An 87,085-nucleotide genomic window follows, 5' to 3' on the forward strand; every position below is an offset into this window, starting at 1 on the left:
TCCAGGCCGCCCTCGGCCGGGCGGTCGCCCGTGCCGTCGTCGCCCGCGGCGCCCGGGGCTCGCGACGCGGGACCCGCCGGGGCGGCGTGGTCCGGGTCGTCCGTGAGCAGCGACGGGTGCGCGGCGGCGCGCTGGAGCCGGAAGCCGCGCGCGTCGGCGAGCGGGTCCTCGTCCGCGTAGTCCCAGCGGGCGCGCGGGCCGTGGCCGTCCCGCGTCGCCCACGTGGCGTACGCGGCCACGACGTGGCTCGAGAGCAGCATCGGGTTGGCGAGGGGCCGGCCCGGCTGGACGACGCCGTACTCGGTCTCGACCCCCATGACCCGACGCACGCTCACCCGGTCAGGGTAGTGGCCGGGCCCCACCGCTCCGGCGCCGGGTCAGAGGTACTGGCCGGTCGGGGTGAGCGTCTCGATGGTGCGGCCGCTCTCCTTGCCGCTCTTGCCCTGGACGATCGTGCGGATGAAGACGATGCGCTCGCCCTTCTTGCCGGAGATCCGCGCCCAGTCGTCCGGGTTGGTCGTGTTCGGCAGGTCCTCGTTCTCCTTGAACTCGTCGACGCACGCCGTGAGCAGGTGCTCGACGCGGATGCCGCGCGTGCCGGTGGCGAGGAAGTCCTTGATCGCGGCCTTCTTCGCGCGGTCGACGACGTTCTGGATCATCGCTCCCGAGCTGAAGTCCTTGAAGAACAGGACCTCCTTGTCGCCCGAGGCGTAGGTGACCTCGAGGAACTCGTTCTCGGGCGACTCGGCGTACATGCGCTCCACCGCCGACTGGATCATCGCGTCGACCGTCGCGCGGGTGTCCCCCGCGTGCTCGGCCAGGTCGTCGGGGTGCAGCGGCAGGCCGCCGGTGAGGTACTTGGCGAAGATCTCGCGCGCCGCCTCGGCGTCGGGACGCTCGATCTTGATCTTCACGTCGAGGCGGCCGGGGCGCAGGATCGCGGGGTCGATCATGTCCTCGCGGTTCGAGGCGCCGATGACGATGACGTTGTCCAGCCGCTCGACGCCGTCGATCTCGCTGAGCAGCTGCGGCACGATCGTCGTCTCGACGTCGCTCGAGACGCCCGTGCCGCGCGTGCGGAACAGCGACTCCATCTCGTCGAAGAAGACGACGACGGGGTTGCCCTGCGACGCCTTCTCGCGGGCCCGGGCGAAGATCAGGCGGATGTGCCGCTCCGTCTCGCCCACGTACTTGTTGAGGAGCTCGGGACCCTTGACGTTGAGGAAGTAGCTCTTCGCGGGCGTGCCGTCGGTGCTGCGGCCGCGCGTGTCGGCGAGCGAGCGCGCGACGGCCTTGGCGATGAGCGTCTTGCCGCACCCGGGCGGGCCGTACAGCAGCACGCCCTTGGGCGGGCGCAGGCCGTGCTCGCGGAACAGGTCGGGGTGCAGGAACGGCAGCTCGACGGCGTCGCGGATCTGCTCGATCTGCGGTCCCAGACCGCCGATGTCGGCGTAGTCGATGTCGGGGACCTCCTCGAGCACGAGCTCCTCGACCTCGGAGCGCGGGATCCGCTCGAACACGAAGCCCGTGCGCGTCTCGACCGTGAGCGCGTCGCCGACCCGCACCGTGTCCTCGAGCAGCTGCCCGGCCAGGCGCACGACGCGCTCCTCGTCGGCCCGCCCGACGACGAGCGCGCGGTCCTGACCCAGCAGCTCCTTGACCGTGACGATCTCGCCCACGGCCTCGTAGCGCCCCGCCTCGACGACGGTGAGTGCCTCGTTGAGCTTGACCTCCTGGCCGGGGCGCAGGGCGGCGACGTCGACCGACGGTGACGTCTGGACCTGCATCTTGCGCCCCGAGGAGATGATCTCCACCGAGCCGTCCTCCCGTGCCGCGAGGAATGTCGCGAACGTGGCGGGCGGCTTGCCGAGGTCCTCGAGCTGCTGCTGGAGCTCGACGATCCGGTCGCGGGCCTGCCGCAGGGCGTCCGCCAGGCGCTCGTTCTTCGCCGCGAGCAGCGCCGCCTGCCGCGCGTCCGGCGCGTGGGGTGCCGACGACGACGCGTGGAACGGCGACGCCGAGCGCGCCGGGGCGTCCTGGGCGGTGCGTTCGGGGAGGGCACCGCCGACCGGCGTCGCGTCGTGACGGCCCGCGGCCGCCTCGTCCGTGCTGTGCCGCGCGGGCGCGCGGTCCGGTCCGTCGGTCATGGTGCCTCCCGCAGGCGCTCGGCGTGCTCCTCCGACCCTAGGCCGAGGTCGCCGCGCCGCGCAGGGACGTCCAGCCCGTGTCGCTCAGGGCGAACACGGCGCTGCGCCGTCGGCGCTCAGCCCTCGCGGTCCGCGTCGTCGGGGCCGGCCGCGCCCCGGCCCGCGTCGGAGCCGGCGTCCGGCAGCGGGGCCGCGCCGAGGTCGCGGCGCACGCGCCGCACCTTCTTGTCCGAGATGGCGCGCTCGCCCAGGTCCTCGGGCGTCCACTCCTCCTCCTGCGCGGCGTAGCCCTTCGACGGGCGCCGCCGGCGCACCGGCGCGGCGATCCCGCCCGCCATGCGCCGCGTGGTGAGCAGGAACCCGGTGTGCCCGACCATCCGGTGCTCGGGGCGCACGGCGAGGCCCTCGAGGTGCCAGCCGCGCACCATCGACTCCCACGCCTGCGGCTCGGTGAAGCGGCCGTCGTCGCGCAGGTCCTCGGCGAGGCGCGAGAGCTGCGTGGTCGTCGCGACGTAGGCCACGAGCACCCCGCCGGGAGCCAGCGCGTCGGCGACCGCGTCGACGTTCTCCCAGGGCGCGAGCATGTCGAGCACCACGCGGTCCACGCTCCCCGCGGGCGCCGTGCGCGGCAGGACGTCGCTGAGGTCGCCGACCGTGAGCGACCACGCCGGGTGCGGTGCCCCGAAGAAGCCCTCCACGTTGGCCCGCGCGATCGCCGCGAAGTCCTCGCGCCGCTCGATCGAGTGCAGACGGCCGCTGTCGCCGACCGCGCGCAGCAGCGACATGGTCAGCGCGCCGGAACCGACGCCCGCCTCGACGACGGTCGCGCCGGGGTAGATGTCGGCCATGGCGACGACCTGCCCCGCGTCCTTGGGGTAGACGACGGCGGCGCCGCGCGGCATCGACAGGACGTAGTCGGACAGCAGCGGGCGCAGCGCGAGGTACTCGACCCCGCCCGTCGAGGTGACGACCGATCCCTCGGGCGCGCCGATGAGCGCGTCGTGGCGGAAGTACCCCTTGTGGGTGTGGAAGGTGGCGTCCGGCGCGAGCGTGATCGTGTGCAGCCGGCCGCGCGGGTCGGTGAGCTGGACCCGGTCCCCGACCCGGAGCGGCCCGCGCCGCACGTCGGCGCCCGTGGGCCGCGCGGGGACGCCCTGCTCGGACTGCTGGGCCTGCTCGGACGCGTCGGACTGCTCGGGCTCGGTCACGGTGCGTGAGTCTAGGCGCCGGGCGGCGGCGGGCCGGCCGGGCCCGTCGGGGCGTCCGGCCGGAGAGCGGCGACGACGTCGCGCGCGTGCAGCAGGCCGAGCACCGCGCCGTCCTCGACGAGCACGAGCACCGGCGACGCCGCCGCGCCCTCGGCGACCGCGCGGAGCGCGTCGGCGCCCGCGAGGCGCGCGTCGACCACGCACCCCGCCGGCAGCGCGCGGGCGACCGCCCCGAGCGGCGTCGTGGCGCGCAGCGACGCCGGGACGCGCCCGGCCGCCGCGCGGTCGACGACGGCGACCGGCTCCCAGCCCGCGTCGAGCAGCACGACGTCGACGTCGTCGCCCAGCGCGTCGAGGTCGGCGAGCGCGTCGTCGGCCGGCACGCCCACCGCGGGCACGGCGAGCCGTCGCAGGTCGAGCGCCGCGACGCGCCGCGCGGACCGGCCCGCGCGCAGCGACGCCCCGGCGGCCGTCCAGAGGAACGCCGCGCCGATGGCGGCCCAGACGACGACGACGAGGTCCGGCCGCGCCCCCGCGAGGAGCGGGCGCACGACGAGGACGAGCGGCACGAGGACCGCGAGCACCCGCCCGCCCCACGCGCTCGCGACCGTCCCCCGCACCCGGTCCCCCGTCGCGCCCCAGACCGCGGCCGCGAGCACCTTGCCGCCGTCGAGCGGCGCGGCCGGCAGGAGGTTCATCGCCCCGGTCGCGCCGTTGACCACGGCGACGGCGAGCAGCGACCACCGCGCGATCCCGCCCGGCGCCGCGGCTGCCGCGGCCGCCCACGCGAGGCCGCCGAGCACGAGGCTCACGGCGGGTCCGGCGAGCGCGACGAGCGCCGTCGTGCCGGGGCGCAGCGCACGCTCGTCGAGCGCCACGCGCGCTCCCCATGCGGTGATCGTCACGCGCTCGACGGCGACGCCCGCGCGGCGCGCCACGACCGCGTGCGCGATCTCGTGCGCGAGCACGGACCCGACGACGGCGACGCCGACGAGGGACGCCGCGAGCAGCAGTGCGCCGAGCGGCGCGAGCACCTGCCCGGCGAGCAGTCGCAGCACGACGAGCACCACGACGACGAGGGTCGCGCCCGCCCAGGGGCTCACGACGAGCGGGGCGCCCGCGACCCGGCCGAGCGGGCGCGCCGGACCGCCCGGGCGCGGGCTCGTCGCGGGCGTGCGGTCGGCGGGATCCACACGCGCACCCTAGGCGGCCGCGTCGCCGGCAGCCGCCCGCGGGTCGCACCGGCGGTCGTGTCGGGGGCACGACGTACCCTGCTCGCGTGCTGACCGACCCGGCCCTCGACGTCCCCCTCGAGCTCGCCCCCGACGACGCCCCCGACGGCCCGCCCCGGGCGGGCGACGCGGAGCCCCGCAGGCGGCGGCCCGGGCTGTCGCCCTCACGCGCCAACGACTACATGCAGTGCCCTCTGCTCTTCCGGTTCCGCGTCGTCGACCGGCTGCCCGAGCCCCCGAGCGCGGCCGCGGTCCGCGGGACGCTCGTCCACGCCGTGCTCGAGCGGCTGTTCGACGCCCCCGCGGGCCGCCGCACGCTCGACGCGGCGCGTGCCCTCCTGCCCGGGACGTGGGCCGCGGTCGTCGCCGACGCGCCGGAGTGCGCGGCGGTGCTGCCGGACCCGACGGACACGGCGGCGTGGTTCGACGAGGCGGGCGCGCTGCTCGAGCGCTACTTCACGCTCGAGGACCCGAACCGCCTCCAGCCGGCCGAGCGCGAGCTCGCGGTGTCGACCGAGCTCGAGGACGGCTTCGAGCTCCGCGGCATCATCGACCGCCTCGACGTCGCACCGAACGGCGCGATCCGGGTCGTCGACTACAAGACGGGCCGCTCGCCCAGGCCCGGCTTCGAGGGCGGCGCGCTCTTCCAGATGCGCTTCTACGCCCTCGTCCTGTCCCGCCTGCGGGGCACGGTGCCCGCGATGCTCCAGCTCGTCTACCTCGGCGACGGCACGCTGCTGCGGCACGTGCCGAGCGCCGCCGAGCTCGAGACCACCGAGCGGCGCATCCGGTCCGTGTGGGCGGGCATCCGCTCGTCGGCCGAGAGCGGCACGTGGGCACCGCGGCCGGGTCCGCTGTGCGGGTGGTGCAGCCACCAGGCGCTGTGCCCCTCGTTCGGCGGCACCCCGCCCGAGATCCCGGCCGGTGCGGTCGAGGTCGCGCTGGGCATCCGCCCCCCGGCCTGAGCCGACGGTCTCCCCGCGGCTCCCGGGTCTCGGTCGCCCGGTCCGCGCCCGCCTCAGGCGGCGGGCGCCTCGAGCAGGTCGAGGACGTCGCCGCGGACGATCGCGCGGAGCTCGTCGAGGCCGACGCCGGCGAGCGTGCCGGCACGGCTGAGGCCGGGCTGCGCCTCCACGGGTGCGATGTGCTGGACACCGAGCGTCCGCGCGCCGGCGGCGAGCGCCGACGCGATGCCCGGAGGCGAGTCCTCGATCGCGACGCAGCGGGCGACGTCGACGCCGAGCAGCTCGGCGGCGCGGAGGTACGGCTCAGGGTGCGGCTTGCCGTGCGTCACCTCGTCCCCGGTGACGACGACGTCGAACGTCCCGGGCGGCCCCTGGGTGAGGACGGCCTCGGCGAACTCGCGGTACGACATCGTCACGAGCGCGCACGGCACGCCGGCGTCGCGCAGCGCGGCGAGCAGCTCGAGCGCGCCGGGCTGCCAGGCGAGGTGCCGCCCGACCGCGTCGACCACCGACGCGACGAGCCGCTCCCCGATGACGTCGACGGGCAGGTCCACGCCGTGCGCCTGGAGGATCGCGGCCGCCGGCAGCAGCGGCATCCCGATCATCTGGAGCGCGTCCTCGTGCGTCCAGACGCCGCCGAACTCCTCGACGAGCGACGCCTCGGCGGCCATCCAGGCCGGCTCGGTGTCCACGAGCGTGCCGTCCATGTCCCACAGCACGGCTGCCGGGAGGTCGGTCCCGGGGGCCGGGTCGACGGGACGGTCGGGCGCGAGCGGGAGGGAGGTCTCGGGGAGGGGCACCTGACCCATCCTACGTCCGCGCCGGGGACGGCCCCGGGGCGCCGGGCGAGCCGGGGAGGCGTCCGTCGCCGGGACCTCCGGGCACTTCCGCCGGGTCGCGGCTGGGTGTTCAGTGGCCTCAGAGGGGCCGACCGAGGAGCGCCCATGAGCACCACCGACCCACGCCCGCCCGCCCTCGTCGTCACCCGACGGACCGTCCTCAAGGCCGCGGGCACCGGGCTGGGGCTGTACTTCGTCACGACCGTCGGGGGCCGCGCCGTCGCGATGGAGGCGGCCGCCGGGGGCGCTGCCGCGACCCTGCTCGACGCCGCCTCGGTCCCCCAGTTCGTCTCCCCGCTCCTCGTGCCGCCGGTCATGCCCCGTGCCGGGACCGCCGTCGTGCGCGGTGGCAAGAACGCCGACCTCTACGAGGTCTCGGTGCGCCAGGTCGTCCAGCAGGTGCTGCCTCCGCCGCTGCCCGCGACGACCGTGTGGGCGTACGGCCCCCGGTCCGCCGCGCGACGGCGGGCCACCCTGCTGCACCACGCGCCGAGCCTGACCATCGAGGCCGACTGGCGGCGCCCGGTGCGCGTGCGCTGGGTCAACGAGCTCGTGGACGACGCCGGGCGGTGGCTCCCCCACCTCCTGCCCGTCGACCCCACGCTGCACTGGGCGAACCCGCCCGGCGGCGACGCGGGGCGCGACAGCCGTCCGACGTTCGACGCGGTGCCGGGCCCCTACCGCGGCCCCGTCCCGCTGGTCACGCACGTGCACGGGGCGGCGGGCGTCGGGGACGAGAGCGACGGCTACCCCGAGGCCTGGTACCTCCCGGCCGCTTCCGACCTGCCGCCGGGCCACGCCACGACCGGCACCTGGTACGCGTTCTTCCGGGCGCGCGCGGCGGAACGGTCGGGCACGCCGTGGGCCCCGGGGTCGGCCACGGCCGAGTACCCGAACGACCACCGGGCGTCGACCCTCTGGTACCACGACCACACCCTCGGCATGACGCGCCTCAACGTGTACGCCGGCCCCGCGGGCTTCTACCTGGTGCGGGGCGGCCCCGAGGGCGACGACGCCGTGCTCGACTCCCGGACGGGTGGGCGCGCCGTCCTGCCCGGTCCCGCACCCCGGGCGTCGGACGCGGGCCCGCGGGACTACCGGGAGATCCCGCTCGCGATCCAGGACCGCACCTTCACGACCGACGGTGCGCTGTTCTACCCCGACTCGCGCGCGTACTTCGACGGCACGGTGGGCCCCTACGTCCCGGAGGGCGACGTGCCGCCCATCTGGAACCCCGAGTTCTTCGGGTCGGCGCTCATGGTCAACGGCCGCACGTGGCCGTACCTCGACGTCGAGCAGCGTCGCCACCGCTTCCGGCTGCTCAACGGCTGCACGTCCCGGTTCCTCGTCCTGGACTTCACCGCGATCCCGGGCGTCGACGTGTGGCAGATCGGGTCCGAGGGCGGGTTCCTCGCGGCCCCGGTGCACGTCACGGGTGCGCTGGGGGGCGCCTCCTGCTGGGGCCGGCCGAGCGCGCCGACGTCGTCGTCGACCTCACGGCCGTCCCCGAGGGCTCGTGGGTGCTGCGCAACGTCGGGCCCGACGAGCCGTTCGGCGGCGGCGAGCCCGACGAGGACTTCGACGTCGCCGACCCGGCGACCACGGGCAGGGTCCTGCAGCTGCGCGTGCGGGCGTCGGCGTCCCCGGACGACACGACGCCGCCACGCTTCCTCGTCCTGCCCGTCGTCGCGCCGCTCGTGCCCACCGTCACGCGCCGGCTCGCGCTCGTCGAGGAGATGTCGACCGCGCCCGCGCTCGCGGACGACCCGCCGCCCGTCGCGGCGATGCTCGGGAGCCTGGACGCGGCCGGCCGCTGGACCACCGTGCCGTGGGAGGCGCCCGTGACGGAGTCGCCCGCCGTCGGCAGCACCGAGCTGTGGGAGATCCACAACACGACCGCCGACGCGCACCCGATCCACGTCCACGAGGTCCAGTTCCAGGTGGTCGACCGCGAACCCGTCGCCGTCGACGAGGCGGCACGCACCGTGCGGGCCGTGGGCGGCGCGCGCCCGCCCGAGCCCGGGGAGCGCGGGTGGAAGGACACCGTCGTGGCGTACCCGGGAGAGGTGACGCGCATCCGCATGCGCTTCGACCGGGCCGGCCAGTACGTCTGGCACTGCCACGTCGTCGAGCACGAGGACAACGAGATGATGCGACCGCTGCGCGTCGGCCCGAGGCAGCCCGGGCAGCCCGACGCCTGAGCCCCGTGCGGGTCCATGCGGTCGGTGCCCGGCGTCGCGGGGGGCGGGCGTGCCGCGCCGTCCGCTCCCGGGCACGCCCGCACCGACGGCCTAGGCTGCACCCATGAGCGACGCCCTGCCCGTCTCCGGACCCCTGCGCGGCCCCGTGATGCTGGCCGCCTTCGAGGGCTGGAACGACGCGGGGAGCGCCGCGACCCAGGCGCTCGTCCACCTGCACGAGGTGTGGGGGGCCGAGCAGGTCGACGAGCTGGACCCCGAGGAGTACCACGACTTCCAGGTGAACCGGCCGACGATCGCCCTGGGCGAGGACGGCCGCCGCGAGATCACCTGGCCGACGACGTCGATCGCCGTCGCCGCCCGCCCCACGTCGCGCGACGACGTCGTCCTCGTGCACGGCATCGAGCCGTCGATGCGCTGGCGCCGCTACAGCGCCGAGCTGCTCGACGTCGCCGAGCGCCTCGGGGTCACCACGGTCGTGACGCTCGGCGCGCTGCTCGCCGACGTGCCGCACACGCGCCCGATCCCCGTGACCGCGACGTCGGACGACCGCGCGCTGCAGGACCGGCTGGGCCTCGACGCGAACACCTACGAGGGGCCCACGGGCATCGTGGGCGTGCTCCAGCACGAGGCGCAGCGCCGCGGACTCAGCGCGCTCTCGGTGTGGGGCGCGGTCCCGCACTACGTGGCCCACCCGCCGTCGCCCAAGGCGACGCTCGCCCTGCTCGTGCGCCTCGAGGAGCTGCTCGGCGAGCCGGTGCCGCTGGGGGACCTCGCGGAGGACGCCGAGGCCTGGCAGCACGGCGTCGACGAGCTCGCCGCGGAGGACGCGGAGATCGCCGAGTACGTCGCGCAGCTCGAGGAGGCCAAGGACACCGCCGAGCTGCCCGAGGCCACCGGCGAGGCGATCGCGCGCGAGTTCGAGCGCTACCTGCGCCGCCGGGACCGCGGTCCGGGGTCGGGCGGCGGCGGGGCCTGACGGGCCCCGGCCCGCCGGCCGACGCGGTCGGCCGGGCGCCGCGCCCCCTCGGGCCGCCGCTCCTCGAGCCGGATGCCTAGAGCCGGATGCCGAGCAGCGCGTCGAGCGCGCGGGCGACCACGCCCGGCGCGCCCTCGACGTCCCCGCCGACGCTCGACGACGCGTCGGCCCAGGTGTCCATCGCCCGCAGCGCGGCGGGCGCGTCGAGGTCGGCGGCCAGCGCGGCACGGATGGCGGCCACGGTGCTGTCCGGGTCGGGGCCGCCGTTGCCGGAGACGGCGTCGCGCCAGCGCGCGAGGCGCGCCTGCGCCTCGGCGAGCACGTCGTCGTGCCAGGTCCAGTCCTCGCGGTAGTGGTGCGCGAGGACGGCGAGGCGCACGGCCATGGGGTCGACCCCCTGCCGGCGCAGCTCGGAGACGAGCACGAGGTTGCCGAGCGACTTGCTCATCTTCTCGCCGCCGAGGCCCACCATGCCCGTGTGCATGTGGACGCGCGCACCCGCGCCCCCGAGGGCCCGCGCGTGCGCGGTGCTCATCTCGTGGTGCGGGAAGACGAGGTCGCGCCCGCCGCCCTGGACGTCGAACGACGTCCCGAGCGCCTGCTCGGCGATGACCGTGCACTCGATGTGCCAGCCCGGCCGGCCGTCGCCGAGCACGCCGCCCGGCCACGAGGGCTCGCCCGGACGCTCCCGGCGCCACAGCGCCGGGTCGAGCGGGTCGCGCTTGCCCGGGCGGTCGGGGTCGCCCCCCCGCTCGGCGAAGAGCGCGACCGTCTCGTCGTGGTCGAGGCCCGCGACGGAGCCGAAGTGCGGGTCCGCCTGGATGTCCGCGTACACGTCGCCGAGGTCGGGGCGGTCGCCGCCCGCCCCCTCCTCGAGGGGCACGCGGTACGCGAGGCCCGCGTCCAGCAGGCTCGCGACCGTCGTCGCGATCGTCGGGATGGTCTCGACCGCCCCGAGGTAGGTGTGCGGGGCGAGGACGCCGAGCGTCGTCATGTCCTCGGCGAAGAGCGCCGTCTGGTCCGCCGCGAGCTGCTCCCAGTCGACGCCGGTCGCCGCGGCGCGCTCGAGCAGCGGGTCGTCGACGTCGGTGACGTTCGAGGCGTAGTGCACCTCGAGGCCGGCGTCGAGCCACGCGCGGTGCAGCAGGTCGAAGGCGATGTACGTGGCAGCGTGGCCGAGGTGCGTCGCGTCGTACGGCGTGATGCCGCACACGTAGAGGGTCGCGCTCGGCCCCTCGGCGGCGGTCACCAGGGTGCCCGTCGCGCTGTCGAGGACCTTCACCTCGCCACCGCGGCCAGGGATGCTCGGGACATGCGGCGAGGGCCAGGTACGCACGTGCGCAGCCTAAGCCAGTCGTGGGACGTCCACCGACGCGTCCGGGACCCCGGCTCCGCGCGGCCGCCCGTCAGACGGCCGCGTCGCTCACGGGCTCGAGGGCGCCGACCCAGATCAGCAGCACGACGACGACCGCGAGCGCCAGCCGGTAGACGACGAACGGCTGATAGCTGTAGCCCGAGACGATCTTGAGGAAGGCGATGATGACGAGGTAGCCGACGGCGAACGCCACGACCGTCGCGAGGACGATGAGCCCGAGCGACGGCGTCCCGGCCGAGCCGAAGTCGTCCAGGCTCGTCACGAGCTGCTGCAGGCCGGAGCCGAGCACGGCGGGGATGGCCAGCAGGAACGAGTACCGCGCCGCGGCCTCGCGCGTGTAGCCGAGGAGGAGCCCGGCGGTGATCGTCCCGCCCGACCGCGACACCCCCGGGACCAGCGCCATCGCCTGCGCGAGGCCGAAGAGCACCGCGTCGCGCCCGGTGAGCTGGTCGAGCGTGCGCGTCTTGGCGCCGACGCGGTCCGCCCAGCCGAGCGCGACCGCGAACACGGCGAGCGTCACGGCCACGAGGTAAAGGTTGCGGAACGGTCCCGTGATCGAGTCCTCGAAGGCGAGGCCGAGGACCACGATGGGCACCGACCCGAGCGCGATCCACCACGCCATCCGCGCGTCCGGGTCGCCCGCGCCGAGCCGCTCGCGCCGGCCGGTGCCGTGCGCCCCGGTCAGGGCGCGCCACCAGGCGACGCAGATCCGCGCGATGTCGCGCCGGAAGTAGAGCAGCACGGCCGCCTCGGTCCCGATCTGGGTCACCGCGGTGAAGGCCGCCCCGGGGTCGCCACCGCCGGGGAGCAGCTCCCCGACGATGCGCAGGTGCGCACTCGAGGAGACCGGGAGGAACTCGGTGAGTCCCTGGACCAGGCCGAGGACGACCGCTTCCCACCATGTCACGTGCGGCAACGTTACCGTCGCCCGGACCGGTAGCGTGCACGGCCATGGAGGAGCGACTGCTGGGCCGGACGGGCCTTCGGGTGTCCGCGATCGGCCTGGGCACGCTCACGTGGGCGCGGGACACGGACGAGCAGGAGGCCGCGGAGCAGCTGCGCGACTTCGTCGACGCGGGCGGGACGCTCCTCGACACGGCGGCGTCCTACGCCGACGGCGGCGCCGAGGAGCTCATCGGCTCGCTGCTCGGCACCGTCGTGAGCCGCGACGACGTCGTGCTGTGCACGAAGGGCGGCGTGCGGCGGACGGCTGACGGCGGCGTGGTCGACGCGTCGCGCGGCGCGCTCCTCGCCTCGCTCGACGCGTCGCTCGCCCGGCTCGGCACCGACCACGTGGACGTGTTCCTCGTCCAGTCGCCCGACCCGCGCACGCCGCTCGCCGAGACGGCCGCGGCGCTGCGGCACGCCGTCGACAGCGGCCGCGCCCGGTACGCGGGACTCTCCAACCACGCGGGCTGGCAGACGGCCCGCGTCGCGACGCTCCTCGAGCACGAGGCGCCCCTCGCGGCCGTCGAGGTCGAGTACTCCCTCCTGCAGCGCGGCGTCGAGCGCGAGGTGCTGCCTGCGGCGTCGGCCCTGGGCCTGGGCGTGCTCGCCTGGTCACCGCTGGGGCGCGGCGTGCTCACCGGCAAGTACCGGCGCACGGTGCCCGCCGACTCGCGCGCCGCGTCGGCGCACCTCGCGGGCTTCGTCGCGCCGTACCTCGGGGCGCCGTCGGCGCGCGTGCTCGACGCGCTGCTCACGGCCGCGGACGGCCTCGAGCGGTCCGCCCTGGAGCTCGCGCTGGCGTGGGTGCTGTCCCGACCGGGCGTGGCGTCGGCGCTGGTCGGCGCGCGCACCGCCGCGCAGCTCCGCACGGCCCTCGACGCCGACACCCGCCTGCCGTCCGCCATCGGGGAGGCGCTCGACGAGGTCAGCGTCCCCGCGACGGGCTACCCCGAGGCGCGCTGACGCCGGCCCGCGCGGGCGCCGCTCAGCGGTCGGCGCCGTCCAGCTCCGTGCCGTCGAGCAGGTCGTCCTCGAGGTCGTCGAGGTCGTCCTCGTCCACCTCGTCGTCGTCCTCGTCGGCCTCGTCGTCGTCGGCGTCGTCGTCGTCCGCCTCGTCGTCCGCCAGGTAGAAGGGCAGCGTCTCGCCGTGCACGCGCAGCAGCGCGTTGTCGTAGACCTCGAAGGCGTCCGCGAGGACGTCGTACGCGTCGTCGACCACCGGGTCGTCGTCGCCCCGCCGGGTGCTCACGGCGTGGAAGTGGGCCTCCAGTGCGGCGAGCAGGCGGTCGAGCGCGGCGCGCGGGTCGTCGGTCATGCCACCGACCGTAGCGCCGCAGCGTGCACAATGGCACGTGATCCGCGCGAGCCGGTGGAGGTACGAGCGTTGAGTCCGAGCACGGTGCCGGTCCGCGACGGCTGGCACGCCCAGGGTGGGCAGTACGAGTACCGCGTCCTCACGATCCCCCGCTCGACGAGCCGCGGCGACGCGCGCCGGCTCCTCACGGAGCAGGCGGAGTACGGCCGCTGGGAGCTCGCGCGCACGAGCCTCTACGCGGGCGGCGAGCGCAAGGTGTGGCTGCGCCGCAAGATCATCCGCGTCCGCAGCACGCTCTGACGCCGCGCGGCCGTCGGCCGCGCCCGCCGCCCCGGCTCAGCAGGTGGCCAGCAGGCGGTCGAGGACGCGCGTGCCGAAGCGGAGCGACTCGACCGGCACGCGCTCGTCGACGCCGTGGAACATCGCCGAGAAGTCGAGCGACGCGGGCAGGCGCAGCGGCGCGAACCCGTAGCCCGTGATCCCGAGCCGGGCGAGCGACTTGTTGTCCGTGCCGCCCGAGAGCGTGTAGGGCAGCACCGTGGCGCCCGGGTCCTCGGCGTGCAGCGCCGCGACCATGGCGTCGACGAGGCCGCCGCTGAAGGGCACCTCGAGCGCGATGTCGCGGTGCACGTCCTCGACCCGCACCCGGGGGCCGGCGAGCTCGGCGATCGTCGCGCGCGCCTCGTCCTCGTGACCGGGCAGGAAGCGCGTGTCGAGCACGGCCTCGGCCGAGCCCGGGATGACGTTGGCCTTGTAGCCCGCGCTGAGCTGCGTGGGGTTGGCGGTGTTCCGCACGGTCGCGCCGACGAAGCGCGCGGCGGGTCCGAGCGCGTCCACGAGGCGGGCGACGGCGTCGGGGTCCTCGAGGTCGAGCGGCAGCCCCGTGAGGTCCGCGACGCCCGTCAGGAGCGCGCGCACGGTCGGCGTGATCTGCAGCGGCCACGCGTAGGTGCCGATGCGCGCGACCGCGGCGGCGAGCTCCGTCACCGCGTTCTCGTGGTTCACCTGCGAGCCGTGCCCCGCTCGGCCCTCGGCGACGAGCCGCAGCCAGCCGATGCCCTTCTCGGCCGTCTGCAGCAGGTAGGCGCGCGACCCGCCGACGTCGACGGAGAAGCCGCCGACCTCGCTGATCGCCTCCGTCGCGCCCTCGAAGAGCTCGGGCCGGTGGTCGACGGCGTAGCGCGCGCCGAAGCGGCCGCCCGCCTCCTCGTCGGCGAAGAACGCCACGACGACGTCGCGCGCCGGACGCCGGCCCTCGCGCGCCATCTGGCGCACGACCGCCAGGATCATCGCGTCCATGTCCTTCATGTCGACCGCGCCGCGGCCCCACAGCAGGCCGTCGCGCTCCTCGCCGCCGAAGGGGTCGACGGTCCAGTCGTCCGCGGCCGCGGGGACGACGTCGGTGTGGCCGTGCAGCACGAGGGCGCCGCGCGAGGGGTCGGTGCCCTCGAGCCGCACGACGACGTTCGCCCGGCCCGGCGCGGACTCGAACAGCTCGGGCTCGAGGCCGACCTCCGTCAGGGCGCCCAGGACGTACTCCGCGGCCGCGCGCTCCCCCGGGCCGCTGCCGTCGCCGTAGTTGGACGTGTCGATCCGGAGCAGGTCCTGGCAGAGCCGGGCGACCTCGTCCTCGGCGGCGGGGTGGCCCGCGGGTGCGGCGGCGGTGAGCGTGGGTCGGGCGTCGGCCGAGGTCATGCCCGCCACGCTACCCGCCGCCGCGCGCGCTCAGGACAGCCCGCGGCGGGCCAGCAGCGGGGCGATCTCGGGGTCGCGCCCGCGCAGCTCGCGGAAGGTGTCCATGACGTCGAGCGAGCCGCCGCGCGCGAGCAGCACCCGCCGGAACCGGTCGCCGTTCTCGCGGCGCAGACCGCCGTTCTCCTCGAACCACGTCACGGTGTCCGCGTCGAGCACCTCGGACCAGATGTAGGAGTAGTACGCCGCGGCGTAGCCGCCGCCGAAGACGTGGTTGAAGTACGTCGTCCGGTAGCGCGGCGGCACCGCCGGCACGGCGATGCCGGCCGCCTCGAGCGCGCGGGCCTCGAACCCCTCCACCTCGTCGACGTCGGTCGGGACGTCCTCGGGCGCCAGGGTGTGCCACGCCTGGTCGAGCAGCGCCGCCGCGAGGTACTCGGTCGTCGAGAAGCCCTCGTTGTACTGGCGCGACGCGAGCATCGTCCCGACCCACTCCTGCGGCATCGCCTCGCCCGTGCGGTGGTGCACCGCGTAGCGCCGCAGGATCGACGGCTCCCACGCCCACATCTCGTTCACCTGCGACGGGTACTCGACGAAGTCGCGCGGCACCTCGGTGCCCGACTGGCTCGGCAGCCGCACGTCCGAGAACAGGCCGTGCAGCGCGTGCCCGAACTCGTGGAAGAGCGTGATGACCTCGTCCCACGTGAGCAGGGTCGGCTCGCCCGCGGGGGGCTTCGGGATGTTGAGGTTGTTGACGACGACGGGCCGGTGGCCGAGCAGCGCGCTCTGGTCGACGAGGTTGTTCATCCACGCCCCGCCGCGCTTCGACTCGCGCGTGTACCAGTCGGCGAGGAACAGGCCCAGCTCGCTGCCGTCCGCGTCGACCACCTCGAACACCTGGACGTCCGGGTGGTAGCCGACGAGGTCCGGGCGCGGCGCGAAGCGCAGGCCGTAGAGCTCGCCGGCCGCGGCGAAGACGCCGTCGTGCACGACGCGCTCGAGCTCGAGGTAGGGGCGCAGGACGGCGTCGTCCAGGCGGTACCGCTCTTGACGGACCCGCTCGGCGTAGTAGGGCCAGTCCCACGCCTCGAGGGTCGCGGCCGGGTCGCCGACGTCGGCGCGCAGGGCGGCCTCGAGGTCCGCGGCCTCGCGCGCAGCGTTCGCGGCGGCGGCGGGCGCGAGGCGCCCGAGCATGCCCGCGACCGCCTCGGTCGTCCGGGCGGTGCCGTCCTCCGCGACGTAGGCGGCATGGTGCTCGTAGCCGAGCAGCCGCGCGCGCTCCGCGCGGAGCCGGGCGAGCTCGAGGAGGGTCGCGCGCGTGTCGTGCTCGCCGCCCCGGCCGCCCCGCCCGACCGACGCCTCGTGGACGCGCTGCCGGACGTCCCGGCGCCGCAGCGTCGCCAGCACGGGCTGCTGGCTGTAGAGCATGAGCTCGACGAGGTACCCGCTCTCGTGCCCGCGGTCGGCCGCGGCCTGCCGGGCGGCCGCGACGGCGTCGTCCGGCATGCCCTCGAGGTCGGCGGCGTCCTCGAGCAGGACCGCGCTCGCGTTCGTCTCGGCGAGGAGCTCGCGGCCGAACCCGGTCTCGAGCGTCGTGATCCGCGCGTTGAGCGCGCGCAGGCGGACCTGGACCTCCTCGGGCTGGGCCGCGCCCGCCCGCACGACGTCGCGCCGCAGCTCGGCGAGCAGCCAGGCGGCGTCGGGCGCCAGCTCGACCTCGCCGGCCTCGACCCGCCCGTGCAGCTGCTCGAGCCGCTCGTAGAGGCGGCGGTCCAGGTAGATCGCGTCGTGGTGCTCCGACAGGCGCGGCGCGACCTGCTCCTCGATGGCGTCGAGCTCGGGCGTCGTGTCGGCGCTCGTCCGGTTGAAGAAGACCGTCGCGACGCGGTGGAGCAGCCGTCCCGACCGCTCGAGCCCGAGCAGCAGGCCCTCGTCGGGCGCGTCGGTCGACGCGAGGAGGGCCTCGACCTCGGCGCGCTCCTGCGCCATGCCCGCCTCGAAGGCGGGCAGGTAGTGCTCGTCGCGGATCCGCGCGAAGTCCGGCAGCGCGTACGGCAGCGTCGAGTCCTGGGCGAAGGGGTTGGTCGGGTCGAGGTCCGCCACGGTGGCGTGGGTGGTGTCGGTCATCGGGCCATCCTCTCAACGCACGCGCGGCCGGTCGCGCAGGAGCTGCGCGAGCGTGGGCACCCAGGTCGCCCCGCGCGGGCGCGCCCGACGACTCAGGCGAGCACCGACGCCGCGCTGCCCACGGGCAGCCCGTGCGCCTCGGCGACGCCGGGCTGCAGCAGCGCGCCGTCGTGCGTCGTCAGGCCGGCGGCGAGCGACGGGTCGTGCGCGACCGCGTCGCGCCAGCCGCGGCGGGCGAGCTCGAGCACGTACGGGAGCGTCACCGCCGTGAGCGCGTGCGTCGCGGTCACGGGGACGGCGCCCGGCATGTTGGCGACGCAGTAGAACGTCGAGCCGTGCACGCGGAACGTCGGCTCGGCGTGCGTCGTCGGGCGCGTGTCCTCGAAGCAGCCGCCCTGGTCGACCGCGATGTCGACGAGCACCGAGCCCTCGCGCATGCGCGCAACCGTGGCGTTGGTGACCAGCGTGGGGGCGCGGCGGCCGGGCACGAGGACGGCGCCGATGACGAGGTCCGCCGCGAGGACGGCCTCCTCGACCGCGAGCGGGCTCGACGCGATCGTCCGCACGCGCCCGCCGTAGGCGGCGTCGAGCTCGCGCAGGCGTGGCAGGTTGACGTCGAGCACGGTGACGTCCGCGCGCAGCCCCACCGCAATGTCCGCGGCGTGCCGTCCGGCGACGCCGCCGCCGATGACGACCACGCTCGCGGGCGCCACGCCCGGCACGCCGCCGGGCAGCAGCCCGCGGCCACCCTGACTGCGCATGAGGTGGTAGGCGCCGACCTGGGTCGAGAGCCGGCCCGCGACCTCGCTCATGGGGGCGAGCAGCGGGAGCGAGCCGTCCGCGGCCTGGACCGTCTCGTAGGCGATCGCGGTGGTGCCGGCCGCGAGGAGCGCGTCGGTGCACGCGCGGCTCGCCGCGAGGTGCAGGTAGGTGAAGAGGACCTGGTCGCGGCGCAGGAAGCCGTGCTCCTGCTCGACCGGCTCCTTGACCTTGCACACGAGCTCGGCGGCCCACGCGTCGGCCGCCTCGGGCACGATCCGCCCGCCGGCCGCCACGTACGCGTCGTCGGGGATGTTGGACCCGCGGCCCGCACCGGCCTGGACGAGGACCTCGTGGCCCTCGGCCGCGAGCGCGTGCACGCCGGCCGGGGTCAGGGCGACCCGGTACTCGTGGTTCTTGACCTCGCTGGGCACACCGACCTGCACCGTCATCCCACGCCCTTCGTCGGGTCCGATGGTGCGAGAATCGCACGTCGCGGGCCATCGCGACAGTCCCCCTCGCCCGTCCGGCAGACCAGGACCCACGGATTTCGTCGTCGCGCGGCGTCTTGCCCTCGGAATCGCGCCCCCGCGCGGGACGCGGCCGCCTCCTGCGTGGTCGACTGGCGCGATGACGACGCCGCCTGCCCGCCACGTCAAGCGCCGTGCCGACGCGCCCGCGGGGTTCTTCGCCTGCGAGGCGGCCGGCCTGCGCTGGCTCGCCGAGGCGCGCGGGGCCGCCGTCGTCCGGGTGCTCGACGTCGCCGACGACGCGCTCGTGCTCGAGCGGCTCGAGGCGGTCGCGCCCACGGCCGCCGCGGCGCGCGCCCTCGGTGCGGGCCTCGCCCGGACGCACGACGCCGGTGCGCCCGCGTTCGGCGCCCCGCCGCCCGGCTGGCCGCGCGACGGGTTCTTCGGACCGCTCGACGCGCCGCTCCCGATGTTCTCGGGCCACCACGAGCGCTGGGGCCCGGCGCTCGCCGACCTGCGGCTGGACCCGCTCCGCGAGCACCTGCGCGAGCGCGGCGCGGGCACGCCCGCGATCGACGCCGCCCTCGACCGCGTGGCCGACGCGCTGCGCGACGGCGCGTGGGACGACGACGACTCCCCCGCCCGGCTCCACGGCGACCTGTGGTCCGGCAACGTGATGTGGACCGCCGCGGGCGCGGTGCTCGTCGACCCGGCGGCCCACGGCGGCCACCGGCTCGCCGACCTCGCGATGCTGCACCTCTTCGGCCTGCCGCACCTCGACGACGTCGTCGCGGGGTACGTGGCGGTGCACCCCCTGCCCGACGGGTGGCGGTCGCTGCTCGGCCTGCACCAGCTCTACCCGGTCGGCGTCCACGCCGTGCTCTTCGGCGGCGGCTACGTCGGGCAGCTCGAGCGGCTCGCGGCGCGGTACGCCGACGGCCGCCGGCGCTGAGCGTCGGCGGCCGTCGGGCCCGCGGACCGGTCGGTCAGGCGCGGGTCGCCGCGGCGACCGCGGCGGGCCGGCGGCCCGGGCGCAGCTCGCGCAGGCGGCGGAGGTCCGCCACCGACGGGAGCCAGGCGACGCCCGGCGCCGTGCTCGGGTTCGAGCCGTAGACGAGGAGGGTGAGGAACACGCCGTACACCGGCAGGTGGCCGACGACCTCCGTCGTGCCGAAGAGGAGGAGGGTCGCGTTGAACGGCACCATCGCGACGAGCACGGCCACCTGGGGCATGGCGCCCGAGATGACGAGCAGGCCGAAGAGCAGCTCGACGGCACCGGCGACGGCGATGAACGTGTCGACCGGCACCTCGATGCCGACGAGAGCGAACACGTCGAGCTGCGGGTACGCCTCGAGGGTGTTGCGGGCGAGCTCGGGGTTGGTGAACTTCTCGCTGAACGCGAGCGTGATGAGCGCCGTGCCCACGAGGACGCGCAGGGCGAGCAGCGCGACGCGCAGCCGCTCCGGGCTGGGCTCGACGCGGCCGAACGTCGCGTCCGACGGCGGCACGACGGCGAGGAAGAGCGCGATGCCGAGCAGGCCGGCCGTCTCCAGCAGGGCCACGGGCCCTGCGGTGAGGAGGGCCGGCGGGCCGAGGAGCACGACCCCGAGCGCGGCGGCGCGCAGGCGGATGCCCGTGATGAGCCAGATGCCGATGACGGCCTGGACGACGCCGGCGACGTAGCGGCCCGGCACGTCGTCGAGGGGCAGCGACGGCGTGAGGAACGCGCCCGTCACCGAGAAGACGAGGAGCGAGATGCCGAGGTGGATCGCGAGCAGGCGCGGGACGTACGGCGCGAGCCGGCCGAGCGGGCGCAGCACCCCGAGCTCGGGCCGCGGCAGGCGGGTCGCGACCAGGCGCCAGACGACGGTCACGACGGCCATGAGCAGCGCGAGACCGAGCGGGAGCGCGGAGAAGAAGAAGCCCCAGTCGCCGCCGTCGGTGTTCTCGGTGAACCAGCGCTCGTGCGCCGAGGCGGGCACGGCGCCCGCGACGACGACGGCACCCGTGAGGGCTGCGGTCGCGACGAGCCGCGTCCGGCGGCGGGCGGGGGCGAGGAGGTGCGTCATGGTGGTCCCAGGGTCGGCGCGGGTTTGACCCGGCTGCTCCGGGGCAAAACCGAGGTTAGGAGCGAGCCGACGCGACGACCTGGGACGTTGGTCCGATCACAGCCCCGCCGTCGGTCGCCTCGCGCAGGGCGCGCAGCAGCACACGGTTGAACGCGAGCGGCGCGTGGCTGTTGACGTCGTGCCCGGCCCTCGGCACGACGTGCAGGCGTGCGCGGGGGTGCGCGAGGCGGAACCGCCACTCGTCGAGCCGGAGGGGGTCGCGCACCCCGTTGACGAGCCAGACCGGCATCCGCAGCCCCCGCAGGTCGGCGAGCGCCGAGTAGCCGCGCATCGCGGTGAGCATGTCCGCGACGACGTGCCACGTGTGCCCGGACGGGCGCAGCGTCCGCGCGACGCGCAGCGAGAGCGCACGGTACGCCGCAAGCGGCTTGCCCCGGATCTCCGTCGAGCAGCCCGCCAGCACCAGGCCGGCGACCTTGCGCGGGTGACGGGCCGCGAACGCGAGCGACGCGTACCCGCCCAGCGACAGCCCCACGAGGAGCACCGGGCCCGGGACGCTGTCGACGGCGCGGTCGATCGTCGCGAGCGCCTCCGCGAACGTGAACGTCTCGCCCGCGCGACGGCCGTGACCGGGCAGGTCGACGGCGAGAGCGGCGTGGCCGGCGTCCCGCACCGCGCTCATCTGCTGGTGCCAGATGGCCGACGACGTCCGGGTGCCGTGGACGAACACGACGGGGATCACGCGTCACGCCTCCGCCCTGCGCGCGGTACGGCCCGGCCACGCCGGGACTCGTCCGGCACGCGCGCTGTGTGCCGGTGGGGATCCGATGGTAGGTCGGTACGGCGCCCGGCGCCCGGCGGCGGTCCGCCGACGGCCCGGGTCCCGCGGCACGGGACAATGGCCTCATGAGCGCCACCGTGCAGGTCAGGAACGTCGGGGCGGCCTACGGCGACCGGACCCTCTTCACGGGGGCCGAGCTCGTCGTCGCGCCGGGCGACGTCGTCGGCCTCGTCGGCCCCAACGGTGCGGGCAAGTCGACGCTGCTGCACATCCTCGCCGGGCGCCGCACGCCCGACGAGGGCGCCGTGGCGGTCTCCCCGCCCGACGCGCAGCTGGGCCTGCTCACGCAGGAGGTCGAGCGGCGCGACGGCGAGTCGGTGTGCGCCCACCTCGAGCGGCGCACGGGCGTGGCCGACGCGCAGGCCGCGCTCGACGCCGCCGCCGATGCGCTCGCGACCGACGCACCGGACGCGGGCGACGCCTACTCGGACGCGCTCGAGACCTGGCTGCGGCTCGGCGGCGCGGACCTCGACGCGCGCATGGCGACGGTCGCCGAGGAGATCGGCCTGGGCGTCGACCTCGACCTGCCCATGACGGCCCTCTCCGGCGGGCAGGCAGCGCGCGTGGGCCTCGCCGCGCTCCTGCTCTCCCGGTACGACCTCTACCTGCTCGACGAGCCGACGAACGACCTCGACGCCGCCGGTCTCGCACTGCTCGAGGACTTCGTCGACCACGTGGAGGCTCCCGTCGTCGTCGTGAGCCACGACCGGGAGTTCCTCAGCCGGACCGTGACGGCCGTCGTCGAGATCGACCGGAGCCTGCAGCGGGTCCAGCTCTACGGCGGCAGCTACGACGCCTACCTCGAGGAGCGGTCCGTCGCTCGGCGCCGCGCCCGCGAGGCGTACGAGGAGTACGCCTCGCGGCGCGAGGCGCTCGAGGCCCGCGCCCGCACGCAGCGCGCCTGGATGGAGAAGGGCGTGCGCAACGCCCGGCGCAAGGCGACCGACAACGACAAGCACCTCAAGCACTTCCGCGGCCAGACGTCCGAGAAGCAGGCCGCGAAGGCCCGCCAGACGGACCGCATGATCAGCCGGCTCGAGGTCGTCGAGGAGCCCCGCAAGGAGTGGCAGCTCCAGCTCACCATCGCCTCCGGCCCGCGGTCCGGCGCGGTCGTGGCCGTGGCGCGCGGCGCGTCCGTGCGCCGTGGCGACTTCGTGCTCGGCCCGGTGGACGTGCAGGTCGACTGGCAGGACCGGATCGCCGTGACGGGACCGAACGGCGCGGGCAAGTCGACGCTCCTCGCCCTGCTGCTCGGCCGCCTGGAGCCGACGTCGGGCGCCGTGGACCTCGGCGCGGGCGTGCTGGTCGGCGAGGTGGACCAGGCGCGCCGGGCGTTCGAGGGCGACGAGCCCCTCGTGACCGCCTTCGCGCGCGAGGTGCCGGACTGGCCGACGGCGGACGTGCGCACGCTGCTGGCCAAGTTCGGCCTCGGCGGGCACCACATCCACCGGCCCGCCGTGTCGCAGTCCCCCGGCGAGCGCACGCGCGCCGCGATGGCCCTCCTCCAGGCCCGCGGGGTCAACCTGCTCGTGCTCGACGAGCCGACGAACCACCTCGACCTGCCGGCGATCGAGCAGCTCGAGGCGGCGCTCGACGCCTTCGACGGCACCATCCTGCTCGTCACGCACGACCGGCGGATGCTCGAGACGGTCCGGCTGACGCGGCGCCTGCACGTCGAGGACGGTCAGGTCACCGAGGTCACGCCGGGCTGAGCGGCGGACCGCCCGGGTCGGCGCGCGCACCCGCGACGACGCGGTCGAAGAACGCCGACTTGCGCTCCTCGTAGCCGGCGGCGTCGCCGGTCTTGAGGGCGTTGTACTCGGCCAGCAGGGCCGGCTCGGCGGCGACGCGGCGCCACGTCACGGTAAACCGGACGTCGTGCTCGCTGCCCACGGGCGTCACGGCGACGCCCGTGGGCAGGGGCGCGTCGGGCACCGCGAACGTCGCGAGCGTCGGCTGCCAGATCTCGGGGTGCACGACGTCGTACACCGTGCGGAGCGTCCGCACGGCAGCGGCGAGGAGCGCAGGCTCCACGCGCAGGTGCAGGTCGACGTCGCCCCGGGTCAGCGCGCCGGGGACGCTCGACCCGCCCACGAGCTCGAGGTCGCCGCCGACGCCGAGCGCCGCGAGGCGCTCGCGCTCGGCGGCGAGGATCGTGCGTGCCGTCGGGAGCAGGTCGTCCGACCGCTGCACGCCGCCTCCCCGGGTCGCCCGCGCGGGTGCGCGGTCGACGTCAGCGAACCACGCTCAGCCGACGGGCGCGCCGTCGAGCCCGAGCGCCGTCCGGATGAGCTGCGCGGCGGTGCCGGGCACGGGCAGCTCCGCCAGCCGGTCCGCGGTGTCCTGGTCGGTCCCGGCGTCGGCGATCGCCTGCCAGGCGGGGACCTCGGCCTCGAGCTCGAGGGCGAGCGCCTCGACCGCGGGCGCGACCTCGGCGGGCCAGACGGCCGTGCGCAGCCCCTCGACGAACTCCTCGTACCCCTGGGCGAGCTCGCCCGAGACGTCGCGCAGGCCGGGCATGTCGCTCACCGCGATCGCGGCGTCGAACTCGTCGAGCAGGGTGTTCGTCGGCTCGACGAGGACGAGGTAGTACTCCCCCGCCTCCTCGACCGTCATCGGGACGTCCGCAGCCTGCGTCGTGGCGTCCTCGTCCGACGTCGTCTCCGCGACGACCGAGCGCTCGACCGCGACGGTCGACGCGCTCTCGTCGGCGGCGGGCGCCGGTGTGCACGCGGCCAGCGCGAGGGCGACGACGGCGCCCAGCAGGGGCGCGGCGGCGACGGCTCGGCGGGTCATACCGTGTTCATCGACCCGCCCGACGGCGGTCTTGACCCGTCGGCGGGGGTGATTGTCCCGACGAGCGCCAGGGACGGGCGCCGCACACGACGAAGGCCCCCGACCGGCGGGTCAGGGGCCTTCGTCGTCGCTGTCTCAACGAGTGTCCGGAGGGGGACTTGAACCCCCACGCCCTATACGGGCACTAGCACCTCAAGCTAGCGCGTCTGCCATTCCGCCACCCGGACAGGTGGTCTGTCAGGACCTCGTCGGTCCCTCCAGCGCGGCAGCAAAGATAGCACGCGCCGACGCGGTCGGATGACCAGGCCGGCGGGGTCGGGCTGCGGCACACTGAGCCCGACGGCGTCGTGGGCGCCGGCCGAGCGGGAGGTGCGATGTCCGACCAGGACGACACGACGACGGCCACCGAGAGCGAGCGCGGACGGCTCTCCCTGCGGCACCTCGCGGCGGCGAGCCCTGCGGCGAAGCGCGTCGCCGGCGCCCGGCGCAACCCCAGCGTCGTCGGCTACGAGGAGACCGCTCCGCACTGGCTGCGGGTCGTCGCCGGCTGGTCGTGGCGCGTGCTCGTCGTCGTCGCCGCGGTCGCGCTCGTGTTCTGGGCGACGTCGCGCGTGCTGCTGCTGTTCATCGCGGTCTTCATGGCACTCGTCTTCACCGCGGTGCTGCGCCCGATCGTCGACTTCCTGGACCGGTTCATGCCGCGCGGGCTCGCGACGGCCCTGTCGATCCTCGGGTCGATCCTCGTCGTCGCGGGGCTCTTCACGTACGTGGGGCTCTCGGTCGCGAACCAGTGGGAGTCGCTCGGCGAGCAGTTCAACTCCGGCATCGGGACGATCCTGTCCTACCTCGAGGACAGCCCCCTGCACCTCACGGTCACGGCCGAGGACGTGCAGGGGTGGATCGCGTCCGGCCAGGAGTGGCTCCAGCAGAACAGCAGCACGGTCGCGAGCCAGGCCCTGACGAGCGCGGGCTCGGTGGCCCAGGTATTCACGGCCCTCGCCCTCGCGACGTTCTGCACGGTGTTCTTCGTCACGCGCGGCACGGAGATGTGGACGTGGTTCCTCAACCAGCTGCCCATGCGCAACCGGGAGTCGTGGCACGTGGGCGGCGGCGTGGCCTGGTACACGTTCTCGGGCTACACCCGGGGCACGTTCATCGTGGCGGCGGCCGACGGCGTCCTGGCCGTGATCATCCTGCTCGCCCTGGGCGTGCCGCTCGCGGCACCGCTCGCGGTCCTCGTCTTCATCGGCGCGTTCATCCCGCTCATCGGCGCGCCGCTGGCGATGGTCGTGGCGATGGTCGTCGCGCTCGCGGCGAACGGGATCGTCAACGCGATCCTCGTGGGCATCGGGATCGCGCTCATCGGCCAGTTCGAGGGGCACATCCTCACGCCGCTGGTCATGGGCAAGCAGGTCTCGCTGCACCCGGTCGCGGTCGCGCTGGGCGTGACCGCGGGCACGCTCGTCGCGGGCATCCTCGGCGCCGTCATCTCGGTGCCGCTCATCGCGGTGGCGTGGGCGGTGTTCGCGCGGCTGCGCCACCTCGACCCGCCGACGGACTTCAGCGACGAGGAGCTCGAGCACGAGCCGCCGCCCGAGAGCGACCGGATCGCCGACGGCGAGCCCGTCGGGGACGCCGCGCGCTGACGCCCGGGCGCTGCCGGTCCGGGCCACGTCGCGCGGCCTCCGGACGCCGGGCCGTCAGTGGAAGTCGCGCGACGCCGTCGGGACGCGCAGCGACAGCGGGGCCAGGTGCTCCGCGAGCAGGTTGGTCGCGCCGTCGGCCCGCTCCAGGCGTCCGCGCACCACGAGCGCCGCGGAGGTGCGGGCGACGGTCCGGAAGCGGCTCCACAGCCCCGACGTGCAGATGACGTTGAGCAGGCCCGTCTCGTCCTCGAGCGAGAGGAACGTCACCCCGCGCGCCGTGCCGGGACGCTGCCGGTGGGTCACGACGCCCGCGACGGCGACGCGGCGGCCGGGCTCGTGCTCGAAGGCCGTCGCGACCCGGAGGACGCCTGCCGCGTCCAGACCCTCGCGCACGTACTGGGTCGGGTACGAGTCGACCGAGACGCCCGTGGCCCAGACGTCGGCGACCGCCGTCTCGACGCGGTCCATGCCCGGGAGCACGGGGGCGTCGATGCCCACGGCCACGCCGGGCAGGGTGTCCGGCCCTTCCTGCGCGAGGGCCCCCGCGGCCCACAGCCCGGCGCGCCGGTCGACGCCCAGGGAGTCGAGCGCACCCGCCGTCGCGAGCGACTCGACCTGCGCCGTGGTCAGCCGCACGCGCCGGACGAGGTCGCGCAGCCCGACGAACGGCCCGTTGCGGGTGCGCTCGGCGACCAGCTCCTCCGCGAGGGCGTCGCCGATGCCGCGCACCGAGGCGAGCCCGAGGCGGACCGCCGGACCGCGCAGCGCCGCCTCGGTCGGCCGGGCGACCCCGACGACGGCGGGGCCCTCCGCCGGCGGCTCGTCGTCGGGCACGGCTGCGGCGTCGTCGGGCTTGACCTCGAGGTCCGCCTGCACCTGGGAGGCCTGGACGTCGGGCCGGAGCACGACGACGCCGTGCCGGCGCGCGTCGGCGACGAGGGACTGCGGCGAGTAGAAGCCCATGGGCTGGGCCGCGAGCAGGCCGGCACAGAATGCCGCCGGGTGGTGCACCTTGAGCCAGCAGCTCGCGTACACGAGGTAGGCGAACGAGAACGCGTGGGACTCGGGGAAGCCGAAGTCGGCGAACGCCTTGAGCTTGTCGTAGACCTGCTCGGCGACGTCGGGCGGGACGTCGCGCGCGGCCATGCCGGCCATGAGTCGCTCGCGCAGCGCCTCCATCTTCTCCATCGACCGCTTGGAGCCCATGGCGCGGCGCAGCCGGTCCGCCTCGGCGCCGCTGAACCCGGCGACGTCGATCGCCATCTGCATGAGCTGCTCCTGGAACAGCGGGACGCCGTGGGTCTTGGCGAGCGACTTCTCGAGGAGCGGGTGGAGGAACGTCACGGGCTCGCGCCCGCGCACGCGGTTGATGTACGGGTGCACGGACCCGCCCTGGATGGGGCCGGGACGGATGAGCGCGACCTCGATGACGATGTCGTAGAAGCACCGCGGCTGCAGGCGCGGGAGGGTCGCCATCTGCGCGCGCGACTCGACCTGGAACACCCCCACCGTGTCCGCCGCGCACAGCAGGTCGTAGACCGCCGGGTCCTCCTGCGGCAGCGAGTGCAGGCCGAGCCGGACGCCCTCGTGCTTCTCGATCAGCTCGAACGCGATGCGCAGGGCCGAGAGCATGCCGAGGCCGAGCAGGTCGAACTTCACCAGGCCCGCGTCGGCGCAGTCGTCCTTGTCCCACTGGAGCACCGTGCGGCCGGGCATGCGCGCCCACTCGACCGGGCACACCTCGATGACCGGGCGGTCGCACATCACCATGCCGCCCGAGTGGATGCCGAGGTGCCGCGGCAGGCGCAGGAAGCGCTCGGCGAGGTCGATCACGGGCTCCGGGATGGCGCCCTCCTCCTCGGCGGACGGCGGGCGGCGCTCGGGCACGACGTCGTGGCCGTCCTCGGTCACTGCGCCGACCGGGAGGTCGCTCGAGTGCCGGCGGGCGGCGGCACGCCCCGACGGCACCGCAGCGCGCGCCGGCGGCTCCGCGGCACGCCCCGACGACTCCGTGGCCACCGGGTCGACGACGGGCGCGACCGGCCCGGCCTTGGTCAGGTGCCACCACGACGTCGGCTTCTCCGGCCCGCGCAGCGACCCCCAGCGCTCGATGCTCTTGCTCCACGCGTCCTGCTGGCCGACGTCGTACCCGAGAGCGCGGGCGGCGTCGCGCACCGCGGACTTGGGCCGGTAGGAGATGACGTTGGCGACCTGCGCGGCGTGCCGGCGGCCGAACCGCTCGTAGACGTGCTGGATGACCTCCTCGCGGCGCACGGACTCGATGTCGACGTCGATGTCGGGCGGCCCGTCGCGCTCGGGGGCGAGGAACCGCTCGAACAGCAGGCCGTGCCGGACGGCGTCGACCGCGGTCACGCCGAGCGCGTAGCAGACGGCCGAGTTGGCGGCCGAGCCGCGGCCCTGGCACAGGATCCCGCGCTCGTGGCAGAAGGACACGAGGTCGTGGACGATGAGGAAGTACCCCGGGAAGCCGAGCGTCTCGATGACGTCCAGCTCGTGCGCGATCTGCGCGTACGCGCCCGGGACGCGCTCGGCGTCGGGCGGGCCGTACCGGTCGAGCGCACCGCGCCGGACGAGCTCGCGCAGCCACGTCGCCTCGGTGTGCCCGGGCGGCACGGGGTACGGGGGCAGGCTCGGCGCGACGAGCGCGAGGTCGAACGCGCACTCGGCGGCGAGCTCGGCCGCCGTGCGCACCGCCTGCGGGTGGCGCCGGTGCCGGGCGACCATCTCGGCCGCCGAGCGCAGGTGCGCGCCCGGGCCGCCGGGCAGCCAGCCGTCGACGTCGTCGAGGCTCGAGCGCGCACGGACCGCCGCGAGCGCGGCGGCGAGGTCCGCGTCGGCGGGGGTCGCGTAGTGCACGGTGCCCGTCGCGACGAGGGGCAGGCGCGCCGCCGCCGCGAGCTCGGCGAGCGCGTCGCAGCGCTCGGAGTCCCAGGGGTCCCCGGTGTCCGTGATCTCGACGGCGACGTTGTCCCGGCCGAACAGGTCGGTGAGGCGGTAGAGCTCGGCGCGCGCCGCCGCGAGGTCCCACCGACCCTCGGGCCCGTGCGGCTCGAGGGCCTGGCGCACGGCGCCCTTGCGGCACCCCGTGAGCACGAGCCACTGGCCGTCGGCGGCCTCGGCGAGCGCGGGCAGGCGGTGGTCGGCCATGCCCTTGGTGCCCGTCGCGAGGTGGGCCTCGGCGATCGCGCGCGACAGCGACCGGTAGCCGTCCGCACCGCGCGCGAGCACGAGCAGGTGGGTCGCGCGCGGGTCCGGTGTGCCCGTCGGCTCGTCGAGCACGCCGCCGGGCATCGGCAGGTGGAGCTCGGAGCCGAAGACCGTCGGGAGCCCGACGTCGCGCGCGGCCTGGGCGAACCGGACGACGCCGTACAGCCCGTCGTGGTCGGTGAGCGCCAGCGCGTCGAGACCCAGCCGGGCGGCCTCGCGCACGAGCTCCTCGGGCTGGCTCGCGCCGTCGAGGAAGCTGAACGCGGAGTGCGCGTGCAGCTCGGCGTAGCGCGCGCCCGTGCCGCCGTCAGTCATAGCGCGCCTCGACCGCCCAGACGCCCTCGCGCAGCACGAGCAGGACGGCCCGCCCGTCCCCCAGCGTCGCCTGGACGTACACCAGGCGGCGCGGCTCGGGACCCCACCAGCGCTGGACCACCGGCCACGGCCCCGCCCAGCCGGTGACCGGGGTCTCGCGCTCGGGCAGGTCGCCCTGGGCGGGCCACCACACGACCGCGGGCTCGGCGCTCACCTGCAGGCGCGCGTCGACCTGCACGCGGCGCCCGTCGGCGCCCACGAGCTGGACCACCTGCGGCTCGACGAGCACGGTCGCGGGCGCCGGCCGCGGCAGGCGGCCGGGCCACGGCGCCGTCGTGGGGCGGGACGACGGCGGCTCCTCGCCCCACGGGACGAGCCGGACCTGGTCGCGCACGTCGCGGCCGCCCTGGAGCGCCGGGCTGAGCACCTTCTCGGCCCCGATGAGGCCCTGGACGCGGTGCAGGGCGCGCTGGGCGCGCAGGTCCGAGCCGCTCGGGTTGCCCCACAGCCGCCCCTGCTCGGCGCCGACGGCGACGACCTCCTCGGCGCGCAGCCCGAGCCGCACGAGCGGCGCGGGCTCCGGGTCGTGACCGGCGCCGGCACGCGTGCCCTGGCGGGTCAGCCACCCCTCGAGCTGCCAGCGGACCCGGTCCGTCATGCGCGCCACCGACATGCCGCCGAGGGCGGCGTCCGTGCGCCACGTGCGGACCAGCTCGTGGCCGTCCTCGGTGCGCGCGGTGATCTGCAGCCGGCCGCAGCCCGCACCGCGCGCCTGGAGCTGGGCGTGGAGGTCCTCGGCGAGGCGCCGCGCGGCGAACGCCGCGGCCTCGACGCGCTCGACCGGCGGGTCCATCTCCTGCTCGACGGCGACGTCCGCCTCGAGCCGGCGCAGCGCGGTCGGCCGGTCGTCCCGGCCGGACGCCACCGCGTGCGCCCACGCGCCGAGCCGCCCGAACCGGGCCAGGACGTCGGCCGCGGGCAGGCGCGCGAGGTCGCCCAGCGTGCGCAGGCCGAGGCGGTGCAGCAGGTCGACCAGGTCCGGGACCTGGGCCGCGACGTCCCCCGTCGCGACGTGCAGCAGCTCGCCCACCGCGAGCGGCGCGAGGAAGCCCGCGGCGCGGCCCGGGGGCACGAGGCGTGCGGACCGGGCGGCGAGCACGGCCGCGCCGGAGCCGTCGGCGACCCCCACCTGCGCCTCGTAGCCCGTGAGCTCGGCGACCTGCGCGACCAGGCGCTCCGCGAGCACCTCCTCCGAGCCGTGGTACCGCCCCGCCCCCTCGGCCGGCAGCAGGAGCAGCCCGGGTCGCGCGACCTCGATGCCCGCCACCACCGTCTCCGCCGCGGTCGCGACGGGCTCGAACAGCCGCACGTCGCGGCCGGGGTCGGCCGCGAGCAGCGCGAGCTCGGGGCAGCACTCCTGCGCGTGACGCCGGCGCATCCCCCGGCGCACCCCGGCCCGTCGTGCGGGTGCCGAGACGGCGACGACGCGCCGCCCGTCGTGCACCGCGGCGGGCTGGTGGGCGTCGACGTCCTCGGCGGTCATCGCGGCGAGGACCGGCCAGTCGGGCACCCAGACCGCGGCCGTGCGCACGGGCACGGCCGAGGGCGCGGCACCACGCGTCCGGCCGGGCGCGGTCACCCCGCCCTCCGGACGCCCGCGGCCCCGGGCACGTCCGAGGTGGTCGACGTCCCGGGCGCCCCCAGGCCACCCGGTGCGCCGACCACCTCGAGCACGGGAACGGCCTCTGCTCGCCGTTCCGCCACCGCCCGCGCGTCGGCGGGCAGGTGCACCTGCGCCCGCACCGGCTGCGCGGCGCTGCCCCGCCCCTGGCGCTCCACGACCAGGCGACGCGACCGCAGCCGGCCGTGCCCGCGGCCGAGGCCCTCCCACTCCTCGGAGCGCGCGGTGAGGACCACGTGCGCCCCGGGCCACGGCGTCGTCGGCAGGAGCACCGACGAGCGCTCGCGCGCCCGCGCGCTCAGCCGGCGACGGTCGCCGTCGGCCAGCGCGGCACCCGGACCGACGACGACGACGTCCACGCCGTCCAGCAGGGCCGCCACCACGGTCGGGCCGTCCGCGCCCGGGTCGGGGACCAGGACCACGCGGTCCAGCGCGATCCCCAGCTCGTGCGCCGCGAGCACCCCCACGCCCGGCAGGCCGACCAGGGCGACCCAGCTGCCCGCGCGGGACGCCTCGGCGAGGAGGCCGAGGACGAGCGACGTCGACCCGGCGACGACGACGGTGCTCCCCCGCTGCAGCGCGCCGAGCGGGAGCAGGCCCGCGAGCGCGTCCGGCACCGCGAGCAGCCGCTCGGGCGCCTCGGGGTCGCTCAGCTCCACCTCGGGCGAGGGGCGTGCCGGTGCGAGGACCGGCAGGGTCGTCGTCGTCCCCCGCGCACGGACGAGCGCCTCGGCGCCACGCGCCCGCACCGGACGGACCCAGCCGGACGTCCCGGTACGCTCCTCGGCACGCGCCAGGGCCGCCCGGGCGCGGGCCGCCCGGTCGAGGAGATCCGGCTCGTCCGCCACCGCCGTCATGCGCGCGGGCCTCCCTCGTCCGGGGTGCGCGGGGGCGCACCGAGCCGTGGTGACGAACGTGATGTTCGAACACCTGTTCGATCCCCTCCAGTACACGCCGCCCCGCGCACGGTGTCAATCGGCCCGGCGTGGCGCCCGGCGCGCCGCTCACCCGGACGCCGCAGAGGCCCTGATCCCGCCCGCGCGACCGACCGGCGCCCCGTCGGTCACCACCCGCGACCTCCCGGCGCCCCGTCCCGGCCGCGGCCTCACCCATGCGCTAGCCTTCTGATGGTTTGATGGAAACACTTAAGTCGTCACACGAGGACCGCCGATGCCCACCGCCCGCGGCGAGACGCCGCTCCACGAGATCAAGGCCGAGCTGTTCAAGGCCCTCGGCCACCCGCTGCGCGTCCGGGTGCTCGAGCTGCTCGCGCCCGGCGAGCGGCCCGTCAGCGCCCTGCTCGCCGAGACCGGGCTCGAGGCGTCGCACCTGTCCCAGCACCTCGCCGTCCTGCGCCGCACCGGGCTGGTCACCGCGCGCCGGGACGGCAACGCCGTGCACTACGCGCTCGCGCACCCCAGCGTCGCCGAGCTGATGACGGCCGCCCGGACCTTCCTCCTCGACTCGCTCGCCGGGACGCGCGCCGCGCTCGCCGACCTCGAGGAGCCCTTCGGCCGGACCGGCTCCCGGTGAGCGCGTGGGCCCGGCGCACCGCAGGCACAGCAGGCACAGCAGGCACAGCAGGCACCGCGGTGGGCGCCGCCTGGTCCGCCGACCTGCGGGCCGCGCTCGGCACGGCCGCCCGGCGCACGCTCCCCCGGCGCTCCGACTACGCCGGGCTCGCGCGCTCGTGGCGGGCCGACGCCGTCGCGGGCGTGACCGTCGCCGTCGTCGCGCTGCCGCTCGCGCTCGGGTTCGGCGTCGCGTCCGGCGTGGGCGCCGCGGCCGGGCTCGTGACCGCGGTCGTCGCCGGCCTGGTGGCCGCCGTCCTCGGCGGCTCGTCGCTGCAGGTCTCGGGTCCCACGGGCGCGATGACGGTCGTGCTCGTGCCGATCGTCGCGCGGCACGGGACCGACGCGGTCGCGGCCGTCGCCGTCATGGCCGGCGGCCTGGTGCTCCTGGGCGGTGTGCTCGGCGTGGGCCGCCTCGTCGCCTACATCCCGTGGCCCGTGGTCGAGGGGTTCACGATGGGCATCGGCGTCGTCATCGCCGCGCAGCAGGTGCCGCTCGCGCTCGACACGCCGCGTGCCGAGGGCGAGAACGCGGCGCTCGTCGCGCTGCGCACGGTCGCCGCGGCGGACTGGTCCGCGGCGTGGCTCCCGCTGCTCGTCGTCGCCGGCGTCGTCGGCGTCATGCTCGTGCTGCCGCGGCTCCACCGGACCCTGCCCGCCTCGCTGCTCGCCGTCGTCGCCGCGACGCTCGCCGCCGAGGTGCTCCACCTCGACGTCGCGCGCATCGGCCCGCTGCCGTCCCTGGTCACGGCGCCGAGCCTGCCCACGCTCACCCCCGAGGCCACGAGCGCGCTCGTGCCCGCCGCCGTGGCGGTCGCGGCCCTCGCCGCGCTCGAGAGCCTGCTCTCGGCGCGTGTCGCGGACGGCATGGCCGACGACCTCCCGCGCACCGACCCCGACCGCGAGCTCACCGGGCAGGGCCTGGCCACGATCGCCGCGGGACTCGTGGGCGGCATGCCCGCGACGGGGGCCAACGCCCGGACCGCGGTCAACGTCCGCGCCGGCGCGCGCACCCGGGCCGCCGCGGCGGCCCACGCGGTCGTCCTCGCCGCCGTCGTGCTCGTTGCCGCACCGCTCGTCGCGCGCATCCCGCTCGCGGCGCTCGCGGGCGTCCTGCTGGTCACGGCCGCGCGCATGGTCGACGGGCGCACCGCGCGCGCGATCTGCCGCTCGGGCCGCTCGGGCGCGACCGTCTTCGTGCTCACGCTCGCGACGACGGTCGTGTTCGACCTCGTCGTGGCCGTCGAGCTCGGCGTCGCGCTGGCGGGCGTGCTCGCGCTGCGAGCCATGGCCCGGACCAGCGGGCTGCACCGCGAGGAGCTCGACCTCGGCGAGGTCGACGCCGAGTCCGAGCGCGCCCTGCTGCGCGAGCACATCGCGGTCTACCGCATCGACGGCGCGCTGTTCTTCGCCGACGTCCGACGCTTCCTCGACGAGCTCGCCGCGGTGACGGACGTGCGCGTCGTGGTGCTGCGCCTGTCGTCGGTGCGCGTGCTCGACGCGAGCGGCGCCAACGCGCTCGGCGAGATCGTGGCGGACCTCCAGCGCCGCGGCGTCGTCGTGCTGCTCAAGGGGCTGCGCCCGGAGCACCGGAGGCTCGTCGAGGCGGTGGGTGCGCTCGACGCCCTCCAGCACGAGGCGCACGTGTTCGACCGGCTCGACGACGCCCTCGCGCACGCGCGCAGCCACGTCCACCGGGCGGTCGCCGCGTCCCGGGCGCCCGCCGCCTGACGCGGCGACGCCACGCAGCCGACGTGCGGCACGCGACGTCGTGCGCGTGAATGGGGCCACGAGCCGAGTCCCGCCCGACGGCGGCTGACGCGGCGGACGAGGAGGAGCCGTGGACCTGTCCCGACCGATCGCGCCGGAACCGTACGGGCTGCTGCCCCGGCTGCCCGCCCTGGCCGTGCGCAGCGACGACCTCGTCGACGGCGAGGCGATGCCGCACCGGCACACGGCTGCCGGCGGGAGCACCTCGCCGCACCTGGCGTGGGAGGCGCCCGAGGGGACGCGCAGCGTGGTCGTCTCGTGCTTCGACCCCGACGCGCCGTCGCCCGCGGGCTACTGGCACTGGACCGTGTGGGACCTCCCGGCGGGCACGACGTCGCTGCCCGCCGGCGCGGGCTCGCCCGACGGCGCGGGCCTGCCCGCGGGCGCGCGGCAGGCCCGGAACGACGGCGGTGGCGTCGGGTACACGGGCGCGGCACCGCCCCGGGGCGACCACGAGCACCGCTACGTGTTCGCGGTCCACGCGCTCGACGTCGAGACGCTCGACCTCGGCCCGGACCCGACGCCGACGTCGGTGGCGATCTCCGCGCTCTTCCACGCGCTCGCGCGCGGGACCCTCACGGTGACCTGCCGGCCCTGACCGGCGCCGCCGGGGGCGGCCGTGGCATCGCGCCATGGAGTGCGGGGTGCTCGGCCCCTCGTCCTGCGGTACGCAGCCGGTGCCGTGACCGTCGAGGGCGCGCGCCGCCGCGCCCTGCTGGCCGCGCTCCTCGCCAGCCGACGGCGAGGTCGACGCCGACGTCTTCACGAGCGCCTGCGGCGCAGCGCCCCGGCCGGCCCCGCGGACGCCGTCCGGCTGCTCGACGACGGGCTCGCGCTCACCGCGCGCACGACCGCCGCGGCGCCCGGCCGACGGCGTCGCCGCGGACGCCCGCGCCTCCGCGGCGCTCGGCGAGCTCGGCCTGCTGCCCTCGGCCGACCTGCGCTCCGCGCACACCGAGGCCCTGCGCGCGCCGACCGGGACCCGGACGGCCGCGGCGCCCGGCGGACCGCCGGCGCCCTCGGCGCGCCCGGCTTGCGGGGTGCGAGCGCCCCGGCTTGCAGCGGTGCGAGCGCCCCGACGGGCGGCGCGCCAGGATGGGCGCATGCCGATCGACGCGCTCGCCTGGACGCCCGCCCTCGACCGCCCCGACCTCGTCGCCCCCGCGACCGCGGACGCCCTGCGCCGCTGGGCCGACGTCGAGCCCGCCGTGGCCACCGGCGTGCGCGTGGCCGCGATCGACCCCGACCTCGCCGACACGGCGGCGCTCACCGCCGCCTACGGTCTGGCGCTCGACGCCTCGGGCAACTGCGTGCTCGTCGCGGGGCGGCGCGCGGGCGAGGAGCGCGTGGCGGCCGCCGTCGTGCTCGCGAGCACGCGCGCGGACGTCAACGCGGCGATCAAGCGCCTGCTCGACGTGCGCAAGGCGTCCTTCATGCCGATGGACCGCGCGGTCGAGGAGTCGGGCATGGAGTACGGCGGCATCACGCCCGTCGGGCTGCCCGCGGGCTGGCGCGTGCTCGTGGACGCGCGCGTGCGCGACGCGGGCGACGTCGTCGTCGGCAGCGGGCTGCGTCGCTCCAAGCTGGCGCTGCCGGGCGACCTCCTCGCGACCATGCCGGGCGCCGAGGTCGTCGAGGACCTCGCGGTGACGGCGCCGTGAGCGCCGCCGCCTCCCCGGCCCTCGTCGCGGCCGCGCGCACGCGCTGGGCGCACCTCGCCGGCCCGGACGTGACGTTCCCGGACGACGGCGCCCGCGTCGTCGTCGCGCCCGCGTCGCGGCTGTGCCCGCCGGGCTGGTTCGGCGTCGTGCGCGTCGGCGGCGCGACGCTCGTGTCCGTGCCGGACGACGCGACGGCCGCCGCGGTCGTGCCGCTGCTCGCGCTCGACGGCGACGACCTCACCGACCCGGACGCGGTCGGCGCCGTGCTGCGGCTCGACGCCGTCCTCGGCCCTGCGCGCCTGGCGTACCTCGACCCCGCGGCCTCCCTGCCGTCCGCGCCCGCCTGCGAGGCCGTCGCGGTCGACGACCCGCGCGTGACCGCGCTGCTCGCCACGGACCCCGACGGCACCGACGAGAGCGGGCTCGAGGACGCGGGCTCGCCCCTGTTCGTGGCACGCGACGGCGACCGGCTGCTCGCCGCCGCCGGGTACCACCGGTGGCCGTCCGACACGGCGCACGTCGGCGTGCTCGTCGCACCCGAGGCGCGCGGGCGACGCCTCGCGGCCGTGGTCGGCGCGGCCGCGAGCACGCACGCCCGGGAGGCCGGCCTCCTGCCGCAGTGGCGCGCGCGCATCCCGGCGTCGATCCGGACCGCCGCCACGCTCGGCTACGCCGACGTGGGCGCGCAGCTCAGCGTGCGCCCGGCCCCCTGAGGCGCGGACCCCGGACGGGCGTGGGGCGCCGCCCCCCGGCGACCTGCGCCCAGGCGACGCACGCGAGCCCGAGCAGGCCGAGGGCGAGCGCCGCCCCTGCGAGGCCGACGTCGGGGCCCGTGGCGGGGAGCTCGGGGCGGCAGCCGCGCAGCGCGAACCCCACGGACCGGGCGCGCTCCACGCCGTCGACGAGCACGGCGCCCCAGTAGGTCCCGGACGGCGGGCTCGCGAGCGCCACGGCCGCCGGCGCGATCGCCCCGGCGGCGTCGGGCAGCACGGAGACGGGCCCCGCTACGACGGCGCCGCGGCTGTCGACGACGGCGACCGCCACCGCACCGCCCCCCGCCCAGCCCGACCCGGCGACGGACACGGTCGTGCAGCTCGGCGCGGAGACCTCGACCGTCGGCGCCGCGGGCGGCGGCTCGGGCGCGGCGGTCACGGTGACGACCCGCTCCCACCACACGAGCGCCCCGTCGAGGAGCGCCCCGAGGCGCAGCGTCGACGGGCCGGGCGTCGCGCCGACCGGCAGCCGCACGGAGGCCGGCGCCGCCGCGAGGTCCTGCCGCACGGGCACCGCGCGACCGTCGAAGCACGCGACGGCCCACAGGGTGTCGTACTCGTCGAAGTAGATCCGCGCGGCGTCGCCGAGGTCGGTCAGGCCGACGGTGAGTGCACCACCCACGACGGCGGCGTCGTCGCCCGTGAGGCTCCCCCGGGGCGCCGGGGCACCGGGAAGGGCGCACGCAGGGCCCGCGACCGCGTCGACCGGTTCCGACGTGACCGTCACCGACGCACTCAGGCGTGCGAACGTCCGCTCCCCGGGCGGCGCCTCGGGACCCTCGAAGAAGACGACGCTCACCGCGTAGGTGCCCGGGGGTGTGCCCGCCGGGACGTCGAGGAGGAACAGCCCGACGTCGGCGGTCGTCACCAGCGCCTCGGCGTCGCCGAGCGGCAGCCAGGGCGCGCAGCTGAGGAACGTCTCGCCGGACCCGCCCCCGATGAGCCCCGCCGGCCACTGCGCGAAGTCGCTGAGCACGCCGAGGATCGGGGTCCCGGCCTGCACGACGTCGGCGTCCAGGGTGAGCGTGCCGTCGATGGCCACGGGCACATCCGTCGCGCAGGCGGGTTGCACCGCCGCCGGGAGCACCGCCGGGGGCCCGGGGGCGGCGGCAGCCGCAGCCGGGGACGCCAGGGCGGCGACACCCACGAGGACCGATGCGATGCGGCGGACCGGACGCATACCTCGACGCTACGCCGGGCGGACGCCCCGCGGGGTCACTTCAGCGCCCAGAACGCGACGGCCGAGGCGGCCGCGACGTTGAGCGAGTCGACGCCGCCCGCCATGGGGATGCGCACGACGACGTCGGCGGCCTGCACCGCCGCCCGGGACAGGCCGTCGCCCTCGGTCCCGAGCACCATCGCGAGGCGCTCGGGCGGGTCGGCGGCGAGGGCGTCGAGCGTGACGGCGTCGTCGGCGAGCGCGAGCGCGGCGACGACGAACCCGTCCGCGCGCAGGTCGTCGAGGCCGCCCGGCCACGACCCGAGCCGGGTCCACGGCACCTGGAACACGGTGCCCATCGAGACGCGCACCGACCGTCGGTACAGCGGGTCCGCGCAGCGCGGCGACACGAGCACCGCGTCCACCCCGAGCCCCGCCGCGCTCCGGAACACCGCGCCCACGTTGGTGTGGTCGACGACGTCCTCGAGCACGGCGACGCGCCGCGCCCCGGCGCCGCCCCGGGCGCCCGCGAGCAGCGCGTGGACGTCGGGCAGCGGCGGCCGGTGCATCGCCGCGAGCGCGCCGCGGTGCAGGTGGAAGCCCGTGATGCCCTCGAGGACGTCGGGCTCGCCGACGTAGACCGGGACGTCGCCGTCGGGGCCGGCGCCGACCTCGTCGAGCAGCGCGGCCAGGTCCGGGAGCCATCGCTCCGCCATAAGGAACGACCGCGGCCGGTGCCCCGCGGCGACCGCCCGGCGGATCACCGTGGAGCTCTCGGCGATGTACAGACCCTTGGCGGGCTCGTGCTTGGCGCGCAGCGCCACGTCGGTGAGCCGCGTGTAGTCCGCGAGGCGCTCGTCGTCGGGGTCGGTCACTCGCAGCACGGGCACCGGAGCATCCTCCCAGCCCGCGACCTCCCCACGGTCCACCGGTTCTGGAACGGATCCTGCACGGGGACGCCGGATCCGTTCCAGAACCGGCCCGGGCGTCAGTCGACCGAGGCCGCGGCCGCCGCGAACTGGCTCGCGTAGAGCGCGGCGTACGCGCCGCCGGCGGCGAGGAGCTCGTCGTGCGTGCCCTGCTCGACGATCGCGCCGCCGTCCATGACGAGGATGGTGTCGGCGTCCCGGATCGTGGAGAGCCGGTGGGCGATGACGAACGACGTGCGCCCGTGCCGCAGCGCGGCCATCGCGTGCTGGACGAGCACCTCGGTGCGCGTGTCCACGGACGACGTCGCCTCGTCGAGCACGAGGATCGGCGGGTCGGCCAGGAACGCGCGTGCGATGGTGATCAGCTGCTTCTCCCCCGCGCTGACGTTGCCGCCCTCGTCGTCGATCACCGTCGCGTAGCCGTCCGGCAGGGTCCGCACGAAGCGGTCGACGTGCGTGACCTCGGCGGCCGCGACCACCTCGTCGTGCGTGGCCCCCGCGCGGCCGTAGGCGATGTTGTCCTCGATCGTGCCGCCGAACAGCCACGTGTCCTGCAGCACCATGCCGATCTGGCTGCGGAGCACCTCGCGGTCCATCGCCGCGACGTCGACGCCGTCGAGCGTGATGCGCCCGCCGTCGAGCTCGTAGAACCGCAGGAGGAGGTTGACGAGCGTCGTCTTGCCCGCGCCCGTCGGCCCGACGATCGCGACGGTCCGCCCGGGCTCGGCGACGAGGTCGAGGTGCTCCAGGAGCGGCGCCTGGGGGTCGTAGGAGAACGACACGTCCTCGAACGCGACGCGGCCGCGCACCGGGTCGGGCCGGGGCCCGTCCGCGGGCTCGGGCGACTGCTCGGGGGCGTCGAGCACCTCGAACACGCGCTCGGCCGAGGCGACGCCCGACTGGAGCAGGTTCATCATCGCGGCGACCTGGGTGATGGGCTGCGTGAACTGGCGCGAGTACTGGATGAAGGCCTGGACCTCGCCGAGGCTCAGCGCGCCGGACGCCACCCGCAGCCCGCCCACGACGGCGATCGCGACGTACGTGAGGTTGGAGACGAACATCATCGCGGGCTGGATGAGGCCGGAGATGAACTGCGCCCGGAAGGTCGCGTCGTGCAGCGCCTCGTTCTCGGCGTGGAAGGCGGCCGACGCCTGCTCCTGACGCCCGAACACCTTGACGAGCGCGTGCCCCGTGTACATCTCCTCGACGTGGGCGTTGAGGGTGCCGGTGCGCGCCCACTGGGCCGTGAACTGCGGCTTCGACCGCTTCGCGATGGCGGCCGTGACGAAGCCCGCGACGGGCACCGTGACGAGCGCGATGACCGCGAGCAGCGGCGAGATCCAGAACATCATGACGAGCACGCCGACGATCGTCAGCACCGCGGAGACGAGCTGGCTCAAGGTCTGCTGGAGCGTCATCGCGAGGTTGTCGATGTCGTTGGTGACGCGCGAGAGGAGGTCGCCGCGGGGCTGCCGGTCCACGTGCGCGAGCGGCAGGCGCGCGAGCTTGGCCTGGACGTCGGCCCGCAGCCGCAGCACGGTCCGCTGCACGACGCCGGTCGTCAGCAGGCCCTGGAGGTACCCGAACGCCCACGCGCCGACGTAGAGCGCCAGCACGAGGAGCAGCACGCGCGCGAGGGCGCCGGTGTCCACGCCCTGTCCCGGCACCGCGTCGCTCGCGGCGACGACGTCGGCGAGCGCGTCCTGGCCGCGCGCGCGCAGGCCGGCGACCGCCTCCTCGCGCGTGAGGCCTGCGGGCAGCGACCGGCCGAGCACGCCCGTGAAGACGAGGTCGGTCGCGTGGCCGAGGATCCGCGGCCCGAGCACCATGAGCGCGACGCTCACGACGGTGAGGCCGACGACGGCGAGCAGCGCGCCCCGCTCCGGACGCAGCACGCCGAGCAGCCGACGGGCCGAGGTGCGGAAGTCCGTCGGCCTCGCCATGGGCATGCCGAGGGCACCCATCATGCCCATGGGCCCGCGCGGCGGCGGCGCGGCCGGCGGCGCGCCCGCAGCGCCGCCCGCGCCGGGCGTCGGCGTCCCGGGCCGCGTCACGGGTCCCGCGGGTCCGGTGCTCATGCCGTCGCCTCCTGCTCGCTGAGCTGGGACAGCACGATCTCGCGGTACGTCTCGCTCGTGGCCATGAGCCCGGCGTGCGTGCCCGTGCCGACGACGGCGCCGTCGTCGAGCACCACGATCCGGTCCGCCGTGCGGATGGTGCTCACGCGCTGCGCGACGACGATCACCGTCGCGTCGCGCGTCTCCGGGACGAGGGCGGCGCGCAGCGCGGCGTCGGTCGCGAAGTCCAGGGCCGAGAACGAGTCGTCGAAGAGGTAGACCGCCGGGCGGCGCACGAGCGCGCGGGCGATCGCGAGCCGCTGACGCTGCCCGCCCGAGACGTTGGTGCCGCCCTGCGCCACCGCGGCGTCGAGGCCGCCCATCGCGCGCACGAAGTCGGCGCCCTGTGCGACCTCGAGCGCGTGCCACAGCTCCTCGTCGGTCGCGTCCGGCTTGCCGTCGCGCAGGTTGGACGCCACCGTCCCGCCGAACAGGTACGGCTTCTGCGGCACGACCGCCATCGAGCCCCAGAGCGTCTGCGGCGCGAGGTCGCGCACGTCGACGCCCCCGACGAGCACGGCGCCCTCGGTGACGTCCGACAGGCGCGGGATCATCTCGAGGAGGGTCGTCTTGCCCGACCCGGTGGAGCCGATGATCGCCGTCGTGCGCCCGGGCTCGGCGAGCAGGTCGACGCCGCGCAGCACCGGCTCGTCGGCGCCGGGGTACCGGAAGGACACGCCCCGCAGCTCGACGCTCGTCCGCGCGGGGAGCGACGTCACGGGCTCGGCGGGCGGGACGACGCTCGAGGGCGTGCGGAGCACCTCCATGACCCGCTCGGAGGAGACCTCGGCACGCGGGACCATCATGAACATCATCACGGCCATCATCACGGCCATGAGGATCTGCATGATGTAGCTGAGGAACGCCGTGAGCGACCCGACCTGCATGGACCCGTCGGCGATCCGCTGGCCGCCGAACCACAGGATCGCGACGCCCGAGACGTTCATGACGAGCATGACGGTCGGGAACAGGAAGGCCATGAGCCGCCCGACGGCGATCGCGACGCGTGCCAGGTCCTCGTTGGCGTCGCGGAACCGCTCGCGCTCGTGCGTGTCCCGCACGAAGGCGCGGATGACGCGGATGCCGCCGATCTGCTCGCGCAGGATGCGGTTGATCTGGTCGATCTTCTCCTGCATCGAGCGGAAGAGCGGCCGCATGCGCACGACGGCGATCCCGAGCACCACGACGAGCAGGGGCACGACGACGAGCAGCAGCCCGCTGAGCGGCACGTCCTCGCGCAGCGCCATGACGACGCCGCCCACGACCATGACCGGCGCGGCGACCATGATCGTCAGGCTCATGAGGACGAGCATCTGGATCTGCTGGACGTCGTTGGTCGTGCGCGTGAGCAGCGACGCCGCGCCGAACCGGCCGACCTCGCGCGCCGAGAACGTCTGCACGTGGTCGAAGACCTCGGCGCGCACGTCGCGCCCCAGCCCCGCCGCGACGCCGGCGCCCGCATGGACGGCGCCGATCGCGCACACGACCTGGACGAACGTCACGCCGAGCATGAGCGCGCCGAGCCGCAGGATGACGCCCGTGTCCCCTTGTGCGACGCCGTCGTCGATGATGTCGGCGTTGAGGCTGGGCAGGTAGAGGTTCGCGACCGCCTGCACGAGCTGCAGCAGCACGACGACGGCGAGCCGGCGCGCGTAGAGCGAGAGACGGACGCGCAGGAGCGCGACCAGCATGCTCGGTCCCCGGCCGGCGGCGGTGCTCACCGTGCGAACCTAGACCCGGTCGGACGCGAACGGGCGCGTGTTTTCCCTGGGCGAACCGCCCGCACCGGCCGGACGGAGCCCGCCCGAGCCCGCCCGAGCCCGGGCCTGGCCGGTGCCCGCCGGCTCAGGCCTGGTACGGCGGCGGCGTGAAGCCCTGCTCCGGCGGTCGCGGGGGGCCGTCGGGGGTGTCCGCGGGCGGCGTCGTCGGGTGCGGCGCGGGCGCGCCCTCGTGCTGGCCGGCCTCCGTCGAGCGCTCGAACGGCCGGCCGCTGAGCGTCCCCGAGCGCGTGGCGTCCTCGGTCGCGGCGGCCGACTGGCGTCGCGCCTCGGCGAGCGCCTCGGACGGGTCCGTGAGCGACGTGGGCGGCAGGTCGTCGCCCAGGGGCGAGGTGCCCGCGGGCCGCCCGGAGTCGAACGCGAGGTCGTCCCCCGCGGTCGCGCCCGGTCCGCCGAAGCCCTTGCTGATCGCGCCCAGCGCGGCCGTGAACTCGGTCGGGATGAACCACACCTTGTTCGACTGCGTGCGCGCGACCTCGGGCAGCATCTGCAGGTACTGGTACGCGAGCAGCTTGGGGTCGGCGTCGCCGCGGTGGATCGCGTCGAAGACCTGGAGGATCGCACGCGACTCGCCCTCGGCGTTGAGGATCGCGGCCTGGGCGGAGCCCTCGGCGCGCAGGATCGCGGCCTGCTTCTCGCCCTCGGCGGTGAGGATCTGGGACTGCTTGACGCCCTCCGCCGTGAGGATCGCCGCCCGGCGGTCGCGCTCGGCGCGCATCTGCTGCTCCATCGAGCCCTGGATCGACTGCGGCGGGTCGATCGACTTGAGCTCGACGCGGTTGACGCGCACGCCCCACCGGCCGGTCGCCTCGTCGAGCACGCCACGCAGCTGACCGTTGATCTGGTCACGGCTGGTCAGCGTCTGCTCGAGGTCCATCGACCCGACGACGTTGCGCAGGGTCGTCACCGTGAGCTGCTCGATGCCCTGGATGTAGTTGGCGATCTCGTAGACCGCCGACCGCGGCTCGGTCACCTGGAAGTAGATGACCGTGTCGATGCTCACGACGAGGTTGTCGGACGTGATCACGGGCTGCGGCGGGAAGGAGACGACCTGCTCACGCAGGTCCACGGCGGCGCGTACGCGGTCGACGAACGGGATGAGCAGGTGCAGCCCGGCGTCGAGCGTGCGCGAGTAGCGGCCGAGGCGCTCGACGATGAGCGCGACGGCCTGCGGCACGATCCGCACCGAGCGGACCAGCGCGATGACGACGAAGAGGAGCAGCAGCCCCAGGATGAGGTACCCGGCGACTCCGGCGGGGCTGGTCGTGCTCACGGGCTCTCCTCGGTGGGTCGGGGCCGGGCCGGCCCGGGTGTGGGCGCGTCGTGCGGGTGGTGCAGGTGGGCCGCGCGGCTCACGACGGCGGTCGCGCCGTCGATCCGCATGACGACGACCTCCTCGCCCTCGGGCAGCAGGTGCTCGCCGTCGGTGCGCGCGGACCAGACCTCGCCCGCGAGCTTGACGCGACCCGCGCGGTCCGAGACCTCCGCGACGACGACGGCCGTGCGGCCGACGAGGGCGTGGACGTTCGTCTCGACGAGCGGCACGCGACGCCGCAGGTGGCGCAGCAGCCAGGGGCGCAGCGCGAGCAGCAGCCCGGCCGACGCGACGGCGAACCCGAGGATCTGCACCCACAGCGGGAAGCCCATGGCGGCGAGGAGCGCGGCGACGGCGGCGCCGCCCGCGAACATGATGAGCACGAGGTCGAGCGAGAGGATCTCGACGACGGCGAGCAGCAGGGCCGCTCCGAGCCACCACACCCAGTCCACAGCGCCTCCCTCGTCGATGCCCCATGCTACCGGGAGGGATGAGGCGGCGGAGACGTTTTCTTTGCGCAGTCTTGGCGCGGTCGGCGCCAACCCGGACATCGGGTGCACGGCGCCGGAGAGGGTGCGGTCAGACCTTCCCGCGCAGGAGCCGGTGCCAGTACACGGGCGGCTCGAGCCACCGGTCGAACACCAGCAGGCTCCGCCTCGGACGCGCCAGGTCGGGGAACCGCAGCGTCGGCTCGGGACGCCCGTCCCGGTCGTGCTCGGCGAGCAGGAGGTGGCTGCGCGAGGTCGTCACCGGCGCCACCGTGTAGCCGTCGTAGCGGCTCAGGGTCCGGCCCCGGCGCCGCGCGGCGATGTTCTCCGCGACGACGGGCACCTGGCGACGCAGCGCGCCGCCCGAGGGCACCGTGCGCACCTCGGCCGCGTCGCCCAGGCCCCAGACCCGGGGGTGCGCCACGTGCTGGAGCGTCTCCGGGTCGACGGCGACGAAGCCGTCCGTGCCCTCCGCGTCGAGGCCGCTCCCCGCGATCCACGCGGGCGCGCGGTGCGGCGGCGCGAGGTAGAGGGCGTCGTAGGCGAGCTCCTCGACCCCGTCGGCGCCGCGGACGCGCAGCGTGCGGCGCTCGCCGTCGACCTGCTCGACGGTCGTGCCGGTCCGGACACGGACGCCGTACGCGTCCGCCGCGGCGCGCAGCTCGCGGTCGGCCTCCGCGTGGTCGACGAGGGCCGGGCCCGCCACGAGCAGCTCGACGTCGACGGCGTCGAGGACCCCGGTGCGGCGCCAGTGGTCGCACGCCGTGAACAGCGGCTTGAGGCCGACGGGCGCGCAGGGCACGTGCCGGTCGGAGATCGCGAAGACGGCCCGCCCCGTGGTGAGCGCCGACAGCATGGCCCAGGTGCCCTCGGCGTGCTCCGGCAGGTAGCTGGTCGACGCGTGCGGCGTGGCCATCGCCTGCTCCGCGCCCGGCACGGCGTCCCAGTCGACCTCCGACCCCGGGCACAGCGCGAGGTCGCCGTAGGTGAGCTCGAGGCCACCGGCGAGCCGGACGACCGAGCGCGCGGCGTCGACCGCGACGACGTGGTCGGGGTACCAGGGCACGCCCTCGGGCACGACGTCCGCCTGCGGCCGGCGCAGGTCGTCGAGGGTCGCCATGCCCGACGCCACGTAGGAGAGCAGCGGCCGGTAGTGGTGCACGCGCCGCGGGTCGACGACGGCGACGTCGCGGCACCCGTCGCGCCGCAGCCGTGCCGCGAGCGAGATGCCGGCGTTGCCGCCGCCGACCACCAGCACGTCGTGGTGCGGTCGAAGGTCCATGCCGGCCGGCTCCGCTCTCGGGGGGCACCGCCTGTCGGGGCGACACCGCCACGCTAGGCGACGCCCTCGGCGCGCGCGCGTCGGAGCGGCACGCGCGCCGGAGCGGCGGGCGCGTCGGGTCAGCGGGCGCGCGCGCTCCAGCGGTCCCCGTGCCGGTCCGTGTGCCGGTCGACGGTGAGCTCGACGTCGAACGTCTCGGACAGCCTCTCCGTCGTGAGCACCTCCTCGAGCGGGCCGGCCGCGTGCACGCGGCCCTCGCGCAGCAGCAGGCCGTGCGTGAAGCCCGCCGGGATCTCCTCGACGTGGTGGGTGACCAGCACGAGGACCGGCGAGCGGTGGTCGCGCGCGAGCTCCGTGAGCGCGCCGACGAGCTCCTCACGGCCGCCCAGGTCGAGGCCCGCGGCGGGCTCGTCGAGGAGCAGGAGCTCGGGGTCGGTCATGAGCGCGCGCGCGATCTGCGTGCGCTTGCGCTCGCCCTCGCTCAGCGTCCCGAAGGTGCGCTCGGCGAGGTCGCCGACGCCGAACACCTCGAGCAGCACGCGGGCGCGCTCGTGGTCGAGCGCCTCGTACTGCTCGCGCCACCGCCCGGTCATGCCGTAGGCGGCGGTGAGCACGACGTCGAGCACGGTCTCGCCGCCCGGGATGCGGTCGGCCAGCGCGGCCGAGGCGACTCCGATCCGCGGCCGCAGCTCGAACACGTCGACCGCGCCGAGCCGCTCGCCCAGCACGTGCGCCGTGCCGCTCGACGGGTGCATGCGGCCCGCGGCGATCTGCAGCATGGTCGTCTTGCCGGCGCCGTTGCGGCCGAGGACCACCCAGCGCTCGCCGTCGGCCACCGTCCACGACACGTGGTCGAGGATCGTCTTGGCGCCGCGGCGGATGGACACGTCCTGCAGGTCGAGCACCGGCGTCATGGTCCCCGACCCTACCCGCGCGGCGCGCGCGCCCGGCCCACCGCCGCGACGGCGGCAGACTGGTTCTCGTGAACCCGCTGCTCGAGCTCCCCCGCTCCGTGCTGCTGTCCCTCTGGGTCCAGGGGGTCGGCTCCGGCTCGGACCCCGTCCGGCGCGCGGCGCGTGCCGTGCAGGGTGATGACGAGCCGCACCTCGTGGCCGACGCGGACGACGGCGCACCCGCTCCGGTCGAGGACGGTGCGAGCCTCGAGGACCTGCTCGCGGCCTGGGCGAGCGGCCCTCGCACGTCCGCCGCGCTGCTGCCCGTGCCGGGCGACGTCACCGGCCTGCCCCCGCTCGTGGCGGCGGCCGCCGTCGACGCCGGCGAGTGCGTGCTCGCGCACGCCGCGGGGCGGGCGTGGGCCGCGGTCCCCGAGGTGACCGCCTTCGGCTCCGTGCACGACACCGGGCACCTGGTGACGTGGCGCGTGCACGAGGTGCCCGACTGGCGGCCGCGACTGCCGGGTGTGGTCGGGACCCTCAGCGAGGCGGAGATGAGCCTGCGCGAGGCCCTCCGGGACGCGACCGAGGCGCTCGCCCAGCTCGACGTCGCGCGCTGGCGCGACGACGCGGCGGACGCGATCGCCGCCCTGCGGTCCGACGCCGACCCGGGCTGGCTGCTGCCGAGCGGCCTCACCCCGCGCGCCCTGCGTGTCCTGGTGACCGCCGTCCGGCTGCGCGCGGTCGTCGAGCTGGCGACCGCGGACGACGGCGGCGCGGTCAACCTGTGGCAGGCCGACCAGCGCTCCGCCGCCCTGCGTCACGTCGACCACGCGGCGCGCCACGCCGTCGCGGCGGCGACCGCGAGCGCGGGCGCAGCGGGCCGGCCGGCCTGAGGGGGCGACCCGGGGCGGCCGCGCGTCCGACGCGGCGTCGCCGCGAGGCTCAGGCGAGGACGGAGCGGTAGACCTCGACGGTGCGCTCGGCGATCGCGTCCCACGCGAAGTGGTCCTCGACGCGTCGTCGTGCGGCGCGGCCCATCTCGGCGGCGCGCTGCGGGTCGGTCGCGAGCGCGGTGAGCGCCGCCGCGAGGTCCGCGACGAACCGGTCGGGGTGGACGGGCGTGCCGGTCCCGTCCTGCACCTGCTCGATGGGGACCAGCAGCCCGGTGACGCCGTCGTCGACGACCTCCGGGATGCCTCCGGTCGCCGTGCCGACGACGGGCAGGCCGCAGGCCATGGCCTCGAGGTTGACGATCCCCAGCGGCTCGTAGACGGACGGGCACGCGAACACGGTCCCCGACGAGAGCACGGCGACGAGCTCGTCGCGCGGCAGCATCTGCTCGATCCACACGACGCCGTCGCGCTGCTGGCGGAGGTCGGCGACCAGCCCGGCGACCTCGGCCGAGATCTCGGGGGTGTCCGGCGCGCCCGCGCAGAGGACGAGCTGGACCTCGGGCGGCAGCGCCTCGGCCGCGCGCAGGAGGTAGGGCAGGCCCTTCTGGCGCGTGATCCGGCCGACGAACACCACGGACGGACGGTCGGGATCGATGCCCAGGGCGCGCACGACGGCGTCCGCCCGGTCGACCGCCTCGTGACCCTCGGGCCGGCGCCAGCCCGACAGGTCGATCCCGTTGTGCACGACGTGGACCTTGGCCGGGTCGACCTGCGGGTAGCAGCGCAGGATGTCGGCGCGCATGCCCGCGCTCACCGCGATCACCGCGGCGGCGCCCTCGTACGCCGTCTGCTCGGCCCAGCCGGACAGCGCGTAGCCGCCGCCGAGCTGCTCGGCCTTCCACGGGCGCAGCGGCTCGAGGCTGTGCGCGCTCACGACGTGCGGGATGCCGTGCAGCAGGCCCGCGAGGTGCCCGGCGAGGTTGGCGTACCAGGTGTGGGAGTGGACCAGGTCCGCGCCCTCGACGTCCCCCGCCATGAGCAGGTCGACGCCGAACGTGCGCAGCGCGGGGTTGTGCCGGCTCAGGCCGCCGGGCACGTCGTAGCCCGTCACGCCCTCCTCGGACCGCGCGCCGTCGAAGCAGCGCACGCGCACGTCGAGGTGGCGCCGCAGCACGGAGCTCAGCTCCGCGACGTGCACGCCGGCTCCGCCGTACACGTGCGGTGGGTACTCCCGGGTCAGCAGGTCGACGCGCACAGCGACACGCTAGCGCGCCGGGTGGCGATCGTCTGGCCGGACGGCGTCCGCGCCCCTAGGGTCACGGGTATGGCAGCGCCGCGCGTCCTGGCAATCGTCCTCGCCGGTGGCGAGGGCAAGCGACTCATGCCCCTCACGGCGGACCGGGCCAAACCCGCGGTCCCGTTCGGCGGCATGTACCGGCTGGTCGACTTCGCCCTCTCGAACCTCGTGAACTCGCACTACCTGCAGATCGTGGTGCTCACGCAGTACAAGTCGCACAGCCTCGACCGCCACGTCGCCAAGACGTGGCGCATGTCGCCGCTGCTCGGCAACTACGTCGCACCCGTCCCCGCGCAGCAGCGGGTCGGCAAGCACTGGTACCTGGGCAGCGCCGACGCGATCTTCCAGTGCCTCAACATCATCACCGACGAGCGGCCCGACGTCGTCGTCGTGGTCGGTGCGGACCACGTGTACCGGATGGACTTCGAGCAGATGGTCGACGCGCACCTCGCGTCGGGCGCCGAGTTCACGGTCGCGGCGATCCGTCAGCCGATCGGGCTCGCGGACCAGTTCGGCGTCATCGAGACCAAGGCCGACGACCCGACCAAGATCAACGCGTTCCTCGAGAAGCCCACGGACCCCGTCGGGCTCGCGGACTCCCCCGGCGAGATCCTCGCGTCGATGGGCAACTACGTCGCGAACGTCGACGCGCTCGTCGAGGCCGTCACCAAGGACGCGGCGAGCCCGACGTCGCGCCACGACATGGGCGGCGACATCGTGCCGTACTTCGTCGAGCGCGGGACGGCCGGCGTCTACGACTTCATCCGCAACGACGTCGCGGGCTCCACCGACCGCGACCGCGACTACTGGCGCGACGTCGGGACGCTCGACTCGTACTACGACGCCAACCTCGACCTCATCTCGGTCAACCCGGTGTTCAACCTGTACAACACCGACTGGCCCGTGTTCAGCGGGTACGCCCAGCTGCCGCCCGCCAAATTCGTCCACGCCGGCCCCGGGCGCCTCGGTCACGCGGCGGACTCGCTCGTCTCGCCCGGAGTCATCGTCTCCGGCGCGACCGTGACGGGCTCCGTGCTCTCCCCCGGCGTCTACCTGCACTCGTGGGCGTCGGTGAGCGACTCGGTGGTCATGGACGGCACGACGGTCGGCCGGCACGCGCAGGTCCACCGCGCGATCCTCGACAAGAACGTCGTCGTGTCCGAGCGCGCGCGCGTCGGTCTCGACGCCGAGCACGACCGGGCGCGCGGGTTCACCGTGAGCGAGAGCGGCATCACCGTCGTCCCCAAGGGCACGGTCGTCCAGGCCTGACCGACCGGAGGGTGGGCGGTCCCGCGGCGCGTCCGCGGGCCGCGGCTACCCTCCACGCGTGACCTCCGCGGCCCCCGACCAGCGCGTCGTCGTGATGGACGTCGACTCGACGCTCATCACGGGCGAGGTGATCGAGATGCTCGCGGGCCACGCGGGGTCGCGGGCCGCCGTCACGGCGATCACCGAGAGCGCGATGCGCGGCGAGATCGACTTCGCGACGTCCCTGCACCAGCGCGTCGCGACGCTCGCCGGCCTCCCGGAGGCCGTGTTCGACGCCGTCCGGGCCGAGATGACGCTCACGCCCGGGGCCGAGCGCCTCGTCGCCGAGCTGCACCGACGTGGCTGGCCGGTCGGGCTCGTCTCGGGCGGCTTCCACGAGCTCGTCGACCCCCTCGCCGAGCGGCTGGGGATCGGGTTCGTCCGCGCCAACCGGCTCGAGGTCGAGGCCGGCCACCTCACCGGCCGCGTCACCGGACCGGTCGTCGACGCCGAGGCCAAGGCGGTCGCGCTGCGCGAGCTCGCCCGCGCGCACGGCGTGCCGATGGAGCGCACCGTCGCGATCGGCGACGGCGCCAACGACCTGCGGATGCTCGCGGCGGCCGGCCTCGGCATCGCGTTCAACGCCAAGCCGGTCGTGTGCGCGCAGGCCGACGTCGCCGTGCTCGACGCGCCGCTCGACGCCGTGCTCGAGCACCTCGACGCCCCCGCCTGAGGCGCACGCGCGCCCGTCCGTCGTCGGCGACGCGGGCGTCGCCGACCCCTCACCCGAGCGCGTCGACCCGTCGCTCGGCCGCGAGCGCGAGCAGGAAGAACGCCTGGGCCTCGGCCGAGCGCCCCGGCCGGTCGAAGTGCGGCGCGCCCGCGACGGGGCGGACGAGCCCGTCCGCGTCCACGCCGCGCGCCGCGGCGGCGCGCAGGTCGCGTCCGACGTCGGCCCAGCCGGCGTCGAGCCAGCCGTCCGCGACGCCCGTGAGCACCGCGTAGGCGAGCATCTGGGCGAGGTTCGCCTCGACGAAGCTCCCGGGGTCGTCGACGACGTCGTGGAAGAGGCCGTCGGCGCGGCGGTGCGCGAGGCACGCCGTCACGACCGCGGTGGCCTCCGCGGCGAGCGCCGCGCGGTGCGGCGCCGCGGCGCGCTCGCGCCAGGCCCGGGCCAGGCCGGCCGCGACCCAGCCGTTGCCCGTCCCCCAGCGCTGCGGCGCGACGAGCGTCGCCGTCGGCTCGTCCCACCGCGCGGCCCAGAGGCCGTCGTCGCCGCGCAGCCGGGAGCGGTGCCCCGCGAGCTGCACGAGCGCGGCGTCGGCCCGGTCGAGGCGGAGCAGCGCCGGTACGAGCATGTAGACGGAGTCGGTCCACACCTGGGCGGACCCCGCGAGGTGCAGCAGCGTGCCGTCGGCCGCACGCGGGCAGCCCGCGTCGAACCACGCCGCCTGGCGCGCGAGCGCGGCGGCCAGGTCCACCCGCCCGGTGCGCGCGGCCTCGACCGCGACCACCTCGACGAGCGCGCCGCAGTTGACCAGCCCACCGCCGTCGACCTCCCCGAGCCGGCCCTGCGCGTCCTGCCGGACGACGGCGTCGTCGGCCAGGGCCGCCACGAGGTCGCCACGCGCGTGGTCGAGCGCCGCGTGCGCGACGACGCCCTGCTCCCAGGACAGCCGCTGCATCGCGAGCAGCGCCGTCCAGACCGCCCCCTCGCGCGTCGCGGTCACCGCGCGGGTCGCACCGCGGCGGTCAGCGTGGCGCCGCGCGGCTCCAGGCCCGCCCAGTCCGGGACCTCGAGCACCGCGTACGCACCCGTCGAGAGCCCGGTGCGCACCGTCGCCACGGCGGCGTCGTCGCTCCCCGGTCCCGCGAGCGTCGCGGCCAGGCTCGACATCGTGGGCTCGTGCCCGACGACGAGGAGCGTCGCGACCCGCGGGTCCACCGCGCGGACCATGTCGAGCACGTCGGAGGTCCCGGCCTCGTAGAGCCGGTCGGAGACCTCGGCCTCGGGCTCCGGGCCGCCGAGGGCCGAGCGCACGAGGTCCCAGGTCTGGCGCGTCCGCACGGCCGACGAGACGAGCGCGAGGTCGGGCACGAGACCCGACGAAGCGAGGCTCGCGCCGACCTGACCGGCCTGGCGGCGGCCCGTGAGCGCCAGCGGACGGAGCGCGTCCGTCGGGGCGTCCGGCTCGGCCTTGGCGTGCCGCAGCAGGACCAGCCGGCCGCCGCCCGCTCCGGCGCTCACAGCCCCATCGCGTGGAAGCCGCCGTCGACGTGGACGATCTCGCCGGTCGTCGCCGGGAACCAGTCGGAGAGCAGGGCCGCGACGGCGCGCGCCGTCGGCTCGGGGTCGTGCGCGTCCCAGCCGAGCGGGGCGCGCTCCGGCCAGCCGCCCTCCATCGCCTCGAAGCCGGGGATCGACTTCGCCGCCGTCGTCCGCACGGGTCCGGCGGACACGAGGTTGACGCGGATGCCCTCGGGACCGAGGTCGCGCGCGAGGTACCGGGACGTCGACTCGAAGGCCGCCTTCGCGACGCCCATCCAGTCGTAGACCGGCCAGGCGTAGCGCGCGTCGAACGTCAGCCCGACGATCGAGGAGCCCCGGCCGAGGAGGGGCCGCGCGGCGACGGCGAGCGCCTTGAGCGAGTAGGCCGAGACGTGCAGCGCCGTCGCGACGTCGTCCCACTCGCCCGCGAGGAAGTTGCCGCCCATGACGGACTGCGGCGCGAAGCCGATCGAGTGGACGACACCGTCGAGGTGGTCGGTGTGCTCGCGGACCCGGTCGGCGAGCGCCGCGAGGTCCTCGGCCGACGTCGCGTCGAGCTCGACCACGGGCGCGGCCTGGGGCAGGCGCTTGGCGATCGCCTGGGTGAGCCGCAGCTGGCGGCCGAACGAGGTGAGGACGACCTCCGCACCCTCCTCCTGGGCCAGCCGCGCCACGTGGAAGGCGATCGAGCTGTCCATGAGGACGCCGGTGACCAGGAGCTTCTTGCCGTCGAGCAGACCCATCGAGCCGCTTCCCTTCGTGGTGTGCTGAGTGCCGGCGGGCGCGGGGCGCCCGCGCCGTGCTGCCCGGCGGACCGGGCGGGGCGGGGTGGGCCCGGGTCAGTGACCCATGCCCAGACCGCCGTCGACCGGGACGACCGCACCCGAGACGTACGCGGCGTCCGGCGAGGCGAGGAAGTGCACGACGCCGGCCACCTCCTCCGGCTGGGCGAACCGCCCGGCCGGGATCGCTGCACGGTAGGCCTCCTGGCGCTCGGCGGGCAACGCCGCCGTCATCGCGGTGTCGATGAAGCCCGGTGCGACGACGTTCGCCGTGATGCCGCGGCCCCCGAGCTCGCGCGTGATCGAGCGCGCCATGCCGACCAGCGCCGCCTTCGACGCCGCGTAGTTCACCTGACCGGCGCCGCCGTAGAGGCCCACGACCGACGAGATGAGGACGATCCGCCCGCGGCGCAGCCGGATCATCCCCTTCGAGGCGCGCCGGACGCAGCGGAACGTGCCCGTGAGGTTGACGTCGATGACCTGCTCGAACTCCTCGTCGGTCATGCGCAGGAGCAGCTGGTCGCGCGTGATGCCGGCGTTCGCGACGAGCACCTCCACGGGGCCGTGCGCCGCCTCGACCTGCGTGAACGCGGCGTCGACGGCGGCCGTGTCGGTGACGTCGCCCACGACGCCGAGGACCCCGTCGGGCAGGTCGCCGCTGCGGTAGATCGTCGCGACCTTGTCGCCGGAGGCGACGAACCGCTCCGCGATCGCGCGGCCGATGCCACGGTTCGCGCCGGTCACGAGCACGCTGCGAGGCTCGGTCTGCACGGGGGCTCCACTCGTTCAGGGGATGTTGCCAGGCCGGACGCCTGACCGGGCGCGACGGCCCGGGGGCGACCCGCCGAGGCCGAACCTAGCCGACGGGACGGGCGCCGGTCCCGCTCGGCCCGCGGACCGAACGACGGGTAAACTCGTGAGGTGAACCGCTCCGGTCCCCCCGCGCACGAGCCCGTGGCGCGGCTGCGCCGCGTGGGCGGTGCGAGCACGGCGCCGCGCCACGAGCCCGTCGCGTCGATCACGGGGGCGGCCGAGCCCCTCACGGCCGACATCGCGCGCCGCACGCACCGGTACCTCCTGCAGATGACGATCCGCGTCGTGTGCTTCGTGGGCGCCGTCGCGATCGACCACTGGACGCGCTGGCTCCTGCTCGTCGGCGCCGTCGTGCTGCCCTACGTCGCCGTCCTGCTGGCCAACGCCGGCCGCGAGCGGACCGCGACCCCGGACCCCTTCGTCGCCCAGCAGGCGCTGCCCGCGGCCCCGTCGCCCGGACGGCTCCCCGGCGGCACGGGAGGGCCGCGGCCGTGAGCACGACCGACGATCTGTTGTGCAGCGCGCGCGGCTGCCGCGCCGACGCCGCGTGGGGGCTGCGCTGGAACAACCCCGCCCTGCACACGGCCGACCGCCGCAAGGTCTGGCTCGCGTGCGACGACCACCGCGCGCACCTCGAGCAGTTCCTCGGCGCGCGTGGGTTCCACCGCGACACCGTCGCGGTCGCCGACCTCGAGCCCAGCGACGGGTGAGCCGGGGTGACCGACGTCGCCCGTGACGCGAGGCCCCCGGACGCCGACCCCGCGCGAGGGCTCGCAGGGCCGGCCGCGCCCGGGACCCTGGGCCACGCGGTCCGGGTCCTGCTCGTCGCGGTGCTCGTGGCCGCGGGCTGCGTCGCCGCGGGGGTCTGGCAGTGGGGCCGGCACGTCGACCGGAGCGCGGCGATCGCCGTCGTCGAGCGCAACTACGACGCGGCCCCCGTGCCCCTCGGCGACGTCCTCGACGGCACGGGGGTGCTCGCCGCGTCCGACGTGTGGCGCACCGTCGAGGTGCGCGGCGCGTACCTCCCCACGTCCGTGCTGCTGCGCAACCGGCCGGTCGCCGGCACGCCCGCCGTCCACGTGCTCGCGCCGTTCGTCGTGGCCGACGGGCCGCTCGCCGGGCGCGTCCTCGTCGTGGACCGCGGCTGGGTGCCGCCGGGCGACGAGAGCGGCACGGTCGCGGCGCCGGCACCGCCGGGCGGCGCGCTGGAGCTGCTCGTCCACCTGCGCGTGGCGGAGCGCGCGTCGACCCGGGACGCCCCGCGCGGCCAGGTCCAGGCCGTCGCGCCCGGCCAGGTGCGCGAGGCGGCCCTCGACGGGGCGGCCGACGAGGCCGCGTGGCCGCGGGCCGCGACCCTCGAGGCCTACGGCGCGCTCGTCAGCGAGGACGGCGCCCGGCCCGACGGGCTCGGCGCGCTGCCGGCCCCGAGCCGCGACCCGGGGTCGCACCTGTCCTACGCGTTCCAGTGGTGGGTCTTCGCCCTCGGCGCGCTGGGCACGGGCGTGGTGCTCGTGGTGCGGGGCGTGCGTGAGGGCGCAGTCCCGCCGGACGGCGCGGGGTGCGAGCCCCGGCCCGCCGCCCGGGCCCGGCGCCGGCCCACGGCCGAGGAGGAGGAGGACGCCCTCCTCGACGCGCAGACGGGTGGGGCGTCAGGGTCAGGCGTCAGGAGCGGCCCTGCTTGAGCGCCGCGCGTCGGGCCTCGGCCGCGGCACCCCGCGTCGCACCACCGCGCGTGCGCATCGTCACGCCCTGCTCGACGAGCACGCCGTGGACGAAGCCGTAGGAGCGGCCGATGTCCTCGGCCATCGCGCGGATGCTCTCGCCGCGGTTGTACCGGTCGACGAGCGAGGCGGCCAGGTCCTGCCGACCCTCGCCGGTGATCCGCGATCCCTTGGGGAGCTTTGCAGTCATCGTCGTCCTCCAGACCCAGGTCCAGCGGCCCGTCGCACCGGACGGGAGCCCGGCCGACGTCGCCCGCGTCCGGTCGCTGCCGGCGCGGGACGAGCTCACGCGAGCGAGATCAGATCCGCGTAGCTGTCGTTCCACAGATCTTCGTCGCCATCGGGCAGGAGCACCACCCGTTCGGGCGACAAGGCCGTCACGGCGCCCTCGTCGTGCGTGACCATGACCACCGCGCCGGCGTACCCGCGGAGCGCCTCGAGCACCTCGGCGCGGCTCGCCGGGTCGAGGTTGTTGGTCGGCTCGTCGAGCAGGAGGACGTTCGCCGCCGAGACGACGAGCGCCGCGAGCGCGAGGCGCGTCTTCTCGCCGCCCGAGAGCACGCGCACGGGCTTGTCGGCGTCGTCGCCCGAGAAGAGGAACGAGCCGAGCACCGAGCGCACCTGCGTGTCGGTGAGGTCGGGCGCCGAGTGGCGCAGGTTCTCCACGACCGTGAGCTCGGTGTCGAGCGTCTCGTGCTCCTGCGCGTAGTAGCCCAGCTTGAGGCCGTGCCCGGGCACGACCTCGCCCGTGTCGGCCTTCTCGACGCCGGCCAGCAGCCGCAGCAGGGTCGTCTTGCCCGCACCGTTGAGCCCGAGGATGACGACGCGGCTCCCCCGGTCGATCGCCAGGTCGACGTCGGTGAACACCTCGAGCGAGCCGTAGGACTTGCTGAGCCCGGTCGCGGTGAGCGGCGTGCGGCCGCAGGGCGCGGGGTCGGGGAAGCGCAGCCGTGCGACGCGGTCGGACGCACGCTCGGCCTCGAGCCCGGAGAGCAGCCGCTCGGCGCGGCGCGCCATGTTCTGCGCGGCCGTCGCCTTGGTCGCCTTGGCCCGCATCTTGTCGGCCTGGGCGAGCAGCACCGAGGCCTTCTTCTCGGCGTTGGCGCGCTCGCGCTTGCGCCGGCGCTCGTCCGTCTCGCGCTGCGCGAGGTACGCGTCCCAGCCGAGGTTGTACTGGTCCAGCTCGGCGCGGTTGGCGTCCAGGTGGAAGACCTTGTTCACGGTCGACCGCACGAGGTCGACGTCGTGGCTGATGACGAGGAACCCGCCGGAGTAGGTGGAGAGGTAGTCGCGGAGCCAGACGATCGAGTCGGCGTCGAGGTGGTTGGTCGGCTCGTCCAGCAGCAGCGTCTCCGCGCCCGAGAAGAGGATCCGCGCGAGCTCGACGCGGCGGCGCTGGCCGCCCGAGAGCGTGCGCAGCGGCTGGGCGAGGATCCGCTCCGCCAGCCCGAGGTTGGACGCGATCCGGCCGGCCTCGCTCTCGGCGGCGTACCCGCCCGCCGCGGTGAACCGCGCCTCGAGCCTGCCGTAGCGCTCCATCGCGGCGTCGCGGGTCTCGTCGTCGGCGCTCGCCATCTCGCCCTCGGTGCTGCGCATCCGGCGCACGACGTCGTCCAGCCCGCGCGCCGAGAGGATGCGGTCCATCGCGACGACCTCGAGGTCGCCCGTGCGCGGGTCCTGCGGGAGGTAGCCGACGTCGCCGGAACGCACGACCTGGCCCGACGTCGGCTGACCCTCACCCGCGAGGACGCGCGTCAGCGTCGTCTTCCCGGCGCCGTTGCGGCCGACGAGGCCGATCCGGTCCCCGGAGGCGATGCGGAAGGAGGCCTTCTCGAGCAGGACGCGGACGCCGACACGCATCTCGACGTCATGGGCGGTGATCACTGAGGTTTCCTCCGACAGGCGCCCAGCCGCCTTGTGGGCGGGCACAAACGTCGCTCATCCTACGACCGGCTAGCGTGACGACCGACCTGAGCGCCGTCGCCCGACGTCGCACCGCGGCCCGTCGACCATCCGACGGTACGCCCAGGCCCGCGCCGGCCGAGCGGCCGGCGCCGCCGGTTGCCGCCGGCGCGCCGAGACCCGGAGGACCCCATGGCCCAGACCCACGAGGCCGCTCTGCCCGACGACGGCGCGCCGCTGCCCGTCGTCCGCTCGTCCGTCGCGACCGACGTCGCGCTCGTCTCGACCTTCGCGGCCTTCATCGCCGTCTGCGCGCTCCTGCCCGGGATCACGCTCCCCGGGATGGCGGTGCCGATCACGCTGCAGACCTTCGGCGTCATGCTCGCGGCGCTCGTGCTCGGGCCGCTCCGCGGCACGCTCGCGGTGCTCCTCTACCTCGCCGTCGGGTTCGCCGGCATCCCGGTGTTCTCCGAGGGCACGGGCGGGCTCGCGACCTTCGGCAAGGTGTCGCTCGGCTACCTGCTGGCCTTCCCGCTCGCGGCCGCGCTGGCCGGGTTCCTGGCGTCGCGCGCGGTGCGGGTGCGTCCCGCGCTGCGGCCCGTCGCCCTGTTCGCGAGCGCGACGGCCGGCAGCCTCGTCTTCATCCACCCGCTCGGCATCGCGGTCATGGGCGCCCGGCTCGGTGTCGACGCGCAGGAGGCGATCGGCCTGGGCGCGGTCTTCCTGCCCGGCGACGTCGTGAAGAACGTGCTCGCCGCTCTCGTCGCGACCGCGGTCCTGCGCGCGTTCCCCGACCTGCTCGACCGGCGCCGCTGAGCCCGGCCGGGGTCGGGCGCGCGCCCCGGGGCGCACCGCCGCACGGCCGTAGGCTCGTGGCGTGATCGAGCTCCGCGACGCGACCGTCACGGCCTGGGCCGCCGACGACGCCGACGGCCCGGGGCGGCGACACGACGCCGCGCGCGGGCGCCGGGCCGGGCACGGCCACGACCGCGTCGTGACCCTGCTCGAGCCGACGACGCTGCGGCTCGGGGAGCGCCGCGTCGCGGTCGTCGGGGCGAACGGGTCCGGCAAGTCGACGCTCGCGCGCATGGTCAACGGCCTCGTCCTGCCGTCGGCGGGCAGCGTGGTCGTCGACGGCCTGGACACGGTGCGCGACGGCGCGGCGGTGCGCCGCCGGGTCGGCTTCACGTTCACCGACCCGGACGCGCAGATCGTCATGCCGACGCCCCGCGAGGACGTCGCGCTCTCGCTGCGCCGCCTCGACCTGCCCGCGGCCGAGCGGGACGCCCGTGCGCTCGACGTCCTCGCGCGGTATGGCCTGGGCGACCGCGCGCACGTCCCCGTGCACGCGCTGTCCGGCGGGCAGAAGCAGCTGCTCGCGCTCGCGACCGTGCTCGCGACGGAGCCGGCCGTGCTCGTGTGCGACGAGCCGACGACGCTCCTCGACCTGCGCTGGCGCCGGGCGGTCGACGCGCTCCTCGACACGCTCGACGTCCAGCTCCTGCTCGTGACGCACGACCTCGACGCCGCGCGGCGCGCCGACCGCGTGCTCGTCGTCGACGACGGCGCCGTGGTCGCGGACGGGGAGCCCGCCACGGCCGTCGACCACTACGTCGACCTCATGACGGCGCGCGCCCGGTGACCGGACCGCAGGCCCCACGGGCTCCCGGGTCCCCCGCCCGCCCGCGCCGAGGGCGGGTCCCCTGGGCGGGCCCGCTCGGGCTGCACCAGCCCGGGACGACGTGGCTGCACCGGGCGCCGACCGGCGCGAAGCTCCTCGGGCTCGCGGTCGTCGGCGTCGCCGTCGTCCTGCTCACGGGGGCCGCGGCGTCGCTCGGGCTGCTCGCCCTCGCGGCGGCCGTCGCGGCGAGCGCCCGGCTCCGGTGGCGCCCGACCGCGCGCGCGGTCGCGCCCGTCCTGCTCGTCGCCGCCGTCGTCGGCGGGTACCAGTGGTGGCGGCGCGGGCCCGCGGTGGGCGTGGAGGTCGCGGCGGACCTGCTCACGGTCGTGCTGGTCGCCGTCGTGCTCACCGCCACGACGCCGGCCGACCGCCTCCTCGACGCGCTGGCGCGCGCCGCCCGGCCGCTGCGGCACGTCGGGCTGAGGCCCGAGACGGTGGCCCTCGCCGTCGGGCTCATGCTGCGCGCCGTGCCCGCACTCGTGCGGACGTCGCTCGAGGCGCGCGACGCCGCCCGGGCGCGCGGCCTCGAGAGCGACCCGCGGGCCGTCCTCGTCCCGGCCGCCGTCCGCGCCGTCGGCCGCGCGCGGCGCACGGGCGACGCCCTCGCGGCCCGAGGCATCGGCGACTGAGCCCGGTCCCCCCGGCCGCCCGCCCCGCACTCCCCGGGGTTCGACGGGCCGGGTCGGGGGCTCGGCAGTACCGTGACGGCCATGACCTTCAACGAGGGTGGGAGCTTCGAGGGCGGCCGGGTCGGCACGCGTCGCGGGGGCGCGATCGCGGGCGGCGGCGCCGGCCTCGCGATCGTCGCGTTCCTCATCTACCAGTTCACCGGCATCAACGTGGGCCCGGCGCTCGAGGGCGTCGCCGGCGGCGGGGGCGGCAGCGAGGAGCAGGGCACGGTGGGCGAGTGCACGGCCGAGGAGGCCAACACCACGCGCGAGTGCCGGCTGTCGGCGACGGTGCAGTCGCTCGACGCGTACTGGGCGGAGGCCGTGCCGGCGCAGGGCATGGAGTTCGTCCAGCCCGACGTCTGGATCTTCGAGCAGGCGACGTCGACCGGGTGCGGCAACGCGACGTCGTCGACGGGGCCCTTCTACTGCCCGCCGGACCAGGGCATCTACCTCGACCTCGGCTTCTACGACCTGCTCGAGAGCCAGTTCGGCGCCTCGGGCGGCCCGCTCGCCGAGATGTACGTCACCGCGCACGAGTACGGCCACCACATCCAGACCATCACCGGCGTCATGGACAAGGCCGACCGTCAGGGCAGCGGTCCCACGTCCGACTCGGTGCGCGTCGAGCTCCAGGCCGACTGCTACGCCGGGGTCTGGGCCGGGCAGGCGTCGCAGCAGGTCGACCCCGACACGGGCGAGGTCTTCCTCGAGCCGATCACCCAGGAGCAGCTCGCGGACGCGCTCTCGGCCGCCGAGGCGGTCGGCGACGACCACATCCAGGCGCAGTCGGGCGGGGGCGTGAACCCCCACACGTGGACGCACGGCTCGAGCGAGCAGCGCCAGGCCTGGTTCATGACCGGCTACGAGTCGCGCGACCCCGCGACCTGCGACACGTTCAGCGCCCCCGAGCTCTGACCGGGCGCACCGCGACGCACGACGACGGCGCCGCCCCCGCGGGGTGGCGCCGTCGTCGGTCGGTCGACGGGTCCGATGGTGGACCGGCTCAGATGTTGAACCCGAGCGCGCGCAGCTGCTCGCGGCCGTCGTCGGTGATCTTCTCCGGGCCCCACGGCGGCATCCACACCCAGTTGATCCGGAAGCCGTCGACGACGCCGTCCAGTGCGGTCGCCGACTGGTCCTCGATGACGTCGGTGAGCGGGCAGGCCGCGGACGTGAGCGTCATGTCGATGACCGCGTGGTTGTTCTGGTCCAGCACGACGCCGTAGATGAGGCCCAGGTCGACGACGTTGATCCCCAGCTCGGGGTCGATGACGTCGCGCAGCGCCTCCTCGACGTCGGCCGCCGTCGGCGGTGTCGGGAGCGGGGCCGAGCCCGGCGTGGTCGTGGTCATGCGTCCTCCTCGGTGGGGGTGGCGGCACCCGACTGGATCAACGCGTCACGCAGCGCCGACCATCCCAGCAAGGCGCACTTGATGCGTGCGGGGTAGCGCGCGACGCCCGTGAAGGCCGTCGCGTCGCCGAGCCGGTCCTCGGACTCCTCGTCGAGGCCCTCGCCGCGGGCGCGCATGAGGCGGCGGAAGGTCTCGCCGAGCTCCTCGGCGGTCGTGACCGGCTCGCCGCTGACGAGCTCGGACATGACCGACACGGACGCCTGCGAGATCGAGCAGCCCTGGCCCTCCCAGCTCACGCGCGCGACGGCGTCGCCGTCGAGGTGGACCCGCAGGCGCACCTCGTCCCCGCAGGTGGGGTTGACCTGGAACGACTCGGCCGTGAAGCCGTCCGCGAGGCCGCGGCCGTGCGGCGACTTCGCGTGGTCGAGGATGAGCTGCTGGTAGAGCTGCTCCATGGGGCTGCTCATGCGCCGTCCCCCAGTCCGAAGAAGGGCCGGACGGTCGCGAGCGCGGCACCGAAGGCCGCGACCTCGTCCGGCGTCGTGTACACCGCGGCGGACGCGCGCGCGGAGGCGGCGACGCCGAGGCGCCGGTGGAGCGGCTGCGCGCAGTGGTGCCCGACGCGGACGGCGACGCCCGCGTCGTCGAGCACCTGGCCGACGTCGTGCGCGTGCACCCCGTCGACGACGAACGACACGGCCGCGAGGCGGTCACGCGTGTCGGTCGGGCCGAGGACGCGCACGCCCGGGACGGCAGTCACGGCCTCGAGCAGGAGGCCGGCGATCTCGCGCTCGTGCGCCGCGACCGCCTCCATGCCGAGCTCGCGCAGGTAGCGCGCGGCGGCGCCCATCGCGACGGCCTGGGCGACCATCTGCGTCCCGGCCTCGAAGCGCTGGGGCGGCGGCGCGTACGTCGTCGTCTCCATGGTGACGACCTCGACCATCGAGCCGCCCGTGACGACCGGCGGCATCGCCGCGAGCAGCTCGCGCCGGCCGTAGAGCGCGCCGACGCCCGTGGGGCCGAGCATCTTGTGGCCCGAGAAGGCCGCGAGGTCGACGCCGAGGGCGTGCAGGTCCACGGGCAGGTGCGGCACGCTCTGGCACGCGTCGAGCACCGTCAGCGCGCCGACCTCACGGGCCCGCGCGACGAACGCCGCGACGTCGGTCACCGCGCCCGTGACGTTGGACGCGTGCGTGAACGCGAGCACCTTCGTGCGCTCCGTGACGGTGGTCGCGAGCTCCTCGGTGCGCAGCCGGCCGTCGTCGTCGACGCCGATCCACCGCAGCACCGCGCCGGTGCGTGCGCACAGCTCCTGCCACGGGACGAGGTTGGCGTGGTGCTCCGCCTCGGTGACCACGATCTCGTCGCCCGGCGCGAGCGCGAACCGACGCGCGGCCGCTCCCCCACGCCCCAGGGTGGCGTTCGACAGCGCGTAGGCGACGAGGTTGAGACCCGCGGTCGCGTTCGTCTGCCACACGATCTCGTCGACGTCGGCGCCGACGAGCTCCGCCACCTCGCGCCGCGCGTCCTCGAACGCCTCCGTCGCCTCCTCGGCGAGCTGGTGCGCACCGCGGTGCACGGCGGCGTTGCGCTGCAGGTAGAAGTCCTGCTCGGCGTCGAGGACGACGTCGGGCTTCTGGGACGTCGCGCCCGAGTCGAGGTAGACGAGGGGACGCCCGCCGCGCACGGTGCGCGCGAGCAGCGGGAAGTCGGCCCGCACCGCCGCCAGCTCCGCCGGCGTGAGCACATGCCCGGTCCGACCGGAGCCTGCGGCGTGCGGCTCGAGGACGGTTGTCATGGGTTCCTCCGGCGGAGCGTGCGGATGGTGCGGACGGGTCGACCTCGTCGTGCGGACGTCAGGCCGACGGCGCCAGGAAGCGGTCGTAGCCCTCGGCCTCGAGGCGCTCGGCGAGCTCGGGGCCGCCCTCCTCGGCGATCCGGCCGTCGACGAAGACGTGCACGAAGTCGGGCTGGATGTAGCGCAGGATGCGCGTGTAGTGCGTGATGAGCAGGACGCCGACCTCGCCGGTGGAGCGCACGCGGTTGACGCCCTCGGACACGACGCGCAGCGCGTCGACGTCGAGGCCCGAGTCCGTCTCGTCGAGGATCGCGATGCGGGGCTTGAGGAGCTCCATCTGGAGGATCTCGTGGCGCTTCTTCTCGCCGCCCGAGAAGCCCTCGTTGACGTTGCGCGCGGCGAACGTCGGGTCCATGCGGAGCTGCTCCATGGCGTTCTTGACGTCCTTGGCCCAGTGGCGCAGCGCGGGCGCCTGGCCGTCGATCGCGGTCTTGGCGGTCCGCAGGAAGTTCGTGACGCTGACGCCCGGCACCTCGACGGGGTACTGCATGGCGAGGAACATGCCGGCGCGCGCGCGCTCGTCGACGCTCATCGCGAGGACGTCGACGCCGTCGAGCAGCACGGTGCCCGAGGTGATGTCGTACTTCGGGTGGCCCGCGAGGGAGTACGCGAGGGTCGACTTGCCGGACCCGTTCGGACCCATGATCGCGTGCGTCTCGCCGCTGCGGACCGTGAGGTCGACGCCGCGCAGGATGGGCTTGGGGCCCTCCTTCGTCTCGACGCTGACGTGCAGGTCCTTGATCTCGAGCGTGGTCATGGTGGTTCTCCTCAGACGTTCGCGGTGACGTCGACGTCGACGAGCACACGCTCGCCGTCGACGGTCACGGGGTAGACGGGGACGGGTCGGGTCGCCGGCAGGGCGAGGGGTGCGCCGGTGCGCAGGTCGAAGGTCGAGCCGTGCAGCCAGCACTCGATCGTGCAGCCGTCGACCTCGCCGTCGGACAGGGACACCTGCCCGTGGGAGCAGATGTCGCTCACGGCGTGCCAGGCGCCCTCGGAGTCGCGCACCACGGCGACCTCCACGGGCCCGGACTCGCCCTCCAGCTCGACGCGCAGCGCCGTGCCCGGCGCGACGTCGTCGGTCATGCAGGCCAGCTGCGCGGTCATGCCGAGATCACCGGGTTGCTCGCCGACACGTCCGGCGCCTCGGAGTCGGTCACGGTGCCGGGGACGCCGACCGGACCGGCGGGCGCCGGGGCGCCCTCGGCGGACGCCGCCGCGGCCATGCTCCTCTCGAGCTCGGCCTCGATCGCGCCGATGAGGCGCTCCTCGACCTCGGGCAGGCCGATCTGCTGGACGAGCTCGGCGAAGAAGCCGCGCACGACCAGGCGCCGCGCGTCGGCCTCGGGGATGCCGCGCGCACGCAGGTAGAACAGCTGCTCGTCGTCGAAGCGGCCCGTCGCCGAGGCGTGGCCCGCGCCCTCGATGAGACCCGTCTCGATCTCGAGGTTGGGCACCGAGTCGGCGCGCGCGCCGTCGGTGAGCACGAGGTTGCGGTTGAGCTCGTAGGTGTCGGTGCCCTCGGCGTTGGCGCGGATGAGGACGTCACCGACCCACACCGTGTGCGCGCCCGCGCCCTGGAGCGCGCCCTTGTACGTGACGCGCGACCGGCAGGACGGCACGGCGTGGTCCACGAAGAGCCGGTGCTCCTGGTGCTGGTCGGCGTCCGCGAAGTACAGGCCCAGCGCCTCGACCGAGCCGCCCTCGCCCGTGAACTCGGCGTCGGGCGTCACGCGCACGACGTCGCCGCCGAGCGTCACGAGGATGTGCTTGACGGTGGCGTCGCGGCCCAGCCGGATGCGGTGGGACGCGGCGTGCACGGAGCCCTGCGCCCAGTCGTGGATGGTGACGACCGTGAGGTGGGCGCCGTCCTCCGCGACGATCTCGACCGTCTCCGTGAGGTCGACCCGGCCGACGTGGTCGACGACCACGACGGCCTCGCTCAGGGGCTGCGCGTGCACCAGGAGGTGCACGGCCGACGCCTCCGGCAGGCCGTCCGCGGCGTCCGCCACCGGCAGGCCCTCGACCCGGACGCTCGTCGCGGTGGACGCGACCGCCTGGGCCGGGATCGTCACGACCGTCGCCTCGCGGAACGAGCTCCACGCGACGGCGGCGGTCCGGTCCCCCGGCTTGCCCGCGGTGCCGAGCCGCGCGTCGTCGCGGCCGACGATCTCGACCCGGACCTCGGGCGCCTCCACGACCGTGACCTGCGTCCCGGTCCCGGTGAGGCCCGTGCCCGCGGCGTCGAACAGCGGCGCGAGCCGGCTGACCGGCGAGAAGCGCCACTCCTCCTCGCGCCCGGTCGGGACGGGGAACGCGCCGAGGTCGAACGACGTCGTGCGCGCCGCACGCGAGCTCTGGGGCGTGCCGCCCCGGCCGTGCGTGTGCGCGCCGTCGGCGACGGCCCGGCTGTGGTCGGTCGTCAGGTCGGTGGCCATGTCGGTGGTGGGGGCCTCTCGGGTCGGGGTGCCGCGGGGACGCGGCGGGGTGGGAGCCGGCAGTGCGGAGGGCGTCGGCGCGTCAGCCGACGGAGCCCTCCATCTGCAGCTCGATCAGCCGGTTGAGCTCCAGGGCGTACTCCATGGGCAGCTCGCGCGCGATGGGCTCGACGAACCCGCGCACGATCATGGCCATGGCCTCGGTCTCCGCCATGCCGCGGGACATGAGGTAGAAGAGCTGGTCCTCGCTCACGCGGGACACCGTCGCCTCGTGACCCATGGAGACGTCGTCCTCGCGGACGTCGACGTAGGGGTACGTGTCGGAGCGCGAGATCTGGTCGACGAGCAGCGCGTCGCACAGGACCGTCGACGCCGAGTGCTCGGCACCCTCGAGGACCTGGACGAGGCCGCGGTAGGACGTGCGACCGCCACCGCGCGCGACCGACTTGGAGATGATCGACGACGACGTCCGGGGCGCGGCGTGGACCATCTTGGCGCCGGCGTCCTGGTGCTGGCCCTCGCCCGCGAACGCGATCGACAGCGTCTCGCCCTTGGCGTGCTCGCCCATGAGGTAGATGGCCGGGTACTTCATGGTCACCTTGGAGCCGATGTTGCCGTCGACCCACTCCATGGTCGCGCCCTCGGCGGCCGTGGCCCGCTTCGTGACGAGGTTGTAGACGTTGTTCGACCAGTTCTGGATGGTCGTGTACCGCACGCGCGCGTTCTTCTTGACGATGATCTCGACGACGGCGGAGTGCAGCGAGTCGGTCGAGTAGATCGGCGCGGTGCAGCCCTCGACGTAGTGCACGTACGAGCCCTCGTCGGCGATGATCAGCGTCCGCTCGAACTGGCCCATGTTCTCGGTGTTGATCCGGAAGTAGGCCTGGAGCGGGATCTCGACGTGCACGCCCGGCGGCACGTAGACGAACGAGCCGCCCGACCACACGGCGGTGTTGAGCGCGGCGAACTTGTTGTCGCCCGACGGGATCACGGAGCCGAAGTACTGCTCGAAGATCTCCGGGTGCTCGCGCAGGCCCGTGTCGGTGTCGACGAAGATGACGCCCTGCTCCTCGAGGTCCTCGCGGATCTGGTGGTACACGACCTCGGACTCGTACTGCGCCGCGACGCCCGCGACGAGGCGCTGCTTCTCGGCCTCGGGGATGCCCAGGCGGTCGTACGTGTTCTTGATGTCCTCGGGCAGCTCGTCCCACGACGTCGCCTGCTTCTCCGTGGACCGCACGAAGTACTTGATGTTGTCGAAGTCGATGCCGGACAGGTCCGATCCCCAGTTCGGCATGGGCTTCTTGTCGAACAGGCGCAGGGCCTTGAGGCGCGTCTTGAGCATCCACTCGGGCTCGTTCTTGAGCGTGGAGATGTTCCGGACGACCTCCTCGGACAGCCCGCGCTGGGCGGACATGCCGGCGGCGTCGCTGTCGTGCCAGCCGTACCCGTAGCTGCCGATCGACGCGATGATCGCCTCGTCGGTGGTCATGGGCTCGGTGGGTGCGCTCATCGTGTTCCCTCCACGGTCCCGCTCGCGGGACGGTCGGATGCTGGTGCCTGGGCCGTGCTGGTCGGCGTCGTACTGGTCGTGCTGGTCGTGCCGGTGGGGCTGGTCGTACCGTTCGGGCTGGTCGTGCCGGTCGGGCCGGCGCTCGGGACGCCCGGCAGGACGGGCACGTGCGTCGTGCACACGTGCCCCCCGGACGCGAGCGTCGAGAGGCGCTGGACGTGGACGCCCAGCAGCCGGGAGAAGAGGCGCGTCTCGGCCTCGCAGAGCTGCGGGAACTGCGCGGCGACGTCCTGCACCGGGCAGTGGCCCTGGCAGAGCTGGACGGCGCGGCCCCCGGGCACGGGACGCGCGGACGCCGCGTACCCCTCGACCGCGAGGCCGGCGGCGAGCGCCGCGACGCGGTCGGCGACGGGTGCGTCCTGCGCGGCGAGGCCCGCGAGCCGGGCCTCGAGCTGGGCGACCCGCTGCTCGGCGAAGCCCACGACGGCGTCGGCGCCGCCGAGCCGCGCGAGGAAGCCGAGCGCCTGGCCGGCCAGGTCGGAGTAGGCGTTGCTCAGGGCGGCCTGGCCGCGCTCGGTCGCGACGTACCGTCGCGCCGGCCGACCGCGACGCGGGGCGCCCGCGGGCGCGGCCGTGTGCACGACGATCTCGCCGGACTCCTCGAGGGCCGCGACGTGACGCCGCACGCCGGCGGTCGTGAGGTCGAGGTCGCGCGCGAGCTCGACGACGGAGACCGGGCCGGCCTCGACCACGAGGCGGAGGATGCGCCGCCGGGTCGTGTGCTCGGCGGGGTCCGCCGCGGCGGAGGCGCGCGCCTCGAGGACGAGCGGGGTGGGTGCGGCTGCCGGCACGTCCCACCTCCCGTCGTCCGTCGTGCTCGTCGGGCCCCGGTCGCGGAGGCCCGTGCCGCGGCCGAGGGCCGCGCCGTGCAGGGCGGCCGTCGTCCGGCCGCGATATAGGCAACATCCTTGTTGCTGAATTGCTTCCCTGCAACGAAGGCGTGCCTCACCTGGACCGGGACGACTCGCGCGACCGCGGAGGACGGGTCACCCGGGGTCGCGACGCCCGCCTAGACTTCCCGCTCGTGCCCCCCACCCCCGTCGTGAGCGCCCCGTCCGGCGTACGCGACGCCGTCGAGGTCGACGGGCTCGTCAAGCGGTACGGCCGGCACGAGGTGGTCCACGGGCTCGATCTCGCCGCGCCCGCGGGTGCGCTCACCGCGCTGCTCGGGCCCAACGGCGCCGGCAAGACGACCACGGTCGAGTGCTGCGAGGGCCTGCGCCGGCCCGACGGCGGCAGCGTCCGCGTGCTGGGCCTCGACCCGGTGCGCGACGCGACGCGCCTGCGCCCGCGCGTCGGCGTCATGCTGCAGGACGGCGGCCTGCCCAGCACGGTCCCGGCGGGCGAGGCGCTGCGCCACGTCGCCGCGATGTACGCGCGCCCGCGTGACCTGGGGGAGCTCGGCGAGCGCCTCGGGCTGCCGGCGTTCGCCCGGACCCAGGTGCGCCGCCTCTCGGGCGGGCAGCGCCAGCGCCTCGCCCTCGCGGCCGCCGTCGTCGGCCGGCCCGACATCGTCTTCCTCGACGAGCCCAGCGCGGGCATGGACCCGCAGGCCCGGCTCGCCGTGTGGGACCTCGTGCGCGAGCTGCGCGCCGAAGGGACCACGATCGTGCTCACGACGCACCAGATCGCCGAGGCCGAGGCCCTCGCGGACCACGTGGTCGTCGTCGACGACGGCCGCGTCATCGCGGCGGGCACCACGGCCCAGCTCGTCGGGGCGCACGACGTGCTCCGCGTGACCGTCCGACCGCTGCACGCCGCCGCACCGACCGACGGCGGACCGGTGGGACGCGACCTCGCCGGCGCCGCGGCCACGCTGCGAGCCGCCCTCGCCGCGCACGGCGCCCCCGACGTGCGCGACGCGCCCTCGGCGGCGCCCGGCACCCTCGAGGTGCTCGCGAGCGCCGACCCCGCGCTGGTCCACGCGGTGACCGGATGGGCCGCGGCGCACGGCCTCCTGGTGGTCGCGCTCGCCGCGGGCGAGCGCACCCTCGAGGACGTCTTCCTCGACCTCACCGGACGGCGCCTGCGATGACCACGGCTCCCCCGCCCGCCGGCAGCCCGGCCAGGACCGCGCGACCGCAGGAGGCTGCACCGCTCGCGCGTCGCGTCGGTGCCCAGGCCGCGGCGGAGGTGCGGACGGTGCTGCGCAACGGCGAGCAGCTCGTCATCACGCTCGTGCTCCCGCTGCTCATCCTCGTCGCGCTCGGCCGCACGTCGCTCGTGGACCTGGGCACGTCCGACGCGGAGCGCATCGACGTGGTCGCCCCGGGCGTGCTCGCCCTCGCCGTGATGTCGACGGCGTTCACGTCGCAGGCGATCGCGACCGGCTTCGACCGGCGCAACGGCGTCCTGCGCCTGCTCGCGACGACACCCCTCGGACGATCCGGCCTCGTGGCGGGCAAGGTCCTCGCGGTGGTCGCGCTCGAGCTGCTCCAGGTCGCGGTGCTCGGCGGGGCGGCGGTCGCGCTCGGCTGGCGCCCCGACCCCGCGGGCGTCCCGGCCGCCCTCGTCGCCCTCGTCCTCGGCACGGCCGCGTTCACGTCGCTCGCCCTGCTCGTGGCGGGCCTGCTGCGCGCCGAGGCCGTCCTCGCGGTCGCGAACCTCGTCTGGGTGCTGCTGCTGGCGGGCGGCGGCGTGGTGCTGCCCGCGTCGATGCTCCCGGGGCCGCTCGGCGCGGTGGCGCCGCTCCTGCCCTCCGGGGCTCTCGGCGAGGCCCTGCGGACCGCGCTCGGGGGCGACGGCGTCGCCGTCGGTCCGCTGCTCGTCCTCGCCGCCTGGTCGGCGGTCGTGTCGGCCCTCGTCGCGCGCACCTTCCGCTGGTCCTGACGCGTCGGGACCGCCGCGTCGGGGCGACTACCGTGGAGGCGTGAGCAGCACGACGACCCCGGCCCCGGCACCGCCCGCACCCGTCGGGTCCTGGCGACACCCGTCGCCCACGTGGCGGCGGCGGGTCCTGGTGGCGAACCTCGCCGCCCAGGTGCTCATCGTGGGCACCGGTGGCGCGGTCCGGCTCACCGGGTCCGGGCTCGGCTGCTCGACGTGGCCGCAGTGCGAGCCGGGCGAGTTCACGCCGGTCATGCACGAGGCCGCGACCTTCCACCCGTTCGTCGAGTTCGGCAACCGCACGCTCACCGGGGTCCTCGCGGTGCTCGCGCTGGCGGCCGCGTGGGTCGTCTGGCAGCGCACGGACCGCTCGCGCGCGTTCCGCTGGCTCGGGCTCACCCCTCTGCTCGGCGTCGCCGTGCAGGCCGTGGTCGGCGGGATCACGGTGCTCGTCGACCTGCACCCCGGCGTCGTCGCGGTGCACTTCCTCATCTCCATGGCACTCGTCGCGGCGTCGACGGTGCTGCTCGTGCGGGACCGCGAGGGCGACGGCCCGCCCGTGCCCACGGTGGGTGACGCCGCGCGCCGCGTCGGACGCGCGCTCGGCCCGCTGCTCGCCGTCGTGCTCGTGCTCGGCGTCGTGACGACCGGGGCCGGGCCGCACTCGGGCGACGAGGAGGTCGCCTACCGGTTCGCGCTCGACCCCGTCGCGGTCGCCCGCGCGCACTCGGCCTCGGTGTGGCTCTACGTCGCCGCGGTGGTCGCCGTGGTCGTGCTGACGCGCCGGGGGTCCGGGGCCGTCGCGTCGGCGGCCACGGCGGACGCCCGGCGGGCGGCGGTGGTCCTGCTCCTGGTGGCGCTCGCGCAGGGCCTCGTCGGGTACGTCCAGTACCTCACCGGGCTCCCGGCGGTGCTCGTCGGGGTCCACATGGTCCTGGCGAGCCTGCTCGTGGTCGCGCAGGTGCGCCAGGCGGTCGCGCAGCGCACACGCGCCTGACCTCCCCGGTCGCCGCGGGAAGCCGGACGCTGATCGTCCGGGTGCGCCGCTAGCGTCGGGCAGCACGGGGCCGAGGGGCCCCGACGACGTGGAGGCGACCATGACCGAGCACACCGACACCGCCGAGTTCCGCGACGCCGTCTTCCGTCGCGCCGACCTCAGCGGTGCCCGGTTCCGCGACTGCAACCTCGCGGGCGTCCGGATCGCGAGCTCGTGGGTCGAGGACCTGAGGATCACCGGGTTCGACGGGGGCGTCGCCTCGGTCGTCGTGGACGACGTCGACGTCACCGCCTACGTCCGGGCCGAGCTCGACCGTCGCCACCCCGAGCGCGTCGTCGTGCGCACGGCGCGCACGGCGGACGAGCTGCGGGCGGCGTGGGACGAGGTGGAGCGGCTGTGGGACGCGACGGTCACGCACGTCGCGACGCTGCCCGAGCCCGTGCTGCACGAGCGCGTCGACGACGAGTGGTCGTTCGTCGAGACCGTGCGGCACCTCGTCTTCGCGGTCGACTCCTGGCTCGGCCGGATGATCCTCGGCGAGGCCGCGCCGAACGACCCGATCGGCCTGCCGCCGACCGACTTCGGCGCCGCCGCGTGGGCGGGCCTCGGTCTCGACCCGGGTGCGAGACCCACGGCGGCGCAGGCGCTCGCGACGCACGCCGGCCGTCGGGAGCGGGTCCGTGCCACGCTCCGCGACCTGCACGACGACGTCCTGGACGAGCCCCGCCGCGCGGTGCTCGACCCACCCGACGGTGTCGAGGAGCGCACGGTCCGGGAGTGCGTGACGACCATGCTGCGCGAGCACGTCGAGCACCGGCGGTTCGCCGTGCGCGACCTCGCCGCGATCGCGGCGCGCGCCACGGAAAGCTGACGACGCGCGCACCGGACGCCTCACCCCGGGGGCCCGACGACGGACCGCGGCGCAGGGCAGGCCCGCGCCGCGCGTCAGCGCCCGGCCGGCTCCGCGTCCGCGGGCCGCAGGCCGCGCCAGCCGTCGGCGCGCGCCACCGCGGCGGCGAGCACGCCGTTGACCGTGGACGGGTTCCGCAGCGCGCCCGCCTGGACCGCGGCGACGGCCTCGTCGAGCGGGACCCAGCGGAGCTCCATGTCGCGCTCCTCGCCCTCGCGGACGTGCCGCTCGGCCTCGGGCACCTCGCGCAGGTCCCGGGCGAGGAACACCCGGATCGCCTCGTCGCTGCCGCCCGGGGACGTGAGGTAGTCGAGCAGCACCCACCACTGGCCCGCGACGAGGTCGGCCTCCTCCGCGAGCTCGCGTGCGGCGGCGTCGCGCAGGTCCTCCCCCGGGACGTCGAGCAGCCCGGCGGGGGGCTCCCACAGCGCGCTGCGCACCGGGTGCCGGTACTGGCGCAGGAGCAGCACGCGGTCGTCGTCGTCGAGCGCGATGACCGCGACCGCGCCCGGGTGCCGGACGAACTCGCGACGGACCGTCCCCGCCTCGCCGAGGTCGACGGCCTCGCGCACGACGTCCCAGACCATGCCGTCGTGCAGCAGCTCCGACCCCAGGAGCGGACGGTCGACCCGTGCGTCCGCGAGCGGCGCGCCCTCGCCCGGACCCGTCACCGGCCGTCGGCGCGGCGCTCGAGCGCGGCCTGCACGAGCCCCGCGAACAGCGGGTGCGCGCGCGTGGGCCGCGACTGGAACTCCGGGTGCGCCTGGGTCGCGACGTAGTACGGGTGCACCTCGCTCGGGAGCTCGACGAACTCGACGAGCGAGGAGTCCGGCGAGACGCCCGAGATCACGAGGCCCGCCTCCTCGAGCGGCGCGCGGTAGGCGTTGTTGACCTCGTAGCGGTGGCGGTGCCGCTCCTCGACCCGGTCGGTGCCGTAGGCCTTGGCGACGACGGACCCCGGCGTGAGCACGGCCTCGTAGGACCCGAGGCGCATCGTGCCGCCCATGTCCCCCTCGCCCTCGACGATCGCGAGCTGCTCGGCCATCGTCGCGACGACCGGGTGCTCCGTCCCGGGGTCGAACTCGGACGACGACGCGTCCGCGAGGCCCAGCACGCTCCGGGCGTACTCGATGACCATGACCTGCAGCCCGAGGCAGATGCCGAGCGTCGGGACGCCGTGCGTCCGCGCCCAGGTCAGCGCACCGACCTTGCCCTCGATGCCGCGGACGCCGAAGCCGCCGGGCACGAGGACGGCGTCGACGCCCGCGAGCGAGCGCTCGGCACCCTCGGGGGTCGCGCAGTCGTCGGACGGGACCCAGCGCACGTCGACCTTCGCGTCGTTCGCGAAGCCGCCCGCGCGCAGCGCCTCGGTCACGGAGAGGTAGGCGTCGGGCAGGTCGATGTACTTCCCGACCATCGCGATCTCGACCGTCGTGCTCGGCTGGTGCACGGCGTGCGTGACGCGCTCCCAGCTCGCCCAGTCGACGTCGCGGAAGGGCAGGTCGAGACGGCGGACGACGTAGGCGTCGAGCCCCTCGCCGTGCAGCACGCGCGGGATGTCGTAGATGCTCGGCGCGTCGGCTGCGGTGACCACCGCCTCGGCGTCGACGTCGCAGAACAGCGCGATCTTGCGCTTGGTCGACTCGGGCACCGCCCGGTCGGCGCGCAGCACGAGCGCGTCGGGCTGGATGCCGATCGAGCGCAGGGCCGCGACGGAGTGCTGGGTCGGCTTCGTCTTGAGCTCGCCGCTGGGGCCGATGTACGGCACGAGCGAGACGTGCAGGAAGAAGACGTTGTCCCGGCCCAGGTCGTGGCGGACCTGGCGGGCCGACTCGAGGAACGGCAGCGACTCGATGTCGCCGACCGTGCCGCCGATCTCGGTGATGATGACGTCGACCTCGGGGCCGGCCTGGGCGCGCATGCGCGCCTTGATCTCGTCGGTGATGTGTGGGATCACCTGCACGGTGTCACCGAGGTACTCCCCGCGCCGCTCCTTGGCGATGACGGACGAGTAGATCTGCCCCGTCGTCACGTTCGCCTGCGCGGTGAGCGGTACGTCGAGGAACCGCTCGTAGTGACCGATGTCGAGGTCGGTCTCGGCGCCGTCCTGCGTGACGAACACCTCGCCGTGCTGGAAGGGGTTCATCGTGCCGGGGTCGACGTTGAGGTACGGGTCGAGCTTCTGCATCGTGACCCGCAGGCCCCGGGAGCGGAGGAGTCGGCCCAGGCTCGAGGCCGTCAGGCCCTTGCCGAGAGAGGAGGCGACGCCTCCGGTGACGAAGATGTGCCGGGTCGTGTTGTCCGACCGCCCGGAGAGTCGATTCGCGCGCTCTGCCACGGGCTTCCACTCTACCCGACGTCGGGGTCCCGGCTGCCGCGACCCGGCCGCGTGCCGCGCGCCGCGTCCCGCCAGACCCGCTCGAGCTGGTCGAGCGTGTCGTCCGCGGTGGGGAGCGTCGCGGCGCGGGCGAGGGCCGCGCGACCGAGCGCGGCACGGCGTGCCGGGTCGTCGAGCAGGCCGCGGACCGCCGCGCCGATCGCCGCGGCGTCGGGCGGCACGAGCTCGGCCGCGTCGCCCGTGACCTCGCGCGTGCCGCCCACGTCGGTCGCCACCACGGCGGCGCCCGCGGCGAGCGCCTCCTGGACGCCCAGCGGCTGGCCCTCCCAGCGCGCGGCGCTGACGACGACGTCGGCCGCGGCGAGGAGGTCCGCGACGTCGGCCCGGCGACCGAGGAGCCGCACGGGCAGGCGCTCGGCCGCGATCCGGCCGGCGAGACCGTCCTCGAGCGGGCCGTCGCCGGCGACCGCCCACAGCGCGCCCCCTCCGCCGGGGTGGTCGGCGCCGAGCAGGGCCGCGGCGTCGCACAGGAGGTCGAGGCCCTTCTGCGGCGCGAGGCGAGCGACCGTGAGCACGAGCGCGACGCCGTCCGGCACGCCGAGCGCGGCGCGCACCTCGGCGGCCGACGTCGCCGCCGGGCGGTGCGGCGGGGCCGGGACGAGCGCCCGCTCGGTGCGCCGCGCGCCCCGTCCCCGGGCACGATCGACGAGGTCCCCCGACACCCCGAGCACCGTGTGCGCGCCCCGCGCGACGACGACCTCGAGCGCGGCGGCGACCGCGCGGATCGCCGGACCACCCACGGGCAGGTTGTGCAGCGTGACGACGACCTCCGGGCCCCCGCGCAGCCCGCGCGCCGCGAGCACCGCCAGCGCCCCGGCCCGCAGGCCGTGCGCGTGCACGACGTCGGCGGACGCGGCCAGCGCGCGCAGCCGGCGCAGCGCGACGACGTCGCCCGGCCCTGGCCGGTCGGTGATCTCGACGGGGACGTACGGCACGTGGTCGCGACCCACCTGCCCCGCGAGCGCGGCCGGGCCGGCCACGGCGACGCGCGTGCCGCGCCCGGCCGCGCCGCTCGCGACCTCCGCCACGTGCCGGGCGACGCCGCCCGCGCTCGAGCCGAGCACCTGCAGCACGCGGGGGCCTGGGGGCGTGGGGTCAGCCATGGGTCTCGTCTCCCTCGGTGACGGTCGGGCGTTCGGCGCCGACGGCGGCGGCGACGGGGCGGCCGGGGCGGCCGTGCCACCCCGCCGGCGCAGGGCCGCGACGGTGCCGCGGTCGAGCGCGAGCGCGGCGAGCGCGAGCGCGAGGACGGCGACGACCCCGCCGGCGACCCCACCCAGCAGCGCGACGCCGACGGACTCCCCGGTCGCCAGCACGGCGTCGGCCGCGACGCGCCCGAGCACCCCACCGACCGCCGCGCCGAGCCCGGCGACGGCGACCGTGCGACCGGTGCCGGCGCCGGCGCCGGGCCCGGCGGCGCGCACGGTGAGGACCAGGAGCACCACGCCGGCGACGGTCATGCCGGCCGTGCTGCCCACCGCGAGGCCCGCGAGGGTCGCGGCGCCGTCGCCCCCGTCGGGGGCCAGCACGAGCACCGCGAGCACGGACGCCCCGGCGACGGTGAGCCAGCCCGCCGCGACACCCGTGACCGACGCGCGGCCGCGCTCGAGCGCGAACAGGACGCGCGAGAGGTGGAAGAGGAGGGCGAACCCCACGAGGCCGGGTGCGAGCAGGGTGAGGGTCGGTCCCATCGCGGCGATGGCGTCGGCGTCGTCGCTCGCGTCCGTCGCGATGAAGACGCGCGCCACCGCGGGCGCCGCGGCGGCGAGGGCCGCCGCGCCGAGCGCACCGACGAGCACGACGGCGCGGGTGCTGCCCGCGACGAGCCGGCGCGTCGCCGCGCCGTCGCCGCGGGCGTGGTGCTCGGCGATGCGCGGGAAGGTGGCGGTCGCGAGCGGCACCGCGAGCACCGCGTAGGGCAGCAGGTACACCGCCTGCGCGTACTGGAAGAGGTTGAACGTGCCGAGGTCCGCGTCGCCGCGGTCGTTGGCGAGACGGATCGTGGCGAGCACGGCGAGCTGCTGCGCGACGAGGCCCCCGACGCCCGACAGCGCCAGGTGGCGCGCGCGCCGCGCGACGCCCTCGGGGAAGCGCAGGGTCGGCCGCAGGCGGACGCCCGAGCGCAGGACGGGCACGAGGAGGGGCAGGCTCATCGCGGCGACCCCCGCCGTCGTGCCCCAGCCGAGCCACGCGACGGCGACGTCGGGCAGCGCGGACGGGTCCTGGACGGCCTGGACCGCGAGGCTGCGGAACACGAGGTAGGACGTGATGACGACGACGCTCGAGGCGAGCGGCGCGGCGGCCGGCCACGCGAACCGGCGCTGCGCCTGGAGCACGCCCGTGAGCACGATGCCGACGCCGTAGAGGACGACCTGCGGCGCGAACACCACGAGCAGGTGCGCGGCGAGGTCGACCGCGTCACCCGTGCGGTCGGTCGCGGGGATGAGCAGGCTCACGAGGGGCCGGGCGAGCAGCGCGAGCAGCGCCGCCGCGGGGACGAGCACCACGAGGGTCCAGGTGAGCATCGCCGAGGCGATCCGGTCGACCTCGCGCCGCGTCCCACGGCTCAGCGGCCCCGCGAGCAGGGGCACGACCGCGCCCGCGAGCGCTCCGCCCGCGACGACCTCGAAGAGGACGTTGGGCAGCAGGTTCGCGGTCGCGTACGCCGTGCCGGTCGCGGTCTGGCCGACGGCGTAGGACTGCGCGAGCCAGCGGCCGAAGCCGAGCGCGCGCGAGAGCACGGTGATGCCCGCGATGAGGGCGGCCGCGCCGGCGATCCCGGTCAGGGCCCGCCGCGCGGCGGGGCTCACGCGGGCGGGTCCTCGCGCCGGCCCCAGCGGTCCAGCGCCCGCAGCGCCGGCGTCCGCTCGATGACTGCCGTGAAGCTGACCCGCTCGCTCGCGAGCGTCAGCGCGACCACGCCGGCCAGCACCGCCAGCCGCGCGCGCCGCGGGAGCGCCTGCACGAGGGCGGTGCCCACGAGCGCGCCGACCGCGTTGGCGCCGCCGTCGCCGAGCATGTCGCGCTCGTCGAGGTCCGCCGGCAGGGCCGCGCCTGCCGCACCGACGACGACCGCCGCGGCCGGGGCGCCACGCGACAGGAGGACCGGTGCGGCGAGGGCAGCGCCGGCCTTGAGCGCGCGACCGGGCCGCAGGTCGAGGAGGTTGACGAGGTTGGCCGTGCCGGCGACCAGCGCGCCCGCACCGAGCACGTCGGCGAGGTGGGCGGGACGGCTCGTCCCGGGGGCCCGGTGCAGCGCGAGCGCCGCGGCGACGACGCCCGTCGCGCCGATGCCGAGCACCTTGAGCCCGCCCGTGGTGAGCTCACCGTGGGCGAGGGCGCCGAGGTGGCCGCGCAGGCCCTTGCGGGTGCGGCCCACGTCCTCCGACAGGTCGTCGACGAGCCCGAAGACGGCGCCGCCGGTCGCCGCGAGCGCGCCCGCGAGCGCGGCCCGGCCACCGGCGCCGCGGGTCGCCAGGGCTCCCGCGACGAGCCCGGCCCCGACGGCGGGACCCTCGAGCAGGCTGATGGGTGCCCCGCGGTGGTTCGTCCGGGTCCAGCGCGGGTGCTCCCCGCCGACGACGCCCGCGAGGACGGCGCGTGCGCCGACCGTGACGGCGGCCGCCGTGACCGTGCCGCGCGCGGTCGCCGCGACGAGGCGCGCCTCGCGTGCCGCGCGGCTCATCCCTGCTCCGTCCCCGTCTCGGTGCCCGTCCCCGAGCCGGTGTCGGTGCCTGTGCCCGTGCCGTCCGTGCCGGTGAGCGCAGGGTCGACGGCGGTGCGGTCGAGCACCGGCAGGACGACGCGCTCGGGCACCGGGGCCGTCGCGCCCTCGCTCGGACCGTAGTGACCGACCGTCCCCCCGATGCGCGCGCTGAGCGCGAGCGGGACGGACACCTGACCGACGAGCGTGTGCACCGACTCGACGGTGCTGATCCGGCCCTGCGCGTCCTCGTCCTCGCGCAGCCGCTGCACGAGGCCCCCGTCGGTGAGCTCCCCGCCCGCGACGACGGCGCCGCCCGAGCGCTCCTGCGCGGCGCGCGCGATCTGCGCCGCCGACGTGAGCCTCGCGTCGGCGAGCTCCTGCGCGGCCGGCTCCTGGTCCGCGGGCGTGGCCTCGACGGCCTCCTCCGCCTCGGCCGCGCTCACCGTGGGACCGGCCAGGACGACGACCGCGTCCGCGGGCGCGGTCACGCCCCCCTCGCCGACGGTCACCAGCCCGGACTCGACGAGCAGGTCCATCACCGTGACGGCGTTGGCGGAGACCGTGCCGGGGTCGGTCGGCTCGGCGGTGGCGAGCGACTGGATGAGGGCCTCGGCCAGCTCGGTGCCCGTCCCCGCGTCCTCCGAGGGGACCGGGTCGAGCCACTGCACGAGGCTCCCGGCGATGCTCTGGCGGAACGACCGCTGCTCGGGGTCGTCCCACAGCTCGGTGACCTGGACCGTCGCGCTCACCGACGCGCCGGCGGCGCCCAGCCGCTCCGCCACCTGGTCGCGCGCCTCCGGCAGCACCTCGCCCACCTGCACGATCGCCACGCGGCGGCCCGCGAGCACGCCCTCGAGCAGGTCGGGAGCCGACGCGGCGAACGCCGCCTGGCTGTCCGCGAGCTCGGCCGACGCCTCGTCGAGCTGCGTGCGCAGCTCCTCCTTCTCGACGCGCAGCTGCTCGACCTGGCCCGTGAGCGTGTCCCCGATCGTCTCCTTCAGGGGACCGGCGCCGAGCGCGATGCCCACCGCGAGCGCGAGGAACACGGAGATGAGGGAGACGAGGTGGTAACGGAAGTCGATCACGATGAGGTCTCTCGGTCGGTGGCGGCCGGAGGCATCATGCCCCACCGCCGAACAGGCCCCGGACGGACGACCAGACGTCGTCGAACCAGGCGAAGAACAGGCCGAACATGGTCTGGCCGGCGGCGGTCGAGGCCAGGGCGACCCCCAGCGCGAGGAGCCCCGCGACGACGAGCCACGCGAGCTGCCAGTTCGAGATCCGCTGGCGGTAGAGGCGCGAGACGCCCTTGGCGTCGATGAGCTTGCTGCCCACGCGCAGGCGGGTGAGGAACGTGCTCGCCATGCCCGACCGGCCCTTGTCGAGGAACTCGACGAGCGTGGCGTGCGTGCCGACCGCGACGATGAGCTCGGCGCCCTTGTCGTCCGCGAGCAGCATCGCGACGTCCTCGCTCGTCCCCGTCGCGGGGAAGACGACGTGGCGCACGCCCAGCTTCTCGACGCGCTCGACGCCCGGCGCCCTGCCGTCGCGGTACGCGTGGACCACGACCTCCGCGCCGCACGCGAGCGCGCGGTCCGAGACGGAGTCCATGTCGCCGACGATGAGGTCGGGCTTCCAGCCCATCTCGAGCACCGCGTCCGCGCCGCCGTCCACGCCGATGAGCACCGGGCGGTACTCCTTGACGTAGTGCCGCAGCGCGACGAGGTCCTCCTTGTAGTGGTAGCCGCGCACCACGATGAGCACCTGACGGCCGTCGATGACGGTCTCGATGTCCGGGACGCCGACGCCGTCGAGCAGCAGCTCCCGCTCGCGGCGCAGGTAGTCCATCGTGTTGCCGGCGAACGCCTCGAGCTGCACCGCGAGACCCGCGCGCGCCTCCTCCATCGCGGCCGCGACCGAGGCCTCGTCCTGCACCGTGCCCTCGGCGACCACGCGGTCGCCGTCGTACACGGCGCCGTCGACGACGCGGACGTGGCGTCCCTCGGTGAGCGTGAGGACGTCCGGGCCGAGGTCGTCGACGAGCGGGATCCCCGCCGCGAGCAGGATGTCGGGCCCGAGGTTCGGGTACCGGCCCGACGTCGACCGCGCCGCGTTGAGCACGGCCGCCGGGCGGCACGCGGCGAGCGCCTCCGCCGACACGCGGTCGATGTCGAGGTGGTCGATCACGGCCACGTCGCCGGGCCGGAGGCGCTTGGTGAGGTTCTTGGTCCGGGGGTCCACCCGGACCGGCCCGTGGAGGCCGGGTTCGTCAGGCGCGGCTCGACGCTGGCGCAGGCTCAGTCTCATCGGGCCTCATCGTCCCACGACGGAGCGGTCGAGGAGCTCAGCGGCGTGCTGCCGCGCGGCGTCGGAGTCCTCCTGGCCCGAGAGCATGCGGGCGAGCTCGGCGACGCGCTCCTCGTCCTCGACGTGCCGGACGTCGGACGCGGTGACGACGTCGGCGCCGTCGGCCGCCGACTTGGTGACGACGAGGTGCCGGTCCGCGAACGCCGCGACCTGCGCGAGGTGGGTCACGACGACGACCTGAGCCTGGCGCGCGAGCTCGGCGAGGCGCCGACCGACCTCGACCGCGGCCTTGCCCCCGACGCCCGCGTCGACCTCGTCGAAGACGAACGTCGGGGGCCGCGCGGCGCCCGAGCCGGGGGCCGTGGCGAGCGCGACCTCGATCGCGAGCATGACGCGGGACAGCTCACCGCCGGAGGCGCCCTGGCCGAGCGGGCGGGCGGGTGCGCCGGCGTGCGCCACGAGGAGCATCTCGACGTCCTCCGCGCCCCACGGCCCCGGCTCGGGCAGCGTGCGGAGCGCGACCTCGAGCGTCGCCGACGCCATCGCGAGACCGGCGAGCTCGGCGGTCACCGCCTCCCCCAGACGTCGCGCGGCGTCCGTGCGCGCGGCGGTCAGCGACGTGGCGAGCGCGGCGAGCCGGCCGTCGAGCTCCGCGAGCCGGTCGCGCAGCGCGGAGGTGCGGTCCTGGGTCCCGTCGAGCTCGAGCAGGCGCAGCCCCGCCTCCTGCGCCCAGGCGAGGACGTCGTCGACTGTGCCACCGTGCGTGCGCGCGAGCGTCGTCAGCTCGGCGCGCCGCCGGTGCACCTCCTCGAGCCTCGCCGGGTCGGCCTGGAGGCCGTCGACGTGGCCCACGAGCTCGGCCGCGACGTCGTCGAGCAGGTAGCGCGCCTCGGCGAGGCGCTCGGCGAGGCCGGCGAGCACGGCGTCGTGCGGGGCGACGGCCTCGAGGCTCCGGCGCGCGGTCTCGACGGCCGCCGAGGCCCCGGGCGCGCCGTCGTCGTCGCCGCTGAGCGCGAGGTGCGCGGACGCCGCCGCCGTCCGGAGCTCCTCGACGTGACCGAGCCGTGCGGACTCGGCCGCGAGCTCGAGGTCCTCGCCCGCGACCGGCGCCACGCGCTCGACCTCCGCGAGGCCCAGCCGCAGCAGGTCCGCCTCGCGCGCGCGCTCGGCGGTGGTCGACACCATGGCGTCGAGCTCGTCGGCGGCGCGCTGACGCTCCGCCCAGGCGGCGCGGTAGTCGGCGAGGACGGCAGCGTGCTCGGGCCCGGCGAACGCGTCGAGCGCCTCGCGCTGGCGGCGGGGCGACCGGAGCCGCGCCTGGTCCTGCTGGCCGTGGACGGTGACCAGGTCCTCGGCGATCTCGGCGAGGACGCCCTGCGGCACGCTCCGGCCGCCGAGGAAGGCGCGCGAGCGGCCGGCCGCGGCGACGGTCCGCAGCGCGACGAGCGCGCCGTCGTCCTCGACGTCCGCGCCGGCCTCGCGCGCGCGCTCGGCGACGGCGGAGGTCGGGTCGACGACGAAGCTGCCCTCCGCGGTGGCCTGCCGCGCCCCGGTCCGCACGACGGCGGCGTCGGCGCGCGCGCCGAGGAGCAGGCCGAGGCCCGAGAGCACCATGGTCTTGCCGGCGCCGGTCTCGCCGGTGATGGCCGTGAGCCCGGGGCCGAGCGGGACCGTCGCGCTCCCGATCACGCCGAGGTTCTCGATCCGGATCTCCTCGATCACGCGGGCTCCTCCACCGGGCCGCCGAGGCCGCCGCGAGCGACCCCGTCGACGTCGGCCGCAGCACGGGCGGCCGACCCGTTGGGCGCGCGCCCGCGCCAGCCCGTGACGGGCAGCGCGAACCGCGACACGAGCCGGTCGGTGAACGGCGCGTGGCTCAGCCGCGCCAGGCGGACCGGGACGTCGCTGCGGCGCACCTCGACGCGCGTCCCGGCGGGCAGGTCGAGCTTGCGCCGCCCGTCGCACGTGAGGACGCCGTCGCTCGGCGAGCGCCCGAGCACCTCGACGGCCAGCACCGACCCGGGCCCGACGACGAGCGGACGGGCGAACAGCGCGTGCGCCGAGAGCGGGACGAGCAGCATCGCGTCGACGTCGGGCCACACCACGGGGCCGCCCGCCGAGAACGCGTGGGCCGTCGACCCGGTCGACGTGGCCATGACGACGCCGTCGCAGCCGAACGACGACAGCGGGCGGCCGTCGACCTCGACGACCACCTCGACCATGCGCGCCCGGTCGGACTTCTCGACGGTCGCCTCGTTGAGCGCCCAGCCCGTCACGGGCTCGGCGCCGGGACGCAGGACGCGCACCTCGACCGTGCCGCGCTCCTCGACGTCGTACTCGCCGGCGGCGATGCGCCGCACCGCCTCCTCGATGTCCTCGCGCTCGCTCTCGGCGAGGAACCCGACGTGGCCGAGGTTGACGCCCAGCAGCGGGACGTCCGAGCCGTGCGTGAGCTCGGCCGCCCGCAGGATCGTCCCGTCGCCGCCCAGGACGACGACCATCTCGAGGCCGTCGATGTCGTCGAGCTGGTCCTCGCCCACGGGCTCGAGGCCCGCAGCGCGCAGCGCGAGGACGGCCTCCTCGGCGGCGTGCACCGCCTCGGGCCGACCGCCGTGGCTGACGACCAGGACCCTGCGGCTCATGCGGTCCTCCGCGGCACGCCGTGGACGTCCTCGACGACGAGCGCGGTCGCGCCGTCCACGACGGCGCGGCGGACGGCCTCGCGCACGCGCAGCGCCACCCGCTCCGTGCCGCGCGGGGTGTCGTCGCTCCCCTGCACCGCCGCGGGACGCGTGAGCCAAAGGAAGTACTCGTGGTTCCCGTTCTCCCCGGGAAGCAGGCTCGGCACGACCGCCCGCAGCTGGGCGCCGGCCGTGCGCGCGGCGTCCGCGACCGCAGCCACGGCCTCGTGGCGCAGGTCGGGGGACGTCACGACACCGGTGCGCGCGAGGCGCTCGCGACCGACCTCGAACTGGGGCTTGACCATGACCAGGAGGTCCGCGCCCGGCGCCGCCGCGTCGACGAGCGGCCCCACCACGAGCCGCAGGGAGATGAAGGACAGGTCGGCGACCACCAGGTCCGCGGGCCGCGGCAGGTCGCCCACACGCAGGTCGCGCACGTTGACGCCCTCGCGCGACGTCACGCGAGGGTCCGCCGCCACCACGGGGTCGAGCTGACCGTGCCCGACGTCGACCGCCCACACGTGCGCGGCACCGCGCTCGAGGAGCACCTGCGTGAAGCCGCCGGTCGAGGCGCCCGCGTCGAGGCACCAGCGCCCGTGGGGGTCCGGCGCGCCGGGCACGTCGGCGAGCGCGTCGAGCGCACCCGCGAGCTTGTGCGCGGCGCGCGAGACGTAGGCGGACCCCGGCTGGTCGACGTCGAGGACGTCCGTGACCTCCACCGGGTGCGCCGCCCGCGTCACCACGGCGCCGCCGACCCGGACGTGCCCGCCGGCGACGAGCGCCGCCGCGCGCGTGCGCGACCGGACGAGCCCGCGGCGGACGAGCTCGGTGTCGAGGCGTGCTGGCGTCACGGCCCCTCCGCGAGCCGGTCGGCGAGCGCGCCGTGCACGGCCTCGAAGACCGCCACGTGCTCCCGGACGGGGCGGTCGGCCAGGCCCCCGAGCGCGGTGAGCGCCTGGTCGACGGCGTCGTCGCCCGTGCCGTCCGGCGCCTGCTCGTGCTCCACGTGACCTCCTCCGCGCGCCGCGAAACGGCCCGCACGTCCTGCCGACCTGCTCCGCCCGTGCTCTCGTCCTCCTGCCGACCTGCCCGACGCGGCGCTGGCGCCCGCCCCGACCGCGCGCTGCGCGGTCCAAGGTGCGTCGGTCACGGTGCCGCCACCCCCGGGCAGTCCCGGCGGTGAGGACCCGCGTGGCACCGAGCCCCGCGTCAGGACGGGCACGCCCGCCTCCCGACGGCGCGTGCCGCGTCCGCTCCCCACGCTACCCGGCGGCGACCGCCCGGGCCCGGAGCCCACAGGTCCGAGTCGCGCGGGGCCGCCGCCGGCTCAGCCCTGCGGTGCTGCGAGCTCCGGCACGCTCGCCGGGTCGACCGAGCCGCCCGCGTCGTGCTCCGCCCACACGGCAGCGCACGCCGCACGCGCGACGTCAAGCGCGTCGCTCGCGTCCCCGTCGCGGAGCTCGAGCCGGCCGTCCCGCACCGTCGCGGCTGCGCGGCCGCACGTCCACCAGCCGTCCCGCAGGGCGGGCGCCTCGTGGCTCGTGTGCAGGCTGCGCAGGTCCGCGCCGAGGAAGGAGGGTCGTTCGCCCGGCGCGGCGAGCACCGCGTCGCGCGCCGAGCTCACGCCCGTGAGGACGTGCAGGCCGGCGAAGCCGGCCGCGCGCGCTCCCCCGAGGTCGGTGTCGAGCCGGTCGCCGACGACGAGCGGCCGGACCGCTCCACGCCGCTCGGCCGCGAGGGCGAACATCGTCGGCTCGGGCTTGCCCGCGCTCACGGGGTCGACGCCCGTCGCCGCACGCACCACGCCGACCAGGGACCCGTTGCCGGGCGCGATGCCCCGCTCGTTCGGGAGCGTGAGGTCGAGGTTGCTCGCGACGTACCAGGCGCCACGCTGCACGGCGTAGGCAGCCTCCGCGAGCTGCGTCCACCCGACCTCGGGCGCGAACCCCTGGACGACGGCGACCGGCCGGTCATCGGCCGAGGTCACGACCTCGAAGCCGGCGGCGCGCACCGCGGTCACGAGCCCCGCCCCGCCGACGACGAGCACCCGGTCCCCGGGCGAGAGCCTGCCCGCGAGCACGGCCGCGGCGGCCTGCGCGGCCGTCATGACCTCGTCCGGACGTGCCGGGATCCCGAGCCCGGTGAGCTGGTCCGCGACCGTCTCCGGTTCGCGCGACGCGTTGTTGGTCACGAAGACGAGGCCCATCCCGGCGTCGCGGGCGGCGCCGAGGCTCTCGGCGGCGTGCGGGATCGGCTCCGGACCCCGGTAGGCGACCCCGTCGAGGTCCACGAGCGCGACGTCGTACTCGCTCGCCAGAGTGCGAGCGCAGGAGAGCAGCGTCACCGGTCGCCCTCCTGGTCCTCGCCCGCGGCTCCGACACGCTCGGCCCCGCCACCACCGTCGGCCCGCTCGTCCCCGTGCGCACCCGCGGCGGCCACCGCGACTCCTGCTCCCGCGGCGTCGCCGGCGCCCTCGTCGCTCCCGACCCCGGCGTTCCCAACCCCGGCGTTCCCGACCCCGGCGTTCCCAACCCCGGCGTTCCGGACCCCGGCGTTCCCGACCGCGGCGCTCCCGGCCTCGGCGTCCTCGTGGAGGTCGTAGACGACGACCTCGTCGTCCTCGTCCCCCAGGTCGGGCAACGTCGCCAGGAGGGCGTCGGCCTCGTCCTCACGCCCGGCGGCCCGCAGCGCATCGGCACGCGCACGGGCGACGCGCTCGGCCGGCTCGCCGACCGCCGCCTGGACCACGGGCGCACCGAGCGCCGCCAGCGCAGCGTCGGGGTCGCCGAGGTCCAGCCGAGCCCCGGCGACGACGATCGCGAGCTCCACCTTGAGGTCGTCGGGCAGGGCCCGCGCGGCGTCCTCCTGGGACAGCGCGATCGCCCGCTCGGGACGGCCGAGCCCGCGCTCGCAGTCCGCGAGGAGAGGCAGGTGCTCGTCGGACCCGTTGAGCCGCCGCACCGTGCGCAGCTCCCGCAGCGCCTCGGCGTAGCGCCCGGTCCGGTACGCCGTGATGCCCGCGGCCTCGCGCACGACGTCGACCCGCCCCGCGCGACGCACCGCCGCCTGGGCGTGCTCGTACGCCAGCTCGGGCTCGGTGTCGAGCAGGCGGCCGGCCATCACGAGGTGGCGCGCGACGCCGTCGGCGTTGTCCTTGCTGAGCGTCCGGAGGCGACCCCGCGCCGCACGGTCCAGGTCGGCCGCGACGACGTCGTCCGGGAGGGGCGGGGGCACCGGGCCTCGCCCGCCCTCCGTCCCGGCGCGGATCACGCCTCGCGAGCTCGGGCTCTCGACACCCCGCGGCGCCCCGGCCCGGTCCGGCCGACCCCCGCGAACGGCACGCGTGCCGCCGCGCGGCCCACCGGAACCCGGCGAGGTCGGTCGCCGCGGACCACCGTCACGGTCACCCGTCGCACCGCGCTCGGGACGCGAGCCACGCCCGGCGACGCCGTCGCGCGCGCCTCGTGCACGCTCGGCGGCACCGCCCGCACGATCTGCGCCCCCGCCGCCTCCTGCACCCGTGGCACGGTGGGCACCCGACCCCCTGTGGTCACCGGTGCGCGCACCCGCGTCGCGGCCCCCGGCGTCGTACCGCGGCCCCGCCGCACGGCGCCCGTCGGACGTACCGCGGGACCCCGGCGCACCGCCGCGCTCACCACCACCACCACCCGACGTCCACGACGACCTGCCGCCGCCGCCCCCACCACGGCCACCCGCGGCCCGGTCCCCTGACGACGACCGGGAAGCCGCTCCACGCTCGGGGCGCGATCCTGGCGCTCGTCCGCCCGCCGCAGAACCCCGCACCGGGCGGTCCTCGGGCGATGCGCTACCCGTGCTGTCCTGTGACACCGACGGCACGTCCTCTCTTCTCGACTGATCTCATGGTCTCACGCAGCGCGGTCGCGCCTTCCGCCGCGCGACGCCGGCCTCGCTCGACACGATCCGGACGAGCCGAGCGACGGCCCACGCGCAGAGCCGGTCCACGCGCAGAGCCTCTCCAGGCGCAGCGTCGGTCCGGACGCGGCGCCGGTCGACAGGCTGCTCATCGCCGGAAATGCGCGCGGGATCGTGCCTGGAATGCACGAAGGCCGCCCCCGTTTCCGGGGGCGGCCTTGTGAAGGAATGTTCGGCGGCGACCTACTCTCCCACACAGTCTCCCGTGCAGTACCATCGGCGCAGAGGGGCTTAGCTTCC

The 87,085-nt window shown here is 76.1% G+C and carries 81 protein-coding genes, 1 tRNA gene and 1 rRNA gene (1 of these 83 running past the window's edge); 28 read left to right on the forward strand and 55 right to left on the reverse strand.

Going from position 1 to position 87,085, the window contains the following annotated elements:
* The 4 genes from dop to JIG38_RS20855 all read right to left on the reverse strand — a co-directional run.
* Positions 1-335, reverse strand: partial view of a depupylase/deamidase Dop gene (dop, locus tag JIG38_RS02030; RefSeq protein ID WP_307844453.1) — the 5' portion only. 1,339 nt of this gene lie to the left of the window's left edge; the window shows 335 of its 1,674 coding nt (coding positions 1-335); the start codon lies at positions 333-335; its stop codon lies beyond the left edge, outside the window.
* Between the two features lie 42 nt (positions 336-377).
* Entirely contained in the window at positions 378-2,147 is a 1,770-nt protein-coding gene (gene arc / locus JIG38_RS02035; protein ID WP_199421798.1) for a proteasome ATPase, read from the reverse strand.
* Between the two features lie 116 nt (positions 2,148-2,263).
* Positions 2,264-3,355, reverse strand: coding sequence for a tRNA (adenine-N1)-methyltransferase (locus JIG38_RS02040; RefSeq protein WP_372419682.1), 1,092 nt, complete (start codon positions 3,353-3,355; stop codon positions 2,264-2,266).
* Between the two features lie 11 nt (positions 3,356-3,366).
* Complete coding sequence (locus tag JIG38_RS20855; protein ID WP_199421799.1) at positions 3,367-4,548, reverse strand: site-2 protease family protein; 1,182 nt, start codon at positions 4,546-4,548, stop codon at positions 3,367-3,369.
* An 86-nt stretch (positions 4,549-4,634) separates the two neighbouring features.
* On the opposite strand from JIG38_RS20855, the gene JIG38_RS02050 reads away from it, so the two are divergent.
* Positions 4,635-5,552, forward strand: coding sequence for a RecB family exonuclease (locus JIG38_RS02050; RefSeq protein ID WP_372419683.1), 918 nt, complete (start codon positions 4,635-4,637; stop codon positions 5,550-5,552).
* 53 nt (positions 5,553-5,605) lie between these two features.
* On the opposite strand, the gene JIG38_RS02055 is transcribed toward JIG38_RS02050, so the two are convergent.
* Positions 5,606-6,361 (reverse strand): HAD family hydrolase, encoded by a 756-nt coding sequence (locus JIG38_RS02055; RefSeq protein WP_199421800.1) that lies wholly within the window; start codon positions 6,359-6,361, stop codon positions 5,606-5,608.
* Positions 6,362-6,496: 135 nt separating this feature from the next.
* Here JIG38_RS02055 and JIG38_RS02060 point away from each other — a divergent pair, with 135 nt between their 5' ends.
* From JIG38_RS02060 to JIG38_RS02065, 3 genes are all read left to right on the forward strand, one after another.
* Positions 6,497-8,236, forward strand: a complete 1,740-nt coding sequence (locus JIG38_RS02060; RefSeq protein WP_233404141.1) for a cupredoxin domain-containing protein — start codon at positions 6,497-6,499, stop codon at positions 8,234-8,236.
* Positions 8,233-8,592 (forward strand): multicopper oxidase domain-containing protein, encoded by a 360-nt coding sequence (locus JIG38_RS19870; protein ID WP_307844458.1) that lies wholly within the window; start codon positions 8,233-8,235, stop codon positions 8,590-8,592. Before JIG38_RS02060 ends, JIG38_RS19870 begins: the two co-directional genes overlap by 4 nt.
* Positions 8,593-8,695: 103 nt before the next feature.
* A complete protein-coding gene (locus tag JIG38_RS02065) occupies positions 8,696-9,568 on the forward strand; it encodes a PAC2 family protein (RefSeq protein ID WP_199421801.1) in 873 nt (290 codons plus the stop codon).
* 76 nt (positions 9,569-9,644) lie between these two features.
* Here JIG38_RS02065 and mshC read toward each other — a convergent pair whose 3' ends face one another.
* Positions 9,645-10,904, reverse strand: coding sequence for a cysteine--1-D-myo-inosityl 2-amino-2-deoxy-alpha-D-glucopyranoside ligase (gene mshC, locus JIG38_RS02070; protein ID WP_199421802.1), 1,260 nt, complete (start codon positions 10,902-10,904; stop codon positions 9,645-9,647).
* A 70-nt stretch (positions 10,905-10,974) separates the two neighbouring features.
* Positions 10,975-11,850 (reverse strand): undecaprenyl-diphosphate phosphatase, encoded by an 876-nt coding sequence (locus tag JIG38_RS02075; protein ID WP_199421803.1) that lies wholly within the window; start codon positions 11,848-11,850, stop codon positions 10,975-10,977.
* A 44-nt stretch (positions 11,851-11,894) separates the two neighbouring features.
* On the opposite strand from JIG38_RS02075, the gene JIG38_RS02080 reads away from it, so the two are divergent.
* Entirely contained in the window at positions 11,895-12,854 is a 960-nt protein-coding gene (locus JIG38_RS02080; RefSeq protein WP_199421804.1) for an aldo/keto reductase, read from the forward strand.
* A 22-nt stretch (positions 12,855-12,876) separates the two neighbouring features.
* Here the strand turns inward: JIG38_RS02080 and JIG38_RS02085 are convergent, their stop codons facing one another.
* Positions 12,877-13,206, reverse strand: a complete 330-nt coding sequence (locus JIG38_RS02085; RefSeq protein WP_199421805.1) for a primosomal protein — start codon at positions 13,204-13,206, stop codon at positions 12,877-12,879.
* Positions 13,207-13,275: 69 nt separating this feature from the next.
* Between JIG38_RS02085 and JIG38_RS02090 the strand changes: the two genes are divergently transcribed.
* Positions 13,276-13,506, forward strand: a complete 231-nt coding sequence (locus JIG38_RS02090) for a DUF5703 family protein (protein WP_233404147.1) — start codon at positions 13,276-13,278, stop codon at positions 13,504-13,506.
* 36 nt (positions 13,507-13,542) lie between these two features.
* Here the strand turns inward: JIG38_RS02090 and JIG38_RS02095 are convergent, their stop codons facing one another.
* The 3 genes from JIG38_RS02095 to ald all read right to left on the reverse strand — a co-directional run bounded on the left by JIG38_RS02095 (position 13,543) and on the right by ald (position 18,230).
* Positions 13,543-14,901 carry a M20/M25/M40 family metallo-hydrolase gene (locus tag JIG38_RS02095; protein WP_199421806.1) on the reverse strand — a complete coding sequence of 453 codons (1,359 nt, stop codon included), beginning with the start codon at positions 14,899-14,901 and terminating at the stop codon, positions 13,543-13,545.
* A gap of 30 nt (positions 14,902-14,931) precedes the next feature.
* Positions 14,932-17,025 carry a M3 family metallopeptidase gene (locus JIG38_RS02100; protein ID WP_199421807.1) on the reverse strand — a complete coding sequence of 698 codons (2,094 nt, stop codon included), beginning with the start codon at positions 17,023-17,025 and terminating at the stop codon, positions 14,932-14,934.
* Positions 17,026-17,117: 92 nt separating this feature from the next.
* Positions 17,118-18,230, reverse strand: a complete 1,113-nt coding sequence (gene ald, locus JIG38_RS02105) for an alanine dehydrogenase (protein ID WP_199421921.1) — start codon at positions 18,228-18,230, stop codon at positions 17,118-17,120.
* 184 nt (positions 18,231-18,414) lie between these two features.
* Between ald and JIG38_RS02110 the strand changes: the two genes are divergently transcribed.
* Positions 18,415-19,206, forward strand: a complete 792-nt coding sequence (locus JIG38_RS02110; RefSeq protein ID WP_199421808.1) for a fructosamine kinase family protein — start codon at positions 18,415-18,417, stop codon at positions 19,204-19,206.
* A gap of 34 nt (positions 19,207-19,240) precedes the next feature.
* Here JIG38_RS02110 and JIG38_RS02115 read toward each other — a convergent pair whose 3' ends face one another.
* Positions 19,241-20,323 carry a hypothetical protein gene (locus tag JIG38_RS02115; protein WP_199421809.1) on the reverse strand — a complete coding sequence of 361 codons (1,083 nt, stop codon included), beginning with the start codon at positions 20,321-20,323 and terminating at the stop codon, positions 19,241-19,243.
* 55 nt (positions 20,324-20,378) lie between these two features.
* Positions 20,379-21,065 carry an alpha/beta fold hydrolase gene (locus JIG38_RS02120; protein WP_307844460.1) on the reverse strand — a complete coding sequence of 229 codons (687 nt, stop codon included), beginning with the start codon at positions 21,063-21,065 and terminating at the stop codon, positions 20,379-20,381.
* A gap of 164 nt (positions 21,066-21,229) precedes the next feature.
* Here JIG38_RS02120 and JIG38_RS02125 point away from each other — a divergent pair, with 164 nt between their 5' ends.
* The gene (locus JIG38_RS02125; protein WP_199421810.1) at positions 21,230-22,876 is read left to right on the forward strand and encodes an ABC-F family ATP-binding cassette domain-containing protein; all 1,647 of its coding nucleotides are present in this window, start codon (positions 21,230-21,232) and stop codon (positions 22,874-22,876) included.
* Here JIG38_RS02125 and JIG38_RS02130 read toward each other — a convergent pair.
* The 3 genes from JIG38_RS02130 to JIG38_RS02140 all read right to left on the reverse strand — a co-directional run bounded on the left by JIG38_RS02130 (position 22,863) and on the right by JIG38_RS02140 (position 24,187).
* Positions 22,863-23,357: a GrpB family protein gene (locus tag JIG38_RS02130; protein ID WP_199421811.1), complete on the reverse strand. Its 495-nt coding sequence runs from the start codon at positions 23,355-23,357 to the stop codon at positions 22,863-22,865. The genes JIG38_RS02125 and JIG38_RS02130 overlap by 14 nt on opposite strands.
* A 54-nt stretch (positions 23,358-23,411) precedes the next feature.
* On the reverse strand, positions 23,412-23,960 hold the full coding sequence (locus JIG38_RS02135; RefSeq protein WP_199421812.1) for a hypothetical protein: 549 nt from the start codon (positions 23,958-23,960) through the stop codon (positions 23,412-23,414).
* A gap of 143 nt (positions 23,961-24,103) precedes the next feature.
* A tRNA-Leu gene (locus JIG38_RS02140) sits at positions 24,104-24,187 on the reverse strand.
* Positions 24,188-24,334: 147 nt separating this feature from the next.
* Here JIG38_RS02140 and JIG38_RS02145 point away from each other — a divergent pair.
* Positions 24,335-25,606, forward strand: a complete 1,272-nt coding sequence (locus tag JIG38_RS02145) for an AI-2E family transporter (protein ID WP_199421813.1) — start codon at positions 24,335-24,337, stop codon at positions 25,604-25,606.
* 54 nt (positions 25,607-25,660) lie between these two features.
* On the opposite strand, the gene JIG38_RS02150 is transcribed toward JIG38_RS02145, so the two are convergent.
* The 3 genes from JIG38_RS02150 to imuA' are packed head-to-tail and all read right to left on the reverse strand — an operon-like array spanning position 25,661 to position 31,687.
* Complete coding sequence (locus tag JIG38_RS02150; RefSeq protein WP_199421814.1) at positions 25,661-29,149, reverse strand: error-prone DNA polymerase; 3,489 nt, start codon at positions 29,147-29,149, stop codon at positions 25,661-25,663.
* Positions 29,142-30,788, reverse strand: coding sequence for a DNA polymerase Y family protein (locus tag JIG38_RS02155; RefSeq protein ID WP_307844463.1), 1,647 nt, complete (start codon positions 30,786-30,788; stop codon positions 29,142-29,144). The genes JIG38_RS02150 and JIG38_RS02155 overlap by 8 nt, the downstream gene beginning before the upstream one ends.
* Positions 30,785-31,687, reverse strand: coding sequence for a DnaE2-dependent mutagenesis accessory factor ImuA' (gene imuA' / locus JIG38_RS02160; protein ID WP_199421815.1), 903 nt, complete (start codon positions 31,685-31,687; stop codon positions 30,785-30,787). Before imuA' ends, JIG38_RS02155 begins: the two co-directional genes overlap by 4 nt.
* Positions 31,688-32,000: 313 nt before the next feature.
* Here imuA' and JIG38_RS02165 point away from each other — a divergent pair, with 313 nt between their 5' ends.
* From JIG38_RS02165 to JIG38_RS20860, 5 genes are all read left to right on the forward strand, one after another.
* The gene (locus JIG38_RS02165; protein ID WP_199421816.1) at positions 32,001-32,363 is read left to right on the forward strand and encodes an ArsR/SmtB family transcription factor; all 363 of its coding nucleotides are present in this window, start codon (positions 32,001-32,003) and stop codon (positions 32,361-32,363) included.
* 59 nt (positions 32,364-32,422) lie between these two features.
* Positions 32,423-34,132, forward strand: a complete 1,710-nt coding sequence (locus JIG38_RS02170; RefSeq protein ID WP_307844466.1) for a SulP family inorganic anion transporter — start codon at positions 32,423-32,425, stop codon at positions 34,130-34,132.
* A 109-nt stretch (positions 34,133-34,241) separates the two neighbouring features.
* On the forward strand, positions 34,242-34,769 hold the full coding sequence (locus JIG38_RS02175) for a YbhB/YbcL family Raf kinase inhibitor-like protein (RefSeq protein WP_199421817.1): 528 nt from the start codon (positions 34,242-34,244) through the stop codon (positions 34,767-34,769).
* 505 nt (positions 34,770-35,274) lie between these two features.
* Positions 35,275-35,832 (forward strand): YbaK/EbsC family protein, encoded by a 558-nt coding sequence (locus JIG38_RS02180; RefSeq protein ID WP_199421818.1) that lies wholly within the window; start codon positions 35,275-35,277, stop codon positions 35,830-35,832.
* Entirely contained in the window at positions 35,829-36,545 is a 717-nt protein-coding gene (locus tag JIG38_RS20860; RefSeq protein ID WP_199421819.1) for a GNAT family N-acetyltransferase, read from the forward strand. Before JIG38_RS02180 ends, JIG38_RS20860 begins: the two co-directional genes overlap by 4 nt.
* Here the strand turns inward: JIG38_RS20860 and JIG38_RS02190 are convergent.
* The 8 genes from JIG38_RS02190 to JIG38_RS02225 form a co-directional block, all read right to left on the reverse strand.
* Positions 36,523-37,647: a hypothetical protein gene (locus JIG38_RS02190; RefSeq protein ID WP_199421820.1), complete on the reverse strand. Its 1,125-nt coding sequence runs from the start codon at positions 37,645-37,647 to the stop codon at positions 36,523-36,525. The two genes, JIG38_RS20860 and JIG38_RS02190, sit on opposite strands and share 23 nt — an antisense overlap.
* A 173-nt stretch (positions 37,648-37,820) precedes the next feature.
* Positions 37,821-38,654, reverse strand: coding sequence for a TrmH family RNA methyltransferase (locus tag JIG38_RS02195; protein ID WP_199421821.1), 834 nt, complete (start codon positions 38,652-38,654; stop codon positions 37,821-37,823).
* A gap of 98 nt (positions 38,655-38,752) precedes the next feature.
* Positions 38,753-40,771, reverse strand: a complete 2,019-nt coding sequence (locus tag JIG38_RS02200; RefSeq protein ID WP_372419687.1) for an ABC transporter ATP-binding protein — start codon at positions 40,769-40,771, stop codon at positions 38,753-38,755.
* Positions 40,768-42,501: an ABC transporter ATP-binding protein gene (locus tag JIG38_RS02205; RefSeq protein ID WP_199421926.1), complete on the reverse strand. Its 1,734-nt coding sequence runs from the start codon at positions 42,499-42,501 to the stop codon at positions 40,768-40,770. The genes JIG38_RS02200 and JIG38_RS02205 overlap by 4 nt, the downstream gene beginning before the upstream one ends.
* 154 nt (positions 42,502-42,655) lie before the next feature.
* Entirely contained in the window at positions 42,656-43,861 is a 1,206-nt protein-coding gene (locus JIG38_RS02210; protein WP_199421822.1) for an SPFH domain-containing protein, read from the reverse strand.
* A complete protein-coding gene (locus JIG38_RS02215; protein WP_199421823.1) occupies positions 43,858-44,355 on the reverse strand; it encodes an NfeD family protein in 498 nt (165 codons plus the stop codon). Before JIG38_RS02215 ends, JIG38_RS02210 begins: the two co-directional genes overlap by 4 nt.
* A gap of 127 nt (positions 44,356-44,482) precedes the next feature.
* Entirely contained in the window at positions 44,483-45,673 is a 1,191-nt protein-coding gene (locus JIG38_RS02220) for an NAD(P)/FAD-dependent oxidoreductase (protein ID WP_199421824.1), read from the reverse strand.
* A 119-nt stretch (positions 45,674-45,792) separates the two neighbouring features.
* Positions 45,793-46,587 (reverse strand): ABC transporter ATP-binding protein, encoded by a 795-nt coding sequence (locus JIG38_RS02225; protein ID WP_199421825.1) that lies wholly within the window; start codon positions 46,585-46,587, stop codon positions 45,793-45,795.
* A gap of 68 nt (positions 46,588-46,655) precedes the next feature.
* Between JIG38_RS02225 and JIG38_RS02230 the strand changes: the two genes are divergently transcribed.
* Entirely contained in the window at positions 46,656-47,462 is an 807-nt protein-coding gene (locus tag JIG38_RS02230) for an Rv1486c family protein (protein WP_199421826.1), read from the forward strand.
* Between the two features lie 49 nt (positions 47,463-47,511).
* Here the strand turns inward: JIG38_RS02230 and glgA are convergent, their stop codons facing one another.
* Complete coding sequence (gene glgA, locus JIG38_RS02235; RefSeq protein ID WP_199421827.1) at positions 47,512-48,717, reverse strand: glycogen synthase; 1,206 nt, start codon at positions 48,715-48,717, stop codon at positions 47,512-47,514.
* A 69-nt stretch (positions 48,718-48,786) separates the two neighbouring features.
* Here glgA and glgC point away from each other — a divergent pair, with 69 nt between their 5' ends.
* On the forward strand, positions 48,787-50,028 hold the full coding sequence (glgC, locus tag JIG38_RS02240) for a glucose-1-phosphate adenylyltransferase (protein WP_199421828.1): 1,242 nt from the start codon (positions 48,787-48,789) through the stop codon (positions 50,026-50,028).
* 58 nt (positions 50,029-50,086) lie between these two features.
* The gene (gene serB, locus JIG38_RS02245) at positions 50,087-50,740 is read left to right on the forward strand and encodes a phosphoserine phosphatase SerB (protein WP_307844468.1); all 654 of its coding nucleotides are present in this window, start codon (positions 50,087-50,089) and stop codon (positions 50,738-50,740) included.
* 49 nt (positions 50,741-50,789) lie between these two features.
* Here the strand turns inward: serB and JIG38_RS02250 are convergent, their stop codons facing one another.
* From JIG38_RS02250 to fabG, 4 genes are all read right to left on the reverse strand, one after another.
* A complete protein-coding gene (locus JIG38_RS02250; protein WP_199421829.1) occupies positions 50,790-51,737 on the reverse strand; it encodes a glycoside hydrolase family 88 protein in 948 nt (315 codons plus the stop codon).
* Positions 51,734-52,255 carry a SixA phosphatase family protein gene (locus tag JIG38_RS02255; RefSeq protein WP_199421830.1) on the reverse strand — a complete coding sequence of 174 codons (522 nt, stop codon included), beginning with the start codon at positions 52,253-52,255 and terminating at the stop codon, positions 51,734-51,736. Before JIG38_RS02255 ends, JIG38_RS02250 begins: the two co-directional genes overlap by 4 nt.
* Positions 52,252-53,019 carry an enoyl-ACP reductase FabI gene (gene fabI / locus JIG38_RS02260; RefSeq protein WP_199421831.1) on the reverse strand — a complete coding sequence of 256 codons (768 nt, stop codon included), beginning with the start codon at positions 53,017-53,019 and terminating at the stop codon, positions 52,252-52,254. Before fabI ends, JIG38_RS02255 begins: the two co-directional genes overlap by 4 nt.
* Before the next feature lie 96 nt (positions 53,020-53,115).
* Complete coding sequence (gene fabG / locus JIG38_RS02265) at positions 53,116-53,829, reverse strand: 3-oxoacyl-ACP reductase FabG (protein ID WP_199421832.1); 714 nt, start codon at positions 53,827-53,829, stop codon at positions 53,116-53,118.
* 150 nt (positions 53,830-53,979) lie between these two features.
* Here fabG and JIG38_RS02270 point away from each other — a divergent pair, with 150 nt between their 5' ends.
* From JIG38_RS02270 to JIG38_RS02280, 3 genes are read left to right on the forward strand one after another with little or no spacing between them, the layout of a single operon-like run.
* Positions 53,980-54,366, forward strand: a complete 387-nt coding sequence (locus JIG38_RS02270) for a DUF3099 domain-containing protein (RefSeq protein ID WP_307844470.1) — start codon at positions 53,980-53,982, stop codon at positions 54,364-54,366.
* Positions 54,363-54,581 carry a hypothetical protein gene (locus tag JIG38_RS02275; protein ID WP_199421833.1) on the forward strand — a complete coding sequence of 73 codons (219 nt, stop codon included), beginning with the start codon at positions 54,363-54,365 and terminating at the stop codon, positions 54,579-54,581. The genes JIG38_RS02270 and JIG38_RS02275 overlap by 4 nt, the downstream gene beginning before the upstream one ends.
* A 6-nt stretch (positions 54,582-54,587) precedes the next feature.
* Entirely contained in the window at positions 54,588-55,553 is a 966-nt protein-coding gene (locus tag JIG38_RS02280; protein ID WP_307844471.1) for an SURF1 family protein, read from the forward strand.
* Here JIG38_RS02280 and JIG38_RS02285 read toward each other — a convergent pair.
* Both JIG38_RS02285 and JIG38_RS02290 read right to left on the reverse strand, forming a co-directional pair.
* Entirely contained in the window at positions 55,534-55,782 is a 249-nt protein-coding gene (locus tag JIG38_RS02285; protein WP_199421834.1) for a helix-turn-helix domain-containing protein, read from the reverse strand. The two genes, JIG38_RS02280 and JIG38_RS02285, sit on opposite strands and share 20 nt — an antisense overlap.
* A gap of 95 nt (positions 55,783-55,877) precedes the next feature.
* Positions 55,878-57,452 (reverse strand): ABC-F family ATP-binding cassette domain-containing protein, encoded by a 1,575-nt coding sequence (locus tag JIG38_RS02290; RefSeq protein ID WP_233404332.1) that lies wholly within the window; start codon positions 57,450-57,452, stop codon positions 55,878-55,880.
* Positions 57,453-57,686: 234 nt separating this feature from the next.
* Between JIG38_RS02290 and JIG38_RS02295 the strand changes: the two genes are divergently transcribed.
* The 4 genes from JIG38_RS02295 to ypfJ all read left to right on the forward strand — a co-directional run bounded on the left by JIG38_RS02295 (position 57,687) and on the right by ypfJ (position 60,761).
* Positions 57,687-58,310, forward strand: coding sequence for a biotin transporter BioY (locus tag JIG38_RS02295; RefSeq protein WP_199421836.1), 624 nt, complete (start codon positions 57,687-57,689; stop codon positions 58,308-58,310).
* Positions 58,311-58,371: 61 nt separating this feature from the next.
* Positions 58,372-59,136, forward strand: a complete 765-nt coding sequence (locus JIG38_RS02300; protein WP_199421837.1) for an energy-coupling factor ABC transporter ATP-binding protein — start codon at positions 58,372-58,374, stop codon at positions 59,134-59,136.
* Positions 59,133-59,804 carry an energy-coupling factor transporter transmembrane component T gene (locus JIG38_RS02305; RefSeq protein ID WP_199421838.1) on the forward strand — a complete coding sequence of 224 codons (672 nt, stop codon included), beginning with the start codon at positions 59,133-59,135 and terminating at the stop codon, positions 59,802-59,804. The genes JIG38_RS02300 and JIG38_RS02305 overlap by 4 nt, the downstream gene beginning before the upstream one ends.
* Before the next feature lie 81 nt (positions 59,805-59,885).
* Positions 59,886-60,761, forward strand: a complete 876-nt coding sequence (gene ypfJ / locus JIG38_RS02310) for a KPN_02809 family neutral zinc metallopeptidase (RefSeq protein WP_199421839.1) — start codon at positions 59,886-59,888, stop codon at positions 60,759-60,761.
* Positions 60,762-60,849: 88 nt separating this feature from the next.
* Here the strand turns inward: ypfJ and JIG38_RS02315 are convergent, their stop codons facing one another.
* The 8 genes from JIG38_RS02315 to JIG38_RS02350 all read right to left on the reverse strand — a co-directional run bounded on the left by JIG38_RS02315 (position 60,850) and on the right by JIG38_RS02350 (position 67,857).
* Entirely contained in the window at positions 60,850-61,197 is a 348-nt protein-coding gene (locus tag JIG38_RS02315; protein ID WP_199421840.1) for a metal-sulfur cluster assembly factor, read from the reverse strand.
* Complete coding sequence (sufU, locus tag JIG38_RS02320) at positions 61,194-61,664, reverse strand: Fe-S cluster assembly sulfur transfer protein SufU (RefSeq protein WP_199421841.1); 471 nt, start codon at positions 61,662-61,664, stop codon at positions 61,194-61,196. Before sufU ends, JIG38_RS02315 begins: the two co-directional genes overlap by 4 nt.
* Positions 61,661-62,995 (reverse strand): SufS family cysteine desulfurase, encoded by a 1,335-nt coding sequence (locus tag JIG38_RS02325; protein ID WP_199421842.1) that lies wholly within the window; start codon positions 62,993-62,995, stop codon positions 61,661-61,663. The genes sufU and JIG38_RS02325 overlap by 4 nt, the downstream gene beginning before the upstream one ends.
* Before the next feature lie 58 nt (positions 62,996-63,053).
* Positions 63,054-63,812 (reverse strand): Fe-S cluster assembly ATPase SufC, encoded by a 759-nt coding sequence (sufC, locus tag JIG38_RS02330; protein ID WP_199421843.1) that lies wholly within the window; start codon positions 63,810-63,812, stop codon positions 63,054-63,056.
* 11 nt (positions 63,813-63,823) lie between these two features.
* Positions 63,824-64,162 carry a non-heme iron oxygenase ferredoxin subunit gene (locus JIG38_RS02335; protein ID WP_199421844.1) on the reverse strand — a complete coding sequence of 113 codons (339 nt, stop codon included), beginning with the start codon at positions 64,160-64,162 and terminating at the stop codon, positions 63,824-63,826.
* Positions 64,159-65,493 (reverse strand): Fe-S cluster assembly protein SufD, encoded by a 1,335-nt coding sequence (gene sufD / locus JIG38_RS02340; RefSeq protein ID WP_199421845.1) that lies wholly within the window; start codon positions 65,491-65,493, stop codon positions 64,159-64,161. The genes JIG38_RS02335 and sufD overlap by 4 nt, the downstream gene beginning before the upstream one ends.
* An 82-nt stretch (positions 65,494-65,575) precedes the next feature.
* On the reverse strand, positions 65,576-67,006 hold the full coding sequence (gene sufB, locus JIG38_RS02345; RefSeq protein ID WP_307844475.1) for a Fe-S cluster assembly protein SufB: 1,431 nt from the start codon (positions 67,004-67,006) through the stop codon (positions 65,576-65,578).
* On the reverse strand, positions 67,003-67,857 hold the full coding sequence (locus tag JIG38_RS02350; protein WP_199421846.1) for a helix-turn-helix transcriptional regulator: 855 nt from the start codon (positions 67,855-67,857) through the stop codon (positions 67,003-67,005). The genes sufB and JIG38_RS02350 overlap by 4 nt, the downstream gene beginning before the upstream one ends.
* A gap of 233 nt (positions 67,858-68,090) precedes the next feature.
* Here JIG38_RS02350 and JIG38_RS02355 point away from each other — a divergent pair, with 233 nt between their 5' ends.
* The 4 genes from JIG38_RS02355 to JIG38_RS02370 all read left to right on the forward strand — a co-directional run bounded on the left by JIG38_RS02355 (position 68,091) and on the right by JIG38_RS02370 (position 71,760).
* A complete protein-coding gene (locus JIG38_RS02355; protein WP_307844476.1) occupies positions 68,091-69,101 on the forward strand; it encodes an ABC transporter ATP-binding protein in 1,011 nt (336 codons plus the stop codon).
* A complete protein-coding gene (locus JIG38_RS02360; protein ID WP_199421847.1) occupies positions 69,098-69,895 on the forward strand; it encodes an ABC transporter permease in 798 nt (265 codons plus the stop codon). The genes JIG38_RS02355 and JIG38_RS02360 overlap by 4 nt, the downstream gene beginning before the upstream one ends.
* A 40-nt stretch (positions 69,896-69,935) precedes the next feature.
* Positions 69,936-70,889 carry a COX15/CtaA family protein gene (locus JIG38_RS02365; RefSeq protein ID WP_199421848.1) on the forward strand — a complete coding sequence of 318 codons (954 nt, stop codon included), beginning with the start codon at positions 69,936-69,938 and terminating at the stop codon, positions 70,887-70,889.
* Between the two features lie 100 nt (positions 70,890-70,989).
* Positions 70,990-71,760: a DinB family protein gene (locus JIG38_RS02370; protein WP_199421849.1), complete on the forward strand. Its 771-nt coding sequence runs from the start codon at positions 70,990-70,992 to the stop codon at positions 71,758-71,760.
* A 74-nt stretch (positions 71,761-71,834) separates the two neighbouring features.
* Here the strand turns inward: JIG38_RS02370 and JIG38_RS02375 are convergent, their stop codons facing one another.
* The 13 genes from JIG38_RS02375 to rrf all read right to left on the reverse strand — a co-directional run.
* Positions 71,835-72,470, reverse strand: coding sequence for an NUDIX domain-containing protein (locus tag JIG38_RS02375; RefSeq protein WP_307844478.1), 636 nt, complete (start codon positions 72,468-72,470; stop codon positions 71,835-71,837).
* Entirely contained in the window at positions 72,467-74,137 is a 1,671-nt protein-coding gene (pyrG, locus tag JIG38_RS02380) for a CTP synthase (protein WP_199421850.1), read from the reverse strand. Before pyrG ends, JIG38_RS02375 begins: the two co-directional genes overlap by 4 nt.
* A gap of 11 nt (positions 74,138-74,148) precedes the next feature.
* On the reverse strand, positions 74,149-77,007 hold the full coding sequence (locus JIG38_RS02385) for a lipid II flippase MurJ (protein ID WP_199421851.1): 2,859 nt from the start codon (positions 77,005-77,007) through the stop codon (positions 74,149-74,151).
* On the reverse strand, positions 77,004-77,882 hold the full coding sequence (locus JIG38_RS02390) for a hypothetical protein (protein WP_199421852.1): 879 nt from the start codon (positions 77,880-77,882) through the stop codon (positions 77,004-77,006). The genes JIG38_RS02385 and JIG38_RS02390 overlap by 4 nt, the downstream gene beginning before the upstream one ends.
* Positions 77,879-78,988: a copper transporter gene (locus JIG38_RS02395; protein WP_199421853.1), complete on the reverse strand. Its 1,110-nt coding sequence runs from the start codon at positions 78,986-78,988 to the stop codon at positions 77,879-77,881. The genes JIG38_RS02390 and JIG38_RS02395 overlap by 4 nt, the downstream gene beginning before the upstream one ends.
* A gap of 34 nt (positions 78,989-79,022) precedes the next feature.
* Positions 79,023-80,210 (reverse strand): putative cytokinetic ring protein SteA, encoded by a 1,188-nt coding sequence (steA, locus tag JIG38_RS02400; protein ID WP_199421854.1) that lies wholly within the window; start codon positions 80,208-80,210, stop codon positions 79,023-79,025.
* A 6-nt stretch (positions 80,211-80,216) separates the two neighbouring features.
* Positions 80,217-81,932 (reverse strand): DNA repair protein RecN, encoded by a 1,716-nt coding sequence (gene recN, locus JIG38_RS02405; RefSeq protein ID WP_199421855.1) that lies wholly within the window; start codon positions 81,930-81,932, stop codon positions 80,217-80,219.
* A complete protein-coding gene (locus JIG38_RS02410) occupies positions 81,929-82,852 on the reverse strand; it encodes an NAD kinase (protein WP_199421856.1) in 924 nt (307 codons plus the stop codon). The genes recN and JIG38_RS02410 overlap by 4 nt, the downstream gene beginning before the upstream one ends.
* Positions 82,849-83,742 carry a TlyA family RNA methyltransferase gene (locus JIG38_RS02415; protein WP_199421857.1) on the reverse strand — a complete coding sequence of 298 codons (894 nt, stop codon included), beginning with the start codon at positions 83,740-83,742 and terminating at the stop codon, positions 82,849-82,851. Before JIG38_RS02415 ends, JIG38_RS02410 begins: the two co-directional genes overlap by 4 nt.
* The gene (locus JIG38_RS02420; RefSeq protein ID WP_199421858.1) at positions 83,739-83,897 is read right to left on the reverse strand and encodes a hypothetical protein; all 159 of its coding nucleotides are present in this window, start codon (positions 83,895-83,897) and stop codon (positions 83,739-83,741) included. Before JIG38_RS02420 ends, JIG38_RS02415 begins: the two co-directional genes overlap by 4 nt.
* A 321-nt stretch (positions 83,898-84,218) precedes the next feature.
* Complete coding sequence (locus tag JIG38_RS02425) at positions 84,219-85,235, reverse strand: HAD-IIA family hydrolase (RefSeq protein ID WP_199421859.1); 1,017 nt, start codon at positions 85,233-85,235, stop codon at positions 84,219-84,221.
* A complete protein-coding gene (locus tag JIG38_RS20590) occupies positions 85,232-86,125 on the reverse strand; it encodes a tetratricopeptide repeat protein (protein WP_199421860.1) in 894 nt (297 codons plus the stop codon). The genes JIG38_RS02425 and JIG38_RS20590 overlap by 4 nt, the downstream gene beginning before the upstream one ends.
* 890 nt (positions 86,126-87,015) lie before the next feature.
* Positions 87,016-87,085 (reverse strand): 5S ribosomal RNA (gene rrf, locus JIG38_RS21265); the annotation flags it as partial.

The organism is Actinotalea solisilvae (assembly GCF_016464425.1).
Classification (GTDB): Bacteria; Actinomycetota; Actinomycetes; order Actinomycetales; family Cellulomonadaceae; genus Actinotalea; species Actinotalea solisilvae.

Excerpts from the sequence above, each read along its gene's own strand:
- sufU (WP_199421841.1), bottom strand. The coding sequence starts at position 61,664 with ATGAGCAGCCCCATGGAGCAGCTCTACCAGCAGCTCATCCTCGACCAC.
- JIG38_RS02360 (WP_199421847.1), top strand. The coding sequence starts at position 69,098 with ATGACCACGGCTCCCCCGCCCGCCGGCAGCCCGGCCAGGACCGCGCGA.
- fabI (WP_199421831.1), bottom strand. The coding sequence starts at position 53,019 with ATGGGTCTGCTCGACGGCAAGAAGCTCCTGGTCACCGGCGTCCTCATG.
- JIG38_RS02335 (WP_199421844.1), bottom strand. The coding sequence starts at position 64,162 with ATGACCGCGCAGCTGGCCTGCATGACCGACGACGTCGCGCCGGGCACG.
- JIG38_RS02150 (WP_199421814.1), bottom strand. The coding sequence starts at position 29,149 with ATGACTGACGGCGGCACGGGCGCGCGCTACGCCGAGCTGCACGCGCAC.
- JIG38_RS02325 (WP_199421842.1), bottom strand. The coding sequence starts at position 62,995 with ATGACAACCGTCCTCGAGCCGCACGCCGCAGGCTCCGGTCGGACCGGG.
- JIG38_RS02095 (WP_199421806.1), bottom strand. The coding sequence starts at position 14,901 with ATGACCTCGGCCGACGCCCGACCCACGCTCACCGCCGCCGCACCCGCG.
- JIG38_RS02100 (WP_199421807.1), bottom strand. The coding sequence starts at position 17,025 with ATGACCGACACCACCCACGCCACCGTGGCGGACCTCGACCCGACCAAC.
- JIG38_RS02055 (WP_199421800.1), bottom strand. The coding sequence starts at position 6,361 with ATGGGTCAGGTGCCCCTCCCCGAGACCTCCCTCCCGCTCGCGCCCGAC.
- JIG38_RS02060 (WP_233404141.1), top strand. The coding sequence starts at position 6,497 with ATGAGCACCACCGACCCACGCCCGCCCGCCCTCGTCGTCACCCGACGG.
- JIG38_RS02085 (WP_199421805.1), bottom strand. The coding sequence starts at position 13,206 with ATGACCGACGACCCGCGCGCCGCGCTCGACCGCCTGCTCGCCGCACTG.
- JIG38_RS02225 (WP_199421825.1), bottom strand. The coding sequence starts at position 46,587 with ATGACGCCGGTGCTCGACCTGCAGGACGTGTCCATCCGCCGCGGCGCC.
- JIG38_RS02290 (WP_233404332.1), bottom strand. The coding sequence starts at position 57,452 with ATGCGTGTCGGCGTCCGCGTCCTGCTCGAGAAGGCCTCCTTCCGCATC.
- sufB (WP_307844475.1), bottom strand. The coding sequence starts at position 67,006 with ATGAGCGCACCCACCGAGCCCATGACCACCGACGAGGCGATCATCGCG.
- JIG38_RS02180 (WP_199421818.1), top strand. The coding sequence starts at position 35,275 with ATGCCGATCGACGCGCTCGCCTGGACGCCCGCCCTCGACCGCCCCGAC.
- glgC (WP_199421828.1), top strand. The coding sequence starts at position 48,787 with ATGGCAGCGCCGCGCGTCCTGGCAATCGTCCTCGCCGGTGGCGAGGGC.
- sufC (WP_199421843.1), bottom strand. The coding sequence starts at position 63,812 with ATGACCACGCTCGAGATCAAGGACCTGCACGTCAGCGTCGAGACGAAG.
- JIG38_RS02125 (WP_199421810.1), top strand. The coding sequence starts at position 21,230 with ATGAGCGCCACCGTGCAGGTCAGGAACGTCGGGGCGGCCTACGGCGAC.
- JIG38_RS02205 (WP_199421926.1), bottom strand. The coding sequence starts at position 42,501 with ATGCTGGTCGCGCTCCTGCGCGTCCGTCTCTCGCTCTACGCGCGCCGG.
- JIG38_RS02080 (WP_199421804.1), top strand. The coding sequence starts at position 11,895 with ATGGAGGAGCGACTGCTGGGCCGGACGGGCCTTCGGGTGTCCGCGATC.
- JIG38_RS02370 (WP_199421849.1), top strand. The coding sequence starts at position 70,990 with ATGACCGAGCACACCGACACCGCCGAGTTCCGCGACGCCGTCTTCCGT.
- JIG38_RS02200 (WP_372419687.1), bottom strand. The coding sequence starts at position 40,771 with ATGAGCACCGGACCCGCGGGACCCGTGACGCGGCCCGGGACGCCGACG.
- JIG38_RS02390 (WP_199421852.1), bottom strand. The coding sequence starts at position 77,882 with ATGAGCCGCGCGGCACGCGAGGCGCGCCTCGTCGCGGCGACCGCGCGC.
- JIG38_RS02165 (WP_199421816.1), top strand. The coding sequence starts at position 32,001 with ATGCCCACCGCCCGCGGCGAGACGCCGCTCCACGAGATCAAGGCCGAG.
- JIG38_RS02145 (WP_199421813.1), top strand. The coding sequence starts at position 24,335 with ATGTCCGACCAGGACGACACGACGACGGCCACCGAGAGCGAGCGCGGA.
- sufD (WP_199421845.1), bottom strand. The coding sequence starts at position 65,493 with ATGGCCACCGACCTGACGACCGACCACAGCCGGGCCGTCGCCGACGGC.
- JIG38_RS02065 (WP_199421801.1), top strand. The coding sequence starts at position 8,696 with ATGAGCGACGCCCTGCCCGTCTCCGGACCCCTGCGCGGCCCCGTGATG.
- JIG38_RS02110 (WP_199421808.1), top strand. The coding sequence starts at position 18,415 with ATGACGACGCCGCCTGCCCGCCACGTCAAGCGCCGTGCCGACGCGCCC.
- JIG38_RS02220 (WP_199421824.1), bottom strand. The coding sequence starts at position 45,673 with ATGGACCTTCGACCGCACCACGACGTGCTGGTGGTCGGCGGCGGCAAC.
- imuA' (WP_199421815.1), bottom strand. The coding sequence starts at position 31,687 with ATGACGGCGGTGGCGGACGAGCCGGATCTCCTCGACCGGGCGGCCCGC.
- JIG38_RS02115 (WP_199421809.1), bottom strand. The coding sequence starts at position 20,323 with ATGACGCACCTCCTCGCCCCCGCCCGCCGCCGGACGCGGCTCGTCGCG.
- JIG38_RS02295 (WP_199421836.1), top strand. The coding sequence starts at position 57,687 with ATGGCCCAGACCCACGAGGCCGCTCTGCCCGACGACGGCGCGCCGCTG.
- steA (WP_199421854.1), bottom strand. The coding sequence starts at position 80,210 with ATGAGACTGAGCCTGCGCCAGCGTCGAGCCGCGCCTGACGAACCCGGC.
- JIG38_RS02285 (WP_199421834.1), bottom strand. The coding sequence starts at position 55,782 with ATGACTGCAAAGCTCCCCAAGGGATCGCGGATCACCGGCGAGGGTCGG.
- arc (WP_199421798.1), bottom strand. The coding sequence starts at position 2,147 with ATGACCGACGGACCGGACCGCGCGCCCGCGCGGCACAGCACGGACGAG.
- JIG38_RS02315 (WP_199421840.1), bottom strand. The coding sequence starts at position 61,197 with ATGACCACGACCACGCCGGGCTCGGCCCCGCTCCCGACACCGCCGACG.
- JIG38_RS02410 (WP_199421856.1), bottom strand. The coding sequence starts at position 82,852 with ATGAGCCGCAGGGTCCTGGTCGTCAGCCACGGCGGTCGGCCCGAGGCG.
- ypfJ (WP_199421839.1), top strand. The coding sequence starts at position 59,886 with ATGACCTTCAACGAGGGTGGGAGCTTCGAGGGCGGCCGGGTCGGCACG.
- JIG38_RS02135 (WP_199421812.1), bottom strand. The coding sequence starts at position 23,960 with ATGACCCGCCGAGCCGTCGCCGCCGCGCCCCTGCTGGGCGCCGTCGTC.